Here is a 111236-nt window from a genome sequence, read left to right on the forward strand (position 1 = left end):
ACGTGGGGGGGGGGGGGGGGGGGGGGGGGGGGGGGGGGGGGGGGGGGGGGGGGGGGGGGGGGGGGGGGGGGGGGGGGGGGGGGGGGGGGGGGGGGGGGGGGGGGGGGGGGGGGCCGGGGGGGGGCCGCCGGCCGCGCCCCCCCCCCCCCCCGCCGCGGGATTCAGCATCCGCTGATCCCGCAGGCCGCTCCCGCCCGCGGCCGGGGCAGCGCGTCCTCGACGGCCCTGCGGAGCTCTCCGGCGTCGGGCACGCCCTCGACGCGGTGACGTCCGCCGACGAGGATGGTCGGGACCACCGTGATCTCGCGCGCCTGGGCCTGGCCGAGGGCTGCCTGGTGGGCCTGGCGATAGGTGCCGCCGTCGAGGGCGGCGCGGTAGTCCTGCGCGGGCAGGCCGAGCTCGGCGGCCAGCCCGGTCAGCACGTCCGGGTCGCCGATGTCCAGCCCGTCCTGGAAGAACGCGCGCAGTATCCGATCGTTGTAGGCGGTGCCGAGGCCGTGCTCCTTGGCGTACTGATAGCCCTCGAAGGCGAGCCTGCTGTACGGCTGGGGCGACACCGCGGGCAGGTGGATGTCAACGCCCATCCGCCGCGCCATCGGGTAGACCACGCGCTGCCAGACGCCTTGCAGGTAGTCGCCCTCGGGCCGCAGTGCCGGGACCGGCTCGGCGCGCAGCTCGAACGGCATCCACTCCACCTCGACGTCCAGGCCGTCGACGGCCTCGTCGATGGGCTTCTTGGCCAGCAGGCAGAACGGGCAGACATAGTCGGACCAGATCTGCACGTGGACGCTCATCGCGTGTTCCTCCAGGCGGCGAACGGGGCTTGAGAGCCCGGGATCGGCAGGTGCTCGACAGGGATGTCCCACCTCTCGGGCGGGACGGCGAACAGGGAGTAAGAGGAGGCGTAGTCGAAGCCGGCGGCCGCGGCGGCGTGCCGGTCGGCGGCGAAGACGATGCGGCCGACGCCCGACCACAGGGCGGCCACGTAGCACAGGGGGCAGGGCTCGCCCGAGGCGATCAGGGTGGAGCCGATGAGGGCGCCCGTGCCGTGCCGGCGGGCGGCGTCGCGGATGGCGACGACCTCCGCGTGGGCAGTCGGGTCCCGATCGGCGCGGACCCGGTTGACGCCGGATCCCAGGACGGTGCCCGCGTCGTCGACGACGAGCCCGGAGAAGGGGATCCCGCCCGCCTCGACTTCGGCGGTGGCCAGGTCGACGGCCTGGGTGAGGCGGTCGGTGAGCCAGCTGGGGGTGGTGGAGCCCGGCATGGCGGTCAGATCCCGGCGGCGAGCTTGAGCAGGATGACGCCGCCGATGATCGAGGCGAAGGAGGCGAGCTTGGCCGGGGTGATCTTCTCCTTGTAGATCAGCGCACCGAGGACGACGGTGCCGATGGAGCCGATGCCGGTCCAGATGGTGTAGCCGACACCGACGTCCAGGGACCTCAGGGCCAGGCTGAGGGTGAAGATGCCGCCCGCGGCGGACAGCAGGGTGAAGACGGAGGGCCACAGCCGGGTGAAGCCCTGGGTGGCGTTGGTGCCGAGCGCGAAACCGATCTCGAAGACGATCGCGATGGAGAGGTAGATCCAGGCCATGATGCTTCTTTTCTTGGGTGAGATGTGTGGGGTTGTCAGGCGGCGGTGGGCTCGCTCTTGGAAAGGCGGTCGGCGAGCTTGAGCCCCAGCACGCCGCCGATGATCAGCACGAAGGCCAGGATCTTCCACGGATTGATCGACTCACCGAAGATGACCGTGCCGAAGATGACCGTGCCGACCGAACCGATGCCGGTCCAGACGGTGTAGCCGACACCCACGTCCAGCGTCTTGAGCGCCAGGCTGAGGAAGAAGATCCCGCCCGCGGCCGCGGCCACGGTCAGCAGGGACGGGCCGAGCTGGGTGAATCCTTCGGTGGCGTTGGTGCCGAGCGCGAAGACGACCTCGAAGACAGCCGCGATGAGCAGGTAGATCCATGCCATGTCGGAACTCGTTTCCTCAGATATTTGCTTGTACATGCATAGTCTGTACATACATGTAGAGTGGCTGTCAACACGAAGGAGAATCGATGGCGACGATCGACGACGACATGTGGGTCGGGGTGGTCCGGCTGCACGCCCGGGTGGAGCGTGAACTGGCCGACGCACTCCAGCGACACGGCCTGGGCCTGTCGGAATATCGGGCGTTGTGCCATCTGTCCACGGCCGCGGACGGCGAACTGCGCATGCAGGAGCTGGCCGATCTGCTCGGCCTCAATCAGAGCTCGGTGACCCGCCTGGTGGCGCGGCTGGAGGCGGCCGGGCTCACCCGCCGCGACCTGTGCGCCAACGACCGCCGCGGCGTCTACACGGTCATCACCGAGGAGGGCCGGGCCAGGAAGAACGGAGCCGGCGGCACCTACGAGGAGACGCTGACCGCCGCCCTGGACCGGGCCGCCGTAGAGGGGCTCGGCCCCGCGGTGACGGCGCTCCGGGCCTCGGCCCAGCCCGCGTGATCGGGTGGTTCGACGACCGGATCGACTCGTCCCGCTTCGCCGGCCGGAATCATGACGCCACGCTCACCGACGGTGTCGGCGAGGTCTCGCCGACGACCCCTAAGGGGTCGGGTTGCCGTAGGAGCGGCTGACGGCCTCTCCCGAAGGACCGGGGGCCCCGATGTCCTTTCCGTTCAGCTGCAGCGAGACGGCTCCCCCATCGCTGAAGGAGACCCGCATCCCCCTCTTCGCCTGCCACACGGAGGTCTTGCCCTCCTCCAGCGTGCCCGAGAAGATCTTGTGACCGACCGCGTCCTTCACGTCGAGCCAGGACGAACGCGTCGCCTTGGCCTGCAGGACGATCAGATCGCCCTGCTTGGCGGCGGACAGCGAAGCCGCCTTGCGCGCCGCGTCGGCCGCACCCTTCGAGGACGCCGACGGCGCCCCCGGACGGACGTCGGCCGTGGGCGTTTCGTCGGTCCCGCCCATCATCTTCACCACGCCGAAGATCACAATGATGCCCAGCGCGACCGCCATGGCGGTCGTCCAGTTGGGCGAGCGGCTCTCCCGGATCTTGATGGGCTTCTCGGCCTGGAACACGCTGGCCGCCCGCACCGGCAGCGGCACACCCCCGTGCAACTCGTCGTACGAGTGCACCATGGCCTCGGGATCCAGCCCGATGACCTTGGAGATGTTGCGGACGTGCCCTCGCGCGTAGAAGTCTCCCCCGCACAGGGAGAAGTCGTCGCGCTCGATCGCGTGGATCAGCGCCTCACGAATGCGCGTGCGCGCGCTCAACTGCCCGACGGTCAGTCCCGCCGCCCGACGTGCCTCCGCCAAACTGCTACCGATGCTCATGTCGCACGCCCTTCAGCCCCCGACGCTGCGTAGTGAGTCCTATTCAATCAGTAATGGGAGGGAAGTCGTACGGCGGGGGGTCATTCTCCACGCAAGTCAGCCAGAAGCCCGGGAAGTTCGTCAGGCTTGACCATCACCTCTCGCGCCTTTGAACCTTCGCTCGGGCCGACCACGTTTCGGCTCTCCAGCAGGTCCATCAGGCGGCCCGCCTTGGCGAAGCCCACCCGCAGTTTGCGCTGGAGCATCGAGGTCGAGCCGAACTGGGTGGTCACGATCAGCTCGGCCGCCTGGATCAGCAGGTCGAGGTCGTCGCCGATGTCCTCGTCGATCTCCTTCTTCGAGGAGGCCACGGCCGCCACGTCGTCGCGGTATTCGACCGTCATCTGGGCCTTGCAGTGCGCCACGACCTCGGCGATCTCCTTCTCGGAGACGAAGGCGTTCTGCAGTCGCATGGGTTTGCTCGCGCCCATCGGAAGGAACAGCGAGTCACCCTGGCCGACCAGCTTCTCGGCACCCGGCTGGTCCAGGATGACCCGGCTGTCGGCGAGGCTGGAGGTGGCGAACGCGAGCCGGGACGGCACGTTGGCCTTGATCAGGCCGGTGACGACGTCCACCGACGGGCGCTGGGTGGCGATCACCAGGTGGATGCCGGCGGCGCGGGCGAGCTGGGTGATGCGGACGATGGAGTCTTCGACGTCGCGCGGGGCGACCATCATCAGGTCGGCGAGCTCGTCCACGATCACCAGCAGATACGGATAGGGCTGGTAGACCCGCTCGCTGCCCGGCGGCGGCACGAGCTTGCCCGCGCGCACCGCCTTGTTGAAGTCGTCGACGTGCCGGAAGCCGCTGGCCGCCAGGTCGTCGTAGCGGCGGTCCATCTCGCCCACCACCCACTCCAGGGCCTCGGCCGCCTTCTTGGGATTGGTGATGATCGGCGTGATGAGGTGGGGGATGCCCTCGTAGACGCTGAGCTCGACCCGCTTGGGGTCGACCAGCACCATCCGGACCTCGTCGGGGGTGGCGCGCATCAGGATCGAGGAGATGAGGCCGTTGACGCAGACCGACTTACCGGCGCCGGTGGCACCCGCGATGAGCAGGTGCGGCATCTTGGCCAGGTTGGCCACGATCGTGCGGCCTTCGACGTCTTTGCCCAGGCCGACGATCATCGGATGGTGGTCGGCCTGGGCCACCTGGGAGCGCAGGATGTCGCCCAGCGACACGAGATCCTTGTCGGTGTTCGGGATCTCGACGCCGATCGCCGACTTTCCGGGAATCGGGCTCAGGATCCGGACATCTGCCGACTTGACCGCGTAGGCGATGTTCTTGGTGAGCGCGGTGACCTTCTCGACCTTGACCGCCGGGCCGAGCTCGATCTCGTAACGCGTCACCGTCGGCCCACGGGTGAACCCGATGACCTGGGCGTCGATGGCGAACTGCTCCATCACGCTGGTCAGCGCGTTGACCACGACGGTGTTGGCCTTGGTCTGGGGCTTGGGCGCGGTGCCCGAGCGCAGGACCTGGACGTCCGGCAGGATGTACGGCCCGCTCTGCGACGAGAGCACGAGCTGCTCCACCTTGCGCGGCGCCGGGGTCGGCTCGGGCGGCGCGGGCCGCGGGGCCGGAGCCGGCGGCTCCTCCTCCGCCATCCCGGGCACGATCTCCAGTGACTGGTCGGCGGGTTTGCTCTGCGCGTCGGTGACGAGCGGGGTGTCGTACGGCCTGACGTTGTCGCCGACCTCCGACTGCTCGCCCGGCTTCTTGCGCGCCGGGCGCTTCCTTGGCTCGCGAGACCTGGCCGGGAGGTCTTTGTTGAAGAGCATGTGCCTGATCTCGGCCAGCCGCTCCGGAATCCGGTGCACCGGGGTGGCGGTGATCACCAGGACGCCGAAACCCGACAGGATCAGCAGCAGCGGGATGGTGATGAACGCGGGCAGGATGCTCGCCGGAGGCGCCGAGACGATGAAGCCGATCATGCCGCCGGCGGCCGACACCTTGTCCATGCCGTCGGAGCCGCCTCCCGACGGGTACGGCGTGCCGTGCACGACGTGCACGATGCCGAGCACGCCGACGGTGAGCGCGGACCACCCGATGCTCATCCGGCCGGTGTCGGCGTTCTGGTCCGGGTGCCGCAGCAGCCGCCAGGCCAGCAGCGCCAGCAGGATCGGGATCAGCCAGGCCAGCGACCCGAACACGCCGTGCATGACGCTGTTGACCACCGTGGAGACCGTGCCCGTGGTCTCCCGCCAGGTCATCGCGGCCAGCACGATCGCCCCGGAGAACACCGCCAGGCCGAGCCCGTCGCGGCGATGCACCGGGTCCAGCTCGCGCGCGTTCTTCCCCAGCGCGCGCGCCGCGCTCCCGATGCCACCCGCGAGCAGCATCCAGATCCCCATGAACAACTTGCCGATCATGGTGAAAACCCAGCCGATCGGGTCCTGGTTCGGCGCCGCGGGCCTGCGGGCCGAGGTCGTGCTCCTCGCCCGCGCGGCGGACGCCCGCTTCGCGGGAGCCGTACGGGGTGCGGTGGATCCGGACCGGCCAGAGGACCCCTTGGCAGAGGTCTTACCTGAGGCGCCTTTAGACGTACGGGTGGCCATGCTAGTGAGGCTAACGAGACGGATGGTGGATCGCGCGGAGGCTCGCCGGAGATGCCCGCGGCGGCTTCCGGCGCCGCGGCGGCGAACTCCCGGCGCCGTCAAGGACACCCCCGAGCTCGGCTCGGCAGTGATCCCGGGCATACCGGCCTTCGTTCCACGTTGTGGCACAACTTAAGATCGCATCCGTTGCATGGAGCAAAGGAGCCGTCGTGGACGTGGTCGTACTGGGCGAGCCGCTCGTGGAGTTCTCCGCGGACCAATCCCTGCCCGAGGCAGAGACCTTTCACCTGTCCTTCTCCGGTGACGCGCTCAACGCCTCGGTGGCCGCGGCCGCGCAGGGCGCGCGGGTGGCGCTGGTGACCCGCGTGGGAAGCGACGAGTTCGGCGAACGCCTGATCCGCTTCGCCTCCGGGCACGGCGTGGATCCGCGGTGGATGATCCGGGGAGAGGGCGCGACGGGCGCCTACGCGGTCGGAGCCGACCCGTCGGGCGAGCGGTCCTTCGCCTACCTCCGGTACGGCAGCGCGGCCTCACGCATGGACCGGACGGACGTGGACCGCTCCCCGATCGCGGAGAGCCGTGTGGTCCTGCTCAGCGGCATCACCGCGGCGATCTCCGGCTCGTGCGGTCAGGCCGTACGACACGCGGCCGAGACGGCCTCGGGGCGGGTCGTCTACGACCCGAACTTCCGCCCGCGCCTCACCACCCCGGAGGCCGCCGCCGCGGTCCTGCGGGACGTCGCCCCGCACGCCGCCCTGATCAAGATCTCCTGCCCGGGCGACGGTGGCGCGCTCGTCGGCCTCACCGACCCCTCCGAGGTCGCCCGCGCCTGTCTCGCCATGGGGGCCGCGGCCGTGGCCGTCACCCTCGGTGAGAACGGCGTGCTGCTGGCCGAGTCAGGAAGGGAGCCGGTGCGGATCCCGGTGTTCCCCGCGGAGCGGGTCGTCGACCAGACAGGGGCGGGAGATGTCCTCGCGGGCACGGTCTGCGCGTTCATGTCGCGGGGCGCCTCCCTGGACGTCGCCGTCCGCGCCGGCATGGCGGCCTCCACGATCAGCCTCTCCGGCCGGGGAGGGACCGGAAGACCGGCGACGCGGGAGGAGGTGGAGAACCTGTTGCGTTGACGGAGCCGGATGCGGTGGCGTGCCGTACCTCCATCCCGTTGTGGGACGCCGAAAGGCGGCGGGCGTGTCGGGCGGATCACCGCATCGCCGGGATCGGGCCGGGAAGTACGATCAGCGGGTGACTGAAAAGACCGAAACCGTGCCTGGATGGCTTTCCCCGGAAGAGCTGGAGTCGGCGCGGGGGCGGATGCCGATCCTCTACATCGACGCCGTGCCTGTGCGAGTCGACGACACCGGTGTGGTGACCAGCGTCGGTCTGCTGCTGCGCATCACACCAGAAGGAACAGTCAGCCGGGCCCTGGTCTCCGGGCGGGTTCTCCACCACGAACGCGTCCGCGACGCGCTGCTGCGCCATCTGGAGAAGGACCTCGGCCCCGTGGCACTGCCCCACGTTCCGGCCTCCCCGCAGCCGTTCACGATCGCCGAGTATTTCCCGACGCCGGGCGTCACCCCGTATCACGACCCGCGCCAGCACGCCGTGTCCCTCGCCTACATCGTCCCGGTGGCCGGCGACTGCCGTCCCCGCCAGGACGCTCTCGACCTCGACTGGTTCACGCCGGAAGAGGCGGCCTCCCCGCTGGTGCAGCAGGAGATGGCCGGCGGGCAGGGTGTTCTGCTGAAGCAGGCCCTCGCGCACGTCGGCCGTCTTCCCTGAACGGCCGGCTCCCAGGCGGGTCGCAAGGATGCCTGAGCACCTGGGTGCGGACCCGGTGAGGTCCCCACCCAGGCGGGAGCCGTCTTCCCGTCAGACCTCGATCACCACGGGGACGATCATCGGCCGGCGACGGTAGGTGTCGCTCACCCAGCGCCCCACGGTCCTGCGGATCACCCGGCGGATCTGCTGGATCTCGACCACCCCGTCGGCCGCGTTCTCCTCCAGGGCCTTCTCGATCTGCGGGAGGACCTCCATCAGCCGGTCGGGGTCGATTCCCGATCCCCGGGCGTGGATCTCCGGACCGCCGGCCAGCTTGCCGTTGGCGGTGTCGACCACCACGACGATGGAGATGAATCCCTCCTCGCCCAGGATCCGCCGGTCCTTCAGCGCGAAGTCGGTGACGTCGCCCACGGAGGTGCCGTCCACGTAGACGTAACCGGCGGGAACCGCGCCCACGATCTTCGCCCGGCCGTCGACGAGGTCCACCACGACCCCGTCCTCGGCGATCACGATGTGGTCCTCGGGCACCCCGCTCTCGGCGGCGATCTTGGCGTGCGCCCGCATGTGGCGCCACTCGCCGTGCACCGGCATGAAGTTGGACGGCCGGGTGACGTTGAGCAGGTAGAGCAGCTCGCCCGCGGCGGCGTGGCCGGAGACGTGCACCTTCGCGTTGCCCTTGTGCACCACGCGGGCGCCCCAGCGGACCAGCCCGTTGATCACCTTGTTGACGGCGCTCTCGTTGCCGGGCACCAGCGAGGAGGCCAGCAGCACGGTGTCGCCCTCGGTCACCCGGATCGGGTGGTCGCGGTTGGCCATGCGTGAAAGCGCGGCCATCGGCTCTCCCTGGGAACCGGTGCAGATGAGCACCAGGTCCTCCGGCGGGTAGGTCTCGATGTCCTTGGAGTCGATGATCAGATCCGGCGGCACGTCGAGGTAGCCGAGGTCGCGGGCGATGCCCATGTTGCGCACCATGGAGCGGCCGATCAGCGCGACCTTGCGGCCGTGGTGCGCCGCGGCGTTCATGACCTGCTGGACGCGGTGGACGTGGGAGGCGAAGCTCGCCACGATCACCCGCTTGTCCGCGGTGCGGATCACCTCGTCGATGACCGGCGCGATCTCCTGCTCGCTGGTGACGAAGCCCGGCACCTCGGCGTTGGTCGAGTCCGACATCAGCAGGTCGACGCCCTCGGCCCCGAGCCTGGCGAACCCGCCCAGGTCGGTCAGCCGCCCGTCCATCGGCAGCTGGTCCATCCGGAAGTCCCCGGTGTGCAGCACGATGCCCGCCGGCGTCCTGATCGCGACGGCCAGCGCGTCCGGGATCGAGTGGTTGACCGCGAAGAACTCCGTCTCGAACGGCCCGAACCAGCGCCGCTCCCCCTCGACGACCTCGACCTTGACCGGCTGGATACGGTGCTCGGTGAGCTTCGCCTCGACCAGTGCCAGCGTCAGCTTCGACCCCACGATCGGTATGTCACGACGCTCGCGCAGCAGGTACGGCACGGCACCGATGTGGTCCTCGTGACCGTGGGTCAGCACCAGGGCCTCGACGTCGTCCAGGCGGTCCCGGATGTAGTCGAAGTCGGGCAGGATCAGGTCGATGCCCGGCTGGTCGGGCTCGGGGAACAGCACTCCGCAGTCGACGATCAGCAGACGACCGTCGTACTCGAACACCGCCATGTTCCGGCCGATCTCACCGAGACCGCCCAGCGCGACGATGCGCAGCGCGCCTTCGGGAATCGCCGGAGGCGGCCCGAGTTCGGGGTGGGGGTGACTCATTCGGCCGCACCTCTCTTGCAGGCGTCGGCGGTTCCCCCGGACGGCAGGACTGCTCCCTCGCCAAGCACTCCGATCTCCAGCGGACCGCTATGTCCTCTGTTGTTCAAACTCCCTTTCCTCCCCACTGCGGCCGATGCCGGCCGCCACGTTCCTTCTCATGACACAACCCCGTCGGACAGCTTCACGCCGCCCGCGATCAAGTCTTCTCTCAGCCGCGCGATCTGCCCCTCGGTGGCCTCCACCAACGGCAGTCGCGCCGGTCCCGCGGATCGCCCCACCAGGGTCAGCGCCGCCTTGGCCATGATCGCACCACCGGCCTGCGTCATGATCCCGGAGACCACGGGCAGCAGCCTGCGATGGACGGCCAGCGCGCCGGACACGTCGCCCGAGCGGTACAGCTCCATCATCCTGGCGATCTCCGCGCCCACGACGTGCCCGATGACGCTGACGCATCCGGCGGCCCCGACCGACAGCCATGGCAGGTTCAGCGTGTCGTCGCCCGAGTAGAAGGCCAGGTCGGTGGCCGCCATCACCTGCGATCCGGCGAACAGGTCGGCCTTGGCGTCCTTCACGGCGACGATCCGCTCGTGACGGGCCAGCCGCAGCAGGGTGTCGACCTGGATCGGCACGCCGCTTCGGCCCGGGATGTCGTAGAGCATGACCGGCAGGCCGGTGGCGTCGGCCACGGCGGTGAAGTGGCGGTAGAGCCCCTCCTGCGGCGGCTTGCTGTAGTACGGCGTCACCAGCAGCAGGCCGTGGGCTCCGGCGCGCTCGGCGGTCCGGGCCAGCTCGACGCTGTGGTGGGTGTCGTTGCTGCCCGCTCCGGCCACGACGGCGGCACGATCGCCGACCGCCTCCACGACGGCGCGCAGGATGCGCTCTTTCTCATCGTCGGAGGTGGTCGGGGACTCACCCGTCGTGCCACTCACGATGAGGCCGTCGTTGCGCTGCTCGTCCACCAGATAGGTGGCCAGACGCTGCACTCCTTCGTAGTCGACCGCGCCCTGGCCGGTGAACGGCGTGACCATGGCGGTCAGCATGCGGCCGAAGGGTGCGTCGGAGGTTCCAGTTGGCGCTGCCATAGACCGAACGGTACCTGGATCCCTGGAGACGGTGGACCTCGCCACCCCGCCTAGCCTCCGTACACCGATGGACCCATGAGCGAATATTCCCCCGTGATGCCCTGATGCACACCCTGCGAGGGGGTATGTCGTGGCGGGCGGTCCGGCTCCGGGGCCGCAATCCCGGGGGCCGCGAGAACGACGGCTGAACTATGTCCCATATGTCAATCAACAAGAGGTAACAGGTCTCATGTCGGCTTAGCGGGGCCGGCGATTCCGCACGCATGAAAGAGGCCGCCGATATGTGCTCGGGGGTACACACATCGGCGGCCTCTCCCGTTGAATCGGGGCTCCTTACGCGGGCGTTACACACCCCCTGAGATATTTTTAACCACTTTCCCGGAGGCCCTCTCAAAGTTGGAGCTCCAAATTGCCTCCATTACCCTGAGTTGTCTTCCGAATACGACAGGATGGGATGACGCCTGCCGAACTCAGGGATGGACACGTGGCAACCTCCGATCCTGTCTACCTGCGCGTCGTCGCCGACATCCGCCGCCAGATCGTCGACGGCTCTCTTCCTCCCGGCGCGCCGATCCCCTCCCGCGCCCAGCTCACCCGCAAGTACGGCGTGGGCGAGACCGCCGCCCGCCACGCACTGCGCGTGCTCGCCGCCGAAGGCCTGATCGTCGGCCGTGTCGGCTCCGGCCACTACGTCCGCGCCCAGCCCGTGTTGCTACCGCTGCACCGCTGGCGCCTCCCCGACCACCACGCCCCCCTCGGCGCCGACATCCAGCCGCAGGGCACCCGCGCCTCCTGGGAGCGCCGGGCCGAACCGGCCGAGGCCACCCCCGACATCGCCCAGCGCCTGCGCCTGGGCGACTCCGCCCCGGTGACCCGCACCCACTACGTCTTCCGCGGCGACGGCAAGCCGGTCCAGCTCGCGACCTCCTACGAGCCCGCCGAGTTCAGCGAGCCCGCCGCCGAAGACGACCCCCGGGGCCTCATCGCCCGCCTGTCCGCTCTCGGGGTCAAGATCACCGAAATAGTGGAGCAGGTCTACACCCGCGTCCCCCAGCCCGCCGAGAGTGACGCGCTCGCCCTGCCTGCGGGCGTCCACGTCCTGCATGTCGAGCGCACCCACTGGGCCGGCGACCGGCCGGTGGAGACCAGCGACATCGTCATCCCCGGCGACCGCTTCCGCCTGGTCTACGCCCACCCCCTGCAACCTCAGAACTGACCCGGAAATCGACGCTCATGACGCCGTGTCGCCTCTCATGGCGTTCCACCAGGTCATCTACCGTCGAAAGAACGCGCCGGGAGAGCCGGCGACGATCTCGGCCAAGGGGAGCGTCATGCGACTGAGCGCGCGCAACAAGATTCCGGCCCGGGTTACCGCCATCACTCATGGCGAGGCGACGGCCAACGTCGAGCTGGATGCGAGCGGAGTGCGCCTGGTGGCCTCGATCACCGTGGAGGCCGCACGGGAGCTGGGCCTGTCGGAGGGCAGCAAGGTGGTCGCGGTGGTCAAGGCATCCGACCTGATCGTGGCCGTCGAAGACTGATGGGACCGCGGTGGCGGCCCGAACGGGCGCCGGCGCCCGCCACCGCGTCCGGGGTCAGCCGCGCCGGTTCACGAGGGCGTCGGCGTTGCCGACGTCGACGCGAGCGACACCGCTGACATACCGGCCGCCCTTGACGTCACCGGGGACGACCAGGCGCGGGCCTTGCCCGTCCAGCGACTTGCCGTCCTCGCTGACGGCCAGCAGAACCTTCTTTCCGGAGAAGGCCGGATCGAGTTCGGCCCAGGAGACGGCCGCGCGGTAGCCGTCGGAGCCGGTGGCCACTGCAAAGAAACGCAGCTGGTCGTTTTTGACGTCGGCGTCGAAGCGCGGCTCGGTCAGGCTGAGCACGTCCAGCAGCAGGGGCCCGGTGAAGGTGTGCTTCTCGGGGCCGTGGGAGGTCCGGTAGCGGACGCGGACGGTGTGCTGGGGCAGGGCGCGCAGCCGTGCCGCGGTGAAGGAGCGAGGATGATCGACGTCTCCGCGGACCTTGACGGGTGCCGCGTGCGGGGCCTGGTGAGCCACGGTGGCGACGGCGGTGCCGGTGCCGGTGCCGGTGAGCGACACAATCATGGCCAGCAGCAGGGCTGTGACAGCGTGCCTGCGCCGCCGGTGCGAACGGGGGGACATCAGCACTCTCCGATCTCTCATGTGCGATGCGAACACGGTAGATCACGTCGCTGTTGCCATGGGATGCGGGTGAGACAGCCTGAATGTGCGAAGGTATGGTGATTGTTCGTGACGACGTTTCGGATCAGCGAGGCCGCCGCGCTGCTGGGGGTCAGCCCCGACACCGTCCGCCGGTGGATCGACGCCGGTCGACTTCCGGCCCGCCGGGACGAGCACGGCCACCGGATGGTGGCCGGTGTGGATCTGGCCGCGTTCGCGCGCTCCCAGATCGAGGCCGAGAACGGTTCGGGACACTCCTCGGCGCGTAACCGCCTGCGCGGGATCGTGACCGAGGTGATCAAGGACGCGGTGATGGCCCAGGTGGAGATCGCCGCCGGGCCGTACCGGGTCGTCTCGCTGATGAGCCGCCAGTCGGCCGACGAGCTGGGCCTGGAGGCGGGGGTGGTGGCGGTCGCCGTGATCAAGTCCACCAACGTCGTCGTGGAAATCGCCGACCACACTCGCACTGTGAGTCAGTAAGGAGCCCCTGTTGTTCACGCGTCTGTCCCGATGGGCCACCACGGTCCCCATCGCCCTCGCGCTGGCCGCCGGTCTGTCCGGCTGCGGCTCCAGCGGGCAAGCCGTCCCCGCGGGCACCTCTCCGGCCGCCTCCGCTTCCTCCGGCAACGGGGCCACGACGTTGACGGTGTTCGCCGCCGCCTCGCTGACCGGCACGTTCACCGAGCTGGGCAAGTCCTTCGAGGCGGCCCATCCAGGGACGACGGTGAAGTTCAACTTCGGCTCCAGCGCCACGCTGGCCCAGCAGATCACCCAGGGCGCGCCCGCCGACGTGTTCGCCGCGGCCAGCCCGGCCACCATGAAGACCGTCACCGACGCCTCCCTGGCCTCCAGCCCGACCACATTCGTGCGCAACAAGCTGGAGATCGCCGTGCCGGCCGACAACCCGGCCAAGGTCGACGACCTGAAGGACCTGGCCGATCCGAAGGTCAAGGTCGCCCTGTGCGCCCAGCAGGTGCCCTGCGGGGCGGCGGCGGTCAAGGCGCTGGAGGCGGCCGGGCTCAAGGTCACCCCGGTCACCCTGGAGCAGGACGTCAAGGCCACGTTGACCAAGGTCGAGCTCGGCGAGGTCGATGCCGCCCTGGTCTACAAGACCGACGTGCTGGCCTCCGGGGGCAAGGTCAAGGGCATCGACTTCCCCGAGGCCGACAAGGCGATCAACGACTACCCGATCGCCGCCCTGTCCAAGGCGCCCGCGTCCGACACGGCCAAGCAGTTCGTCGACCTGGTCCTGTCCGCTCAGGGCAAGGACGTGCTGACCAAGGCCGGCTTCGAGGCCCCCTGAGCGAGATGAAGCCCCTGCCGGCTTCCCGCGTTCCCGGCGACGCCAGGCGTCGCCGGGAACGCGGGAACCATGGACGAGACGGAGCCGTGGACATCCCTCACCGCACGGCTATCCGGTCCGCTGCCGCATGCTCGAAGGTGTGGCGATGACGCGGATGACAGCCGTACGGCCAAGCCGCGCCGGCGAACCCGGCGCCGCAGGCCGCGTCCCGTGGATCCTCCTGGTCCCGGCGGTGCTCGGCATGGCCTTCCTGGTGCTGCCGCTGGCCGGGCTGGTGGTGCGCGCCCCCTGGTCCACGCTGGCCCAGCGGCTGGCCGAGCCGCAGGTGCTGGAGGCGCTGCGCCTGTCGCTGGTGACCGCGACCCTGGCCACGCTGACGTGCCTGCTGCTCGGCGTGCCGCTGGCCTGGTTGCTGGCACGCGTCGCCTTCCCCGGCCGCCGCCTGGTGCGGGCCCTGATCACCGTCCCCCTGGTGCTGCCCCCGGTGGTGGGCGGCGTCGCCCTGCTGCTCGTGCTGGGACGGCGCGGCATGATCGGCCAGTGGCTGGACACCGCCTTCGGCGTCACCCTGCCGTTCACCACCGCCGGGGTCGTGGTCGCCGAGGCGTTCGTCGCCATGCCGTTCCTGGTCATCAGCGTGGAAGGCGCGCTGCGCGCCGCCGACCTGCGATTCGAGGAGGCCGCCGCCACCCTGGGGGCCTCCCGCTGGATCATCTTCCGCCGCGTCACCCTGCCCCTGGTCGCACCGGGCATCCTGGCCGGAGCCGTCCTGTGCTGGGCTCGCGCCCTGGGCGAGTTCGGCGCCACCATCACCTTCGCCGGCAACTTCCCCGGGCAGACCCAGACCATGCCGCTGGCCGTCTATCTCGCCCTGGAGACCGAACCCGAGGCGGCCATCGTGCTCAGCCTCGTCCTGCTGGCCGTCTCCGCCCTCATCCTGGCCAGCCTGCGCGACAGGTGGGTGGGCAGCTCATGATCCTGCGCGCGCACCTCATCGTCGAACGTCCCCGTTTCCGCCTGGACATCGACCTCACCGTCGCCTCCGGCCAGGTCGTCGCCCTGCTCGGCCCCAACGGCGCGGGGAAGACCACCGCGCTACGCGCCCTGGCCGGGCTCACCGCCCTGTCGGACGGCCACATCACCCTGGACGGCGACCCCCTTCACACGGTCGCCGCCGAGCGCCGCCCGATCGGCATGGTCTTCCAGGACTACCTGCTCTTCCCGCACCTGTCCGCACTGGACAACGTCGCCTTCGGACCCCGCTGCCGCGGCGCTTCCAAAGCCGACGCGCGCCGCGGCGCGGCCGCCTGGCTGGAGCGCGTCGGCCTGGCCGAGCACGCGACCGCCAAGCCCCGGCACCTGTCGGGCGGCCAGGCCCAGCGCGTCGCCCTGGCCCGCGCTCTGGCCGCGGAGCCCCGCATGCTGCTGCTGGACGAGCCGCTGGCCGCGCTGGACGCCCACACCCGGCTGGAGATCCGCTCCCAGCTGCGCCGGCATCTGGCCGACTTCGACGGCGCCACCGTCCTGGTCACCCACGACCCGCTGGACGCCATGGTGCTCGCCGACCTGCTGGTCGTCGTCGAGAACGGCGCCATCGTCCAGCAGGGCACCCCGGCCGAGGTGGCCCGCCGTCCCCGCACCGACTACGTCGCCCGCCTGGTCGGCCTCAACCTCTATCGGGGCATCGGCGACGGTCAGCACGTCAAGGTCGACGGCGTGCTCTTCAGCGTCGCCGAACACCTCGACGGTCCCGTGTTCGTCGCCTTCTCACCCAGCGCCGTCGCCCTCTACCGCACCCGTCCGGACGGCACCCCCCGCAACCTGTGGCAGGCCAGGATCGAGGGAATCGAACGGCACGGCGACAACGTCCGCATCCACCTCGACGGGCCGATCATCGCCTCTGCCGACGTCACCCCCGCCGCCGTCGCCGACCTCGACCTGAGTCCCGGCCAGGAGGTCTGGGCCGCGGTCAAGGCGACCGAGACCCACGCCTATCCCGCATGAACGGCCACCTATCCCACAACGCCATCTGCCTGGGCGGTCCCTGCCACGGCATGCTCACCCACATCGACCAGGACATCGGCACCCTCACCGTGCCGGTTCCGCGCCGCTCGTCCGAGGAACCCGAAACCAGCGCCCGCTATCGCGTCACCCGCGAACGCGTGCACCACCCCTGCCGGGCGGAGCCGTTCATCGCCCTGTACTGGGCCGACCAGCCCGCCTCTATGTGCCCTTGCGAGCAGGAGTAGCCGGAAGGCGTTCCGTTCCGTGGTCCGCTGTTCCCGATCGGGCGAGCGTGGTTCGGGTGACGATCTGGGTCCGGGTCCGACACCACCGGGCCGGCACGACGGCCACACCGCCGAAGCCTCGGCCGCGACCGAGGTGATTCACTCAGGCCCTCGGTTCACCGTTATCGCGACCTCCATCCCCACGACCTCTCCCTGCTCCATCAGCCCGATCTGGCGCAACCGGGACAGGTCCACGCCCACGCCGCGCTCTTCCGCCGTGGTGAGCAACGCGAGCACGGCCGGATGCGTGACGCCGTCGACGACCGTCACCGGGTCGTCGAATCGCCAGCGCACCACCAGTTCGGGCGAGTCCTCGACGGTGCCGGTCTCGACCGTCCATCCCGGCATCGACCATCCGGCGGGCAGCGGATGGGCGACCGGCCAGCAGCACAGGAGCTCGATCTCGGTGTCACTGTCGGACGCGGCCCGGAAGGCCGACCAGAACGGCCCGGTCGGGGCGTTGCCGGTCGCCGCCAGCGCCTGCCACAGCGCACCGAACCCCTCATCGGCCCGCTCGTTCGCACCGTCGATGTCTTCGGCGGAGTCGCCGTCGTGCGGCACCGGCAACACGACGCCCGCCCAGTGCTGCCGCGCCGCCCGGCGCTCCTCCACCTGCCAGTCGTGACGGCCCTCGCCGCTCAGCAGCCGGTCGAGGGCGTCGAGTGCGGCGTCCTGGCGTTCCCGCTCCGCGAGCACCCGGGCGCGGTGCTCGGCGAGCGCCCCGGCGGCCTCGGAAACCTCGCCCAGGAGCCGGGGGGCGTCGGCCAGCGGAACGCCGGCCGCGCGCAGTGTCTTCAGCCGGATCGCCGGCTCGAACTGGGACGCGCTGTAGCGCCGGTGCCGCGACCACGGGTCGACCGAGGTCGGCTTCAGCAGGCCCTGTTCGTCGTAAAGGCGCAGCGCCTTCAGACTCAGTCCGGTCAACTCCGCGAATTCGCCGATGCTCATCATGGAGCCAGTGTGGGACCTCCCCCAGGGGCAGGATCCACTTCTCCACCGTGCCGGTCCCCCGAGATCGCGATTACCGGGCAAGGGTCTCGTCGCGCAGCCGCCGGTCTCTCGTCGGCCTCTGTCCGTTGGCTCCTCCTCGGATCCGGAGGTACGGCAGGCGCCCCGGGGGATGGCCCGGCGGCCTGCCGTACCTCCGGATGGAAGGTCGGTTGCCCTGGGGCGGGCCGGGCAGGGCTGAGGCTCCACCCGGCCCGCTCGCAGTCGACCCGGTCTACCGGATCACCTCATCGGTGTCCCGCGCCCGCCACGGCGGGTGCGCCGAGCCAGGCCGACAGGGCGGTCTTCAGCGAGCCGGGCTCCACCTGGCCGGTGTCGGCGGCCCAGGCGACGACGCCGTCGGGCCGCACGAGAAGCCCGGCCAGCCCGGGCCGCTCGGGCGAAGCCGTCGTGACCGCCTTCAGCCGGTCGGTGTAGCCGTCGGCCAGGGCCCGCAGCTCTCCGGCCGGGTCCAGCAACAGCGCCCTGCCCTCGTGGAGGTGGTCGGCGAGCCTGGACCCGTCGGCCAGTTCGAGGTCCGGTGCGCTGCCGCCGATCAGCGGGTGATCGCCGGGAAGGTCGTGGCGCTGCCACACCCCGGAGATCATCTTTGCGAAGTACGTGGTGCCGGCGACGGTCTCCGTCAGCCGGCTCACCACCGCGCGAAGCGCCCTGGCGTGGGGGTCGGGGCGCATCAGCGCGATCTGGGCCCGCGTCCAGTCCAGCACCCAGGCGCCGATCGGGTGGCGTTCGGCGGTGTAGGTGTCCAGCAGCCCCTCGGGGGCCCAGCCGCGCACGGTGGCGGCGAGCTTCCAGCCCAGGTTCACGGCGTCGCCGAGACCGAGGTTCAGGCCCTGGCCGCCGAAGGGCGAGTGGACGTGGGCGGCGTCGCCGGCCAGCAGCACCCGGCCGCGCCGGTAGGTGGTGGCCTGGCGGGCGTTGTCGGTGAACCGGGTGGCGGTCTTGACCTTGGTGACGGTGACGTCGGCTCCGCTGACGTTCCTGATCGACGCCTGTATCTCCTCGGCGGTGATCGGGACGTCCTTGTCGACCGGTGTGCCGCCGAACTCCACGGTGAGGACGCGGCCGGGCATCGGGCCGTGCGCGTAAATGCCGGTGGGGGTGGCCTGCCAGCCCGCTCCCAGTGCCTCGGAACCCTCCATCTCCACCATGGCCTGGTGTGCGGTGATCTCCGGCTCGGTGCCGGGGAAGTCGAAACCGGCGAGTTTGCGGACCGTGCTCCTGCCCCCGTCGCAGCCGACCAGCCAGCGGGCGCGGACCGGCTCCGCACTCGTCGTGACGGTCACCCCGTCGGCGTCGGCCTCGAAACCGGTCAGCTCGACGCCCCGGCGCACCTCGATCCCGAGCTCGGCGGCGCGCTCGGCGAGGAGGCCCTCAAGCTGCTGCTGGTTGATCAGGCCGACGCCGTCGGCGGGGCCGTGCCCGTTCAGGTCGGGGTCGGATGAGTCGAACCGGTCGGCGCTGAGCTGGATCCCCGCGAAGTGACCGGCGAACCTAGGCGGCGCCGGGACGGACTTCCCCTCGGGGAGCCGGGACCGCATGAACGCGGCGAACTGCTCCATGTTCCGCTCCTGGGCCTTCCGCAGGGCGGGCAACAGGCCACGCCGGTAGAGCGCCTCCACGCTCGGGGTGTTCAGCGCCCCGGCCTTGATCGTGGGGTCCATCTGGGTCAGCCGTTCCAGCACCAGGACCGAGGCGCCACCGATCCGCAGCTCGCAGGCGAGCATCAGGCCCACGGGGCCGCCCCCGGCCACCACAACGTCGACGTCGTATGACATACCGTCTCCCAAAATCAGTACCGTCAATAAAAACTTACTTCGACTATAAGTTTTTATCAACTATAGTGACCTTCGTGAGCAACGAGCCCGGCCTCCGCGAGCGGAAGAAGCAGCAGACCCGCAAGGCGATCTCGGACGTGGCCTCCGGCCTCTTCCTCCAGCGAGGGTTCGACAACGTCACGGTCGCGGAGGTGGCCGAGGCGGCCGACGTCTCGACGAAGACGGTCTTCAACTACTTCCCGCGGAAGGAAGACCTCTTCCTGGACCGCTTCCCCGAAGCCGTCGAGCTGATCACCCGGACGATCCGTGAGCGCCCCGCGGGCGAGGAGCCGCTGGCCGCGCTGCGGCGCCTGCCGCCGGAGCTCCTGCGGCAGCGTCACCCGCTGGGCGGCATCGGTGACGGCTACCAGTTCTTCTGGCAGGTCATCCTGGACTCCCCGGCCCTGCAGGCTCGGGTCCGGGAGTGGGTGGAAGAAGTGGAGAACCTGCTCGGCTCGCTGTTCGCCGAGGCCACCGGAGCCGACCCCGAGGACCCATGGCCCAAGGTGACCGCGGCGCTGGTCGTCTCGGCCTATCGCGCGGCCTACGTCTTCGCCGCCCGGAGACTCCTCTCCGGCGAGCGCACCGACGTCGTCATCAACGACCACATCGCCCTGCTGAACCGCTCCTTCGACTCCCTGGAACGGGCGCTGATCCCCTTCGAAGGCTCCCCGGGCAGGCCCTGACGCCCGCACGCGGCCGGAGCGCCGGCGGATCAGCCCGCGGGCGCCCGGTATCCCATCTGGCGCAACAGGGTCCGCAACCGGTGCGCGATCTGCTCGGCGGTCACTTCATCCTCACCCCGGAGAAGCACGAATCCGATCGCGCTGGAGAGGACGTCCTGTATCGCGACCGGGTCGGTGCCCGGCGGGAACAGGCCCGCGTCGACGGCCTGCCGTACGGTGTCCGCGAGTGCGGTCAACCGCGGCTGAAGGTATCGCTCGGTATAGGCCTTCACCAGTTTCGGGTAGTCCACCGAGGCACCGATGACCCGTGCCATCAGTGCCCGGAACCGGGGCCGGCTCAGCAACTCGGCGATGAACTCGACCAGCTCGTCGATGGACCGCCCGGTCGCGTCGGTGTCGGTGCCGGCGTCCACGTCGACGTCGGCGCTCCGGGCGTATTCGAGCGCGGCCATCAGGAGGTCTTCCTTCGACTGCCAGCGCCGGTAGACGGTCAGCTTCGCCACACCGGCGCGCTTGGCGATCGCCTCGATGCTGGCGCCGCCCGCACCGCGTTCGATCAGCAGGTCCAGCGCGGCGTCCAGGATCGAGGCGTCGTTACCGGGGTCGCGCGGGCGGCCGCGGTCTACGCCGGCCACAGCACCTGATTTAGCCATGCGGACAGTCTGTCTGGTGCCGGATGACCGCGCCAACCGATGTGCCCGTCGGGGCGGATCAGCAGGACGTCGCGTGACCTGGTCTCCACCGGCACCAGCGTGATGACCAGGTCGGCGCCCAGCTGCGCGGCGGCGGCCTCGGCGTGCCGGGCGGCCTCGTCCCGGTCACCGGCGAGCACCGCCCAGCACCCGGATATCGCCGCGTGCAGCGTGACCTCGGTGCCATCGGGGCGCAGGCACGCGAGGTCGGGCATCCGGTCGCCAGGACGCAGGCCTGGCATCCACCGGCGTGAGGTGGGGGCCAGCGCCCTGCCCCGGTAGCTGATGCCGAGCTGGGACGCGGCCAGCCACAGCCGGCGCTGTACGGCGGGCAGGCGGAAGACCGGCAGAACCACCTTGTCGCGTACCAGCCGTTTCCACGGGTTGTCGGGCAGCATGATGTCCACCGCGGTGCTGGTGGCCCTCAGCACGTTGCGGGCCAGCGGGCGCCGTTCCGCCTCGTAGGTGTCGAGGAGTCGCTGGTCGGCGCTGCCGCGGGCGACCAGCACCAGCTTCCAGGCGAGGTTCTCCGCGTCGCCCAGGCCGGTGTTCTGGCCCTGCCCTCCGCTGGGGCTCTGGATGTGGGCCGCGTCTCCGGCCAGCAGGATCCGGCCGCGACGGTAGGTTTCGGCGAGCCGACGGTGGATCCGGAACTCCGAGGCCCAGCAGACATCGGTGACCGTGTCCAGGCTCGTCCCGCTGCGGCGGGCGAACTCGCCCAGCACCCGTTCGGTGATCTCGCTGTCGGAAAGGTGGTCAGGCAGGTCCGCCGGTGGTTCGGCGAACACGCGCCACGTGTCGTCCGGCAGCGCGGTGATCGACAACATGTGGCTGGCGTCCATCCAGGTCGTGCTGCCGTTCCTGTCGTACGGCCAGCGGGCTTCGACGTCGACCATCAGCAGGCGTTCGATGAGCTTGCGGCCGGGAAAGGCGATCCCGGCGAGCTTGCGCACCATGCTGTGGGCGCCGTCGCAGCCGATCAGCCAGCCGGCCTCGATCTGCCGCTCGGTGCCGTCACCCGTGGTGACGGTGGCGGTGACGCCCTTGTCGTCCTGCTCCGCGCCGACCAGCCGGTTGCCCCATTCGATGTCGCCGCCCAGCTCGCGAAACCGTCGCCGGAGCGTGCCCTCGATCTCGGCCTGCGAGATGAGCAGCGTCTGCTTCGGCTGGTCGGCCACGGCCTGGCCGACTTGGAAGCGCAGAACGGTGCGCGACCCCTCGTTGTAGGACATGTTGAGCGAGGTCTGTGACCGTTCCGGCAGGTCCCCGAGCGCGCCGATGCGTTCCAGCACCTCCATGCCACGCGGTTGCAGGCCGAGAGCTCGCGAGGTGGTGGCGGGGCCGCCGGCGGCGTCGACGACCCGGACGGCGATGTCGTGCAACGCCAGATGGATGGCCAGTGCCAGCCCCGTGGGACCGGCACCGGCGATGAGTACCGTGTCTGTCATTTAATAAACGGTACCGTACCGATTACTAAATCGCCATCCATCACCCGAACCTCGTGAGCCGGCGTCAGCCTGGACCCGCAAGGGGACTATGACCGCACGATGTGTGGTGATTCATGTGAGTAATGCGATGCCGCGTCAGGCCCGAAGCCCCCACGGCGGACATCTTTGGCGCAGGCCGTGATGGCGGCGCCGCCGAGAACGAGGCCCGCGCAGCCCCACAGCACAGGCCGTACCCCGGCCGGCCCGGCCAGGGGATCGATGACGGCATAGGCGACCGGCATCAGAAGGGTGCCGATCATCGCGTTCGTCGCGAGAATCCAGCTGACCGGTCAGGCGGGATGACGGCCTGGAGACAGGAGGTCCAGCCGACCGGCTGGAGCGTGCCCGCGGCCCCGGTCGCCGCGGCGGCTACGGCGATCACGGCAAGGGCGCCCCAGCGGCCATGCTCGCCATCCACATACACCGAGCCATGTCCCCGGCGGTGCTCACCCGCCAGGGACAGCCCTACCAGCGAGGGCCCCGGCCCATCGCTGCACAACACCGCCTCGGCCAGCTCGAACACGGCGTCCGCCCGCGCGGTCAGGCAGTCGTGGAACTCGGTCCGGAAGCGCGCCAGCTCCCGTTAGAACTCAGCCAATGCGTCAGCGATTGTCTGGATTCCGATGGCACGCTCACGGAGGTACAGCAAAACCTGCTCAAGGTCCGCACAAGCGAGCTTGAGCAACATCTGCGATCACGGGATCTCCTGCAGGTCGTTCGGCATACCGAGGTGGCATCCGGCCTGCGGCAGATCCAAATAATGAGGGCCGAGCCGCCCTACTGACCGAGTGCCTCGATCACGAGCCGCGCCGCGGCCACGCCGGAATACTGCTGCTGGCCGGTGACGAGCAGGCCGTCTCGCACCGCATGGGGCCGGAATCGGCCGTGCACGATGAAGTTGGTGTCCGGCAGCTTGCGGGCCTCCGTCTCGATGCGGAACGGCTGAATCTGCTGCCCGACGTACGCGTCGGCGTAGTCCTCCTCGGAGTCGGCGAAACCGGTCCACGTCTTACCGGCGACGAGTAGTTCGCCGTTCGACAGCCGTGTCTTGAGGAGAATGCAGGTGGCGTGGCAGATCACGCCAGTGATCTTGCCTGCCTCGTAGAACTCCGCCGCCAGGTCATGGACGCGCTTGTCGGAGTAGAACGTGTACATCGGTCCCTGGCCGCCGACGAAGAGCACCGCGTCGTAGTCGTCGACCGAGACCTCCGCCAGGGGGAGGGTCTCCTCGACAAGCCGCATGTGGTCAGGCGAGTTGACGAAGCCCAGCGTGATCAGGTCGGTCGCCGAATATTTGGATTCGTCGCGGGGGTCGCTCCAGCTGTCCGCCACAAGCGCTCCTCCATCGGGGCTGGCCAGCACGACCTGGTAGCCCCGCTCGGTGAACTCCCAGTACGGGTGGGTCAGCTCCGACCACCAGAATCCGATCGGCCACCCGGTCTGCCCAGATGTGGCAGGGTTGGACGCGATCATAAGGATCTTCCGATTGGTCATCGTGTCAACATTCGCGCTCATGCTAGTGACTCCTTCGCATTTAGATTGGGCTATGTAATCATGTAATCATGGCGATGGACTAGCTGTTCGATCAAGGAAAAGGATCATCACGACCTCCACCGGCGACCCGCGCGTCGACGCCTACATCGACGCCACGCCCACCCAGGTCCGGGAGGTGTTGGCCGACCTGCGGAACCGGCCGGCCTGTTCTTCAGCGCCGACAAGCTCCGCACCGGCCACGACCGCTATCTGGCCGCCCTCAAGACCGAGCTGACCAAACGACCCGCGGCGCAACGCTGACGCGTCGGCACGTCCCCTCCTCCCAAGCCGGAATGTCGGAGCCCCTTGGTACAACCGACCTGGTTTCCCGAGTCGGAGGTGCCGATTGCGTGTCAAGGACATGCCCCCCAACGACCAGCCTCGCGAGCGGCTTCTGGCGAGCGGTGCGGCCGCGCTGGCCGACCGGGAGCTGCTCGCCCTGCTGATCGGCTCGGGGAGCCGGGGTGCCAACGCGGTAGAGCTCGCCTCCCACCTGATCGCCCACTGCGGCGACCTGCGCGGCCTGGCCCGCTCCGACGCCCACCGCCTCATGACCGTTCCCGGGATCGGCCCCGCGAAGGCCGCCAGGGTCGTCGCCGCCTTCCATCTCGTACGGCAGGCGCAGTCGGAGCCGGAGCGGCGCCGGATCACCTGCTCGGGAGACCTGGCCGCCGTCGCCTCCCCGCTCCTGCGCGGCCTCAGCCACGAGCGCGTGGTCGTCGTGGTCTGCGACCCGAGCGGCGCGGTGACCCGCAGGGCGATCGCCGGCGAGGGCGGCAGCGACCACGCACCGGCTCCCGTCCGGGAGATCATCACCACCGTCCTCACCTCCGGCGGCTCCTCCTTCGGCCTGGCCCACAACCATCCCAGCGGCTCCCTCGATCCCAGCCCGGCCGACCTGGAGGTCACCGCCCGGCTGCGCGAGGCGGCCGAGACGGTCGGTCTCCGCTTCCTCGACCACGTGATCGTCACCGACACCGCCTGGCGCCGCATCCCCTTTGACCGCTCCCACCCGGCGTCGCCGCCGCCCGGCTGCGATCCCCCTTGACCGCTCCCACCCCGGCGTCGCCGCCGCCTGACGGCGATCCCGCTCGTCCGATCCCATCCGGCATCGCCCTGCCTGACGCTTGACGGCGGCCCCACGCCACCCGGATTGGCGCAGGGCCGCCGTCGCCCCGGCGGGCAGTCGTATCTGGGAAGTGGCCCGCCGGGGTGTCGAGGCCCGGCAGGTGGTGTGGGGGGCACCTGCCGGGGGTCTGGAGGTGGTGGTCCCGTATCGGCCCTCCACCCGATACGGGACCACTGCCCCGGCTCCCCGATCGTCATGGTCATCGAGGAGGCGGGGAGCTGTGAGGTGCTCGGCGGCCGGAGCCACCCGCGTCTTGCCGCCGAGCACGCCTATTCGGCCGTCAACGGGCGCTACCGATCAGCAGGCGGAGCCACAACGCCTCCACCTGGCGCGAGACCGCCCAGGGCGACTCGTGCACGGTCACCACTCCCCTCAGCCGATGTGTCCGCCGTATGAACATCAACCCGCCCGCCTGGCACAGCTCGTAGAAGGTCGCCCGGCAGTCGCAGGTGTGCTCCTTCACTCGCACCCGATCGGCCCTCGGCCGCTCGGGCCGCCAGTCGATCCGTTCGTGCTTCGCCTGCAACGGCGCGAGATGGTGGCTGTGATGCCCCTCCACCGGCACCCCCACCACTCCCCCGACCTCCAACTCGCGCTTGATCACAGCAAGACCATACGTCTAGTTGTCTCTTCTCGTCAAAATTGAGAATGCTCTTCATCTAATTAGAGGTTCCGTTATGACAGGGCTCGTTCCTGTTCGTCTATCTTTCGGATGTGCTCGATCATGATGGAGACACTCATCTCTACCTGCAGATCGCAGAGATCATCCGGCAACGGATCACCGAGGCGAACCTCCCGTCAGGACATGTCGTTCCCAGCGAGACTGACATCAGGAGCGAGTTCGGCGTCGCGAGAACAACTGCCAGACGAGCAGTTCAGATGTTGCGCGACGAGGGACTCGTCTACACCGTCCAAGGCGAGGGCACCTTTGTCGGACCGCCCGACAAGGGCGTTCGGCAGTCACGGAAGACGCCGATGTATCGCCAAATCGCAGATGACATGGTCGAGCGCATTCGCAGTGGCGCCATAGGGCCACGCCGCCCCATCCCCAGCGAGACAACGCTGATGCAGCAGTACGACGTGGCCCGAGAGACCGCGCGCCGGGCGGTCGGCCTCCTACGCGAGCAGGGATGGGTTTACACCGTTCCGCAGCGCGGAAGTTACGCGTCCCCGGAGGAGGAGCGGCCTCAAAACTAACCAGGGCTACTTCTTGGTTTATCTCAACCCCTCGTATTGAGACGTCTAGTCTTCAGCTGTGCTCGATAGAGACGGACCAGTACCGGTGTACAAGCAGGTAGCCGACATCCTGCACCGCCACATCGATGACGGCGACCTTCTCCTTGGCGAGGCGGTCCCCAGCGAGGCGGAACTCAAGATCGACTATGCCATCGCGCAGACCACGGCCCGCCGTGTCATCCGAGAACTTCGCGAGCGAGGCCTCGTACATACGCTTCAGGGCAAGGGCACCTTTGTCGGCCCCATCGGCACTCCCACCATCAGGCGGAAAACCCCTCTATATGAGGAGATCGCCAACGAAGTCGCCCGCCGGATTCAGCACGGCGAGATCAAGGTCAACCGCCGGATCCCCAGCGAGAAGATGCTCATGCAGCAGTACGGCGTCGCCAAGGTCACCGTACGGAACTCCGTCGCGTTCCTACGCGACCAAGGATGGGTCTTCACCGTGTCCCATCGCGGGACCTACGTTTCACCACCGGAAGAGTGGCCCGACTCGGCAAAATAAGTAAGCGGTCGCGCCGAGCCACAAGGTCGAGCCAGACCTCAGGGACACGAGAGCGGGTGCTCGCCAGCGCTGAAGGCATCGAGACGAGTTCTGGGCCGAGGAACGCTTAGCGGGATGCTGACCTATATCGGCTCTTCCGGGTGCTCGGCCAGTACGCGCTGGGCGACGGCGAAGGCGGCGTTGGCGGCCGGCACACCGCAGTAGATCGCGCTCTGCAGCAGCACCTCGCCGATCTCGTCGGGGGTGAGCCCGTTGCGCAGCGCGGCGCGCACGTGCAGGGCCAGTTCTTCGAGATGGCCGCGGGCGACCAGCGCGGTCAGCGTGATACAGCTGCGCGTCCTGCGGTCCAGGCCGGGGCGGGTCCAGATCTCACCCCACGCGTAGCGGGTGATCAGGTCCTGGAAGTCCCGGGTGAAGTCCGTGGTGCCGGCGATCGCCCGGTCCACGTGGGCGTCCCCGAGCACCTCGCGCCGCACCCGCGTGCCCGGTACGGCGGGCAGATGCGCAAGCAGCGCCGCCGTGACGGCCGTGGGTTGGTCGACGCCCGCCAGATGGGCGGCGCCCGCCACCTCCACGAGCGTGGCCGCCGGGATGCCGTCGGCCAGTTCCCTGGCGTGGTGGGGAGGCGTCACCGGGTCCTCCCGCCCGGCCAGGACCAGGGTGGGGACGGTGATCCCGGCCAGGCGGCCGCGCAGGTCATAACCGGCCAGCGCATCGCAGCAGGCGGCGTATCCGGCGGGATCGGTGCCGGCCAGGTCGTCCAGCAATGCCTGGTCGGCCGGTCCGGCGAACCATCGCCGCGCCGTGGCCTCCAGCAGCGGGCCGGTGCCCTTGGCTCGCACCAGCTCGGCCCGCTCCCGCCAGACCCGCGGCTCGCCGAACCGGGCCGAGGAGCAGATCATCGCCAGTGACCGCACCCGCTCAGGGTGCCGCACCGCGAGCGTCGCGCCGATCGCGCCACCGATGGAGACGCCCGCGTAGTGGAAGCTCTCGAAGCCCTGCGCGTCGGCCAGCTCCAGCACCAGGTCGGCCAGGTCTTCCATGGTGGCGGCGCCGGACGAGCCGGAGCTGGAGCCGGACAGGCCGGACCCACCCGCGCTGGGCAGGCCGAGCTCGCCATGACCAAACAGGCCGGACGTGCCGTGGCCGGGCAGTCCAGACCCTCCGTAACCAGGCAGACCGGACCCGCCGCCGGACAGACCGGACTCGCCGTGGCCGGGCAGGTCGAACCTGAGCACCCGGAAGGTCCGCGCGAGCGCGGTGAGCTGCGGCTCCCACACTCTGGGGGAGGTGCCGAGCGACGGTCCGAGGACGAGCGGCTGTCCTTTCTCGGGTCCGTCCAGCCGATACTGCAGCAACGTCGACTCACTTCCTTCGGTGCCGGTGCCCTCAGCCGAAGTCAAGGAAGACCGTCTCCTTCTCGCCCTGCAGGTGGACATCGAACCGGTAGACGTCTTCGCGTTCGGCGGTCGCCACCAGGGTCCGCCTCCGCTCCGGGGGCAGTGAGTCGAGGAAGGAGTCCTCCCCGAGGTAGATGCGGGTGTAGAGGTGGTGCAGCAGGCCGCGGGCGAACACGCAGACGCTGATGTAGCCGTTGCCGGGGGCGAGCGTGCGCAGCGTCCAGTGGCCGTCGGCGTCGGTGGCCACCCGCCCGAAGCCGGTGAAGTCGACGCCGTGCCTGCCGACGATCGCGCCGGTCACCGGGTCGCGCCGCAGCGTGCCCGGTGCGCCCTTGAGGCTGCCGGACGGGTCGGCCTGCCAGAACTCCAGCAGCGCGTCGGGCACCGGGTCGCCGGCGCCGTCGTAGACGTGGCCGTGGACGGTGATCCCACCCTTGGCACCGGGAGGGGCGATGTCACCGCCGCCGGGGAAGGGCAGCGCGTAGCCGTAGAACGGGCCGACGGTCTGCGACGGGGTGGGGTTCAACGGCCTTCCTCCATCCAGGTCGCGGCCGGTCCGTCCAGCACGATGTCCCAGCGGTAGCCCAGGGATCGTTCGGGCACGGACAGGTCGTGCTCGTAGGCGGCGACCAGCCGCCGTCTGGCCCGCTCGTCGGTCACCGAGTTGAGTATCGGGTCGTGGTCGAACAGCGGGTCGTTCGGGAAGTACATCTGGGTGACCAGGCGCTGGGCGAAGGCCGTGCCGAACACCGAGAAGTGGATGTGCGCGGGCCGCCAGGCGTTGACGTGGTTGCGCCAGGGGTAGGCGCCCGGCTTGATCGTGGTGAACATGTAGGAGCCGTCGTCGCCGGTCAGACAGCGGCCGGCCCCGGTGAAGTTCGGGTCCAGCGGCGCGGGGTGGTCGTCGTTCCGATGCCGGTAGCGGCCGGAGGCGTTGGCCTGCCAGATCTCCACCAACTGGCCGCGCACCGGGCGGCCGTCGCGGTCCGTCACCCGGCCCCGCACGGTGATCCGCTCGCCCAGCGGCTCGCCTTGGTGCCGGCGGGTCAGGTCGGCGTCCAGGGCGGTCACGTCGGTCACGCCGAAGACCGGGCCGGTCAGCTCGGCGGCCTCAGGGTCCTTCAACGGGACCAGCGGCTGCTTGGGATGGCGCAGCGCGCTGCTGCGGTAGGGGGCGAAGTCGCGCGGGGGATGGTTCGCCTCCCGGCCGCCGGGGGCGGCGTGCAGCTCGGCGATCTCGCGGTCGATATCGGCCTGTGTGAGGGGGTGGGACACGACGCTCACCTTTCGAGGACAGAGGCTCACCTTTCGAGGACAACGGCCAGGCCCTGGCCGACGCCGATGCAGAGGGCCGCTAGGCCGGTGCCCGCACCGGCCTCGGCCAGCCGGTGGGCGACCGTTCCGGTGATGCGGGCCCCGGAGGCGCCCAGGGGGTGGCCCAGGGCGATCGCTCCGCCGTACGGGTTGACGATCCCGGGGTCGAGGTCGGGCAGCTCGGCCAGGCAGCCCAGCACCTGGGCGGCGAACGCCTCGTTCAGTTCGGCGGTCGTCAGGTCGCCGAACCCCTTGCCCGCCTTGGCCAGGGCTTTCTTGACGGCCTCGACCGGGCCGAGGCCGAAGAGGCGGGGTTCGAGCGCGCTGACGCCGCTCGCGATGATCCTGGCCAGCGGCTCGCGTCCGCGCAGCCCGGCCTCGTCGGTGAGCAGCAGCGCCGCCGCGCCGTCGTTGAGCGGGGAGGAGTTGCCCGCGGTGACCGTGCCGCCGGGCCGGAAGGCCGGCTTCAGCCGGGCCAGCGCCTCCATGGAGGTGTCCTCGCGGATGCCCTCGTCGCGGGTGACGCCGCCGATGGGGGCGATCTCGTGCTCGAACGACGCCTTGGCCGCCTTCTGGTGGCTGGCCAGCGCGAACGCGTCCTGCTCGGCGCGGCCGATGCCGTGCTTGTCGGCGATCAGCTCGGCGCCTTCGCCGAGGGCGACGGTGTGCTCGGCGGGCATCCTCGGGTTGACCAGCCGCCAGCCGAGCGTGGTGGACACCAGTTCCTGGCCGCCGGCGGGGAACGCCCTGTCCGGTTTGGGCAGCACCCAGGGGGCGCGGGTCATGGACTCGACACCGCCCGCGATCACGGTGGAGGCGTCGTCGAGGGCGATCGCCCGGTAGGCCTGGACGACGGCCTCCATGCCGGAGCCGCACAGCCGGTTGACGGTCGCGCCCGGCGTGGACACCGGCAGCCCGGCCAGCAGCGCGGCCATGCGGGCCACGTTGCGGTTCTCCTCACCGGCGCCGTTGGCGTTGCCGAGGATCACCTCGTCGGCGGTCTCCTGGCCGTTCCGCTCCGCCAGCGCCCTGACGACGTGCGCGGCCAGGTCGTCGGGGCGGATGTCCGCCAGCGCCCCGCCGTACCGCCCGAAGGGGGTGCGCACGGCGTCGAGGATGTAGACGTCTTTCAAGCGATGACCTCCGCATCTGTACGGCTGCGCAGCTCCGCGACGCTCACACCGGGCGCGGTCTCCACCAGGGCCAGGCCCTGGCCGGTGACGTCGAGCACGCCGAGGTCGGTGATGATCCGGTGAACGCAGGCCCGGCCGGTGAGCGGCAGCGAGCACTCCCGGACGATCTTCGGGGAGCCGTCCTTGGCCGTGTGATCCATGATCACGATCACTCTGCGGGCTCCGTGCACCAGGTCCATCGCCCCGCCCATACCCTTGACCAGCCTGCCGGGAACCGCCCAGTTGGCGAGATCGCCCCGAGCCGACACCTGCATCGCGCCCAGCACCGCCACGTCGATGTGGCCCCCGCGGATCATGGCGAACGACAGCGCCGAGTCGAAGAACGAGGCCCCCGGCAGCACGGTCACCGTCTCCTTGCCCGCGTTGATCAGGTCAGGATCGACCTGGTCCTCGGCGGGGTAGGGGCCGACGCCGAGCACGCCGTTCTCCGAATGCAGGATCACGTCCACACCGGGGCGCAGGAAGGACGGGATGCGGGTGGGCAGCCCGATGCCGAGGTTGACGTATTCGCCGTCGCGCAGCTCGGCCGCCGCCCGCGCGACCATCTCGTCACGGGTCCAGCTCATGGGGTGACGGTCCTCTTCTCGATGCCCTTGCCGGCGGCCTGCTCCGGGGTGAGCGCCACGACGCGCTGGACGAACACGCCCGGCAGGTGGACCTCGTCGGGATCGAGCACGCCGGGCTCCACCAGCTCCTCCACCTCGGCGATCGCGATCCGCCCGGCCATAGCGGCCAGCGGGTTGAAGTTCCGGGCGGACTTGCCGAAGACCAGGTTGCCGTGCCGGTCTCCCCGCGCCGCCCGGACCAGCGCGAAGTCGGTGGTGATGCCGTACTCCAGCACGTACGGCCTGCCGCCGAACTCGCGGACCTCCTTGGGCGGAGAGGAGACCGCCACCGAGCCGTCAGGGGCGTAGCGCCACGGCAGCCCGCCCTCGGCCACCGGCGTGCCCACCCCGGCCGGGGTGTAGAAGGCGGGAATGCCGCTTCCGCCCGCGCGCAGCCGCTCGGCCAGGCTGCCCTGCGGGGTCAGCTCCACCTCCAGTTCACCGGCCAGGTACTGCCGGGCGAACTCCTTGTTGTCGCCGATGTAGGAGGCGGTCACACGGGCGATGCGCCGGTCGGCCAGCAGGACGCCGAGCCCTCCGCCGTCCACTCCGCAGTTGTTCGACACCACGCCGATGCCGGTCGCACCGGTGCGGTGCAGGGCCTGGATCAGCACGCTGGGGATGCCGCTGAGACCGAAACCGCCGACGGCGAACGACGCGCCGTCCCAGACGTCCGCCAGCGCCTGCTCGGCGGTGGTGTGCACCTTGTCCGTCCGCACGGCGCTCCGTTCATGGATGTTCGCCTGGTGAACCACGGTTAATCAATGTTAAGTCGAGTATGTCGCGATGCCCGTGCGAACCGAACCGACCCTAATCTCATCGAGTTTCCGCAGGTCAGCGAAATTCGGCCAAAATTTCCCTGACCATCGGGAGGCTCCTCCCCCGGCGGGCAGGCTCCGGGTGGAAAGGGCCGCCAGAGCGACCCGGCCTGGTGTGCCGAGGTTCGCGATCTGCCCGCCCACCTGCTCAGAGTCGCCGGACCGGCCCACCGGCGCCGGCTTTCCCGTGCCGGCAGGGCGGCCAGGTGAGCGACGCCCCCGCCGGGCCGCTCCGGCCACCCCGCCGTTTCCCCTTCGCCCCGCGCTCTCGCCCGGGGGTGGCAGGGCACAGCGGAAGAGGAGATCCACATGAAGTTCATCGAGTCGGCCAGGCCGTACGTCCTGTCCCTGTTCCGCATCGTCGTCGGGTTGCTCTTCGCCTGCCACGGCGCGTCCAAGATCTTTGGCGTGCTCGGCGGCGAGGTGGCCCGCGTCGGTGCCTGGCCGCAGTGGTACGCGGGCATCATCGAGCTCGTCGGAGGGACCTTGGTCCTCCTCGGCCTCGCCACGCGGATCGCGGCGCTGATCTGCTCGGGCGAGATGGCCTTCGCGTACTTCACCGTCCACCAGCCGAGGGCCTTGTGGCCGCTGGAGAACGAGGGCGAGCTGGCCGCCCTCTACTCCTGGTCGTTCCTGCTGATCGCGGTGGCCGGCCCCGGGGTGTGGGCACTCGACACGTGGCTGGGCCGCGCCCGCGGGCGAGCGCCCACGGCCAGTACCGTCTGAGCGGACGCGGCGGAGCTCATCGGCCCGGTCGAGGTGTCTGGGAGCGGAAGCTGTGGCCGAGCTCGGGGCCGAGCCCGAAATAGTGGCGAAAGTTGTAGATCAGCGGGCTCCACAGGGCCGGGTCGATGTGCTGGGTCCCGGGTATGACGATGCGCGGGTCGGCGTGGACCTTGAGCACGTCGGCCTCCACGATGAGGAAGTCACCTGAGACGTCCGGCTGGACCCGGATGGCGTGTGCCTCCATCTGGATCGGGCATTCGGCGACCCGGGGCGGGCGGACCGTGTCGGAGGGCTCAGGCCGCAGGCCGGCGGCCTCGAACTTGGCCGGCTCGAAGCGGAACACGCTCTGCTTGTGAGTCGGCACCGGGTCACACCCGGTCAGCGGGGCGAGGCGTTCCACCTCCTGCCATTGCCCCGGCCCCGGCAGGTTGATCACCAGGTCGGGCCGGACTGCCAGGTTCTGCCCGGTACGGCCGTCGGCCCCCAGGCCCAGCACGACCACTTGCCCGAGCGCCCAGGCCGACGACATCGGGGCGAGATTGAACGAGCCGTCCTCGTTCTCGGTCGACAGCAGCACGACCGGTGTCCCGAAGTACAGGATGCTCGGCGTGATGGTCACATGATCGGCCGCCGCCTCGGTGGACGTGCCGCGATCTGTCTCGATGTTCATGGGCCCGACCGTACGAGCGGATCGCTTCGGCGGGCGCCGAAGGATCCCGGAGCGAGAGTGGACGGCGACGTGTGGCCGCGGCGGCTTCTTCAGACGTGTGGTCGCGGGCGGCCTCTTCGGGCGTGTGGTCGTGGTGGCTCCTTCGGCCGCGTGGTCACGGCTCCTTCGGGCGTGTGGTCGTGGTGGTCCCTTCGGGGAAGGCATCGCCGCTCCCGGGAGAGATCTCCCCCGGAGGAGGGAAGCGGGTGGCCCGCCGGAGGGATGTGACCGTCGCGGGCATCTGGTGATCTTTGGGTCAGCAGTGTTGACACCTGGAGGCCATGATGACTGTTCCCGCACACTCGCGGACGCTGGGCGATCCCCGGTCGCCGTCCAGGGATTCGGGGTGGACGGCGCACTGGCGCCGCTGGCCGTCGTGGGTGCCCCACGCCGCGGCGGTGTGGGGGGTGCTGTACGCCGCCGTCCAGGTCACCTGGGTGATGACCGGTACGGCCCTGCCGGTCACCATGCATCACTCATTCCCGCCCGCGGCCCAGCTCGCCCTGGCGGGCCTGGCGGTGCTGGCCGCCGGGGCCTGCCTGGCCGGCAGCCGTGTCCGCAGTGGAGCCGGCCGGACGGCGGTGGAGGTGGCGCTGATCGTGGTGACCCCGGTGTTCGTCCTGGGAACGTTCGGTGCGCCGATCGAGTTCGTCTCCCTGATCTCGGGGGCGGGAACGAATTCGGGCGTCGGCCTGGCCCACATGCTGCTGAACATCGCCGGTGCCGGGCTGCTGGTGGCCACCGGCCTGTCCTTCCGGCGGCGGCTGCGCGGCCGATGCCCCCGGTGCGGCCAGGCGCACTCCGGTCGCACCGACGGCCCGCTGGCCCATCCGGCCGCCTCCACGGCGTCGGCGAGGACCCGCGTGGCCGTCTACGCCGGCATGAGCGGAATCCTGCCGTGGGCGGCCACCAAGACCATCTGGACGCTGGGCGGCGACGCCCTCGGCATCACCGCCCAGGAATGGCATGAGCTGAATGCCGTCGGCTCCGGGGTGATGAAGGCGCTGGCGTCGGTGGGCATCGACTTCACCGTGCTGATGGCGCTGCTCGCGTGGTTCCTGATGCTGGGCCTGGTGTACCCCTGGGGGCAGGTGTTCCCCCGGTGGACCCTATTCCTGTCCGGGCGGCGGGTGCCGCGCCTGCTGCCGTTGATCCCGGCCTGGCTGACCGGCGTCACGCTGGCCCTGTACGGGACGGGGCTCATCGTCATCGCTTCCGTGCTCCTCGTCGGCGCGGGGAGCGAGCCCAGCCCGCCGTCCACCCTCAGCCCCTGGATGACCGAGTTCGGCGGGCTCGCCTTCGCCGGTCTGGGCATCGGCCTCCTCGTGGGTGCACGCTCCTATGCCGCCCGTACCCGGCCGGTCTGCGCCGTCGGCGCGCCGACCGCTGCCGCGTGAGGATTCGAGCGGCTTCGCGCAGCGGGGAAAGCGTCTCACCGGGTGAGATCACGCTGGTTCCGGCGTTGAGCGCGAAACGAGGGGAAAGGACCGGCGGACGACCGCCGGTCCTTTCCCTCCCGACCTACTTGATCTTGACGACCATGGTGCCGGCCACCTTGTCGTGCAGGCACTGCCGCAGCGGCTTGTCCCAGAACTGCCAGAGCACGTTCACCAGGTAACCGACGTAGGCGATGAGACCCACGACGGGGACGAAGTTCAGCGCCAGCGGGCCCCAGAGCACGCCCGCGCGGCTGAAGGCGGCATCGGAGGGCAGGCCGCCGGAACGGGCCCCGCTCACGGGAACCACGCGGAGGCCCATCGCCATCTTTCCGACCGTCTGCCCGCCCTTGCGGAGCATGGAGGACTCGTAGCCGAAGTAGATGACGGCGCCCAGCACCGCGAGCAGGAGCGCCTGGAAGAAACCGGCGCCGAGGATGATCGTCAGGATCGTGCTGAGGACGCCGTAGACGACGCCCAGGATCACGCCGTCGATTATGCGGGCGACCAGGCGCTGCCACCACTCGGCGAGCGGGTAGCCCGCGCCCGCGCTCTGGTCGTGCCCGGGAGTAGGGCCGTAACCAGAAGTAGGGCCGTAACCAGGAGTGGGGCCGTAGCCGGGAGTGGGGTTGTGATCGGGTGTGTGCTGCGGACCGGACCCGTATGGTCCGGAGGACATCGAATGGCGACCGGGTGCGCCGGGGTGATACGAGGAGTTCTCTCTGTTCATCATGCCATCTCGCTTCGAATGTTTACATGCCGCATGCGGGCCACATATTTGCTGGCACGTAACGCAAAATGCAGCCGTCAGCGGTAGTCCTTGAATCCCCCCACCTTGGCCGGCGCCGAAATTCGGTGGTATCGCGCGCATACCTTCGCTGGCCACGGGTTCACAGGACGGGGTCGGCCGGTATCACCGGGAGGCAGAGGTCCCCTTTTCGGCTTTCCATCCTAAATATGGATAGAAAGCCAACCATTGCAATCCTTGAGGCACGGCCGCTGCCACACAAAGTGGATCTGCCGCTCCCCAGGCTCCCGAACACAGACAAGCTCCCGCCATGCGGTGAGTGATCACTTTCTCGGACACGAACCCGGGAGACATCAGTAAAACTACGTAATTCACATACGTATATTTCGACCAGACGCGAGGCGGTTCGTCATCCCTCCGCCAGGAAGCTCCGCGATTGTCAGGCACCCTGTCCCGGCAGCTTGGCCGCGAGAATGTCGATCTTGTTGATGGTCGGGGGCTTGGCGAACAGCTGGGGAGCCTGCTCCATCAGGGCCCTGGCGGCCTCACCCGACAGATGAGCCTCGCGGCCCTGCTCGTCGGGGAAGACGTCGACGATGGCGAAGAGGTCCTGGGCTATGCGGATCGCGAACCAGGCGACGGTCGCGGGCTCCGCCTCGGCGAGCGGGAGCGCTTCCCTCAGGAGACTCTCCACCTCGGCTTCCTTGCCCGGCTTGGCTTCGAGCACAACGAAGAATCCCAGGGTGACCATTTACCCTCCAGCCGGCTTCGGCGAAGGTTTTCGCCGTCTTCCCTCAGCGTCTCCACGCCACGGCCATGGCTACACCGCCTGTTCCCCTGGGACCTTTACGCATAAGCCCGTGATCGTCCCCGCCCGGTCAAGCCTCGGTCCTCGCCTGCAAGACTTCCAAGGCCCGATCGGCGTGAGCCTGCATGCTCGTCTCGCTGTGGATCGCTTCGAGAAGGCGCCCGTCCACATCGATGACGAAGGTCATCCGGCGGGTGAGAAACGGTCCCACCGCGATGCTGCGGCGGGCTCCGAACCGCCGGGCGACGGTGCCGTCCGGATCCGACAGCAGGGGGAATCCCAGCTGGTAGGTCTCGGCGAACCGCCGCTGCCGGTCGACCCCGTCACGGCTGATCCCGATCCGGCTCGCTCCCACGGCGGCGAACTCTGCGGCCAGATCCCGGAAGTGGCAGCTCTCCATCGTGCATCCCGACGTCATGGCGGCCGGGTAGAAGAACAGCACCACCGGCCCCTTGGCCAGGAACTCGCTGAGCCGCCGCGCCGTACCGGTCTCGTCGAGGAGCTCGAAATCCTCGACCACGTCTCCGACCGCGAGACCTGCGCTCACGACATATCCTCCCTGCGTCGCTGAAGAGCCTCCCCGCCCGGGTGCTTCGCGACCGGAGGGCAAAGGTTGGTGTCCCAGCTCCATTGTGGGTCGAATCATCAGCCGGGGAACAGTTCCCGACGATGTTTCATTTCCGACGGGTATCGCCCGTCCCGGGCTCGCCCCGATCTGGCCGGTTCGGAATTGCCCGCCGGAATGCCCGGAACAAACCGCCACCGCGCCGTCCCGCGGCATATGGCCGGCATCGAAAACCGAAGAAGTCTCAACCGGCCGCCATTCCCAATGGCCGCAGCCCGAGCTGCCGCGCATGCGCGGGCGAACTCCTCGGGCGGCGCTCCTGGAAGCCCCGCAACGCGGGCATGACATCCGTCAGCCGCTCCTGCCCGTCCGCGGGCGACGTCACCTCCCCGCACGCACGCGCGTCGCGACGGTGATGAGCGCGAGAAGCGTGAACGCCGGTGCCACGGCACCCGCCCAGGGTTGCGCGAAACGCAGAAGCAGCGACGCGCAGAGCGCGCCGAGGACGAGAGCCGCGACGACGGCGGCGCGATGTCCGGTGTCGGTGAACCTGCCCGACGCCAGCGTCTCGAACAGCGAGGTGAGGGTGCCGGTGACGAACGTGGTCGTGATGCCGGCGAGATCGACGCGCCGGGCCGCCGCCGACTGCAGGCCCATGGCGCAGGACGCCACCCCGATCAGCATGAGCATCGAGGCGGGCCCCGGTTCGGCGTCGCAGAGCACCCAGCCGGCGAGAAAGGCGATCTGGAGGGCCAGATCGGCGCAGAGCAGCCGGGTGGCGGCCGACGGCCACCGCTCGTCCCCCCGCCCGTGGCCGGGAACCTTGAACCCGATGAGGAGCCCGGCGCAGAAACCCACGCAGGAAAGCCCGGAGCTCAGCGCGTGGGTTTCCCAGTCCTCGCGGCCGACCAGGGCGGAGAGGACCAGGTTACCTGTCATGTTCGCGGTGAAAACGCCGCCGAGCCCCAGAAAGGCGACCGCGTCCATCGCGCCCGCCGCCAGTGTCAGCAGGGTCAGGACGACATGGCCCCACCGTCGCGCCCGCCCGGCGTCGCCGCCTTCCGCCGGAGGCGGCGACGCGGACCCGGAGGTCGATCCGCCGGCGGGCGTCCGGGACCGCTCCGCGTCAGGGACGGACGGCTCAGACCTCTCCGCGTCAGGGTGAGTCATGGATCTGGTCGGCCATCTGCCGTCCTCTGTCGTCGGCGGTTACGCGCACGATGAGTTTTCCCTGCGTAACCGCTTTCCATCCGGAGCCGCCCGGACCGGCCGCGCGGCGCCCGCCTGGCCGGGACGAGGACGCCCAGGCCTTGCGGCGCCGTCAGGACGCCGAGCTTGGTACCCGAGATCGATGTTCCGGCGTTCACTCGGACCGCTCGGCGACGGGGCCTTCGCCGTACGGTGGATGAAGATCCATGGCCCTGCATGGACGTGGCGCACAACAAGAACCCACGATGACTCCTTCGCCGGAGCCATCCGAGCGATCAACTCGACAGCCGGGCTTCCGGCTTCGCCCCCGAGACAGAAGACGAGCGTTCTATCGCCGAACAACGAATATCCACCAAAAAAGAGGAACTTCTCCCGAGAGTTTCACCGCGAAATGCGATCGTTTCCCGTTGAGATGTTCTTCGGAGCACGAACGTGAGGATGGAAACAACCATGTCCCGCCGACCCCCCGGGCCGGTGCCCGCGGCCGACCCGTTGGCCGAGCTCCTCGACTGCGCGCCCGCGCTGCTCGACACCACCCTGGACCAGCTGCGCACCCTGGTCGTCGTGCACGAGACCGGATCAGCCTTGCACGCCTCCCGGATGCTCGACAGGGAGCAGTCCAGCGTGCAGAAACAGGTCGACACCCTCAACCGGAATTTTCAGAAACTCTGCGGCGAGACGCTCGTGACCAAGCAGGGAAGGGGAAAGGATTTCCTGTTCACCGCGACCGGGGAAATGGTCGTGGAAAACGCGCGCCGTACGCTCGGCCGGTGGCTGGACGAGATCCACTCGTCCCGCCGCCGCACCGGCAGAACGATCACCGTGGGCACCACGGAGTGCACGCTCCGGCTTCTGGCACGGGCGTGGGACAGGCTCTCCGACGAGTTCACGCGCCGCGACATCGATTTCCGGCTCGCTCACGTCCGCACCGGGGACTTCTGGTCTCGGCTGGAGGCCGGGCAGGTCGATCTGCTCTGCGGCAGCGTCGTCACGCAGGTCGGCGACATCACCCGTCATGACAAGTACGACGTCATGGAGTGGCGTCGCGGCAGCCCCGTGATCCTGACGAACCTCCCGGTGCCCGAGCTGCCCGTGTCCTCGGTCGGGACGAGCAGGCTGGGTGAGCTCCCTCTGATCGTCCCCGCCGGGCCGGCCGCGGACTTCCTCAGCCTGTGGCACGGGCCCGGCTTCCGCGGCCGGCTGAACATCGTGGCCGAGATCGACGACCTCCAGTACGGGATCGCGCTGATGCGCTCCCGGCTCGCGCGTGGCTGCATGATCGCCACCCGTGCGCTCGGACGGCAGGCCGTGGACGGGGCGGCGGCCGAGGGAGCCGAGATGCGACTCCTCGAACTGACACACGACACGGAACCCAAGCTGGAGATGGTGTCCGCGGTGTTCGCCCGCAAGGGAGAACGCGATCGCTATGAACCGGACCATCCGCTCAACCTGCTCTGGGAGGCCCTCCGTACGGAGACCGCCGACACCGGCCGCCCGTCCGCACCCCGAACCTCCGACGCGGGGGGCTAGCCGCCCTGCCAGGCGCCGCTCCTGTGGTCGTTTCGGTCGTTCAGCGGCTGAGGAGGTCTCGAAGCGCCTTGGCGATGTCGGCCGGGGCTTCTTCGGCCATGAAGTGACCGCAGGTGACGGTGGTGTGCCGCAAGTCCGGCGCCCAGGCACCCCACAGGGCCGTCGCGTCGAAGCCGAGGGCGGCGCCCCAGTCCTGCTGGAGCACGGTGACCGGCATCCGCAGCCGGTTGCCGGCGTCCCGGTCGGCCTGGTCGTGGTCGACGTCGATGCCGGCCGAAGCGCGGTAGTCGGCCACGATCGAGGGCACCGCGTCACGGCAGGCGTCCAGGTAGGCAGCCCGAACGTCGGCGGGGATCGCCCGCGGGTCGTTGGTCCAGATGTCGAGGAAGTGACCGAAGAAGGCGTCCGGGCTGGCGGCGATCATATGTTCGGGCAGGCCCGGGGGCTGGGCCATCAGGTAGAGATGGAAGCCGACGGCGGCGGTGACACCGCGCAGTACCTCCCACATGTCCGCTGTGGGGAGCACGTCGAGGCAGGCCAGGTGAGTGATCGTCTCTGGGTGGTCGAGACCGGCGCGGAAGGCGACCAGGGCGCCGCGGTCGTGCCCGGCCAGCGCGAAGCGCTCGTGCCCCAGCGCGCGGGCCAGGGCGACGATGTCGGCGGCCATGGTGCGCTTGGCGTACATGGTGCCGTCGGTCTCGGCGGGTTTGTCGCTGGCGCCGTAGCCGCGCAGGTCGGGGCAGATCACGGTGTGGTCGGCCGCGAGGTCGGCGGCGACATGCCGCCACATCAGGTGGGTCTGCGGGAAGCCGTGCAGCAGCACGATCGGACTGCCCGAGCCGCAGACGGCCGCGTTCAGGGACACGCCGTCGGCGACGGGGACGCGCTGGTAGGTGAAGCCGTCGATGGCAGGCGTCATGGTCTCGCCCTTCTCCGTAGGTGATCAGGTGCCTTAAGCCTGCCGAGCGCGGATGAGCATCGGATGAGCGCGCTACCGTGACCTGGGGCGATGTTCCCGGAAAGGGGGGTCAAGGGTGCAGGTCGCGTTCGGGGTGCTGGGGCCCGTGGTGGCCTGGGACGGTGCCGAGGGTGCGATCGCGCTGAAGGGGCCGCGGCACCGCGCGGTGCTGGCCCGGCTGATCGTCGCCCGCCGCCGTGTCGTCCCGGTCACCCTCCTGGTCGAGGACCTGTGGGCGGACCCGCCTTCGGACGCGGTGGGCGCGGTGCGCACTTTCGTGGCCGCGCTGCGCCGCGCGCTGGAGCCCGAGCGTCCGCCCCGCACTCCGGCCCGGCTGCTGGTCACCGAGGGCCCGGGGTACGCGCTGCGCGCCGAACCGGGCGCGGTGGACGCCTGGCGTTTCGAGCAGGCAGTGGCCACCGCTGCGACGCTGCCGCCTCGGCCTGCGCTCGCCCGGCTGGAGGACGCGCTGGGATGGTGGCGCGGGCCCGCCTACGCCGAGTTCGCCGACGAGGCCTGGGCCCGCGCGGAGCGCTCCCGCCTGGGCGAGCTGCGGTTGCACGCCGTCGAGCGCCAGGCCGAGGCCCGGCTGGCGCTGGGACTCGCCGCCGAAGCGGTGCCGGATCTGGACGCGCATGTGGCCGAGCATCCTTGGCGCGAGGACGCTTGGCGACTGCTGGCCCTCGCGCTCTACCGCGCCGGCCGCCAGGGCGACGCGCTCGCGGTGCTGCGCCGGGCACGAACGCTTCTCATCGAGCAACTGGGGGTGGATCCTGGCCCGGGACTGCGCCGTTTGGAGGCGGACATCCTCAACCATGCCCACCACCTCGACCACACCGCCCCGACCGAGGCGGTGGGGCGGGTGTGGGCGCAGGCGACCGCCGCCTATGACCGCACCGTGGCATCCGGCGCCCGGGCCCGGCTGGAGTCGGCGGTGGGCCTGCTACGCGATCTCGCGGCGACCGGAGGCGGCGGCCTCCAGGCCGCCCGCCAGCACCGCGTGGCGGCCATCACGGCGGCGGAGGAGCTGGGCGACACGGAGCTGACCGCCCGCGTGATCGGCGCCTACGACGTCCCGGCGATCTGGACCCGTGTCGACGACCCACAGCAGGCCACGTGTGTCGTGGCGGCGGCCGAGCGCACCCTGGCCGACCTCCCGCCGGGCGCGCCCCCGGCGGCGCGGGCCCGCCTGCTGGCCACGATCGCCCTGGAGTCACGCGGCACCCGCTCAGCGCGTGGGCTCCAGGCCGCCCGGCAGGCAGAGCAGATCGCCCGCCTACTGGACGACCCCGCGCCGCTGGCGTTCGCTCTCAACGGCGTATTCATGCAGACCTTCCATCGCGCGGGACTGGCCCCGCGCCGGGACGCGATCGGCGCCGAGTTGGTCGCCCTGGCCACCCAGAACGGCCTGACCACCTACGAGGTGCTCGGGCACCTCATCCGGCTTCAGGCCCGCAGCGCGCTCGCGGATTTCCCCGGAGCCGACGAGCACGCGGCCGCCGCGGATCGATTGGCCGAGCACCACGAGCTGCCGCTGGTGGGCGTGTTCACCCGGTGGTACCGGGCGTTGCGGCTCGCGGCCACCGGGCGGACACCGGCAGCCGAGGTGGAGGCGGCCTACCAAGACGCCGCCGCGCGACTGAACGACGCCGGCATGCCCGGACTGGAACGCGGCCTGCTGCCGCTCGCCCTGCTGTGCCTGCGCCTACAGCACGCACAGCCCGCCCAAACCGACGAGCACACCGACTGGGGGCCCTACGAGCCCTGGGCCCGCCCCCTGGTGCTGCTGGCCCAAGACCGCCCCGGTGAGGCCGCGGCGGCGCTGCGCCGGCTCCCGGACCCGCCCCGCGACCTGCTGTTCGAAGCCCTGTGGTGCCTCGCCGCGCGAGCGGCGATCGCCGTCGGCGACCGGGAGACGATGGAACGCGCCCACACCGAGCTCACCCCCGCGGCAGCGGAGCTGGCTGGGGCGGGCAGCGGCCTGCTCACCCTGGGCCCTGTCTCGAAGCACCTCGACGACCTCGCCGCCGCCCTCGCCCATTCATGATCGCGCGTTATTGACGCGTCACCGAGGTACGTTTTCCCAGCGGTCCATGGGTCTTGATGAAGCGTCGTTCTGTTGCTTGACCTGCGGCGCAACACGATGATCAGCAAGGCTAGAAGACCGGGATGATGTCCTCGGGATCGAGGAAGTCGACCTCGACACCGTCGATGTCGAGCTCGGGGATGGCGGGGAACTCGATGCCCCATCGTTCGACGATGGCGCGGATCCGGGCCATCGCCACGCGCCAGTTGTCGGCCTGCTCCTCGTAGGAGAGCACCCCGAGACCCGCGTCGCGGGCGTGGTCCATCAGGACGCGGTGGTTGTCCAGGAAGTACGGCGGAAGCTCCCAGAAACCGCCGGGGGGCTCCCAGAGGATCATGGAGAGGAAGACGAACCCCGCGCGCAGCTGGCGGGTGATCTGCGAACGGGTGTCGTCGGTGAGGCCGGGCCACTCGTTCTCCAGGATGGTCATGCAGATCTGGAGGTGGCGCGACTCGTCGCGGCCGATGCGGTGGAACATGTCGCTGAAGACCGGGTGCGCGGTGCCGCTGGCCATGCCTCGGAACAGGGTGGAGGCGGCCATCTCGCCCATCATGAAGCTGGTGAACAGCACCGGCAGCGTGTATTTGCCGACGGCGTTGTTGTAGCCCGTCCAGTAACGGCCGCCGTTGTGATAGAGCCAGCCGATGTTGTTGTGGGCGGCCCTCTCCAGGTCGGTGGCCGGGGTCCAGTTCAGCGGCCCGCCCGGCCAGAGCTTGGCGATGGTGCGCTGGCAGCACTCCTCGTGGTTCATCTCGTCACGCGTGATGGAGAAGAAGCACTTGCGGACCGGGTCTTCCTCATGCTTCTCGAACGCCTGGATGGTGGCGCGGGCGAAGACGGCCGGGCCGGAGGCGTCGAAGTTGGCCAGCACGGAGAACCAGTACATGATCCCCAGGCGCTGTTCGACGGTGAAGTCGTCCGGGTCGAGGCCGTCCCACGGCAGGTCGGCGGGGTTCCACACCATGCGCTTGGACTTCTCGTAGATGGCCGCCAGCTTGTCGGTCTCCACCCTCCACTCCATCGGGTAGATGTTCGGCTGAGGGATCTCGGGAGCGGGCCAGAAGCCACCCTCGGGAATCGTCAGGTCCGCCATGATTCCACCCCTTTTATGACAGCTACAGCTCACATCGTGCGCCCCGATGTCACATCTTTCAAGAGCGTGCCCGCTGAGTCATGGCGACACACGCCAGTACGGCGAGCGCGGCCATGACCGTCACCGGGCCGAACCGCTCGCCGAGAAGGAGCCAGGCCCACAGCAGCGTCAGCAGCGGCTGCGCGAGCTGGGTCTGCCCGGCACGGGCGATGCCGCCCATGGCCAGGCCCGCGTACCAGGGGATGAAGCCGAGGAACATCGAGATCAGCCCCACGTAGGCGAACCCTGCCAGCGACGCCGCGCTGGGCCGTACGTCGGTCGCCAGGGCCAGCGCGACCGCCGCCGGGACGGTGAGCGGGGTGGCGATGACGAGGGTGTAGGAGATGACCCGCCAGCCCGGGGTCTCACGAGCCAGGCGCCCGCCTTCGGTGTAGCCCACGGCGGCCGACACCAGCGCCCCGACGAGCAGCAGGTCGGCCCCGGTGACATGGCCGCCGCCCCGGCTGAGGGTGAAGGCGGTGATCGACGCGGCCCCGAGGCCGCAGGCCGCCCAGAACATCGGCCGGGGCCGCTCTCCCCCTCTCAGGATGGCGCAGGCCGCCGTGGCGGCGGGAAGGAGCCCGATGACCACCGCGGCATGGGAGGCGCTGGCTCCGGCGTCGAGCGCCAGCCCGCTGAAGACGGGAAACCCGAAGACCACACCGGCCACGATGACGAGATACGACCGCAGGTGGGCCCTGGGCGGCAGCACCGGCCCCCGGGCCGCCACCAGGAAGATCAGCGCCGCGACGGCGGCCACCACGGCCCGCCCGATCGCCACGAGGTAGGGGTCGAACCCCTCCATCGCGAAGACCGTCGCCGGGAACGACCCCGAGAACGACAGCACTCCGAGACCGGCGAGCAGGGTCCCGCGCCATGCCGTGCTCGCGGGCGCCGGCATCAGCCGGGCCGGCTCGGCCGGGCGAGGGGCGGGAACGGCGGAAGAGAGGTCGGGATCGACCGCTACTCGATTTGTCACGATAGCGCTATTCTTATCTCTCATGAATGACGATAGCAGTATCGTCCGTTTAGCGGCCACCCTCAGGGAGGAGGCGGGGCGGCTGCGCCCCGGAGACAGACTGCCATCGAGCCGCGAGCTGATGCGGCTTTACAACGTGAGCCCGGTGACCGTGTCGCGGGCGCTCGGCCAGCTCGCCGCCGAGGGGCGGGTGGTCATCAGGCCGGGCAGCGGGACCTACGTGGCCCCCGCGGTCACGCGCACCGGCGACACCGCCGACCTGTCCTGGCAGACGGTGGCGCTCGGCGACAGGGTGGTCGACGACACCGAGGTGACCGGCCTGCTGACTCCCCCGCCGGACGGCGTCATCCCGCTCACCGGCGGCTATCTCAACCCGGCGCTACGCCCCTCCAAGGCCCTGTCCGCCGCCGCCTCCCGCGCCCTGCGCCGCCCCGACGTCTGGGAGCTGCCGCCCCTGGCCGGCATCCCGGAGCTGCGCAGATGGTTCGCCCAGGAGGTGGGCGGCGACGTCACCCCGTCGGACGCCCTCATCGTCAGCGGCGGGCAGTCCGCCCTCACCCACGCCTTCCGCGCGCTCGCCGCCCCGGGCACACCCGTCCTCGTGGAGACCCCGGCCTACCCGGGCGCCCTCGCCTCCGCGCGGGCCGCCGGGCTCCGCGCGACAGCCGTACCCATGGATCGCGACGGGGTGAGACCCGAGCTCCTCGCGGAGGCGTTCGCCGTCACGGGCGCGCGGGTCTTCCTCTGTCAGCCGACCCTGCACAACCCCACCGGCGCGACCCTCCCTCTCGAACGGCGCGAGCAGGTGCTCGCGATCGCCCGGGCCGCGGGAGCGTTCGTGATCGAAGACGACTACGCCCGGTATTTCACCGTGGCCCCGGCTCCGCCGCCGATGATCGCACTGGACGCCCATGGCGTGGTCGTGCACATCAACTCCCTCACCAAGGTCCTGTCGCCCAACATGCGGGTCGCCGGGGTCATCGCGCGGGGGCCCGCGGCGCGACGGCTCCGGGCGAGCCAGGTCGTGGAGTCGTTCTTCGTCTCCAGGCCGCTTCAGGAGACGGCGCTGGAGTTCGTCGGCTCACCCGCCTGGCGACGCCACCTGACCGCGCTGAGCGCCGAGCTGACGGTCCGCAGAGACGCCCTCGCCGCCGCGCTGACCGCCCAGATGCCCGCCGCCGAGATCCATCTCGTGCCCCGGGGCGGCCTGCACCTGTGGGTACGGCTCCCGCCCGACCGGGACGAGGAGACCGTGGTGGAGGCGGCCCGGCGAGCGGGGGTCCTGGTGAGCTCCGGCCGCATCTACTATCCGGCCGAGCCCCCGGGTCCCCGGATCCGGGTGACCCACTCGGCGGCCGTTCACCTGCCGGAGCTGGCCGAGGGGGTGCGGCGGCTCGCCGCCGCGCTGGATGACCTCTGAGCGGGGACGAGCGGGCGTCCCCCTCTCTCGTCCGGCCGCTCCGCGTTCTCGTCACTGTGGTTTCCCACCTGGTGCGGCTCGTGTCTGCGACTCTCCCGAATGGCGAGATATGCCCAGTACCACATGACAACCCCCAATGCAACACCACTAAAAACACTATGCCGGTGTTGTACTGAACACAACCCCCTAATGGCGTACAGTGGTTGCGAAGAGGTGAGTGACAACATGAACAGCCCCTCCGACCTGGTGTGCGACTTCGTGAACAGCTACGACGTCGAAAGTGACACCGACGCGATCCCGTCCCCCGCCGCGCTGGCCGCGTGGCTCGGCAAGCGGGGACTGACCGGGCCGGGCGACACTGCCGACGACGCCGACCTGGCCCTGGCCGTCGATCTCCGCGAGTCCCTGCGTGCCGCGTTGCGCCACAACCACGACCGTGACCACGAGCCCAGGCCGCCCCACATGTTCGACGGGCTTGCCCTGCGGGTCGCCCTGACGGCCGACGGACCCGTTCTGGAGCCGGTTGCGGCCGGGGTGCCCGGCGGGCTCGCCAGGATCGCGGCCGCGGTGATGAGCGCGCACGCGGACGGCATGTGGCCCAGACTGAAGGTGTGCACCGAGAGCACCTGCCAGTGGGCCTTCATTGACTCGTCCAAAAACCGTTCTCGATCTTGGTGCTCCATGAGGGTCTGCGGTAACCGCACCAAGACCCGGGCATATCGGGCGCGTCGCCAGACGGAGACCGGTTCGCGTCATCTCTGAGTCGGATTCCCCGATACGGTGTAGGAGCCTGTCTCACGGATCCACCCGCCTGATGCCCGCTCGCGTGGTAAGAGACCCACGAGACAGCGCGTCCTGAGGCGACGGCAGACGGCAGAGAAAAGGAGCGGGCCGAAATGGCAGACGTAGGCGTGCGGGTGGCCCGGCACGATGATGTCGCCGCGGTGACAAGCACCCAGATCCGCGCCTGGAGATACGGCTATCGGGAGTTCCTCCCCGAGGGGCCGCTGGAGCAGATGACCGGGGCGGCCGCCGAGGAGATGTGGCGCCGCCAGTGGGACGAGGCCATCATCAGCCCGCCGTCCCCCCGGCATCGGGTGCTGGTCGCGGTGGAGCAGGTCGTGCTGGACACCGACGCGTTCCCCGCGCTCGGTCCGGGCGGCGTCGAGGCCGCCGCGGCGATGCGGGGCAGCGAACGGGTGGTGGGCCTGGCCTCCCACGCCCCGGCGGAAGACCCCGATCTCGACCCGACCACGACCGCCGAGATGCTCACCTTCCTGGTGGACCCCGACCACGTCCGGCGCGGGCACGGCAGCCGCCTGCTCAACGCGACGGTCGACTACCTCCGTGACGACGGCTACCACACCATCGTGACCTGGGTGTTCGCCGACAACTACGGAACGCTTGGGTTCCTTGAGTCGGCCGGTTGGGGCGAAGACGGTGCCGAGCGGGTCCTCAACATGGGCCGGCCGGTACGGATGATCCGCCTGGCGACCGACATCAGCTAAGGTACGGCCGGAACCGGCATTATCGGTCGGTTCCGGCCACCCAGGTCACAAGCGTCCGAGAGGAACCTCCCAACCATGGCCACCCCGAGCCAGTGGATTGCCGGAGCACGTCCGCGCACCCTTCCCAACTCCATCGTCCCCGTCGTCGTCGGCACCGGCGTCGCGATCGGATACGGCGGAGCCGTCTGGTGGCGGGCCCTGCTCGCCCTCTTCGTGGCGCTCGCGCTGCAGGTGGGCGTGAACTACGCCAACGACTACAGCGACGGCGTGCGCGGCACCGACGACAGGCGAGTCGGCCCGATGCGCCTGGTCGGGTCGAAGGCGGCGGCGCCCCGCGAGGTCCTCGCCGCGGCCCTCGGCTGCTTCCTGGCCGCCGCGGTGGCGGGGCTGGTGCTGGTCGTGGTGACGGGAGCCTGGTGGCTGCTGCTGATCGGCGCGGTGTCGATCGCGGCGGCCTGGTTCTACACCGGCGGCTCCAGGCCCTACGGCTACCGGGCGCTCGGCGAGATCTCGGTGTTCGTGTTCTTCGGCCTGGTGGCGGTGGCGGGCACCACGTTCGTGCAGCTCGAATGGCTTCCCTGGACGGCCCTGGTGGCCTCGGTGCCGGTGGGCCTGCTGTCCTGCTCGATGCTGGTGGTCAACAACCTGCGCGACATCGTGACCGACGGCCCGGCCGGCAAGCGCACCATGGCCGTCGTGCTCGGCGACAGCCGTACCCGCGTGCTCTACACCCTCTGCCTGACCCTTCCACTGGTCATCGCCCTGGCCATGGCTCCGTGGCAGCCGTTCGCGGCGCTGGCCGTACTCGCCACGCCGTTCGCGATCCCCCCGATGAAGATCGTCCGGCAGGGTGCCACCGGACCCGCCCTGATCGCCGCGCTCCAGCAGACCGGCCGCTTCCAGCTCGTCTACGGCCTGCTCTTCACCGTCGGCCTGGCCCTCCAGGCCCTTTAAGGCGGCCCTCCAGGCCCTTTAGGGCAGTCCTTCACCACCCGCACCCAGGACGGCTTCACGACCCGGACCGGCGCCAGGGGCCGTACCGCCTGGCATCGGGCCGCTTCGCGGCCACGTCCAGAAGGACCTCTTCACCATCGCCGACGCACCCAAGCTCTCCCGGGGAGAACCCCCGTCCAGCCGGAGTGGAAGCGCGGGCGACATGCCCCCCGGGACCCTGGCGGCGGACATCGGCAAGATACGCTTTGGTCCTGTCGGCGCAAGGAGGCTGCGGTGGTTCCCTATTGATCGCGGCCTTTGTCCCGATCTGGGCGCTGACGCTGCTCGGCTTCATGGCCGGGCGTTTCCGGCTGCTCGGCGCGGAAGCCGACCGGGTGCTCGGCGGCTTCGTCTTCCATCTGGCGATGCCGGCCGCGTTGTTCTCCGTTCTCACCCGGACCCGGCTCTCGTTCAGCGGGCTCGCGCTCGGCGCCTTCGCCGCCAGCACCGTCGTGACCATGGCCCTGGGCTTCGCCCTGAGCCGCCTGGTCTTCGGCCGCAAGCCCGGCGAGGCCACGATCGGCGCGATGTCCGCCGGCTACGTGAACTCCGCGAACCTCGGCATCCCGGTCACGCTGCAGGTGCTCGGTGACGCCACCTTCCTGACCGGGGTGCTGCTGTTCCAGGTCCTGATCATCACTCCCCTGGTGCTCGTCGTCCTGGACCGGGGCACGGGCCACAAGGTCCGGCCGGCCCGGCTGGCGAGCCTGCCGCTGCGCAACCCGGTGATCCTCGGGCTGGCCGCCGGCGCGCTCTGCTCGGCGCTCGGCTGGCACCCGCCGCCGGTGATCGTCGGGCCGCTCTCCCTGCTCGGCAACGCCGCCGTGCCCGCCGCTCTGGTCGCCCTCGGCCTCTCCCTGACCGTGCGCGGCCCGGGTCCGGCGGGCGAGCGGACCGAGGTCGTGGCGCTGTCGGCGCTGAAGCTGCTGGCCCAGCCGCTGCTGGCATACGTGTTCGGGCTGATGATGCGGCTCCACCCGGCCGAACTGCTCGCGCTGGTGGTCTGCGCGGCCCTGCCCACCGCGCAGAACGCCTACATCTTCGCCCGCGAATACGGCCAGGCCGACTCGGTGGCACGCGGAACCGTGATCGCCGGCACCGCGCTGTCGATGCTCACCCTCGCGTCGATTGGCTGGCTCCTGGGCTGATCACGGCGCCCTGACCTTGGCCGACGGCTCCCATGCCAGAAGGTTCAGCGCGTCATGACCTAAAGGATCCGGCGCATCACGACCTCAAGGGGTTCAGCGTGTCATGACCTCAAAAGATCCTGCGCATCACGACCTCAAGGGGTTCGGTGCGTCACAATCTCAGAGGATCCTGCGCATCACGACGCGGGGCGCGAGCTCGATGCCCAGCTCCCGCTCATGAACCACCAGCGCGGCCAGCTCCGGCCCCCATTCGGCCTCGTCGAGTACGGCGAAGCCACGCCGGGCGTACCACGGCCCGTTCCACGGCACATCCCGGAACGTCGTCAGCGTCACGGCCCCGGAACCGGCCGACGCCGCGTGGTCGCAGACCGCCTCCAGCAGCTGCCCGCCGATCCCCTGCCGCCCGTGGTCCGGGTGGACGGCCAGCTGGTCGAGGTGGACGCTGCCGTCCACCCAGCCGATCATGGCGAAGCCGACGGGCGGGGTTCCGGCGACCAGGACACGCGACGGGTCGTCGGTCTCCTCGATCATCGTGGTTCCCGGCGGGAAAGTGATTCCGACCTGGGCGAAGACCCCGTCCGCGGCGACCTCCACCGCCGCGAGTCCCGCCAGTTCTCCCGGCTGGGCCCAGCGGACATTGGCCGAAGCCGGAAATAGCTCGCTTGTCACGAAATCGGACGATACAGCGTGAGCGAATGCGGACCATAATGTTTTTCCGGTTGCGATGATCACCGCAAACCGGCGTCTCACCGTCCCGCCGGGAGTAGGCTCCGGCTCATGCCTTCCCGCGCCCCGCATGCTCGGCCACCGCGGCTGAAAGAACCCGTCGCCCCCCGGCTGCCGGGGTCACTCACCCCCGCCCGTCTCCCCGAACACGACCTGGAGGCCGACGGCATATACCGGTCGCTGGAGTTCAGGGCCGTTGACCTGTCATTCCATGATGCGGACGCGGCCGAATTCGAGGGCTGCCGCCTCGTCGAGACGCGACTCTCAGGCACGACGATGCGGCGGGCCGGTTTCTCGGATGTCGAACTGGAGCGCTGCGACCTGTCGAACATGGTGGCCAGGACGTCGACGATGCACCGCGCCCGGGTGTCCACGAGCCGGCTGACCGGAATGGCCTGGTCCGAGTGCGGATTCCGCGACGTGACCTTCGACGCCTGCCGTGCCGATCTGACAAGCTTCAGATTCTCGGCCTTCAAGAGCGCCGTCTTCCTCGACTGCACCATGGTGGAGGCCAACTTCCAGAACGCGGACCTGCGAGGGGTCCTGTTCGAGCGCTGCGACCTGACGGGCGCCCAGTTCTCCGGGGCGCAGATGGAAGGTGCGCGGTTCGCCGACTGCGTGCTGCTGAAGATCGGCGGCGTGACCAGCCTCAGAGGAGTGACCATCACGAGCCGGGATGCCCAGGGGCTGGTCTACGGCCTGGCCGGCGCGCTGGGAATCACCATCGAAGACTAGGGAGGGTCCCGTGGATCTCGTCCGTCACGAGCGGTGATCCCGATGGACGCCTCGCTAGGCGGAGAATCCTCCGGGAGCCGGTGGAAGTCGATAGGAGGGGTCAACGGCGGGCCAGCACCGCGACCTCGTGGCCGAAGCCCACCACCAGCCGGCCGTCCGGAACCATGGCCACCGCGTGGACCGGCAGCGGGAACACCGCCTCCGGACCGATCTGCTCACCCGTGGCCAGGTCCCACACCCGCACCCTCTTGTCGTCACTGGTGACAATGCGAACGCGGCCGTCCACCACCGCCGCCACCCTCATCCAGTCGGCGTGGGAGATCAGGGAGTCTCCGACCTGCTCACCCGTGGCCAGATCCCACACCCGCACCGGGTCAGCGTCGCTGCTCGTGATCGCGCAGGCGCGGCCGTCCACCACCCCCGTCGTCACCCCGCAGACCCGGCCGGTATGGCTGGTCAGTGGGCCACCGATCCGCTGACCGGTGGTCAGCTCCCACACCCGCACCGTCTCGTCATCGCCATACCCGCTGTGGATGACCGCGCAGGGGCGGCCGTCGACCACCGCCGTCGCCATCAGACGCACCCAGCCGGTGTCGTCGATCAGGGGGTCACCGACCTCCTCACCCGTGGCCAGATCCCACATCCGCACCGTCTTATCCAGGCCGTGGGTGATCGCGCAGACGCGGCCGTCGACCACCGCCGTCGCCTGCAGCCAGCCGGTGTGGGGAATCAGGGGGTCACCGATCTGCTGCCTGCTGGTCAGATCCCACACCCGCACCGTTTCGTCGGCACCGCCGGTCACCGCGCGGACGCGGCCGTCCACCACCGCCGTCGCCACCGCGCACACCGGGTAGACATGGCCGATCAAAGGCCGGCCGACCGGCTCACCCGTGGCCAGATCCCACACCCGCACCGTGTCATCGGCTGCGCCGGTGAGCACGCAGACGCGGCCGTCGACCACCGTCGTCGCCAGCGCAGACACCTTGCGGAAGTCGCTGGCCAGGGTATGCCGGAAGCGGGAGTCGAGCAGGGAGCCGGTGGCCCACTCCACGCCCCACCCTGCGGCGGGTTCGTCCTGCACCGCCACCGCGCTGATCCGCGCCGACAGCTCCCGGTCCCCGTACCGCGCCGCGTCCAGCGCCAGCAACTGACGGCGCACCCCCGCGGTGGTGTCACGGTGCAGGTGCGCCGAGGTCCGGTACACCGCCGCCGCCAGCCGCGCCGCGGGACCCGACGCCGCGTCCAACAGCGCCGTCACCTGCCCGGGATCGGCGTGAACCAGGAAGCCTGGATCGGTCAGCCGATCATCCACCCTGGTGCGCTTGGCACGCGGGCCGCCACTGCGCAGATCGTCAGACATGCCTGGCACAGTAACGGTCCCCGCCGACGCAGCGCGCCCACCGGCCACCTCAGCGGCCGAACCTACGGAGGTGATTACGTGAATACACGTAACCCACAAGCCGGGAAACACCTTCTCTTCCCGTCGGCGTGGCGCTTCGGCCTTGGCGAGCGTCCCGCCTACAGGTCGAGCAGGCGCTCCAGGCCCACGGTCAGACCGGGCATCTCCCCGACCCGGCGCACGCCCAGCAGCACGCCCGGGGTGAACGACGAGCGGTTCATGGTGTCGTGGCGGATGGTGAGGGTCTCCCCGTCACCGCCCAGCAGCACCTCCTGGTGAGCGATCAGCCCGGCCAGCCGTACCGAGTGCACGTGGACCCCGTCCACGTCCGCGCCCCGGGCACCGTCCAGCTCGGCGGTGGTGGCGTCGGGCATGGGAGCGGCCCCGGCCTTGCGCCGCGCCTCGGCGATCAGCTCGGCCGTACGGCGAGCGGTGCCGGAGGGCGCGTCGGCCTTGTTCGGGTGGTGCAGCTCGACGATCTCGACGGAGTCGAAGTAGCGGGCGGCCTGCTGGGCGAAGTGCATCATCAGCACGGCCGCGATGCCGAAGTTGGGCGCGATCAGCGCGTTCGTGCCGGGATTGGCGTCCAGCCAGCCCCTCACGGTCGCCAGGCGCTCGTTGTCGAAGCCGGTGGTGCCGACCACCGGGTGGATGCCGTGGGAAATGCACCATTCGAGGTTGCCCATGACCACGTCGGGGTGGGTGAAGTCCACCACCACCTCGGAGCCCTCAAGGCCCTCGATCGGGTCGTCCTTGTCGACGGCCGCGACCAGCTCCAGGTCGTCCGCCGCCTCGACGGCCTTGCACACTTCGACACCGACACGCCCGCGGGCGCCGAGAACTCCAACCCTGATCACGGCCTAAGGGTATACCTTTCGCTTCCCGCGGCTCACCGAGGATCGCCTGGTAGGCGCCGATGCGTGCCGCCGGTGGAAGAGCCTGTGGAAGCGAAAGCGGCCCCGGCGCCTTCCGACGCCGGGGCCGCTCATGCCGGAGCGCCAGTGCTGCGACCGGGAACGCTCACCGGTCCGGCGCGCTCGCAGGCACCGGCCGAGATCGCGTCACCGCTCGCCGGATCGATGCCGTGAGGCCGCGCCGACCCGGCGAAAGCATGCGGTCACCGCACTAGTCGTTCAGGGCCCAGCTGAAATCCTTGTCCTCATAGGGGCCGATGACCGCGAGGGTCAGCGGGCGGTTGAAGACGTCCCAGGCGACCGCGGTGATCTCGTCCGGGGTCACCGCGTCGATCCTGCCGAGGATCTCGTCGACCGACAGGTGCTCGTCGAAGACGAGCTCCCCCTTGCCGATCCTGGACATCCGGGAGCCGGTGTCCTCCAGGCCCAGCACGAGGCCGCCGCGCATCTGACCCTTACCGCGGACGATCTCTTCCTCGGTGATGCCGTCGGCCACCACCCGGAGGAGCTCCTCCCGGCAGATCTTCAGCACGTCGTCGATCTTCGACGGCAGGCAGCCGACGTAGATGCCGAACTGGCCGGTGTCGGCGTAGGCGGAGGTGTAGGAGTATGCCGAGTAGGCCAGACCCCTTTTCTCCCTGATCTCCTGGAACAGCCGCGAGGACATGCCACCGCCGAGCGCCGCGTTGAGCACGCCGAGCGCGAAGCGGCGGTCGTCGGTGCGGGTGAGGCCGGTCGTGCCGAGGACCAGGTTGGCCTGCTCGGTCGGCCGGTGCATCACCCGGACGCCGGAACGGGCCTCGGCTCCGGGTCCGGAAATGCGCGGGGAAATCGGCGAGGCGTCTCCGCCGAGAGCTCCGGCCCGCTCGTAGGCCGCGGCGACCAGGGCCACGACCTGCTCGTGGGTGACGTTGCCCGCCACCGACACCACGGTGTGCGTCGGCAGGTAGTAGCGCCGGTAGTATTCCGCGATCCGGTCACGGCTGACGGCGTTGATCGAGTCGACCGTGCCGAGGATCGGCCTGCCGATGGGCGTGTCGCCGTACAGCTCGGCGGAGAACTGCTCGTGCACCACGTCCGAGGGGTCGTCGTCGTGCATGGCGATCTCCTCCAGGATCACGCCACGCTCGGCCTCGACATCCTCCGGGGTGATGAGCGAGGAGGTCACCACGTCGGCGAGCACGTCGATCGCCACCTGCAGGTCCTCGTCGAGGACCCGCGCGTAGTAGCAGGTGTATTCCTTCGCGGTGAAGGCGTTGATCTCGCCGCCGATGCCCTCGATGGCCGCGGAGATCTCCAGTGCGTCCCGCGTGGGGGTGCCCTTGAACAGCAGGTGCTCAAGGAAGTGGGAGGCCCCCATGTGCTCGGGGGCCTCGTCTCTCGATCCGATGCCGACCCACATGCCGACCGCGACGGAACGCACGGTCGGCATGGACTCGGTCACCACCCGGAGCCCACCGGGGAGGACGGTGCGCTGCACAACCCCGGCGCCGTCCTTGCCGGAATGCAAAGTGGTGGTCATCACGAGTTACGGTCTTCTCCACCGCGGTTGCCACCGCTGCTGCGGGTGCGGGTGCGACGGGGCCGCTCCGCACGGGGCTGCTCCTCGTGGGGGCGGTCCTCGGCGGGCGCCGCGGGCTGCTCCTCGGAGGCGTCTCCCTCGGCCTTGGCCGCGGCCTCCTTCTCGACGACCTCGACGGGAACCAGGGAGAGCTTGCCGCGCGCGTCGATCTCGGCGATCTCCACCTGGATCTTCTCGCCGACGTTCATGACGTCCTCGACGTTCTCGATGCGCTTGCCGCCGTGCAGCTTGCGGATCTGGGAGACGTGCAGCAGGCCGTCCTTGCCCGGCATGAGCGAGATGAAGGCACCGAAGGCGGCGATCTTGACGACCGTGCCCAGATAGCGCTCGCCGACCTCCGGCATGTGCGGGTTGGCGATGGCGTTGATCGCCGACCGGGCCGCCTCGGCGGACGGGCCGTCGGTGGCGCCGATGTAGATGGTTCCGTCGTCCTCGATCGTGATCTCGGCGCCGGTGTCGTCCTGGATCTGGTTGATCATCTTGCCCTTCGGGCCGATGACCTCGCCGATCTTGTCCACCGGGACCTTGATCGTGATGATGCGCGGAGCCGTCGCGTTCATCTCCGCCGGGGAGTCGATGGCCTCCTGCATCACGTCGATGATGGCCAGGCGGGCGCCCTTGGCCTGCTTCAGCGCGGCGGCCAGGACCGAGGCGGGGATGCCGTCGAGCTTGGTGTCGAGCTGGAGCGCGGTGATGACGTCCTTGGTTCCGGCGACCTTGAAGTCCATGTCGCCCATGGCGTCTTCGGCGCCGAGGATGTCGGTCAGCGTGACGTACTGGTCGCCCTCGTTGATCAGGCCCATCGCGATGCCCGCGACGATGCCCTTGAGGGGGACACCCGCGTCGAGCAGCGCCATGGTCGAGGCGCAGACCGAGCCCATGGAGGTCGAGCCGTTGGAGCCCAGTGCCTCGGAGACCTGGCGGATCGCGTAGGGGAACTCCTCGCGGGACGGCAGGACCGGCACGAGCGCCCGCTCGGCGAGCGCGCCGTGACCGATCTCGCGGCGCTTGGGCGAGCCCACGCGGCCGGTCTCACCGGTGGAGTAGGGCGGGAAGTTGTAGTTGTGCATGTAGCGCTTGGTGCGCTCGGGGTTGAGCGTGTCGATCATCTGCTCCATGCGGAGCATGTTCAGCGTGGTGATGCCCAGGATCTGGGTCTCGCCGCGCTCGAACAGGGCCGAACCGTGCACCCGGGGCACGACGTGGACCTCCGCGTTGAGCTGGCGGATGTCCTTGACACCACGACCGTCGATGCGGACGCCCTCGGAGATGACCCGCTCACGCATGAGCTTCTTGGTCAGCGAGCGGAACGCGGCGCCGATCTCCTTCTCGCGGCCCTCGAAGTCGGGGCCGACCTTCTCCAGCGCCAGGTTCTTCACGCGGTCGAGCTCGACCTCGCGCTCCTGCTTGCCCGCGATGGTCAGCGCCGTGGCGAGCTCGCTCTTCACGGCGTTGGTCACGGCCTCCAGGACGTCGTCCTGGTAGTCGAGGAACAGCGGGTATTCGGCGGTCTCCTTGGCGGCGACCTTGGCGAGCTTGGACTGCGCCTCGCACAGGACCTTGATGAACGGCTTGGACGCCTCCAGGCCCTGGCCCACGGTCTCCTCGGTCGGCGCCACGGCGCCGTCGGCGATGAGCTTGAGCGTGTCACGGGTGGACTCGGCCTCGACCATCATGATCGCGACATCGCCGTCGTCCAGGACGCGACCGGCGACCACCATGTCGAAGGTGGCGTTCTCGAGCTCCGCGTGCGTCGGGAAGGCGACCCACTGACCCTCGATCAGCGCCACGCGGACGCCGCCGATCGGGCCGGAGAAGGGCAGCCCGGCGAGCTGGGTGGACAGGGACGCGGCGTTGATCGCGACCACGTCGTACAGGTGGTCGGGGTTGAGCGCCATGACGGTCGCGACGACCTGGATCTCGTTGCGCAGGCCCTTGACGAACGACGGGCGCAGCGGCCTGTCGATCAGACGGCAGGTGAGGATGGCGTCCTCGGAAGGACGGCCCTCACGGCGGAAGAAAGAGCCGGGGATGCGGCCGGCGGCGTACATCCGCTCTTCGACGTCCACCGTGAGCGGGAAGAAGTCGAGGCTCTCCTTGGGACTCTTGGAGGCGGTGGTCGCGGACATGACCATCGTCTCGTCGTCCAGGTAGACGACGGCGGAACCCGCCGCCTGGCGCGCGAGCCGCCCGGTTTCGAACCGGATGGTCCGTGTGCCGAAAGAGCCGTTGTCGATAACGGCTTCACTGCTGTGGACACCCTCCACGGGGGACCTCCTTGTGGGTCGGTCGCCCGCGCCCGCTCAGGCGCGCCTTCAGGCGCCTGAGTCGTCTTCGTCGCCGGCTCCCCGTGGGTGCAGCGCCGGTCTTCGATTGAAGCGCCCGGTTCCGTATGGCTCAAACCATGATGACCGGGGGCCACTACCGAGGACCGGCCCTCTGACGCCGTGGGGCGCTCTTGCTGATGGACGCGGGGCACTATCTCGGCTATTCAGTTTGCTCACTGGAGCGGTGTCTTCATCGCGCGACGCGCCGACATCCGTCCATATGAGATGAGGGAGCGGCGCGAGCGCCGCTCCCTCATGATTCTATCGGCGCAGGCCGAGCCGCTCGATGAGCGAACGGTAACGCTCGATGTCCTTGCTCTGCAGGTACTTGAGCAGACGACGGCGACGACCGACGAGCAGCAGCAGGCCGCGGCGGCTGTGGTGGTCGTGCTTGTGCGTCTTCAGGTGCTCGGTGAGCTCGCTGATGCGCTTGCTGAGCAGCGCGATCTGCACCTCGGGGGAACCGGTGTCGGTCTCACCCTTGGCGTACTCACTGATGATCTGCTTCTTGGCGGCGGTGTCGAGCGACACTTCTCTCCTTGAACCTCTACGGGCACGCGCGGCTTCAGACGTCCGAACGACCGTGCGTGCCTACAGTCGCCGTGACGAGATCAGCGCCGGGGCTGTGACACCACCGGTTACAGAGCTGACATGCCAGGTTACCATCAGGCCTCACGCTCGCGCACATCCCGGAAAAACGCAGGTCAGATCGCCCCGCGCGCCCATGTCCCGCCGCCTGAGGCGGCGGGTGCCGTCACGCGCCCTGGGCGTCGCCCTCGAGGTCCTGGACGCCGCCTTCGGAGGTGAGGCGGCGGGCTTCGTCCACGTCCGCGCGTATCTGCTCGATGAGCGCCTCGATCGAGTCGAACCTGACGTTGCCCCGGAGCCGGGGCCCGAAGTCCACAGCCACGTGGGCGCCGTAGAGCTCCAGGTCGTCGCGGTCGAGCGCGTAGGCCTCGACGGTGCGGGGCACGCCTTCGAAGGTGGGGTTGGTCCCCACCGAGATCGCGGCGGGCCAGCGCTCGCCGTCGTAGACGGCAGGCAGGTTGCCCGTCGAGATGCCTTGCAGCCAGCCGGCGTAGACGCCGTCGGCGGGGATCGCGGTGAAGTCCGGCGACTCCACGTTGGCCGTCGGGAAGCCGAGCTGGCGACCACGCTGGTAACCGCGCACGACCACGCCCTCGACCCGGTGCGGGCGGCCGAGCGCCTCGGCGACGGCCTCCATGTCCCCGGCGGCGAGCCGCTCGCGGATGAGGGTGGAGGAGATCGTCTCCCCGTTGCTCACCAACGGGACCGCTTCCGCCACGAAGTCGTATTTCTCGCCGAGGGTCTGCAACGTCTCGACGTCGCCGGAGGCCTTGTGGCCGAAGCGGAAGTTCTCCCCCACCACGACCCCGGCCGCGTGCAGCCGGTCCACCAGCACGGTCTGCACGAACTCGTCCGGGGTCATCCGGGAGAACTCCAGGGTGAACGGCAGCACGCACACCGCGTCCACACCCAGGGCGACGAGCAGCTCGGTGCGATGCCTGGCCGTCGTCAGCCGCGGGGGGTGCGTGCCCGGCCGCACCACCTCCTCCGGATGCGGATCGAAGGTCACCACGACCGAGGGCACTCCGAGGTCACCGGCCATCTCAACGGCACGGGCCACCATCTTCTGGTGGCCGCGGTGAACGCCGTCGAAGACGCCGATCGTGATAACGGACCTGCCCCAGTCTTCGGGCACGTCGTCCAATCCGTGCCAGCCTCGCACCGCAGCCTCTTCCCCTTGTAGCGGATCGACCCCTAAAGCCTGCCATGCTCCCGGGCCCTGTCCCCAATCGGGGAGCCTATACGGAAAGCGGTGGGCTGCCCGACATCGGCCGCGAGAGCCGGGCCGCGCATTCCCGCCCCGCACCGCTCCCGGACGATCAGGTCGCCGCCGGATGCGCTCGGATCGCGGTGCTCAGAAAGAGGCTCAGAAAGAGGCGCAGAGAGGGTCGGCGACACCCCGACGAGGTCAGGGGACGAAGACCGCCAGCGACTTCATGATCTTCCCGTGTTCCTCGGCCAGGGCCACCAGCGTGCCGTCCGGGCCGAAGACACCGATCGGGCCCTTGCCCAGCCCCAGCGAGGGCAGCCGCCCGCCGTGTGCGACGGTGCTCGCCTCCTCGGCGGTCACGTCGCGCCGGGGGAAGGCCGCCGCCACCGCGTCGGCCATCGGCAGGATCACGCACTCGGCGGAGAGCTGCTCGATGGTGTGCGCCGTCGACAGGTCGTAGGGCCCCACGCGGGTGCGGCGCAGGAAGGTCAGGTGACCGCCCACGCCCAGGTCGGCGCCCATGTCACGGGCGAGCGCGCGGATGTAGGTGCCGCTGGAGCAGGTCACCGAGGCGTCGACGTCGATCAGGTCGCCCTGGCGGCGGATGTCGGTGATCTCAAAGCCCGACACGGTCACCGGACGCGCCTGAAGCTCCATCTCCTCCCCCGCCCTGGCCCGCTTGTAGGCGCGCTCGCCGTTCACCTTGATGGCGCTGACCTGCGGCGGAACCTGCATGATCCGGCCGGTCAGGGCGGCGACCGCCTTCCGGATCTCCTCCTCGGTCACCTCGGCCGCCGAGGCCGTTCCGGTGATCTCGCCTTCGGCGTCGTCGGTGTTGGTGGACTGGCCGAGCCGGATCGTCGCGTCGTAGCCCTTCTCGGTGAGCGCGAGGTGGCCCAGAAGCCGGGTCGCCTTCTCCACGCCGACCACCAGCACTCCGGTGGCCATCGGATCCAGGGTGCCCGCGTGGCCGACCTTGCGGGTGCCCGCGATGCCGCGGAGCTTGCCGACCACGTCGTGCGAGGTCCACTCGGCGGGCTTGTCCACAATGATCAGCCCGCTCGGCGGCGGGGTGCGCTTGGCGCGAGCCGTACCCATTTGAAATTCCTTCTACAAGAGTGCGCGAAGACCGGCCATCGTCTGCTCGACAGGCAGGTGAGAGGTGAAACCCGCCGCCTTGGTGTGCCCGCCGCCGCCCAGCGCGCTGCAGACGCGGGAGACGTCCACCCCTCCCTTAGAGCGGGTGGAGACCTGCCAGGCGCCGTCGTCGTCCTCTTTGAGTATGACCGCCACGTCGGCCTCGTCGGTGCGCCGGACCACGTCGATGATCCCCTCCACCTCGTCGTACGGCAGGCCGTACGCGGCCCGGTCGGCCCGGGTCACGAACGTCCAGACCAGCCCGCCGCCCACCTCCGGCTCCAGCTTCACCCGGTCCAGGACCGCGCCGAGCACCTTGAGGTAACCGAACGGGGAACGGTCCCACAGCTCCCGCGCGATCTCCTCGGGGTTCAGCCCGGTGGCCAGCAGCCGGGCCGCCATGGCGTGCACGCCGGGAGTGGTGGAGGAGTGCCGGAAGGAACCGGTGTCGGTGACCAGCCCGGCGTAGAGGCCGGTCGCGACGGCCCTGTCGACCGGCAGGCCGAGCCGGTGGATCAGATCCTCGGCGAGCACGGCGGTGGCCGCCGCGGCGGGGTCGACCAGGTTGACCGTGCCGAACCCGGTGTTGGACCGGTGGTGGTCCACCACGACCAGCTCGCGGGCCTTACCGGCGTTGCCGCTCAGCATGCCGAGCCGGTCGACGATGGGGACGTCGAACGTCACCATCAGCTCGGGCGCGGCCGGGTAGTCCCCGGGCTCGACCAGAAGGTCCTGGCCCGGCAGGAACCGCAGCAGCCGCGGCACCGTGAAGCGACGTTCCCCGAAGGAGGCCGTGACCTGCTTGCCCGCCGCGCGCAGCGCCAGCCCGACGGCCAGCATCGAGCCCAGGGCGTCGCCGTCCGGCGAGATGTGGCAGGCCAGGGCGATCTCATCCGAGGATGAGATCAGCTCAACGGCCCGGTCCCAGTAACGACCGGGGACCGGACCGCCGTAACGCGGGTCAGGCGTCACGTCGCGGGGTATCCCGCGTGCTCTGACGGCTCATCGTCGCTCTCCTCCGATTCCCCGCCGTTCTCCTCAGGCTTGCGGTAGGGGTCGGCCTCCCCGGCGTGCTGCGCGCCTTCGGCCTGCTTGGCGATCTCGGCGTCCCTCGCCTTCGCCTCGGCGAACAGGCCGTCGAGGTGGCGGGCGCTGTCAGGGAGCGGGTCGTGGGTGAACGTCAGCGTCGGCGTGTGGCGCAAACCCGTCTGACGGCCCACCTCCGAGCGGATGAGCCCCTTGGCGCTTTCCAGCGCCGCGGCGGAGTCGGCCCGCTCGGCCTCCGAGCCGAACACGGTGTAGAACACCGTCGCCTCGCTCAGGTCGTTGGTGATCCGGGCGTCCGTCACGGTCACGAAACCCAACCGAGGATCCTTAATTCGGCGCTCCAGCATCTCGGCTACCACCTGCTGGATCCGGTCGGCGATCTTACGTGCGCGTGCGGCGTCCATATCGCTCCCCCCTTCTCACAGTAACGACCGGGCACGAAGGGCGGCTCCGCGACCGGTCGTCTCTTTGTTAGTCCTCGTCGTTGTAGAGCCGCTGTTTGGCGGACAGCAGCTCGATCTCCGGGTGGAAGGCGACCAGGCGCTCGCAGTCGTCCATCACCGCGCCGCAGTTGGCGGCGGTGGCGGAGACGACCGCGATCCCGATCTCGGTACGGCGATGCAGATCCAGATGGCCGGTCTCGGCGACGGCCACACCCGGGAACCGTCGTTGCACCTCGGCAATGATGGGACGCACCACAGAGCGCTTCTGCTTCAGCGAGCGGACGTCGCCAAGCAGGATGTCCAGTGTCAGGGCACCTACATACATATCGAGTCTCGCCACGGATCTCGCCGTGCCACCGGCGGCGCCGGAGCCGCCCGGCGGCCGGAGGCCTCACTCATCGTGAGCGGTGCCTCCGACCGGCGAGCGGTCCCTTTGCCGAACCGGAGCATCAGACGCGCGGCTTCTCCCGCATCTCGAACGTCTCGATGACGTCGTCGATCTTGATGTCGTTGTAACCGACGCCGATACCGCACTCGTAGCCCTCGCGGACCTCGGTCGCGTCGTCCTTGAAGCGGCGCAGCGAGCTGACGGTGAGGTTGTCGGAGATGACGACCCCGCCGCGGATGACCCGCGCCTTGCTGTTGCGGACGATCGTGCCCGAGCGGACCAGCGCACCGGCGATGTTGCCGATCTTCGGCACCTTGAAGACCTCGCGGACTTCGGCGGTGCCCATCTGGACCTCTTCGAACTCCGGCTTGAGCATGCCCTTGAGGGCCGCCTCGATCTCCTCGATCGCCTGGTAGATGACCGAGTAGTAGCGGATGTCGACGCCCTCGCGCTCGGCCAGGTCGCGCGCCCGGACCTCGGGACGCACGTTGAAACCGATGATGACGGCGTTGTCGTCGGCGACGGCCAGGTTGACGTCGTACTCGGTGATCGCACCGACGGCGCGGTGGAGCACCCGCAGGCGCACCTCGTCGCCGACGTCGATCTTGAGCAGCGCGTCCTCGAGAGCCTCGACCGAACCGGAGACGTCACCCTTGATGATGAGCTTGAGCTCGTCGACCTGGCCCTTCTCCATCTCGCTGAAGAGCTCTTCGAGGGTGCGGCGACGGCCGGACTTGGCCATGTCCGCGATGCGCTTGCGAGCCGCCCGCTGCTGGGCGATCTGGCGCGCCATCCGGTCGTCGGTGACGACGATGAAGTTGTCACCGGCGCCCGGCACCGCGGTCAGACCGAGGACCAGAACCGGCCGCGACGGGTCGGCTTCCTCGATCGACTTGCCGTTGTCGTCCAGCATCGCCCGGACGCGGCCGAAGGCCTCGCCACAGACGATCGAGTCGCCGACGCGGAGCGTGCCGCGCTGGACCAGCACGGTCGCGACCGGGCCGCGGCCCCTGTCGAGGTGCGCCTCGATGGCGACGCCCTGGGCGTCCATCGTGGCGTTGGCCCGCAGGTCGAGCTCGGCGTCCGCGGTGAGCAGGATGGCCTCGAGCAGGTTCTCGATGCCGGTCCCGTTCTTGGCGGAGATGTCGACGAACAGCGTGCTGCCGCCGTACTCCTCGGCGACCAGGCCGTACTCGGTGAGCTGGGCCCGCACCTTGTTCGGGTCGGCGCCCTCCTTGTCGACCTTGTTGACCGCGACCACGATCGGCACGTCGGCCGCCTGGGCGTGGTTCAGCGCCTCGATGGTCTGCGGCTTCACACCGTCGTCGGCCGCGACCACCAGGATGGCGATGTCGGTGACCTTGGCACCACGGGCACGCATGGCGGTGAACGCCTCGTGACCCGGGGTGTCGATGAAGGTGATCCTCCGGTCCTCGCCCTCGTGCTCGGTGGAGATCTGGTAGGCACCGATGTGCTGGGTGATGCCACCGGCCTCGCGAGCCACCTCGTTGGTGTGCCGGATGGCGTCGAGCAGCTTGGTCTTACCGTGGTCGACGTGACCCATGACGGTCACCACCGGCGGACGCGCGACCAGGTCGCCCTCGTCGCCCTCGTCCTCACCGAACTCGATGTCGAAGGACTCGAGAAGCTCGCGGTCCTCCTCCTCCGGGCTGACCACAAGCAGGTTGTAGTCCAGCTCGGAGGCGAGAAGCTGCAGTATCTCCTCGTTGACCGACTGCGTGGCGGTCACCATCTCGCCCAGCTGCAGCATGACCTGCACCAGGGACGCGGGGTTCGCACCGATCTTGTCGGCGAAGTCCGCCAGGGAGGCGCCACGCGACAGGCGGATCGCCTGACCGTTGCCGCGGGGAAGCCGCACGTCGCCGAACGCCGGCGCCTGCATGTTGTCGAACTCTTGACGCCGCTGGCGCTTGGACTTGCGACCGCGGGTCGGGCGTCCGCCCGGGCGGCCGAAGGCACCGGCCGTACCGCCACCGCGGCTACGGCTACCGCCACCGGGACGGCCGGCGAAGCCGCCGCCACCGCCACCACCGGGAGCACCGGCTCCGGCACCGCCGGGACGGCCACCGCCGCCACCGGGACGACCGGCGAAGCCGGTGCCGCCACCAGGACGACCGCCGCCACCGCCGGGACGGCCACCGCCGCCGCCACCGGGACGGCCACCGCCGCCACCGGGGCCGCCGGGACGGCCACCGCCGCCACCGCCACCGCCGGGACCGCCGGGACGACCCTGGGGCATCATCATCGGGCTGGGACGGGGACCGCCGGGACGCGGACCACCGGCACCCGCACCGCCGCCGGGACGCGGACCACCCGCGCCGGGACCCGGACGCGGACCGGCCGGAGCGGGCCCGCCGGGGCGAGCCGACGGCGGACGAGGAGCGCCGCCCTCACGCTGTCCGTGCTCGCGGGGACCGCGGTCCTCGCGAGGACCGGGGCGCGGACCCCTGTCGCCGGGGCCTCCGTCACGGCCGCCCGGACGCGGCGGACGGGCCTGACCCATGCCGCTGGCGTTCGACGAGAACGGGTTGTTGCCGGGACGCGGGCCACGCGGGCCCGGACGCGGACCGGGCTTGGGCCCGCCGGCGCCGGGAGCGCCCGCACCGGGGCGGGGACCCGAGGGGGCCCCGCCGGGACGGCCTTCCGGACGCGCCGCCTCGGGGCGGGGCGCCGGGCCGGGCCGCGGAGCCGGACGCGGGCCCGGCTTGGGACCGGGGGCCGCGGGACGGGGCGCCTCGAAACGCGGCGGCTGAACCGGCGAGGGCTGCTGCTGCGGCTGCTGAGGCTGTGCCTGCGGGGCCTGCGGAACCGCGGGCGGAGCCTGGGGCGCGGGGGGCACGGGACGCGCCGCCGCGGGACCAGGCCTCGGACCCGGCTTGGGCGCCGGACCCGGCTTGGGAATCGAGGACGGCGTCGCGGGGGCGCCGCTTCCGGCCTGGCTGCCAGCCGGCCGAGGGGCCGCCTGCGGCGGCCTGGGCGGCCTGTTGCCGCCCCTGTCGGAGGCCCCCTTGGGGGGACCACCCAAAGCTTCCGTGAGCCTGCGGACTACCGGTGCTTCGATAGTCGAGGACGCCGAACGCACGAACTCGCCCATCTCCTGGAGCTTGGCCATGACGACCTTGCTCTCCACACCGAACTCCTTGGCGAGCTCGTATACCCGGACCTTCGCCACTGCACTCCCTTACTCGGCCCGGGAGGCACAGCCGCCGGACCGTCGTTACGTAGACGTACTCATCGCCGCATGCTCATCAGGCGCTCATAGCTATCTGACCAGCCCATCAACTCGGCGTCCTACATGACAGTTGGCAACCATTTCACCCGATCCTTTCAGCGTGTACCCCTTCCAGGTGACTTCGCACCAGCGACAGGTCAAGCGGGCCCGCGACGCGAAACGCGCGCGGAAACGCTCGGCGACGCTCGGCGAGTTCCAGACAGCTCAGGGAGGGATGCAGTGAAGCACCACGCCCTGGGAGCCGTCGTCGCAGGTCAGGGACGATGACGCCCTCGACCATCACCAGGCGGAGCAGCTCGGAGGAAACCGTGCGAACCCGGCAGCCCACGCATGTTCTCAGCGGGGCAGCCTGGTCACCATATTCCAGCTTACCGTGTGGGCGCATCTGCGGAACCGGCCGCATCCCCCGCTTGTGTATCGGGACGGATGTCGATGCGCCAGCCGGTGAGCCTGTTGGCCAGCCGGGCGTTCTGGCCCTCCTTGCCGATCGCGAGGGAGAGCTGATAGTCCGGCACGGTCACTCGGGCGGCACGCCCTTCGGCGTCGATCACCTCTACGTGCGAAACGCGGGAGGGCGAGAGGGCATTCCCCACGAACTCCGCGGGGTCCTCCGACCAGTCGATGATGTCGATCTTCTCGCCGTGCAGCTCGGCCATCACGTTGCGCACCCGCGAGCCCATCGGGCCGATGCAGGCGCCCTTGGCGTTCACGCCGGGTTTCCGAGACCGAACTGCAATCTTGGTACGGTGCCCCGCCTCACGGGCGACGGCGGCGATCTCGACCGTGCCGTCGGCGATCTCCGGCACCTCCAGGGCGAACAGCTTCTTCACCAGGCCGGGGTGCGTGCGCGAGAGGGTCACCGAGGGGCCCTTGTGGCCCTTCTTGACCTGGACCACGTAGCAGCGGATGCGCTCGCCGTGGACGTATTCCTCGCCCGGGACCTGCTCGTTGTGCGGCAGCACCGCCTCGATCTTGCCGAGGTCGACCAGGACGACCCGCGGGTCCTTGCCCTGCTGGATGACCCCGGCGACGAGCTCGCCCTCGCGGCTCGCGAACTCACCGAAGTTGATCTCGTCCTCGGCGTCCCTGAGCTGCTGCAGGATGACCTGCTTGGCGGTGGTCGCGGCGATGCGGCTGAAGTTGCTCGGGGTGTCGTCGAACTCCCTGAGCACCTCGCCACTCTCGGCGTCGATCTCGGCGGCGTAGATGGTCACGTGCCCGGATTTCCGGTCGAGCTCGGCACGCGCCTTGGAGGCGGCACCCTCGCTCCGGAAGTAAGCGATCAGCAACGCGTCCTCGATGGCCTTGACGACCAGGTCGAAGGAGATGTCCTTCTCCCGCTCCAGGCTGCGCAGGACGCTCATGTCGATGTCCACGAGGCTCCCCCTTAGCCCTCGTCGCCGTCTTCGCCGTCGTCTTCGGCGTCGTCTAGCCGGCGGAATTCCACCTGCACCCGGCCTCGGGTCAGGTCCTTGTACTCGATGCGGCGTGGCGCACCCGCCACGTCCAGCTCCACACCTGTCTCGTCGGTGGCGACGATCCGGCCCTCCACCGAGGTGCCGTCCCGCAGGTCGGCCTTGACCAGTCGTTTCACCGCCCGCCGCCAGTGGCGCGGCTCGGTGAGCGGACGGTCGACTCCCGGAGAGGAGACCTCCAGCACGTAGGGGGAGTTCCCCATCACGTCGTCGGCGTCCAGCGTGGCGGAGACGGCGAGGCTGACCTCGGCGACGTCGTCCAGGCTCACGCCGCCGTCACGGTCGACGACGACGCGCAGCAACCGCCGCTTGCCCGCCGGTGTGACCGTGACATCCTCCAGGTCGAGACCGGAGGCGAGGGCGACAGGTTCCAGAAGCTTCATCAGGCGGTCGCGGGATGTGGCGCTGCCCATGCCGACCTCCTATTGTCACGATCTCAATCGGGCGGACCTCGCCCTTGCGGTTCACCAGCCTATCCACATCAGGGCGTGAAAAGAGCGCCACTCGGCGCGGCGAGCCCGTCCGAGAAGCGAGGTGAATACGATTCCCAGCCCTTACGATGCTAGATGCGTCACCAGCTCTACACATAACCGGAGGTCGTCCGTGCGTTCCCTCTCCCGGCGCGCCCTGTTGCGGGGCGGCGCTCTCGGGGTGGCCGCCGTGACGGTCGCGGGATGCGCAACCGAGGAGCCGGAGCCCCTCAAGGCCGAGCCGCCCGACCCGGAGACCGTTCTGATCAAGCAGCTGATCGCGAGCAAGGAGCGGACCATAGCGCTCTACTCGTCGATCGCCTCCAGCAAGCTCACACCCTTCAGAGAGCGGCACGAGGCCCATCTCGCCGAGCTCCGCAGGCGGCTGCCTCCCGGCACCGCCGCCACCCCGTCATCGCCCCCGGCCTCGCCTTCAGCCTCGCCTTCGGCCTCGGGCAGCCCCGCGCCGGGCCCGAAGATCTCCCTGCGAAGCCTGCGCGATCTGGAGCGGAAGGCCGCGGCGCTCCGTCCCCGCCAGCTTGAGGGAGTCTCCCCGGCCCTGGCCCAGCTGATCGCCTCCATAGGCGCCTGTGAGGCCGCGCACGCCCTGGCCCTGCCGAGGTCCCCGTGACGGCCGATCAGGGGCTCAGCGCGGCTCTGGCGGCCGAGCACGCGGCCGTCTACGCCTACGCGGTCATCGGCGCCAGAACCACGGGAGACCTGCGCGCCACCGCGACGTCCGCGTTCAACGCCCACCGTGCCCGGCGCGACCAGCTCCGCACCCTGATCATCGCCCGTGGCGGCACCCCGGCCGAGCCGGACGCGACCTACCGGCTGCCGCTCACCCCGTCCACCGCGGCTCAGGCCGTGGAGCTCGCCGTGCTCGTCGAGCGAGGGGTGACGGCCGCCTACCTGGAGCTGGCGGCGTCCGGCGACGCGACCGTCCGGCGGATGGCCGCGCTGGCCATGCAGGAATGCGTCACCCGCTCGTACGGCCTGCGCCCGGCCATCGAGGCCTTCCCCGGCATGCCCGCCAGGCCCGCCCCCACCCCCACGGCGACCGCGTCCTCGTGATCCCGCGGGCCTCCTGGGAGGCCCGGCGGCCTGGGAGAACGCCGCTTCGGAACCATCTGCGGACGTCCATCGTTTTCAGGACACGTCAATGTGTTTCGGGGAGAGGCCATGGGCTGGGGATACCGCAAGTCAATCAAATTCGGTCCCTTCCGGATCGACCTGTCTCCGCGAGGGGTCGGCCAGAGCTTCGGCACCCGGAGGTTCCACCTCGCGAGAACCCCGGACGGCCGCAAATACGTGACCGTGAGCCTCCCCGGCGGATTCCACGTGAGCAAGACGATCGGTGGGCGCTCGCGGTATCACCGCCACTGAGACACATGCCGGCACCGACGGCACGCCGTACATGTGAAAGGGCGGCCCACCGATGACGGTGGGCCGCCCTTTCACACGCGGAAGGCCGATCCTCACTCAGAGGGCCGGGAACGGGGGGAGGTCACGCGCGGCAGGCGGCCACGACGCGGTCGACGGCCTCGGCGATGGAGATCTCCTCCTTGGTTCCGGCTGCGCGGTCACGCAGCTCGGCGACACCCTGGGCGAGGCCGCGGCCGACGATCAGGATCGTCGGGATGCCGAGCAGCTCGGCGTCCTTGAACTTCACCCCCGGGGAGACCCCGGGGCGGTCGTCCACCAGGACGCGCAGGCCACGGGCCTCAAGGTCTTCGGCGATCTGGGTCGCGACCTCGATCTGGTTCTCCTTGCCGGTGCCGACGATGTGGACGTCCGCCGGGGCGACCTCCCGAGGCCAGGACAGGCCCAGCTCGTCGTGTCGCTGCTCGGCCAGCACGGCCACCGCACGGGAGATGCCCACACCGTAGGAGCCCATGGTGATGCGGATCGGCTTGCCGTCGGGGCCGAGGGCGTCGAGCTTGGCGGCGTCGGCGTATTTGCGGCCGAGCTGGAAGATGTGGCCGATCTCGATGCCCCGGTCGATGGACAGGCCGGACCCGCAGACCGGGCAGGCGTCACCGGCACGGATCTCGGCGGCCTCGATCGTGCCGTCGGCGACGAAGTCACGCCCGGCGACCACGTTGGCGGCGTGCTTGCCGGGCTCGTTGGCGCCGGTCACCCAGGCGGTGCCCGCCACCACGCGGGGGTCGACGAGATAGCGGATGCCGAGGTCCTTGAGCACCTGCGGGCCGATGTAGCCCCGGACCAGGCCGGGGTGCTTGGCGAAGTCCTCGGCCTCGAAGATGGCGGGCTCACCGGGGGCCAGGGAGGCCTCCAGCCGCTTGAAGTCGACCTCGCGGTCGCCCGGCACGCCGATGATCAGGGTCTCGGTCTTGTCGGAGCCGGGAGTCGTGATCTTCACCACGATGTTCTTGAGCGTCTCGGCCGCGGTGATGTTCAGCCCGTGGTGCTCGTTGACGTGGTTGACCAGCGACTCGATGGTCGGGGTGTTGGGAGTGTCGAGCACCTGCATGGCGGGCCGCTCTCCGGTGATCGCGACGGGGGCGGGAGTGATGACCGCTTCGGCGTTGGCCGCGTAGCCGCACTGGTGGCAGGCGACGAAGGTGTCCTCGCCGGTCTCGGCCGGGGCGAGGAACTCCTCCGAGGCCGAGCCGCCCATGGCGCCGGAGGTGGCGAAGCAGATCTTGTATTTGATGCCGAGACGGTCGAAGGTCCTGATGTAGGTCTCGCGGTGCTTCTCGTAGGAGCGCTTGAGACCGTCGTCGTCCAGGTCGAAGGAGTAGGAGTCCTTCATGACGAACTCGCGACCGCGCAGGATGCCGGCCCGGGGGCGGGCCTCGTCGCGGTATTTCGTCTGGATCTGGTAGAGCGTCACCGGATAGTCCTTGTAGGAGGAGTACTCCCCCTTGACCATGTCGGTGAACATCTCCTCGTGGGTGGGGCCGAGCAGGTAGTCGGCGCCCTTGCGGTCCTTGAGGCGGAAGAGCGTGTCGCCGTACTCCGTCCAGCGACCGGTGGCCTCGTAGTACTCCCGGGGCAGGAGGGCGGGGAAGAGCACCTCCTGACCGCCCATGCGGTCCATCTCCTCACGCACGATGCGCGCGACGTTCTCCAGGACCATCTTGCCGAGCGGCAGCCAGGAGTAGACGCCGGGTGCGACACGACGAACATAACCGGCGCGGACGAGCAGCTTGTGGCTCGGGACTTCCGCGTCTGCCGGGTCGTCCCTCAGCGTTCGAAGAAACAACGACGACATGCGCAGCAGCACGGCTACTCCTAGCTAGCAGGGATCGATCGCCTACAGGCTATCGACTCGCGCAACCCGGTTGTCTGCCTTTCACAGGCCCACGAAGAACAGGAAGCAGGTCGACACCGTGATCAGCGCCACCAGCGCGGAGCGGGCCCGGGCGCCGCCCTGACGCAGCGAGAGCAGCAGGCCCAGCGCGAACACGGTCACGATGAGGGCGTTCCACGGCCAGAATCCGGGGACGTACTCCACGCCGCCGGGCAGCGACTTGTCGATGCCGGTGGCCGCGACGAGCCCGGCCAGCGAACCGGCCGCGATGTCTCCCCGCAGGTCCTCACGCTTGGTGAAGTAGGAGAGCAGGCCGAACGACACAAGGGTGACGAGCACGAGGTTCAGCACGGCGCCGTCGCTGCCGAGGCTCAGGGTCTGGGCGCCCGATCCGAAGATCGAGGCGGCCAGCAGCGAGACGATCGGGCCGAGCGTGGCCAGCGCACTGGCCAGCGTGGCCCAGCCGAGGCCGGAGGCGGTGCGGCCCACGACGACGACGAGCAGGATGAAGGCGTAAGGCTCGTAGAGCGAATAGATCAGGTGCGGCCCGTAGGAGAGGAGCGCGCCTACGATCCCCAGGGCCATTCCCACGACGAGTGAGAGCACCATGTGGAGCACAATCGCCCGCTCCCGACGATCACCCGTCAGGTAGTCAGGCGTGTAGTTCTGTTCAACCAAAGCCACTGATCCCCCGATCCAGGTTGCTCTGGGTCACGCTTTAGCATATCTGACCTGCAAGAATGCACAAAATGTGCCAAGCGTTATCCAACAAGCTAGCGCTTGGTTATGCTGCGTATGTGAGCCTTACCGAAGAGCAGCTCGACCTCCGCGAGGCCGTCCGCTCATTCCTCGCCGAGTGCCCCGACGCCCCCTGGAGCCGGTTCGCCGCCGAGCTGGGCGTGGCGGGCCTGGCCGTCCCCGAGGAGTACGGCGGTGCGGGATGCGGCATGGCGGAGGTCTCCGTCGTGTGTGAGGAACTGGGCCGTTCCCTGACCTCCTACCCCTATCTGCCGACCGTGGTGCTGGCCGCGTCAGCGATCATGGCCGCGGGAGATCCTTCCACCATGGCCCGGCTGCTGCCGGGCATCGCCGACGGCTCCCTCACCGCGACCGTGCTCTTCCCCGACGACGCCGACCTGACCCTGAACGGCGACCGGCTCACCGGGACCGCCCGCTACGCGCTGGACGCCGAAGTGGTGCTGGCCTTCGTCGACGGCGAGCTGGTCGAGGCCGTCCCCACGTCCCGCACGCCGTACTCGACCCTGGACCAGACCCGCCCGCTCACCGCGTTCACCTTCGACGACGCCCCGGTCCTGCGCGTGGGCGACGGAAGGGCCTGCGGCCTGGTGCGAGACCTGGGCATCGCCGGCCTCGCCGCCGAGCAGGTGGGCGGCGCCGCCCAGTGCCTGGAGACGGCCGTGGCCTACGCGAAGGAACGCCATCAGTTCGGCCGCCCGATCGGTTCCTTCCAGGCCGTCAAGCACAAGCTCGCCGACATGCTCCTGCTGGTGGAATCCGCCCGATCCGCCGCCCTGGCGGCCGCGCGGGCCACCCCGGAAGAGCTCCCCGTCCAGGCCGCCATCGCCGGCTCCTACTGCACCGAGGCCTACCTGACCGTCGCGGGCGAGAACATCCAGATCCACGGCGGCACCGGCGTCACCTGGGAACACTCCGCCCACCGCTACTTCAAACGCGCCACCGCCGACACCCAGCTGTTCGGCCCCCCGCAATCCCACCGCGCCCGCCTGACCGCCGCCGCCGGCCTCTGACCCCCTTTCGGGCCCTCGCGTTCCGAGGAACCCGCTGATCCGCCCTTTCGCGTTATTCCGACCGGCTGGCGAGTGCGGGGGCGGCCGTGTGCTCGAACTCACCGATCCACAGACCGGGGTGCCGGTCCCGGACGGCCCGCGCCAGGAGGTCGTGGGCACCGGGGACGACCAGGTGGAAGCGGTAGCAGCGGTCCGGCAGGTCCTCGGGAGGGCGGACGTCGTACCACTTCGAGGCGAGCCTCGGGTGGCGTCCGGCGTGCTCGGTGGAGATGAGGTAGATCTCCAGGTAGCGGCTCATCTTGGGAGGGCTGGTACGGCGCGGACCACGCCAGACGCCGATGGCCACCGCCCGCACCTCGTCCCAGGGGATCGCGTCCGCGTAGGCCTCGTCGCCGTCGCTCCACCACAGGCCCGTGCCGTCAACCGCGATCCGCGCGCCCCGGCGCATCGCGGGGATGCGGATGACGAACCAGATGAGCGTCGCCGTGAACGGGAGCGCGATCACCCCGGCGACGATCTTCCCGGAGAGCGCGGGGTCGGTGGCGACCGTCCACGCGAACGTGCCGACGATGGCGGTCAGCGAGGCCAGGCAGATGATCAAGCAGCCCGGCGAGTTGGCGGTCACGGCCACGACGCGGGCGTCGGGCGCGGGGGACGCTGTCACGGCACGTGATCCTAGTGCGGGCCGTACAGGGATCAAGGGTGCGGAAAAACGGTGGCATCGGCATAGGTCCTCCCGACCTCAGCTCAGTCGCCGCGCACTGGCACGGATCTCATCTGCGGAGCGCGCGATGTCGAGTTCAGCCAGTTGCTCGGCGATCCGATGCGCAGCCTCGGCCGCCTTCTTCGCGGAGGCCTGATCGATAGCTTCTCGCTGGGCGGGGTGACCGACGAACCAAAAGAGCGTCGAACTGTCTTCGCTGCTCCACACGGTGAGCCGGTCGGTCATGCGCAGCCGCGGTTCGGTCCTGTCGTAGCTGGCGGATGCTCGTACGGTTCCGCTGCCCGATGCAGGCTCAGTGCGTCATCAAGCAGCCCAGAGGCGACAACTCCCAGTGCGGTGTACGGCCGCGCGGACTCATGCCAGGCGAACCACGCCAGGGTCAGGCGGCGCCGTATTTTGTCAATCTCAACGGGCAGGTCATGCACCGGCAGGGGCGAGAACGTCGGGGTGGACAGCACCCGCCGGATGGCGATAGAGGCTATCGAACGGCGGGATATGGCACAGCGCAAGCTGGTTCTGTATGTGATCGCGTGTGGGGGATGTCCGGCTGCCGAGCTTCCAGCCCTGGTAGAGCACGCGCAGGGGGAAGGGTGGACGGTCTGCGTCGTGACGACTCCTTCGGGCACGAAGTTCGCCGACGCCGAGCGGTTGAGCGAGCTCACCGGATATCCGGCGCGAAACGACTACAAGCGACCGGAGGACCCCGATGTCCTTCCCTTGCCCGACGTCTTCGCGGTCGTTCCGGCGACGTTCAACACGACCAGCAAATGGGCCCAAAAGATCAGCGACACGCTGGCGCTCGGCCTGCCGAACGAGGCACTCGGCCTCGGACTGCCGGTCGTGGCCGTACCGTGGCCCAACGTCGCGCTCGCACGTCATCCTTCCTTCATCTCCAGCGTGACTTTGCTCAGAGAGTTGGGAGTGACGGTCATTCTCGACCCTGAACGGCTCCCCGCACCTAACTCCGGGGCTCCTGGGGCGGCGTCGTTCCCCTGGGACGAGCTTCGCAAGGAGCTCCACGACATGCGGTTGAGCCTGGACAACTGACGTCCAGCCAGTTCGAGATCGTCCATCGGCGTCCACAGCCGTCAGAAAGACCTGTTCAGAGCACCTCTCCCCATGATCATCTTCCAGGGGTGTCACCGGCGCCCAGGGGTGTCGTCAGCAATGGTGTCAGCAAGATCTTCTGCCGGATCAGTAGCGTTGGGCCATGCAGTCGCCCCCGGCCGAAGTACGGCGTTTCTTCCTCCACGCCGGCCACTTCCAGTTCTACCTTCAGGACACCGAAACGTACGGGAAAGCCGTCAAGAACGGCGACAACGACGAAGATTCCTGGACCGAGGAAGCCTCACAACTGCTGAGGATCGGGGTCGAGCCCGCCTCGATCGCCGTGGGCACGGCCCGCCGGGACTGGGTCCTGATGATCCTTCACGTGTATGCGTCGCCTCCACCGGCCGACCTCTCCGAGGAGGCCGATCACGTGGTGGAGGCCGACCTCGACCTGCGGACAGGACGGCTCAGCATCTACGGCTGCGGCCAAAAGCCGGGAACCGAAGACGTGCTTGTCCTCCCACCGGGCACGTACCGGACTCGGGTCTCATACATGCCGACGCAGTCTGTCCCCCCGGACACGAACGAGGCCGAGCAGGGCGACCACTTCGACTACCGCGTCGAGATGTGGGCAACCACAGAGGGAACTGACATCCATGTCCTGAAGCAGGGCCCTGTTCCTTGGGCCGGGTAGCCCTCTGATCCGCAGGCAAGGGCAGACGCCTCGTCAGCGGGATCTCGCCCTGCCCAGATGGTTGTTGCGGGTTGATGGAGGGCGATCCTGTAAGGCGGTGTTGCCGTATCGGCTGCCGTACACCACCTCTGTGACACAACCGTGGTGTTGCCGTATCGGCTGCCGTACACCACCTCTGTGACACAACCGTGGTGTTGCCGTATGGCGCTCGGGGACGCGCTCATCCGGCTGGATAGCTGGATAGGGAGCAGGACAAGGGACTTGAGCGACGACTGAACGGCCAGTGGCGTCAGCGGGCCGGCGTGGGCGCAGGTACCGCCGTCCACCGTTCCGATGTGGCCCGTGTCCGCGAGGGCCGACACTGTCACCGTTCAGTGACACCGGGCTAGCGATCATCTGTGTCATGCTGCCGACAAGATCATCTGCGTCGTGGCCGTCCCTGCATCCGGGGTTGAGGAACCAGCGGACAGCCGTTGGCGCTGAGATTGATCTTCTTTTCGGTCTCCCGCAAATGACCAGCCGAGAACGGCCATTGTGCGGCGTGGAACGCCTCACCTCTGCCCAAGGTGTTCGCGGGAGTTCTCTCAGAACCACTGAGTTGTGACACCGCTCTACGAGCAGGGCCCCGACCTGGAACGAATCGTAAAGATCGATCTCACCGCCAACGGCTGTACCGGCGTTCCTCAACCCTTACTACCGGGGCTTGAACGTGAAGAAGACCGACACCTGCTCGCGGGTGGAGCAGCAGGGCCTACATCACCTGCAAGTAGGCCCGCATCCATGGCCGTCCAGACCGGGTCCTGAGCGTTTCGCTAGGGTTTGGTACTTCCCGATCATCGGGCCAGTAAGGACGTCAAAGGTGCAGGCAGGGAGTCCCGATCATCATGATGGGTTCGATAGAGGCCACGTCGGTGCTGGCGGGGCGCTATCGGGTGGATGCGCTGATCGGCAGGGGTGCGGTGGCCGAGGTGTGGAGCGGTCATGACTTGACGCGCGATTGGCCGGTGGCGGTCAAGCTGTTCGCTCCCCAGATGGCGGACCCGGCGATGCGGGCGCGTTTCGTGAGCGAGGCCCGCATCGCGGCCCGGGTGGTGCACCCGAACGTGGTGAGTGTGTTCGACGTGGGCGAGCATGACGGGCGGCCGTTCCTGGTGATGGAGTTGCTGTCCGGGCGGAGCCTTGCCGCCGAGATCGCCGAGCGGGGACCGTTGCCGCCGGAGGAGGTGTGCCGTCTCATGAGCCAGGTCGCCGCCGGGCTGGATGCCGCGCACCGGGCCGACGTGGTGCACCGCGACATCAAGCCCGCCAACCTGCACCTGACTGCGGACGGGCTGCTCAAGGTGGTGGACTTCGGCATCGCCCGCCTAGCCGGAGAGGAGATGAGCAGGCTGACCGCGGCCGGCACCGTGGTCGGCACCGCCGCCTATCTGTCGCCCGAGCAGATCCTGGGGCGCGGCGGTGATGCCGGTGCGGACCTGTACGCGCTCGGTTGCGTGTGCTACGAGCTGTTGTGCGGGCGGCCCCCGTTCGTGGGCATCCCGATCGAACTGATCCACCAGCATCTCAACCAGCCACCGGTGCCGCCACGATCGCTTCGTCCGGACATTCCCGCCGACCTGGAGACGCTGGTGCTGTCGATGCTGGCCAAGGAGCCCGCCGCCCGCCCTGCGAGCGCGGCACAAGTACGGCACGCCCTCCTGTCCATAGGCCCACAACGCGCACCGGGCGGCACCGCCGTGCTCGAGGTGCCGGGTCCGGACACCTGGTCTGGGCAAGACTCGCCCCATCGGTGGTCCGTTCCGCGCCTCTACCTGGCCTTCGCCGCCGCCTTCGCCGCGCTGGTCGGCGTCCTGGTACTGACGATCCTGACCGGCTCGGCCCGGCAAGGCGCCGCCCCGGCACCCTCCGCGCTCACGACATCCCCGGTCACCGCGGTCTCGTCCGCGCCCACCAGCCCGCGGCCGTCGTCTACGGCGCGACCTGCCGCATCAAAGGCGCTGGCCTGGCTCGCGGCCTTGGAACGGGCGCTCGCCGCCCACCAGCGACAGGGCGGCATCGCTCCCGAGGTGGCCCGCGAGCTCCGCACCCGCATCGCCGAGGCGCGCGAGAAGCTCAACGACGGCAAGATCGGCGAGGCGCGCAGTCGAGTTATGGATCTCGGGACGAGGCTCACGGAGGCGCGCAGAGAAGGCAGACTCGCCGATGGTCCTCTGGTCACGTTCCTGGCCCGCTCCGGCATGCCTCTCCCGCCAATCGACGAACAGCCTGATCAAGGCCATCCCGGCAAAGGCAAACACAAGGGGCACAAATAGCACCCGCACCAGGGGTTCCCGGAGGGCTTGACACAAAGACATTCAGCAAGCAACGCGGCCTGGGAAAACGCCACGAAGAGCGTTATCAAGGCCACGACCGCCGGACTCATTCCCGATCGTCCTGACCGAAACCTGCGCCCGAGCTCCGCCCCCGTTCACTCGATGTGATCTGGGGCAACGCTCCTACTTTGGGGCCCATCGCACGAACCCGAGCGGAGGGCCAGGCCGGCCAGCAGGACGGCTCCATGGAGCACGCGCGCCTCCACTGCTGTCCGTTACGGGCCAGGGATCAACGGCGGTACATCACATGGAGCTTGTCGTTATGGGAGGCCGCGGCGGGTGCACCGAGTGCGGTGACTGCGGCGGTCCCGACGTTGTGGGTCGTGCTCCAGGCGCCGCCGGATGTCTGTTGGGCTGCGACCAGGGCGCCATCGGTGGCACGGATGGCGATCCACAGGGTGTTGTCGTGATGGGCCAGGGCCATGGCGTGCGTGGTCAGCCACCCTGACGGGACCGAGGTGCCGTTTCACAGCGGGTGCTGCTTGGCGGACTGATCCAGCCGGCCCCGGCCAATGCTGACGGAGTTGTCCGTGCCGTGGATGGCACGCCACATCCACTCGCCGGAGGGAGCCATGGTCACCGGGCTGCGCGTGAGCGCGTCGTCGGGGTGGCGCCGGCCGCCGCTCCAGCTGGATCCGTTGTAGGTGTGATCATAGATATACGGAACCAAAGCGATCAAGCTGATCGACGAGCCGGCGGCCGCCTCCCACGACGGCAAGCTGTATGCGATGTATCGCCGCTGACCACACCGCAGCTGTCGAGCAGAACACTCCCGCCTCCGCACGACGGAGGCGGGAGCCTCGCGGCGCAAGCACACCGCTGACGTCGGCCCCGGGTTCCGCCGAGGTACGGCCGGAAGCGGCCAGTGATCACATCGCTTCGTGATCTCGGAAGTGGAATCGAGGCTGCTCAAGCGCCTGAACAGCGCAATCTCGGAAGTGGGGGTCAGCGAGATTTGGGACCGAGTCCGGGACGCCTGATGCCGTTTCCCGGAGGAGGCTAGGCGCGCAAATGGCGGCTGACATCGCCGACCAGGTGGATCCGGACGTGGCGTTCCACGAATCGCCAGCGCCCGTCGCGGCGCTCGAAGCGGTCGGTGTAGCGTCCTGCGGCAACGGACTGCAGCGGAAAGTCGGGCAGGGCCTGAAACACGGTGACGTATGAACGCGCAGCGGCGGTTCCTGTCTCCTCGTCAATGTCGACGGCGAGGTTGGTCGTGGCGTGGTGAGTGCGCGGCGTGCCGTCCTCGTAGAGGATCACGGTGTCGCGGAGCATCTTCTCGACGGCTTCCCGGCCATGGACCGGTGCGCCACTGCCGATGAACACCCCGTCGGCGAACAGTTCGCCGACGCCGACGAAGTCTCCGGTGTCGACCAGTTCGGCGTACTCGGCGATCAGATTTGTGATGGCGGCCGTGTCCACAGTTGTGCTCATGGCCCGAGGGTATGGGGTCGCGGCCCGCGAAGCTCGGCTACCTCGATGTTGTCGCGGGTCAGAGGGATCAAGATCCGCCCATGGCCGGAATTCCCGTTATCTCGGCTGGCCCCGGACCCCGCCGCTCGCCGCAGACTTCCCTGACCCTCTAACCAGAGGCCACCTGCATCGGAACGGTGGGTGGCGGGACCTCCGCTCACGTCGGCCCGCTGACGCCACTGGTCGTTCGACTGTTGCTCAAACCCCGACAACGATCCCACCCCAATCCACTGGTGCCTCAGCATCGGCAACGACCAACTCGTCGACGGCGCTTTCCCCGCGATGGTGATGCTGCGCATGATCTCTGACGACACAGCCATCGGGCGGATCCTCGATTTCCCTGGCGAGCAATGCTCAGAACCTGTGGATCGGCTCAGGGGCATACCCTCCCGAGTGATCGATTCAAAGGTCACTGAGTAGGCCGATGCTGGCGTGTCTGCTGGGAGGGCACACCCATGCTTGCCGTAGTCAACGCCGACGGCGCGACGTCGAGTGGTTCCTTGATCGACGAGATTGTCCGGAAGGGAGCGCGAGCGCTGCCCTGCGAACTCGTTTGGGCGACAACCTGGGAATGGGAGGCGAATGCCGAGATAGCACCCCGAATCGGGCTGCCCCGGCTGCCCGTAGCGAGCCGGCCGGAGTCAACCGACCAGCATGAACGTGAGGACCAATGGTTCGGGCTCCACTGGAAGACCCGAACCCTGGTGAACTGGGCGGGTGGACGCCCGTTCGCCTGGGTCGACGACGAGAACACCGACGCCGACAGGGAGTGGGTCTCCGCGCACCATAGCGGCCAGGCTTTCCTCCACCACGTGGAGTCATACCGGGGACTCGCCGACGAAGACTTCGCAGTCCTCGTTCAATGGCTTCGAGCCCCGTAAATCACCCGCAATCCACAGGATTTGACAATTGCTCGTTCTCTACGATTTCCTGATCCAGGAAATCCGATCATCGCAGGCCGGATACGCCTTTCTCTATTAACGACCTCCAGAACGAAATTCCGGCTGAATTACCGAGGTTGATGGACATCGCCACCAACGATCTGGCTCCTACGGGAGTACTGATATTCGCCCCGGGGACCTGGGTCAGCGCGGGGAAAGGCGTCCGGGAGACTGCTGACGATCTGGCCGAGGGCGTGGACAGGTTCTGCCGGGCCATGGATGAGCGACCTTTCGGCCAGGACGATCTGGGCCGGGTGCTGTTCGAGGGCGATCCCGAGAGGAACATGCCAGGGTTCGCCCGACTACGCGACGACCTGCTGAAAGACCTGGCCGCGGCGGTGAACCTGCTACGCATGATGGCGGCCGGAATGGTCGTCGCCGGGTGCAGGCATGCCGCAGCCGAGAACGCGAGCGCCAGGATGGCGGCCGGGATATTCGACACCGGGGGCAGGCATGCCGCAGCCGAGGAGGCGAACACCGGGATCCCCTACGCGCGGTCGTGCCCGAGATGGCTGACGGATCCGGAGGAATACAAGCCCCCGCTGGGCCTGGGCGGCCTGCCGACGACCACGCCACCGCCTGGCTTCGTGAGCCAGGCGATCTGGTTCCTCGAATCTGTAGGTTGCGGGTCCGCGTGGCCGGACGGTGATCTCGACGGTGTGGCGCGGCTGCGGGATGCCGCGGCGGCGCTAGGACGCATGGTCGGCGATGTTCAGGAGCAGATCGCCGGTCAGGCCGGTCGTGTGACCGAGGTCGGATCCGGGCTGGCCACGGCCGCGTTCGGACAGGCCGCGCGGGAGGTGTACGGCGAGCAGGGACAGCTGGCGGACCTGCGACGGCGGTGCGAGCATCTCGCCGAGTGCGGCCAGATCGCGTATGACGCGATCGTGAAGGCCAGAGAGAAATTCCTGGCATGCGCGGCGTTCGTGGTGGCGCTGATGCTCCTTGCAAGGCTGCTGGCCCCCCGGCTCGGCCCGTTGCTCGACGCCGTGGTGAAAAAGCTGCTCCGAGTGGAGGGCCTGGCGCTGCGGATCATCCTGCTGATAATCCGTCAGGCCGCGCTGGGCGCGATGTTCTCCGGCGGACTGAGCGCGATCGATCAGTTGTTCGCCACCGGCGCCATCGATGTGGGGAAGCTGGTTCGGGATATGTTGCACGGAGCTCTCGCCGGCGGGTTGATGGCTGGTGCGCATGGCGCGCTTCCCGCGCTCCTGCGCCGAGGCGGACCCGCGCTCACCGGCCTGGCCGAGGCCATGGAGTCGGCCACATGGGAGCGGGCATTCTCCCGGACCCTGGCCGGCGGGGCGGTGAGCACAACCGTGCTGGCGGCCGCGGGATGGGCCGGCGGCGCCGGCTGGGATTGGAAACACGCCGCCGAGATGGGATTCGGCATGGCTGTGCTCAGCACCGGCGCGGGCATCGCCGCCCGAACCTGGCCTGCCCCACGCTATGCGAGCCTGAGGGGCCGAGACTGGAAGCAGAGTCCGGCCAAGCGGTGGCATGACGTCAAGTGGGCTTTGGGGATTCTCATGATCACCGCTCCTGCGACCTCCCTCTTCGCGCTCGCAAAGTTCGCCGAGGACGGGAAGAATCCCTTCTTCTTGCAGAAACGGATTGGCCAGTTCGGCCACGAGTTCGACGTTCTCAAGGGCCGTACGATGACGATGGTCGACGGTAAGGACGGCAGCCTTGGCGCATCGGATCCGCAGCGTACGAGGGTCGGCAAAGCTTGGGCGAAATCCACCCTCGACGAGATCGGTCAAATGGCCTACAACGTCCTCGTCAAGGCAGACATGTCGGTCGTGGACAACCGACCACTATTGCTGAGCGATAGACAGAGAACAATAGCGGCCCTCGGCCCCTTTCTGGGCCCACGTTGGAACGAAGCGGATCTGGCCGGAAAGCCCGGGTGGATCGGCCCATTCGCCAACAAGATCGTAGAGCTCGACCTCAAGCCGATGACACATGCGTTCGACGTTCAACGAGGCTTCACAGGTCTCTGGTACGACAAAAACGCGAGCCTGAATCTGGACCGAAATCTGCTTTGGGGTTTCATCTCCACTTACTGGAAGCGCATTTCCTAGCCTCGATCTTCCGTGCGCCCGGCAGAACAGGGGCGAAGCCGTGACGTAGCGGTGGATCTTGTTTTCGGTGAGCTACGTACCTCGACCTCGATGACTCACGTTGCGACCGTGTCAGGTCAAGCACAAGCTCGCCGACATGCTCCTGCTGGTGGAATCCGCCCGATCCGCCGCCCTGGCGGCCGCGCGGGCCACCCCGGAAGAGCTCCCCGTCCAGGCCGCCATCGCCGGCTCCTACTGCACCGAGGCCTACCTGACCGTCGCGGGCGAGAACATCCAGATCCACGGCGGCACCGGCGTCACCTGGGAACACTCCGCCCACCGCTACTTCAAACGCGCCACCGCCGACGCCCAGCTCTTCGGCCCCCGCAATCCCACCGCGCCCGCCTGACCGCCGCCGCCGGCCTCTGACCCCCCTTTCGAGCCCTCGCGTTCTTGCGCGCTTCGCATGGGCCTTCGCGGTCCTTACGCGCTTCGCGCGTGCGCTCGGCTCCGGTCTATGTTCCCCCGGAGGCCACGCCCCCGGACCCCCGGTGTGCGGTGGGTGCGGCTTTCGGGGTGGTTACGGCGCTGCGACTGCCGGTGGCCGTATGCGCTACGGCGGGTGGACGCCCCGGCCGACCGTCTCAGTCGCGGCTTGCCGTCGGCTCCGAGCACAGCGACCGGCTAACCAGCCCGAAGGGCGGCGACCGACTCAACGAGGCCTGCTTTCTCCAAAGCGTCGAGCACATCGTCTACGGCCTCCGGCGGGTTGACCCGTGAGTCCGCGATCTGCTGAACGCAGGCCCAGACCACTCGTCCGTCGAGGTCGATCTGGTCCAGCACGAAGTCATCGGGAGACTTCGCCTCAATGTCCCATGGTGCCAAGTGCTCTGGAGGAAAGTCCCTGAGGTTCGACGTGACGATAACCTGGGCCCCCACCTTGATCGCCGCAGCAAGTACGTGCCGATCATCCGCGTCGGGTAGTTTCAACTCCTCAACAAGAGGCTCGTACCCCTCAACCAGGCAATCTCGGACAGCGGAGTTCATGAGCACGCGAAGCTTGCCCAGTTTCTCTTACAGAATGTCCGGGCGATTGGCCGCAAGATTACGCTGCATCTCGTCGAGAATCCTGCTGGTCCATTTAGCCTGGAGCCGTCCCGTCACAGCCAGGCGGATGAGCAGATCGCGGAGCGTGTTGCCGTAGAGCACGTTCGCGTCATAGAGCACCACAAAGGCCATGCTCAGATGCCCAGCTCTTGGCCTAGTGCGGCGAGTTGATCGGCAGCCGTACGGCGCTTGGCGTCATCGCGGCGCTTGTACTCCTGAAGATCCTCATAAGTAACACGCCTATGCTTGCCAACCAAGCGGAAGGGAATCTCCCCTTCCTCCAGAAGCTTGATCAGGTAGGGACGCGAGACGTTCAGCATGTCCGCTGCCTGCTGGGTCGTCAGCTCAGCGTGAGAGGGGATGACCGTCACTCCCCGCCCTTCAGCCGCCTGGGCAAGAATGAAGGCGAGCAGGCTTACGGCCTCCCGAGGCAAGATCAGTGGATCCTCGGCGCCATGCTCACCGACGACACGGATGGTCGGCTGCTCGCGAGACCGCATGAGGTAGTCCTTGATGCGGCGCACGGCGCGACCAGCTATCTCGGCATCAATGCTCCCGGGCCGAACCCGCTTGGCCTGCACGTCTGTCATCGCGATACCTCCTTCCCGCAGTATCCGCAACAAACGAAATAAACGCAAGCAATGGGCGGTCAGATCCCTCCTACGGCACACGATTGACAGGCAACCTCTCTGAGTCCGCATCAGTCGACCGTTCGGCATAGGTCTCGGCCCCGCCACTGTCCGGAAGATCATCGGCTCGCCGAAGGTACTCGCCCTTACCCGCTAACGATCCCGAGAGCCGAGCTCTCTTGCATGTGGCCGAGCTTCCACCACGCCGCTCCGGCTGGTAGCGCCTGCGCGAAGTCGCCGAAGACCCGCAAGCCGCCGAAAACGGTTCGGCCCTCGATCGGCGCTGGGCCATGCCGGGCGACCAAGGGCCAGGATCGGTCAGTTACCGCAGGTTTACGCGTCGCCGGAGGCCAAACCGACCGGGCAGGAAACTCCTGTGCCTCCGATGCCGCAGTAGTCGTATGGCACTTGAACAGTGCTGGTGGTAGACCTCTGTCTCCGAGGGCAAGACCCCATGCCCGCATGGTTACGGTCGATGCCACCGTTTTTCCGCACCCTTGATCCCTGTACGGCCCGCACTAGGATCACGTGCCGTGACAGCGTCCCCCGCGCCCGACGCCCGCGTCGTGGCCGTGACCGCCAACTCGCCGGGCTGCTTGATCATCTGCCTGGCCTCGCTGACCGCCATCGTCGGCACGTTCGCGTGGACGGTCGCCGCCGTACGCCACCCGAAACTCGCCTCGAAGTGGTACGACGTCCGCCCTCCCGAGGACCTGCCGGACCGCTGCTACCGCTTCCACCTGGTCGTCCCCGGTGCCCACGACCTCCTGGCACGGGCCGTCCGGGACCGGCACCCCGGTCTGTGGATCGGTGAGTTCGAGCACACGGCCGCCCCCGCACTCGCCAGCCGGTCGGAACAACGCGAAAGGACGGATCGGAGTCGAGCGCACGCGCGAAGCGCGCAAGAACCCAAAGGTCCAATTCAAAGCCGGATGACGTAAGCGCCCGCTTCGAGAGAGAAGGCGGATTGTGATTATTCAAGCCGATCCTGCCCTCCGAGCCCGACCGGGAAGGCGTCGAAGTGGACGATGACCCGCGCGGTGTCCGGTGTCTCCTCGTCACGTCCCTTGACCCTCTCGTAGTGCGCGTCCAAGACCTGGGCGACCTCTCGCACCAGGTCGGCAAGCTCCTCCTGGGTGAGACGTAGTGCGGTGTGCGACTGAACCCCGGCCTCAATCCACGGCCGGGGTGTGGTCCGTGACTCCTCCAGCCAGCGGGTGAGTTCGGCGCCTCGCTGGCGAACAATCTCGGCGAGCAGGAACTCGGCGGCCTCGGCAGTCTCGGGGGTGCGGCGGAACCGGTCGCCGTCGAGGGAGAAACCGCCGGAACGCGCCCGCCACCAGCGTTCCTTGCCTTTTCCACGCTCCGGCACGTCTTCGATGAACCCGTGCCGGGCGAGTTGGCGTAGGTGATAACTCGTCACCCCGGTGTTCTCTCCGGTTTGGGCGGAGAGCTGAGTGGCGGTGGCCGGGCCGTGATGCTCCAGCAGCTCCAAAAGACGGAGCCGGGAGGGGTGGGCGAGCCCTTTGAGCGCCGAGGCGTCGAGATTCCGGGTCTTGTCATCCATCGCATGCAGCCATATCTTTGCAAAGCATTATTTGCACACTTTCCTCTGTATGATACCGGAGGCGCTGCATGATTAGTCGATCTTTCCGCTGGCTGTGGATGTCCTCCGGCTTGTCGAACATCGGCGACGGCGTCACGCTCGTCGGCGTCTCGCTGATCGCAGTGACGCTGACCCGCTCTCCGCTCCTGGTCTCTCTGGTCAGCACAGCGGCGACACTGCCCTGGCTGCTGCTCACGCTGCACGCGGGCGCCCTCGCCGACCGACACGACCGGCGCCGGATCATGGCCGTGTCCAACGGCGCGCGAGCGGGCGTGCTGGCCGCAATGATCCTGGCCGCGTGGTCAGGGGTGTTAAATCTGCCCGTGCTGCTGGCCGGGGCGCTCCTGCTCGGCGTCGCCGAAGTCTTCGCCGACACCTCGGCACAGTCCATCCTGCCGATGGTCGTCCCGCGAAACCAGCTCGCCGACGCCAACGGCAAGCTCATCGCGGTACAGACGGTCGGCAACAACTTCCTTGGGGCCCCGCTCGCCGGGATCCTGACCGGGATCGGCGCGGCGGCCACACTCGGGGCGCCCGCTCTGCTCTACGCGGCCGCGGGACTAGCGCTGCTCGGAATGCGTGGCCGCTTCCACGTCGAGGCCCCCTCCACCCGTACGCTGCGCGCCGACATCGCCGACGGCCTGCGCTACCTGTGGGACCACCGTGTCCTGCGCGCACTCTCCATCTTCGCGGGTGTGCTCAACCTCGCGAACGCGGCCTACTTCGCGGTGTTCGTCCTGTGGGTCGTCGGCGAGGAGTCGCGGGTGGGGCTGCCGCCCAGCGGCTACGGCCTCATCGCCGCGGCACTGGCCCTCGGGGCGGTGGCGGGCTCCCTGCTGGCCGAGAAGCTGTCCCACCGCGCCGGCCAGGTCAGAACGCTGATTACCGCCGACCTGGTCAACAGCATTCTTCTGCTCGTCCCCGTCTTCCTGCCGACCGCCGTCGCCATTGGAGTCACCGCCGCCCTCCTCGGAGCGACCAACGCGATTTCCAATGTCGTCTTGGTCTCGCTGAGACAGCGGATCGTCCCCGAGGAGTTGCTCGGCCGGGTCCACGCGACCATCCGCCTGATCGGTATGGGCGCCACGCCTCTGGGGGCCGCGGTCGGCGGGTTCCTCGGTGTCCGGGTGGGGCTGCCCGCCGTGTTCTGCACCGCCGCCGCGTTGTGCGTCATCGCCGTCGCCCTCGTCTCCCGACCCGTCACGGGCCGCTCGGTTGCTGAGGCCGAGCGGGCGGCACAGCCGGCCGAGGCCCTCAAGGAGACGGCATAGAGCCCTTGGCGCAATGAACTGTCTGCGCCTCCCTACTCCCTGGAGTGTTCATGCTCCTCAAGCGGCGTCAACTCCGGTTGCGCACTGTGGTTGGGATCAACGGTGCGCGTAGCGAGCCGTGGTCGAGAGGCATACGGCCGGTCGTGGCGCCCACCCGCCGCAGCGCACGCGACCACTGGTCATCGCAGCGCCGTAACTACCCCGAAAGCCGCACTTACCGCACACCGGGGTCCGGGGGCGTGGCCCCCGGGGGAGCACGGACCGGAGCCGGATACACCCGCGGAGCGCGTAAGGACTGGCGGAGGCCCGCGCGAAGCGCGCGGGAAACACCAAGGCCCCAGGGCTGATGGGCGCTGGACGTGCGGGGTCGGCTTGTTGCCGTCCCACCAGGCTGGTAATCTCGCCAAGCGAGCGCTTGGTTAACTAGAGGGCTCGGGACCGGGGATCAGATGTGACACAGACGGAGGCGCGGATGACGTCCCTACGGATCAGCCTGGGATATGAACTGGAGGTCCGCGGGCGTTCCCGCGAGGTCGAGCAGCAGGCGTTTCGGAACGTGATCGAGCAGGTAGTCCTCGGCGACCAGCTGGGCTTCGACACCGCGTGGTTCGTCGAGCACCACTTCACCAGGGGCTTCTCCCACTCCTCGGCCCCCGACCTGGTGCTGGCCGCGATCTCCCAGCGCACCGAGCGGATCCACCTGGGCCTCGGCGTGGTGCTGCTGCCCTTCCAGTCCCCCATCCGTACGGCGGAGCGGGTCGCGACCCTCGACGTCATCTCCGGTGGCCGGGTGGAGTTCGGCACGGGCCGAGGCGCCTCCCCGCTGGAGTACCAGGCATTCCAGAGGCCGTTCGAGAAGTCGCGGCAGATCTGGGAGGACTCCCTTGAGGCGACCCTCGCCATCTGGAACGCCGACGGCGAGCCGATCAGCAGGTCCAACGAGTTCTTCGAGATCCCCGAGGTCGCGGTCTACCCGCGCCCGGCACAGGTGCCGCACCCTCCCGTGTGGGTGGCGTCCACCTCGCTGGAGGGATACCTGGCCGCCGCCAAGCACGGCTACAACCTGCTCGGCATGACGATGCTCAAGGGCATCGACGACGTCGCCGAGGACATCGCCCAGTACAAGCAGTGCCTGGCCGACAACGGCTTCGACCCCGACAGCCGCCGGATCGCGCTGATGATCCCCTGGTTCGTCGCGAACACCCGTGAGCGCGCCTTCGAGATCGCCGCCGACCCGGTGCTGTGGTACATCCGGCGCCAGGTCAACCTGGTCACCCCGCCCGACTACTACGACGCCCGGCACGCCACCCACAGGGTCCTCGGCCAGCTCGCGGCCGGAATGCCGCCGGAGGAGGCCATGGCCACGCTCCGCGAGCACCACATGGTCGTGGTGGACGACGTGGAGGGCTCCCGCAAGGCGGCAGCCCGCATCGCCGAGGCGGGTGCCACCGACCTGATCCTCCAGGCGCAGGTGGGCGGCCTGGCTCACGAGCACGTGTGCGAGTCGATGAAGCTGTTCATGACCGAGGTGGCGAAGTGATGACGCCCGGGAAGACGACCACGTGGAGAACCCGTGACGACCTCGGCGCCGCGGGCCGTACCGCCACCGGCCTGCTGCTGGTCTCCGCCGACGCCGACAGCGTGGTCGCCGCGGGCGACCGGGCCGGGTCGGCGAGGCTCTACGCCGCCGCGCTGGAGGCGGCGGGCGTGGGCGCGCGGGACCGGGTCGTGGTGGCGCTGTCCGGTGACGGGGAGCTCGCGGGCGCGCAGTGGGCGCAGGCCGCGGCCGGGACGGCGCAGGCGGCGGCCTCCGTCGGCCCTCGCGGGCGGCTCCGGCTGCACCACGCGCTGGAGTCCCTGAGGGCGACCACCCTGGTGATCACGCCCACCGGCGCCATGGACCTGCTGGCCCGGCTGCACCTGGAGTTCCTGCTCGACCCGCTGGACCTGGGCCTGCGGCACATCATCCTGACCGGGGAGATCGCCTCCCGGAGGACGATGCCGCACCTGGCGACGGAGTTCGAGGCGAAGGTGACGGAGGTCTACTGCTCGCCGTTCACCGCGGTGCCGCTTGGCTGGCGCTCCGAGGAGTCGGCGCCCCTCACCCTGCTCGACCCCGAGGCTGTGGGCCTGGCCTCGCTGGAGAAGGACGAGCTGCTGGTTCCCCCGTACGCCCCCGGGCTGGCCGAGGTGGTCGTCGCCGGGACGCAGGACGAGGCGGTGATCCGTACCGGGCAGGTCGTCCGGATGGCCGCGGGAGACGCCGGGGGCGGGGAGAACACGATTCCCGCGCCCGAGCACACCGTCGGCGACCACGTGCTGGTGCGCGGAGTGTGGTTGTCGCTGAACCGGATCCAGAAGGCACTCGGCAAGATCGACGGGATCTCCGGATGGGAGCTGGGCGTGTCGCGGCAGGGCACGCTCGACTCCGCGACCCTGACGGTGACGTTCAACCGGGAAAGCCTGGTCAAGAACCCCATGTGGAAGTCGCGCATCCAGCAGTCGCTCAAGGCGCTCACCCCGGTCACGATCACCGTCGAGGTCTCCCCGCAGGCCTCGGAGGCCGCTCCCCTGGGCGTGGTGAACGACCTGCGCGGCCACCACCTGGGCAGGGACCGTACGGCCGTCACCCGCTGACCCCCGGAGGCGATCGGCATGGAAGTACCTGACTGGGGCACGATCCCCCGGATGCTCCGCGACCAGGCCGGAACCCACCCCTCCGACATCGTCGTGGACGACGGTGAGGTACGGCTGTCGCTCGCCGATCTGCGCACCCGGGCCGGCATCATCGCCCGGGGCCTGATCGCCCTGGGCGTGCGGCCCGGCGACCGGGTCGCGGTCTGGGGCCTGAACGACCTGCGCTGGGTCGGGAGCGCGTTCGGTGTCTGGGATGCCGGGGCGGTGCTCGTGCCGCTCTCGTCGCGCTACAAGGGCATCGAGGCCGCCGAGGTGCTCCGTAAGACGGGGACGAGCGTGCTGATCACCGGAGAAGGCCCGGACGGCGTGGTCTTCGCCGATCTGCTGACCGGTGCGGCGGGCGGGCCCGCCGCCGGCCGGCCCTTCGCCGACCTGCCCGACCTGCGGCACTCGATCGTGCCGGAAGGACTGCGACGGCCCGGGGCGGTGCAGCCCTCGCAGGTGCTCCTGGACGGGTCCCAGGTCAGCCGGGCCGAGGCCGAGGACCGGGCGCTGGCCGTACGGCCAGGCGACCTGTGCGAGATCATGTCCACCTCCGGCACCACAGGGACGCCCAAGGGCGTCATGCTGGAACACGGTCACACGCTGCGCGGCTACTGGGACTGGTCGGAGATCGTCACCCTCCGCCCCGGCGACCGCTATCCGGTCATCGCGCCGTTCGCCCACGGCTTCGGGCTCAACGCGGGGCTGCTGGCCTCGGTGATGCGCCGGGCCACGATGATGCCGATCCGCGCGTTCGGCCCGGACCTGCTCATGGACCTGATCCACAACAGGAGGATCACGATCATGGCCGGGCCGCCGACGCTGTTCCACCGGTTGCTGGAGGAGCCCCACATCGGGGAGCACTCGCTCCGCGTGGCGATCTGCGGCGCGGCCTCGGTTCCCGCCCCGCTCATCCACCGGCTGGTGGAGCGGGTCGGGCTGGAGCGCATGATCAACGCTTACGGCCTGATGGAGGGCACGGTCGTCTCCATGACCAGGGCGGGAGACCCCGTCGAGGTCGTCGCCTCCAGCACGGGCCGTCCGGTGCCCGGCGTCGAGGTCAGGATCGTGGACGACGACGGCGAGGAGGTCCCGCTCGGCGAGCGCGGCGAGATCCTCGTCCGGGGATACGGGGTCATGCGCGGCTACTGGGACGAACCGGAAAAGACCGCCGAGGTGATCAGGGACGGCTGGCTCCACACCGGCGACGTCGGCACCCTCGACGCCGACGGCAACCTCGCGATCGTGGACCGCAAGAAGGAGCTGTTCATCGTCGGCGGATTCAACGTCTCCCCCGCCGAGGTGGAGGGGCTGCTGCTGCGGGAGGGCTCGCTCTCCCAGGCGGCGGTGATCGGGATGCCGGACGAGAGGTCGGGCGAGGCGGGCTGGGCGTTCGTGGTCCCCAGGCCCGGCGTCACCGTCGACCCGGAGGAGATTCTCGCGTGGGCGCGGGAGAACATGTCCAACTACAAGGTGCCGAAACGGGTGATCGTGGTGGACGCCCTGCCCGCCAACGCCACCGGGAAGACGGACAAGCTCGCCCTGCGCGCCCAGGCGGCCGCCCGGCCGCGGGTGTGACCGTACGGCGCGGGTTCCGGCACCCCGGCGGGCGGAGACGGTGAAAGCGGCCGTGAGAGTGGTAGGACGGATGTATCCGGCGCGGCGCCGAAACCCCCGGCGGGATGGGCGCGCACCGGCCGCGCGATCATCTGGTCACTTCGGCCTGTCGAGGCTGGCAGGCCGCGCTCCGGTGATGAAGAATCGCGTTCACGACAGCCAGCGCCCGAGGAGGCGACGTGTCACTGCGAGTCGCGATTGTCGGATCGGGACCTGCCGGGATCTACACGGCTGAGGCACTGATGAAGCAGGCCACCGGGCCCGTCGAGGTGGACGTGCTGGAACGGCTGCCCACACCCTACGGCCTGGTGCGGTATGGCGTGGCCCCCGACCACACCTCGATCAAGTCCATCGCGGACTACCTGCGCCGGGTGCTGGAGCTGCCGAACGTCCGCTTCCTCGGCGGCGTCGAGCTCGGCAGGGATGTCACCGTCGCGGACCTGACGGCCTGCTACGACGCCGTGGTCTACTGCACCGGCGCGATGGTGGACCGGCACCTGGGCATCCCCGGCGAGAACCTGCCCGGCAGCGTGGCGGCCACCGACTTCGTGAACTGGTACTGCGGCCACCCCGACATGCCCGCCGACCGCTTCGTCCTCGACAGCCCGGAGGTCGCGGTCATCGGCGTGGGCAACGTGGCGGTCGACGTGGTGCGCGTCCTCGCCAAGACCGCCGAGGAGCTGCGCGCCACGGACGTGCCGGAGGAGGTGCTGACCCGGCTGGCCGACAGCCAGGTGAAGGTCGTCCACATGATCGGCCGCCGGGGGCCCGAGCATGCCAAGTTCACCCTGAAGGAGCTGCGGGAGCTGGGTGAGCTGGTCAACGCCGACGTGTGCGTGCGGCCCGAGGAGGCGGTGGCGGACGTCACCGAGGTGTCGCGGCAGGTCCGGGGCAACGTCGAGGTGCTGCAGCACTGGGCCGCCCGTGAGCCGGTGGGCCGGCCCCGGCGGCTGGACGTGCGGTTCTGGCTGCGTCCGGTGGAGATCCTCGGTGAAGGCCGGGTGGAGGCTCTCAAGCTCGAACGCACCCGCCTGGTGGAGGGCAGGGTCACGGGCACCGGCGAGTTCGAGGTCCTCCCGGTCGGCATGGTCCTGCGCTCGGTCGGTTACCAGAGCGTCCCGCTGCCCGGCGTCCCCTTCTCCGAGTCCACGATGACCGTGCCCAACGAGGCCGGACGGGTCCGCGACCGCGAATATGTGGCGGGCTGGCTCAAGCGCGGCCCCACCGGCGTGATCGGCACCAACAAGTCCGACGCCGCCGAGACGGTCCGCACCCTCCTCGCCGACCTCGCCGGTCGTGAGCCGGTACGGCACGCGAACCTGGACGACGTCCTCGCGGCCCGGGGCGTCTCCCCCGTCACCTACCGGCAGTGGCTGTCCATCGAGGCGGCCGAGGCCGCCCTGGCCCGGAGCCTTGGCCGCGGCGAACGCGTCAAGCTCCTGGGTCTCGCCGCCATGCGCACCGCCGCCGGCCGGTGACGCCGCCCGCACCACGGCACTGTCAGCCATACCGAGGCACCGGATTGTGGCATCGCCGACGCGGTGGCCGGGCACGGCCAGCCGTTAAGGTGCGACGTGTCGCGGCCCGTTCACGAGGAGCACCACCATGCGCGTCACGCTCGCCGATCCGCTGGCCCTCATCCCCGGCTTCGAGCAGGCCCATCTGGAGCAGACGGCGAGATACCCCGCCGCGGCCGTACGGTGGCAGCCGGTGCACACCGTCTACGTACCGGCCGACCGGTTCGACGCCCGGACGGTGACGACGTGGGGAGAGGCGGCCCTGGACCTGTTCAGGCGGCACCTGCCGAGAAAGGACATGGCCAGGCTTTTCGAGATGCACGAGCAGACGGCGAAGATCGTGCACGAGAAGGTCACCGCGAAACTCACCGAGGAGCCGATCGAGGACCTGCGCGTGGACTTCGAGGACGGGTACGGCCTGCGCCCCGGTGAGGAGGACGGCCACGTCGCCCAGGCCGCCGAGGCGGTCGCGGCCCTCCACGCGAACGGGACGCTCCCCCGCCGGTGGGGGCTGCGGGTGAAGTCGTTCGCCGACGGCGACCCGGCGCGGAGCATCAGGACGCTGGACGGATTCCTGACCGGGGTGATCGAGCGGGCCGGGCATCTTCCCGGAGGGTTCGTCGTCACCTTTCCCAAGGTTTTGATGAAGGCCTATCTCGGCCAGTTCGCCGACTGCCTGGAGGCGCTCGAAAAGGCGCTCGGTCTCGGCGAGGGAACGCTCCGGTTCGAGCTCCAGGTGGAGGCCCCCCAGACGGTGCGGTTCCTCGACGCCGACCTGGTCGCCTCGCTCCGAGGCCGGCTGGCCGCGGCGCACTTCGGCGTCTTCGACTACACGGCGAGCTGCTCCCTGCCACCGCACGAGCAGCGGCTGGACCACCCCGTCTGCGACCATGCCCGGCACGTCATGCAGACGGTGTTCGCCGGGACCGGGGTGGAGCTGTCGGACGGCTCGCTGGCCGCCTCTCCCGCCTCCGACGACAAGTACGCCGTGCGAAACCTGTGGTGGCGCCATCTGGAGATGGTCCGGCACTCCCTGAGGCACGGGTTCTACCAGGGGTGGGACATGCACCCTTCACACCTGGTCAGCCGTTACATCGCGGTCTATCACTTCCACCTGTCCCGCTATCAGGAGTACTCCCAGCGGGTGCGCGCCTGGGAGGAGCAGCGCGAGGCGGGCGGCGGTGTGATGGACGAGCCCGCCACGATCAAGACGATGGCCGCGGCCCTCCGCCGCGCCGACCTGGCCCTCGGAAACACCTGAGCCGATCCAAGATGTTCGGGCCTTCACATTCTGTGGGCCTTCGCGGTTCTCACGTGCTTCGCGCGTGTCCTCCGCTCCGGTCTGTGTTCCACCGGGGGCCGCGCCCCCGGACCCCCGGTGTGCGGTAAGTGCGGCTTTCCGGGTGGTCACGGCGCTGTGAATGGTCAGCCTCAAGGCGGCTCGCATCTGGGGCATCATCCGCCGACTGCACGCCTGCGGACTGCTCACACCTGCCGATAAAGGGGTACGCCGGTGCAGGCCGGCGTGTACTGGTGCCCGGCAAGGGCCGCAACAGGCCGCAGTCCCAGAAGAGCGCCAACGCCGCGCACGCCACGCTCCGCGGCCCAGGAGAACGAGCGAATGCCGTGGTGAAAACGTGGCGCGTCCTGCGGAAACTACGCTGCCGCCCACTCCGTGCAGGTCAACTCGTCAAAGCGATCCTCGTTCTTCAGGCCCGCGAAGTCGGATGAAAAACGCTCAAGCTCGACACGACGAAGATCGCGAGCTAGCAAACGCCACCCCACCGGTTGCCCACTACTCGAGACCAGATCAAAAAGGCTGCAGACCCACCACCTCGGCTCCTATCTCGCGAGTCTCGACGCCGCCAGAAGGCTCAAGGAAATTAGACATGCTTCGTGTTCTCAAGAATCGCGACGTCGTTATCTACTTCGCGGGAAGTTTCCTGTCACGTCTCGGCGACGGCATACTGTGGCCAGCCCTGGCCATATGGATTGCGAGCACCGCAAACAACACGCAGGCAGGGTTCTCCAGCTTTGCCTATGTGGTGGGCTGTATGATCGCGCCGGTGTCCGGCGTGCTGGTCGATCGATTCGGACCGCGGAAGATTGCCGTGTCAACCGGTGAACCTTTTTCATCCCGCTTCATGGGCCTGAAGAGCAAGGATCGCACTGACGGGCCGCCGTGGCCGAGGAGGGTGGCGGGCGCGACACGACGGAGCGTCGCCGAAGCCGCCGAATGCAGGGGTTGATCTTAGTCAACACCCTTCTGTTGGGAGCTTTCCTGCTTGCAGATCGTGTCCGATGACCTGGCACCAGCCGGTGATCTGCGTGTCAAGGTTGGTCCGCTGTTCGGCACTGTTCCGCTGTTCGGCACTGTTCGGCACTGTTCGGACCCTTTAAATGTCACGTCTCAGCCCCTTAAATGGGGACGCGGTGAAAGCCCTTGGGATGAAAAAGGCTCACTCACGCGACTCCTCCCAGGCATCGCCTGGTTGATCGAACAAGCACAAGCCACGGATGACCTGGCCCCTTGAACCGCGCTGAGTTGAGTGGAGCCTCCATCATCCCCACCGCCGTTCGCCCTCGCCGACCCGGCGAGAACACCAGAACCACACGCAGCCTAGAAGAATACAGCAATATTCAGGAAGGTGACAACAAAATCGGACTGTTTACTTGCCGGCAACCTCCATCCCTTCATGATGCTCTAGAGTGATCTTCTAGAGTAAATCGTTAATTACTCGTCAATCCGGGGGCGCTTCTGAAGGCTGAATTTGCTGGCGCAAGCAGGAGGACTTCAGTCTGGATTGGATCATCATGGCAAAGATTCTCACGCTGCGGCTCCTCGGACCGATGGAGGCAGTGGGACCTCGGGGGCCTGTTGGACTCCAGGGGAGCGTTCCTCGTACCCTCCTCGCGAGGCTGGCCTCCAGACCGGACGAATGTGTGTCCAGAGAGGCACTGATCAGCGCCCTCTGGGACGACACGCCTCCGCGGACGGCTCTGAGCACGTTGCGCAGCCACCTGACTCGGCTCCGGAGGCAGCTAGATGCGTCGGGCCTCTCCGGGCTCATCGTGGCCGACGGGGTCGCATACACCATCTCGGCCGACATCGACGTGGACGCACGGATGCTGGAGGACGCCGCGCGGGCCGGGCGGGAGTCGCTCTCCATGGGAGACGCCCGCAGTGCGGTCGCCGCTGCGAGAGCCGGGCTGCAACTTTGGAGAGGCGACGCTCTTATGGACTGCCGGCCGAGCAGTTGGTCGCAGTCCGAGGTGGCCCGGCTGACAGAACTCCATCTGAACGCCCTCGAGAGCAAGTTCCAGGCACTTCAACTCCTGGGAGAGCACGAAGCCGTCATCAGCGAGCTGGAACAGTTGATCACCCAGTACCCCTTCCGGGAAAAGCTGTGGGAGATCATGATGATCTGCTACAGCCAAGCCGGTCGGAGAGCCGATGCGCTGGCCGCCTACCAGCGGGCCCGCTCGATCCTCAGGATCGAGCTCGGCATCGAACCGGGGCATGAACTCCAGCGGCTACAGTCCGCGATCCTGGTGGGAGAACCCACCCTGAGGAACCTCCCTGCCGTCCAGGGGCCTGCAATCACGGCAAGTACCAGAGAGCCGCATGCCGGCAGCGTCCTGCCGGCTGCACCGACCAGCTTCGTGGGACGGGAAAAGGAGCTCACCGAACTGGCCGAACTGCTGGACAAGGCACGGCTCCTCACGCTCACCGGCGTGGGCGGTGTGGGCAAGAGCCGGCTCGCCATGCAGCTCGGGGAGAACCTGCGCGGACGGTTCCCGGACGGGATCTGGTATGTGGACTTCGGTGTCCTCGAGCAGCCGGAACTGATCCTTCACCACCTGAGCGAAGTGCTCGAGATCCAGGACCGTACCCCTCGCACTTTGCTGGGAAGGCTCATCGGGAGGCTGCGCGGCGCCAAGGCCCTGCTCCTCTTCGACAACTGCGAAGGGCTACTGGACGCCTGCGCGGAAGCCGTCGACGCCCTCCTGCGCAGCCTGCCTCAGCTTCGCGTTCTCGTGACCAGCCGACAGGCTCTGACCCTGCACGGCGAGTGCATCTTCACCGTGCCGCCCCTGCCCACACCGGACGCGACCGGCGGCGAGGACCTGGCCGTCACCCTCTTCCGGGATCGCGCCGAAGCGATGGTCTCCGGATTCGAGCTGGTCCATGAGGCAGACATCGACCTCGCATCCCGGATCTGCCGGCGAGTCGAAGGCATCCCGCTGGCCATTGAGCTCGCCGCCGTGCAGCTCAGGGTGCTGTCGCTCCAGGAGCTGCTCCAACGGCTGGACGACCGTTTCCAGGTACTCGCCTCCGGCCACAGGATCACACCGAAACGGCACCTAACGTTGCGGGCCACCATCGACTGGAGCTTCGAGCTGTGCTCGAGCTCAGAGCAGGAGCTCTGGGCGAGGCTCTCCGTCTTCCGCGGCTCGTTCGACCTGTCCGCTGCCGAACGCGTGTGCGCCGACGACGAGTTTGGTCATGGCAGGTTCATGGCGGCCCTGGCCGGCCTGGTGGAGAAATCCGTGCTCACCAGGGAGGAGCATCCCCGCGGGGTGCGTTTCCGCATGCTCGACAGCCTCAGCGAATACGGACGCTCGCGGCTCAGAGAGTCCGGCGAGGCCGATCTGTACCTGGCCAGGCATCGTGACTACTACCTGGCCTTGGCCGAGGACAGCGATGCGGCTTGGTTCGGCCCGGATCAGCTGGAATGGCTCGACCGGTTGCGGCTCGAGCGGGCCAATCTCAGGACCGCCTTCGATTTCTGCCTGACGAGCCCGGGCGAGAGCAACACCGGCCTGCGCCTCACCGCCGCGCTCCACCACTTCTGGGTTGGTTGCGACTTCCTCTCCGAGGGACAGTACTGGCTCGGACTCGCGCTCGCCTCCGGGACGGCCCCGACCAAGAGCAGGACCAAGGCGCTCTGGGTGGCCGCCAGAGTCGACTACCTCCAGGGCGATGACAGCCGCGCGCAGACGAGACTCGACGAGGCCATGGCGCTAGCCATCGAACTCGGCGACGAAGACTCTCTGACCTACGCGATCCACATCTGCGGCACGGGCGCTCTGATCACCGGAGATCTGGACAGCTCGACGGAACTGCTTCAGGAGGTCGTCGAGAGGTACCGTTCCCTCGGCGGAGCCAAGAGCATGGCGGTCATCGCCAACATCCATCTGGCGATGTCGTGCATGCTCAAAGGGGATCCGTGGGTTGCGGTCGAGCTGTGCCAGGCCTCTCTGCGGGAGTGTGCGGCCTCCCGTGAACAATCGGTCCTCTCCTACGGCCTGTACGTCCTGTCCTGCGCGGAGTTCGAAGAGGGACGGATGGAGCAGGCGCTGGAGCACGCGCAGGAGGCGCTGTACATCAAGTTTGATTTCCTCGACATGGTCGGGCTCGCCATGGTCTTCGACCACCTGGCGAGGATCCTCGTCGACATGGGTCACCCGCAGTGCGCGGCGCTGGCGCTCGGCGGCGCGCAGCAGTGCTGGAACGCTCTTGGCGAACCATGGTTCGGTTCACCGGTCTGGCGGGAGATTCGCGAGCAGGCGGAGACGGCCTGCAGACGCGACCTCGGGGACGCCAGCTACGAGTCGGCATTTCTCCTCGGGTTTGAACGCCCCCTGTCCCAGGTCGTCTCCTCTGTCAGCAGCGAGTTCTCACACCGTGCCCGCCAACGGTGAGCCAGCCAGCTCGTCGAAGGTCAGGATCCGATCACGCCTGGCCAGTTTGAGCAAGGTGTCCCCTGGCCCGGCGTCGAGCAGGCCGGGGACGCCCGTTTCCGCAGCCTTCCGTACTGAGTCCCGCCAGCGCACAGGCATTAGGAGAGCCCTGACGAGCATTTCCCGGATCTCGTCGGGGTCCGTATGGACTCGGGCATCGATCGACGAGATGAACGGCGTCCTCGCCTGCCTGAACTCGGCCGACTCCACAGCCCTGCGCCATTCCGGGATGGCGTTGAGCATGAGAGGGCTGTGGAAGGCGCCGGAAATGGGGAGCATTTCCGTCCGAAGGCAATCGTCATCGGCCAGCTTGACCGCTTTCGCCACCAGCACCGCATCACCCGACAGCACGGCCTGGCGCCGGCTGTTGATGCCCGCGATCTCGAGGATCCCTGTCTCCTCCGCGAGCGCGCGGCGGCGCAGCCACTCCACGTCGTCGAGCTCCGTCCCGACGACGGCCACCATGGCTCCGGGGCGCTGGGAGTTCTGGTCCCTACACAGTCTTCCCCGTTTGAGCGCGAGCTGGAATCCGCTCTCGACGTCGAGCGCGCCGGAACAGACCGCTGCGGTGAGCTCGCCGAGGCTGTGTCCGAGGACGAGAGGAACGTCAGGGACGGATCCGATGAAGGTTTCCACCGCCGCGATGCCCAGCGCGAAGGTGGTCGGTTGGGTGACGGCCGTGTCATCAAGGTCCAGGTCGTCTGTCTCGAGGGCTCCGAACGTCGCGAAGAGCCGCGAGACCAGGGGGTGGGCGCGGTGGGCGTTCAGCCCGGCCACCAGGGCCTCGCGCTTCACTCCCTGTCCTGGAAAGGCGATTCCGAACGTGTGGTCGGTCATCTCACGGGCTCCTTCTCGCTGTGTTCCGCCAATCCCCGGCCGCGGTCCAGTCCTGCCAGAGCTGAGAAGAAGCGCTCGGTCTGCACCGGATCGGCGGCGATCGCGGACAGCGCGCCGAGCCGGCGGTCGGCTCGGAGGCGCGCGATGTTCATCGTGGTCCTGAAACGGGGCATGAGCAGCTCGCTCTGTGCGTGCCCGTATCTCTCGAGCGCGACGTCCAGTGCGGGCTCGTCCTGGAGGTCTTCGCCGACGCAGTCCGCGAGCAACTGGGCCTGCCGGAACGCGTCGGCGATGCCGTCCGCGCTGATCGAGTCCTTGTGGTGGGCCGCGTCGCCCACGAGGACCCAGCCCTTGCCTGTCGGCTGGCGGAAGAAGTTCAGCTGGGCTCCGGTTCCATAGATCCGGTCGACCTGCCGACCGTCCCTGAGCCGCTCGTGCAGCTCGGGCGCGGTGGAGGCGATGCTTTCCAGGTAGGCGTATATGGCGCGGGCCTTGACCTGAGCGAACTCCGCCTGGGGGAAGTACGATCCGACGAGGGTGAGCCGGTCGTTGGTCGGCGCGCAGCCGACCCAGCGGTTCGCGGCACCGTACGCCTCGAATCCAGCCGGCACGCCTTCCCAGAAGCTGTAATAGACGCACGTCATCGTCGGATGCTCGAGAACGGTCGGGGCATCGACCAGACCGGCTACCGTGGATCGCATACCGTCCGCACCGACGACCAACCTTGCTCGTTCCATGGTCCGGGACGTCCCGCACCGGACACCGACCACGCGGCCGTCCTCGACGACGATGTCCGTAACTCCGCATCCCTCCCGGAACTCGGCTCCGGCCGCTACCGCCGCGTCCGTGAGCAGTGCGTCGAGCAGGAACCGACGCGGCGCGTACGCGGCGCTGATGCCGTCCACGGGCGCGGCGCAGCCCTCGATCCGCACCTCACCCACCTGGTGCACCGCCGAAGTGATCGGAGGACATCCGGTCGCGACCACCTTGGGCAGGATCCCCCAGCGGTCGAGCAGGGCGATCCCCGGCTGGTGAATGTAGAGCGTGGACAGCGTGTCGAGCGGGAACCGGGCGCGCTCGAGCAGCAGGACCCGGTATCCGGCCCGGGCGAAGAGCATCGCGGTCGGAGCGCCGGCACATCGGGCACCCACCACTATGACGTCGTACACGATCAGCTCCTCATGGTTCCGAGGCCCGACTTGTCGAACGCGGCCGCGACGGAGCGGAGTGTCTCGATGCCGGCCTCGGTGTCACGGGTGAAGAGGATGACCGACAGCGTCGTCACCCCGGCTTCGTGATAGGCATGCATCCGGTCCGCGATGCGCTCGATGGGGCCGATCAGTGACGTGCGGTCGACCAGCCGGTCAGGTACGGCCGCGACCGCCGACCGGAGCCGCCCGTCCAGGTAGTGCTGCTGGACCTCTTCAGCCGCCGCTTCATAGCCCATGCGACGGGCCAGCCGGTTGTAGAAGTTCTGCTCCCGGCTGCCCATGCCGCCCAGGTAGTGGGCTGTATACGCGCGGGCGGGTTCGAGGCACTCGGCGAAATCGGCGCCGACCACCGCGGGAAGACTCACCGCCACGTCGAATCCGTCGAGGTCTCCACCGCGGCCCGCCCTGATCCGGTCCAGGGACTCGGCGGAAGACTCCGGCTCGAAGAAGACGGAGAGCCATCCGTCGGCGATCTCACCGGCCAGCTCCAGATTGCGCGGGCCGACAGAGGCGAGATACACGGGTATCCGCTCGCGGAGCGGACGCATCCCCAGCTTCAGCGACTTCCCCGGGCCGTCCGGAAGGGGCAACCGGTAGTGGCTACCCTCGTACGCGAGCGGTTCCCGGCTCGAGCGGAGAGCGGCCCGCACGATCTCCACATACTCGCGGGTGCGGATCAGCGGGCCGTCGAACGGCGAGCCGTGCCAGCCTTCGGCGACCTGTGGCCCTGAGACGCCCAAGCCCAGCCGGAATCGGCCGCCGGAGACCGCGTCGACGGTGCAGGCGGTCATCGCGGTCATGGCCGGCGTCCGGCCCGGAATCTGCATCGCGGCCGTCCCCAACTCGATCGTCGAGGTTTGAGCAGCGAGCCAGGAGAGCAGGGACGGTGCGTCCGACCCCGTCTGTTCAGCCGCCCAGATCACCGAATAGCCCAGCCGCTCCGCCTCTAGGGCCAGCCGCGGAAGCCGCTCGTGACCGGGGCGGCCGCGGATGCCCAGGTAGCGCAGGTTGAGTCCCAGTCGCATTAGGACTCCGATCCGGGTTCGCCGAGCGCCTTGGCCAGGAACTCCAGGACCCTGCCCTGGTAGGCCGCCCGGTCCGTGCTCATCGCGCGCAGGTGTCCTGCCCCAGCCACCAGGACCAGTTCCGATCGCGGGAACGGCTCGGCCAGCGCCCGTACGTCATCCGGGTCGACCACGGTGTCGGCGTCCCCGACGATGAACAACATGGGAACGTCGTATTCGGGCCGGTCCGCCACCGGAGGCCAGGGCTTGGGGGTGCTCATGCTGAGCGCGGTGAGCGGCCTGAAGACCGTTTCGAGAACCGCCCGTGCGGGGCCCTTCCGCATCGCCTCGGGAACCGGCAGCAGCCCGATGCGCATGAGGTTGTCGACCGCCGCTCCGGGATCCGCCGTGGGTCCGCTGTCGCAGACCACCGCCTCAATGCAGTCCAGTCTTGAGAGGACGTGGACGGCGGCGAACGAGGACATGGACAGCCCGTAGAGGGCCCACCGTGAATCCGCGTAGCCGGGCATCGCGCGCACATGCTTGACGACCGCGGTCAGGTCGTCCGCGAAACGCCTGCTGTAACCCGAAAAGGCGCCGTCGTCGAAGCTCTGGCCGTGGTTGCGGAAGTCGAAGAGCAGCACGGTGTAGCCGGCCTCGGCGAGGAACTTCGCATACGGCAGACTCCGGGACTTCTCCGCACCGATGGAGTGCCCGACGGCGACCACACGCCCGGAGTCCCCGGGGAACAGCCAGCCGTGGATGCGGCCGCTACTCCCGGGGACCGGAATCTTCAGTTCGACGGGGGTGAGCCCGGAGTTCTCCGGGTTCCGGGGTGCCCCCGGCCTCGGCGGATGGTTGACGAGATACGACAGCTTGGCCGCGGCCAGCGGAGCCATGATCAGCGCCCCGACGCGCTGCAGGATCGACATCATCAGATCACCAGCCCGCCGTCGACGCCCAGCACCTGGCCGGTGATGTACCGGGCGCGGTCGGAGACGAGGAATGACACCAGGTCGGCGACCTCCTCAGGGGTGCCGGGGCGGCGCAGCGGGATCTTCTTGACGAGCTCCTTGCGCGCCGCCTCGGCCACGTCCGCGGTCATGTCCGTGGTGATGAGGCCTGGCGACACCACGTTGGCGCGGGCTCCGAATCGTCCGATCTCGCGGGCGAGCGACTTGGTGAAGCCGATGACCCCTGCCTTGGACGCCGCGTAGTTCGTCTGTGTCGCATGGCCGTACACCCCTGCGACCGAGGACATGGTGACGACACTTCCGCTGCCGTGCCGCATCAACGACATCGCGGCCGCCCGGCACAGGTGAAAGGTGCCGTCCAGATTGGTCCGTATGACCTCGTCCCATTCGAGCTCGGTCATGCGGACCAGCGGACGATCCCGAACGATGCCCGCGCAGGCGACCACGGCGGCCAGGGGGCCGAGCTCGGACTCGGCCTCCTCGACCAGCGCGCGGGCCTCACCCGGCGCGGAGACATCCGCCTTCTGCATGAACACCCGGGCGCCGGCATTCTCGGCCTCGGCAGCGGCCTCCTCGGCGGCATCAGGCCTGGACCGGTAGCAAAAGGCCACATCGAATCCGTCGGCGGCCAGGCGCGCCACGACGGCGCGCCCGATCCCCCGCGAACCGCCGGTGACCACGGCGACCGGCCGATCGGTGCCCGCCATCCTCAGGCCGCCTGGAGCTTGTTCGAGATCAGGTTGTAGATGCTGTTGAGGTCGGTGATCTCCGGAAGCTCCTTCTCGCTCATCTTCACGCGGTACTTCTTCTCGAGCTGGACGATGATCTCCATGGCGGCCAGCGAGTCGACGCCGAGCTCCGAGGCGAACTGGGCGTCGTCCGTGATCGATTCCGTGGGAAGCTCGAGCTCGTCGGCGATGAAGGCGCGCAGTTCCTCGCGATCGAGGGCGACAGTCTGGTTGTTCGACATTCGGGATAGATCCTTTCGATGGTGGTGGGTCGGTCAGGCGACGAGCGCTTCGCCCCCGTCGACACCGATGACGTTTCCGGTGATCCACGAGGAGTCGGACATGGAGAGCTGGACGATCGCCTCGGCCACGTCCTCGACACGAGTCAGCCGCCCGTGCGGGTTGAGCTCCTGGCACCGCTCGATGACGCCGTCGCTTCCCGGAATCTTCTGCAGCGCTGGAGTGATCGTGGTACCCGCACGGATTGCGTTGACCGCGATGCCCTTGGGGGCCAGCTCGACGGCCAGCTGGCGGCAGTGGGCCTCCAACGCGGCCTTGGCCGCGGAGACCGCTCCATAGTTGGGCAGCACCCGGGTGCCACCAGAGCTCGTCATTCCGAAGATCTTCGCTCCCGGTCCGAGCAGCCCGGCGGCGATCAGGTCCTGGGTCCAGTAGACGAGGCTGTGAGCCATGACGTCGACGGTCATGGTCAGCTGCTTGAGCGTGACGTACTTGCCTCCGCCGTCGGTGTCCGGGAAGAAGGGCAGCAGCGTGCCGAAGGCGACTGAATGCAGCAGTACCCGGATTCCGGAGTCGCCGGTCACTTCCCGGATCAGCTCGAGGACCTCCGAACGTGCCTCGGCGGAGACCAGGTTCCGGTTGAGGAAACGCGCCTCGACCCCCCGCGAGCGCAGCTCCGCAGCGAGTGCGCTGGCCTGGGCCTGGCCGGCGGAAAGGTCGAAATGGACGCCGATCACGTTGCAGCCTTCATCGGCGAGGGCGAGGGCCACGGCTTTGCCCATGCCGCTGGAGACACCGAAGATCAGGGCCCAGGCTCCCTTGAGGGGGACGAGCATCGGTCAGCTCCGATCCGTGGGGTTCGTGGGGTTCGTGGGGTTCGTGGGGTCGGGGATTGGGTGAAGTACGGCCAGCGCGAGGTTCCCGTGAGCCGAAGCGGCGAGGACGGCCTGGCCGGTGATGCGCTCCGGACCGCCCGCAAGCCGTCCGACCACACGCCGGACAGGAGCAAGGCAGCCCGCGTCGGTCGAGGTCGGGACCATGGTGAACGCCGGATCCGGAAAGCGAGCGGACAACCAGGCGCGGACGGCCGTCCCGACCGGTGAGTCATCAATCACCGCATCGACGTGCCAGGAGGGGGTATCGCCCCAGAGGCGGTCCAGCACGTCCCCGGTGTCAGGCCCCGACGGGTCGAGAAAGGCCGTGCGTACCTCGCACAGACCGTAGATTCGCGCTCCACGAGCGACTGCGGTCTCGGTCCCCTCGCACACCAGCACGGCGGCACCGACATCCGCCGCACCGTCGAACTGCTCGGCGGGGGGTGCCTCCTCGACCGCCCCCACCAGCAGGACCGATGCCCGGCCCGCGGCCAAGGCGCGCGCCGCGATCTGAAGGGACTCGATACCCGCGCTGCCGGGGGAATTCGCGGTCAGGTTGAAGCCGTTGAGCCCGTGCTCCGGCGACATCCGGCTGGAGAACAGGCTCATCGCCATGAACGGCGCGGTCGTCGGCGAGAGGGCGGCCGCGCCCTCGTCGATGATCGTCCGATCCATCTCGTCCAGGAGGGCCGCATTCGCGTTGTTGGTGCCTACGACGGCGCCCCGGAGCTCGGGCTCCACGCTTTCGACGTAGCCCCTGGCGTCCGCGAGCGCGGCGCGAGCGGCCGCCAGCAGGTACTTGCTTCCGGAGGGGAGCCGTTTGTAGCCCCGTCCCGGGAGTGCGGTCGTGAGCTGGAACCAGTCCTCTTCCGGTGGTGAGGCTGGCCGGAGCGCGTCTCCGGGTCCCGTCACGCCGGGCGCGATGACACCCAGGCCGGTGACCGCCAGTCTGTGGTTCAAAATTCCACTCCCCCAGCTGAGAGGACGAACGAGGTGTTGTTGCCACCGAAGGCATACGTGTTGACGAGCACCGCGGTGCCGTCCATCGGTACGGGCTGCTCCTGCGGCAGCCAGACCCGGCACTCGGGGTCCTGGTTTATCGGCCTGTTCGCCGGCACCTTGCCGTGCCTGAGCACCAGGGCGGCGGTGAGGCAGCCGAACGCCCCGGCCGCGCCCGCCGTATGCCCGATCATCCCTTTCAGGGAGAGCAGCGGAAGGCGGTCCGTGCGGTCGCCGAACACCTGACGCAGGGCGCGGCTCTCCACGACGTCGTTGAGCGGGGTGCCGGTTCCGTGCGGGAGCACACATCCGATCCCGTCCGGCGAGATCCCGGCTTCCTCGAGCGCCTCGGTCATGGCCCGCACGACCTGGCGGCCTTCCGGGTCGGGAGCGGTCGGGTGATGGGCATCGCAGCTCCAGGCGGCGCCGGCGAGTTCGGCGTACGCCCGGGCCCCGCGGCGATTCGCATGGCCGGCCGATTCGACCACGACCATCGCGGCACCGTCTCCGAACATGGTGCCCGCACGGTCACGGTCGAACGGCCTGCAGCGGACGGGATCCGCGGCGCCCAGCCGGTCGAATCCGCCCATGCCCACCCGGGTGACGCCCTCGCCGCCGCCAACGAGCACCTGCTCGGCCTCGCCCGACCTGATCATGTCCATGGCGATCGTCAAAGCGTAGCCACCCGCGGAACAGGCGTTGCCCACACTGGTGTTGGCGGCCCTGGAGCCGATCGCCGCGCCGACCGCGGAAGCCGTGATGGTCAGCGGTGTCCATTCCCCCGGCTCTGCGCCTTCGTTGCCGCGCCGCCCCTCATGCATGTCCGCGTTGCCCATTTCGACCCCCATCACCACCGGGAGGTCGCGACATTGTTCACGGTTGAGGCCGGCGTCCGCGAGGGCCTCATGAGCGGCGGCGATCGCCATCCTCGGCCCGGCGCCGAGTCGGATCGCACCGAAGGTGCTTGGTCCGGCCGGAATATCGTTTTCGGCTGTCAGGTACATCTTGGTCGCCCTCATGTTGAGGTGCGGCAGCGGTACCTCCCGGGGCTCCATGCCGCCCGCGAGCAGCCCGTTCCAGTACTCGGTCGCGTTTCCACCGAGGCAGGAGACGGCGCCGAGCCCGGTCACCACGACCCTGCGATCTTCTGCCGTCATCATCTCGAGATTCCCTTCGTCTCATGGGCACGCGCCAGAAGGACGGCCGCGACCATGTCCGGGTCGTCCCCTTCGGAGTCCGCGCCGCCCGCGACAGCCAGGACGGCACCGCCGCCCGTCCGGACGACTCGCTCGGCTCCGACGGCGCACTGGAGCACGCCGAGCGCACCGGAACAGCGGCCGAGCCGGCCGGTCAGATCGAGGGACGGGCAGTCGAGGCCCGTCTCGCCAAGGCCGAGCACGATTTCCGGCCGCTCACCTCCCAGAGCCAGCCGCACCGCTTCCCCGGTCTCGGCCGCGCGGCCATAACCGCTGATCTCGGCCAGAGGAGTCGCACCGCGGTCGCCGGCATGCCCGGACGCCTCCACGACTAGCGCGACCGCGCCGTCCAGCCACGCCCAAGCGCCCTGCTCACGGTGGAACCTCGCGACCGGCGGAGTGTCGGGTTCGACCCCGATGACCACGACGATGTCCGACCGTCCCGCCATGATCATGTTCCGGGCCCAGGAGGCCGCGTCAAGGCCGCTGGTCGCCCCGTTGCACAGCGTGATGTTCGGTCCCCTGATCCCGTGTTCGAGCGCCACCCAGCACGCGGTGACGTTGCTCGACATGTGCGGGACGCGCATCGGGCTGATCCCGGTGACGGTCTCCTCGGCGATGATGTCGAGGAAGTCGCACACGGTGTCGAGGTTCCCCAGGTTGCTGCTGACGATCACGGCCGCGTCCGCCAGATCGGCTCCCAGCAGGCCGGCGTCCTTCAGACCGAGCTGAGCCGCTTTGAGCGCCAGCTTCGATGCCCGGTCCTTGTGCCGAAGCCCGCGACCCACCAGTGCGGTGTCCGGAGCGAACCCCGGAGCGCTTCGCGTATCCGGTTCGAGCAGATCGGCACCGCCGCTCAGCCCCGCGACGGCCCAGCCGACCCCGGTGATCACAGCAGTCCGCGCGTTCATGCCGCCCCTACGATGGCCACGGCGTTGATGCCTCCAAGCCCGATCGCGTTGATCTGCGCCACGGAGAACGAGCCGACCGCCGGCTCCGGGCCGACCAGGGACAGGCCTTGAGACTCAGGGATGGGGGTGTTGAGGTCGCGGATCGGGGGCACCGCACCGTTCCGGAGCGCGAGCACGGCCATGACCAGGCTCAGGAGCCCGGATCCGCCGCAGGTGTGCCCCGCTCCGGACTTGATCGAGGTAACGAGCGGCCCGGGCGGGGCGTCATCGAACACCTCGTGCAGGGCTTGTGCCTCCGCCACGTCGTTGTGCCCGGTCCCGCTGCCGTGCACGATGACGAAATCCACATCGCGCGCCTTCACCTCGGCCCGCTCCTGCGCGTCGCGGATGGCGCGGGCGACCGAAGCCGGGTCGGGAACCGTCGGGTGCGAGGCGTCGCAGTTCATGCTGACGCCGCGCACGGTGGCGTGGACGGGCCCGGGGTGCATCCCGCTCTTGCGCAGGACGACCGCGACGGCCCCTTCTCCCATGATCATTCCCTTTCGATCGCGGTCGAAGGGCCGGATCGAGGCTGGTGCCGGATTCTGGACTCGGTCGAGCGCCCCGAACGAGCTCTCGGTGATCGAATCGGTACCCGCGACCACGACCGCGTCGGCTGTCCCCAGCCCGATCAGGTCGGTACCCATGCCCAGGGCGTAGAGGGAGGCCGCGCAGGCGCTGGCGATCGTCTGCGTATCCCGGGTGCCGATCGTGTCCCGCAGGGCCCTGGCGAAGTGAAGGTCGGCCGGGGCCAGCGTCAGGCCGTCGCGCCACCAGAGCTCGCCGGATCTCAGCTCACGCAGCGTCGTGCCCACCAGAACCGGAAGGTTCTCGGCCTCGTCCCGCAGGCCGGCATCACGCAGGGCCTCGTCGACGACCCGGCACAGCCAGCGAGTGGCACGGAAAGGCTCGTCCTGACCGGGGATCGGCCGATCGTCGATCTCATATGCGTTCCGCACCCGGTACTTCGACGCGTCGAAGGTCCGCAGCGGCGCCACCCCGGTCTGTCCCGCACACAGCGCCCGATAGACGTCGACGGGCGTCTCGCCGAGGCACGCGATCGCGCTCATCCCCACGATGTCCCAGCTCACGACGGTGCTCCCGGCTCACGCAGCCGGAACCGGGCCAGCTTGCCGGTCGACGTCGTCGGAAGCACTTCGTGGATCTCGATCCGGGAAGGCCGCTTGTACGGGGTGAGGCGTTCCTTGAAGGCCGCGCGGATCGCGCGGCGCACGGCGTCGTGCTCCGCACCATGCTCGGCGACGACGTGCGCCACGGCCTGCTCAAGGCCCGCCTGGTCCCGGTCCGCCACGACCGCGCAGTCCGCCACGCCGGGGACGTCGCGCAGCACTGACTCGATCTCCAGCGGGGCGACCTTGAAGCCGCCGAGGTTGAGCACGTCGTCGGCGCGACAGACATGACGGATCTCCCCGTCGCCGTCGCTGTAGACGAGGTCGCCCGTGTAGACGCCGCCGTCGGCGAATGTCCGTGTGGCGGCGTCGGGACGGTCGATGTAGCCGAGCGCCGCCGAGGCCGTGGAGACGTGCAGGCGGCCCTTGAATCCGTCGGGAAGCAGCTTGCCCCGCTCATCCCGGACACTCACCTGAACGCCGGGAACCGGCAGCCCTGTCGAGCCCTTGGGCGCGTCATCGGGCGCAGTCGCCATCACGATGTGCAGCACCTCGGTCGCGCCCAGGCCGTTGACGAGCGGGAAGCCGAAGGTCTGAGCCAGACGCTTGGCGAGGTCGACGGGCAAGTGCTCGCCGGCGGAGACCGCCAGCCGGACCGACGCCACATCGACCTTGCTGTCCCTGCTCTTGAGGTCGAGCAGGCTCGCGTAGACCCGGGGCACCGAGCAGAGGACCGTGGGGCGGTGACGGTGCAACGCAGCCGCGACCGCGAAGGGGTCCACGGGTCCGGGAAGGAGCACCGAACGGGCGCCGGCCGCGAGCGGGAACAGGAGTGAGTTGCCGAAGCCGTAACCGAAGGAGAGCTTCGCCGTGGACAGCACGATGTCGTCCGGGGTGAGCTTGAGCACCTGGCCGAAGCCGTTGAGCACGGCCTTCACGCCGGACAAGCCGTGCCGGACACCGCGCGGGCGGCCGGTGCTCCCCGACGTGTACTGCACCAGGACCTCGTCATCGTCCTGGAAGACGAAGGGTTCGTCGGGCGTCCGAGCGGGAGCGTCGTCCTCGAAGCAGGGGATGGCTCCCAGTTCGGCCCGGAGCGCCTTCTTCCGCTCCGGGGAAACGTTGAGATGGACAAACTCCGCGGCACTGTCCTTGGCGACGAAAGCGATCTCGGCGTCGCGGAGCATCGGGTTCACCGGAACCGGGACGCACCCGTGCCACCAGAGTCCGAGGACGGCTATGACGGCGGCGATCGAGTCGTCGGAAACGACCAGTGCCCTGCTTCCCGGCCGCACGCGCGCCTCGGCGAGCATGCCCGCGTAGCGCGCCGCGGCCTCACGGAGTCCGGCATAGCCGATCTCCTGATCGCGCTCGACCAGAGCGATGGTGTCGCCCGAACCGGAATCGATGTGCTCCGACAGCAGGAGCTCGGTGGGGTTCACGGCGTCCCCCGGAGGAATGCGATGACGTCGGCAAGAGCATTCATTTCCGCTGCCTCCTCGGGCTCGAACGTGACACCAAACGATTTCTCAACTCGTGTGATGACCTCGATTTTCTGCAGCGAGTCCATCTCCAGATCCTCATGGAAGGACGCGTCGATTTCGATCTGGACGCCGTCGAGCTCCATGACAATGACCAGGATCTCGCGAAGCTCATCGAGCACCGCGGCTTCTCCGTCGACCATGATCCGATCGCCTCCCTCTCCACCGGACACCGGTAGATTCCAGCCGCAGGTGGATCGACGGGTCAACGGTTTGCGGCCACGATCGAGAGACCGGGCAAGATCTGCCATACGAGAGCAAGAAATGAATTCCAAAAACGCAACAAACCGCGTTCCACGGTCACGCGAGCACCTGAATTAATGGCTTGATGCCCCGTAAGGTTCAGCGAGGAGTCACCTTGTCACCGCTTCCCTGCGGTATCGCCGTGCATCGCGTCTCGGAAAGAATTCCGGACGCCGCGGCCGTGCAAAGAGAACTGGAGTCGGCTCTCGACGGCCGACGAGGAATGCTCGCTTTCAAGGGTTCCGGAACGGCGGTCGGCTACGTCGATCCTCCCCTGGAGCTGACGGCCAGATTCGATGTCGTCACGGTTCGCGCGCTCAACGCCCGTGGCCGGGTTCTGCTGGAGGCCCTGCACCCGGCCCTGACGAAGACCCTCACTCGGGTCCAGTCGACCCGCGACCTTGTGACCGGTGTGGCCAAGCGTAACCGCGAGGTGCGGTCTGAGGAGGACCGCACGCGGCAAGCAGGGGTCTTCGCGGTGGTCCGCGCGCTAGTGGCCGCGATGCACACACTCGATGACGCGCTGCTCGGTCTCTACGGCGCCTTCGGTTACGACCTTTTCCTTCAGGTGGAACCGCTGGAACTGCACCAGGAGCGGGACCCCTCGGACCGGACCCTGGTTCTGCATCTGCCGGACACGTTGACCGAGTTCGACCTGCGCCGCGGTGAGGCGATCCGGCACCACTACGAGTTCTCGTTCGCCGATGCGCGCACGGACGGGCTCCCACGCGAAACTCCCGAGCAGCCTTACCGCCCTTCCACCGCGCATCCCGGGCGTGATCACCAGCCGGGCGAGTACGCCGAGCTGGTCGAGCGAGCCCTGCGGTTGTTCCGGTCCGGCGATCTCTTCGAGGCCGTGCCCGGCCAGGCCTTCCACCGAGGGTGCACGTCAAGGCCCTCGGAGCTGTTCCGCCGCCTGCGCGCGAGCAACCCCTCGCCGTACAGCCTGCTCATGAACCTTGGCGACGGCGAATACCTGGTCGGCGCCTCGCCGGAGATGTTCGTGGGCGTCCGCAGGGACCAGGCTAAGGAGGACCGGCAGCTGATCGTGGAGTCCGCCCCCATCTCGGGCACGATCGCCCGTGGCCGGGACGCGCTGGAGGACGCGATCCGGGTGCGGGAACTGCTCGCCTCGGGGAAGGACGAGTGCGAGCTCACCATGTGCACCGACGTCGACCGCAACGACAAGGCCAAGGTGTGCCTGCCCGGGACCGTCGAGATCAAAGCCCGGCGCCGCATCGAGATGTATTCGACCCTCATCCACACCGTGGACCACGTCGTCGGCCGGCTCCGCACCGATCGTGACGCGCTGGACGCGTTCCTCGCCCACCTCTGGGCGGTCACCGTC

Annotated in this window: 113 protein-coding genes and 1 pseudogene (1 of these 114 cut by a window edge); 45 read left to right on the top strand and 69 right to left on the bottom strand. The window is 69.1% G+C overall.

Annotated elements, in window-relative coordinates:
• Window positions 1-161 precede the first annotated feature (161 nt).
• From ACFY2X_RS09425 to ACFY2X_RS09440, 4 genes are read right to left on the bottom strand one after another with little or no spacing between them, the layout of a single operon-like run.
• Window positions 162-794 carry a DsbA family protein gene (locus ACFY2X_RS09425; RefSeq protein ID WP_389934860.1) on the bottom strand — a complete coding sequence of 211 codons (633 nt, stop codon included), beginning with the start codon at window positions 792-794 and terminating at the stop codon, window positions 162-164.
• Window positions 791-1267, bottom strand: a complete 477-nt coding sequence (locus ACFY2X_RS09430) for a nucleoside deaminase (protein WP_389934863.1) — start codon at window positions 1265-1267, stop codon at window positions 791-793. The genes ACFY2X_RS09425 and ACFY2X_RS09430 overlap by 4 nt, the downstream gene beginning before the upstream one ends.
• A gap of 5 nt (window positions 1268-1272) precedes the next feature.
• Window positions 1273-1593 carry a DMT family transporter gene (locus ACFY2X_RS09435; protein ID WP_389934866.1) on the bottom strand — a complete coding sequence of 107 codons (321 nt, stop codon included), beginning with the start codon at window positions 1591-1593 and terminating at the stop codon, window positions 1273-1275.
• A 35-nt stretch (window positions 1594-1628) separates the two neighbouring features.
• The gene (locus ACFY2X_RS09440) at window positions 1629-1973 is read right to left on the bottom strand and encodes a DMT family transporter (RefSeq protein WP_389934869.1); all 345 of its coding nucleotides are present in this window, start codon (window positions 1971-1973) and stop codon (window positions 1629-1631) included.
• Window positions 1974-2059: 86 nt separating this feature from the next.
• Here ACFY2X_RS09440 and ACFY2X_RS09445 point away from each other — a divergent pair, with 86 nt between their 5' ends.
• On the top strand, window positions 2060-2485 hold the full coding sequence (locus ACFY2X_RS09445; RefSeq protein WP_389934871.1) for a MarR family winged helix-turn-helix transcriptional regulator: 426 nt from the start codon (window positions 2060-2062) through the stop codon (window positions 2483-2485).
• Between the two features lie 99 nt (window positions 2486-2584).
• Here ACFY2X_RS09445 and ACFY2X_RS09450 read toward each other — a convergent pair whose 3' ends face one another.
• Window positions 2585-3322, bottom strand: coding sequence for a helix-turn-helix domain-containing protein (locus tag ACFY2X_RS09450; protein WP_389934874.1), 738 nt, complete (start codon window positions 3320-3322; stop codon window positions 2585-2587).
• A gap of 80 nt (window positions 3323-3402) precedes the next feature.
• The gene (locus tag ACFY2X_RS09455; protein WP_389934876.1) at window positions 3403-5919 is read right to left on the bottom strand and encodes a DNA translocase FtsK; all 2517 of its coding nucleotides are present in this window, start codon (window positions 5917-5919) and stop codon (window positions 3403-3405) included.
• Window positions 5920-6128: 209 nt separating this feature from the next.
• Between ACFY2X_RS09455 and ACFY2X_RS09460 the strand changes: the two genes are divergently transcribed.
• Window positions 6129-7043, top strand: coding sequence for a sugar kinase (locus ACFY2X_RS09460; RefSeq protein WP_389934878.1), 915 nt, complete (start codon window positions 6129-6131; stop codon window positions 7041-7043).
• 118 nt (window positions 7044-7161) lie between these two features.
• Window positions 7162-7698, top strand: coding sequence for an NUDIX hydrolase family protein (locus ACFY2X_RS09465; protein WP_389934880.1), 537 nt, complete (start codon window positions 7162-7164; stop codon window positions 7696-7698).
• A gap of 90 nt (window positions 7699-7788) precedes the next feature.
• Here ACFY2X_RS09465 and ACFY2X_RS09470 read toward each other — a convergent pair whose 3' ends face one another.
• Window positions 7789-9474, bottom strand: a complete 1686-nt coding sequence (locus ACFY2X_RS09470; protein ID WP_389934883.1) for a ribonuclease J — start codon at window positions 9472-9474, stop codon at window positions 7789-7791.
• A gap of 155 nt (window positions 9475-9629) precedes the next feature.
• Complete coding sequence (dapA, locus tag ACFY2X_RS09475; protein WP_389934885.1) at window positions 9630-10556, bottom strand: 4-hydroxy-tetrahydrodipicolinate synthase; 927 nt, start codon at window positions 10554-10556, stop codon at window positions 9630-9632.
• Window positions 10557-11040: 484 nt separating this feature from the next.
• Here dapA and ACFY2X_RS09480 point away from each other — a divergent pair, with 484 nt between their 5' ends.
• Together ACFY2X_RS09480 and ACFY2X_RS09485 are read left to right on the top strand one after the other, a co-directional pair.
• Window positions 11041-11772 carry a GntR family transcriptional regulator gene (locus ACFY2X_RS09480; RefSeq protein ID WP_389934888.1) on the top strand — a complete coding sequence of 244 codons (732 nt, stop codon included), beginning with the start codon at window positions 11041-11043 and terminating at the stop codon, window positions 11770-11772.
• A gap of 25 nt (window positions 11773-11797) precedes the next feature.
• A complete protein-coding gene (locus tag ACFY2X_RS09485) occupies window positions 11798-12097 on the top strand; it encodes a molybdopterin-binding protein (RefSeq protein WP_389934891.1) in 300 nt (99 codons plus the stop codon).
• Between the two features lie 54 nt (window positions 12098-12151).
• Here the strand turns inward: ACFY2X_RS09485 and ACFY2X_RS09490 are convergent, their stop codons facing one another.
• Complete coding sequence (locus tag ACFY2X_RS09490; protein WP_389934893.1) at window positions 12152-12724, bottom strand: molybdopterin-dependent oxidoreductase; 573 nt, start codon at window positions 12722-12724, stop codon at window positions 12152-12154.
• Window positions 12725-12832: 108 nt separating this feature from the next.
• Between ACFY2X_RS09490 and ACFY2X_RS09495 the strand changes: the two genes are divergently transcribed.
• The 5 genes from ACFY2X_RS09495 (at window position 12833) to ACFY2X_RS09515 (ending at window position 16315) form a co-directional block, all read left to right on the top strand.
• Window positions 12833-13243 carry a molybdopterin-binding protein gene (locus ACFY2X_RS09495; RefSeq protein WP_389934896.1) on the top strand — a complete coding sequence of 137 codons (411 nt, stop codon included), beginning with the start codon at window positions 12833-12835 and terminating at the stop codon, window positions 13241-13243.
• A gap of 10 nt (window positions 13244-13253) precedes the next feature.
• Complete coding sequence (gene modA, locus ACFY2X_RS09500) at window positions 13254-14066, top strand: molybdate ABC transporter substrate-binding protein (RefSeq protein ID WP_389934899.1); 813 nt, start codon at window positions 13254-13256, stop codon at window positions 14064-14066.
• Window positions 14067-14211: 145 nt separating this feature from the next.
• Entirely contained in the window at window positions 14212-15042 is an 831-nt protein-coding gene (locus ACFY2X_RS09505; protein ID WP_389934902.1) for an ABC transporter permease, read from the top strand.
• Window positions 15039-16070, top strand: coding sequence for an ABC transporter ATP-binding protein (locus ACFY2X_RS09510; protein ID WP_389934905.1), 1032 nt, complete (start codon window positions 15039-15041; stop codon window positions 16068-16070). The genes ACFY2X_RS09505 and ACFY2X_RS09510 overlap by 4 nt, the downstream gene beginning before the upstream one ends.
• The gene (locus tag ACFY2X_RS09515; protein ID WP_389934907.1) at window positions 16067-16315 is read left to right on the top strand and encodes a hypothetical protein; all 249 of its coding nucleotides are present in this window, start codon (window positions 16067-16069) and stop codon (window positions 16313-16315) included. Before ACFY2X_RS09510 ends, ACFY2X_RS09515 begins: the two co-directional genes overlap by 4 nt.
• A gap of 138 nt (window positions 16316-16453) precedes the next feature.
• Here ACFY2X_RS09515 and ACFY2X_RS09520 read toward each other — a convergent pair whose 3' ends face one another.
• A complete protein-coding gene (locus tag ACFY2X_RS09520; protein WP_389934909.1) occupies window positions 16454-17305 on the bottom strand; it encodes a MerR family DNA-binding transcriptional regulator in 852 nt (283 codons plus the stop codon).
• Window positions 17306-17589: 284 nt separating this feature from the next.
• Window positions 17590-19140 carry an FAD-dependent monooxygenase gene (locus ACFY2X_RS09525; protein ID WP_389934912.1) on the bottom strand — a complete coding sequence of 517 codons (1551 nt, stop codon included), beginning with the start codon at window positions 19138-19140 and terminating at the stop codon, window positions 17590-17592.
• A gap of 74 nt (window positions 19141-19214) precedes the next feature.
• On the opposite strand from ACFY2X_RS09525, the gene ACFY2X_RS09530 reads away from it, so the two are divergent.
• Window positions 19215-19865 (top strand): TetR/AcrR family transcriptional regulator, encoded by a 651-nt coding sequence (locus ACFY2X_RS09530; RefSeq protein ID WP_389934915.1) that lies wholly within the window; start codon window positions 19215-19217, stop codon window positions 19863-19865.
• Between the two features lie 29 nt (window positions 19866-19894).
• Here ACFY2X_RS09530 and ACFY2X_RS09535 read toward each other — a convergent pair whose 3' ends face one another.
• The 4 genes from ACFY2X_RS09535 to ACFY2X_RS09550 form a co-directional block, all read right to left on the bottom strand.
• Window positions 19895-20500 carry a TetR/AcrR family transcriptional regulator gene (locus ACFY2X_RS09535; RefSeq protein ID WP_389934917.1) on the bottom strand — a complete coding sequence of 202 codons (606 nt, stop codon included), beginning with the start codon at window positions 20498-20500 and terminating at the stop codon, window positions 19895-19897.
• Window positions 20488-22005 (bottom strand): FAD-dependent monooxygenase, encoded by a 1518-nt coding sequence (locus ACFY2X_RS09540; protein WP_389934918.1) that lies wholly within the window; start codon window positions 22003-22005, stop codon window positions 20488-20490. Before ACFY2X_RS09540 ends, ACFY2X_RS09535 begins: the two co-directional genes overlap by 13 nt.
• Before the next feature lie 295 nt (window positions 22006-22300).
• On the bottom strand, window positions 22301-22567 hold the full coding sequence (locus ACFY2X_RS09545) for a hypothetical protein (RefSeq protein WP_389934921.1): 267 nt from the start codon (window positions 22565-22567) through the stop codon (window positions 22301-22303).
• Window positions 22568-22821: 254 nt separating this feature from the next.
• Window positions 22822-23559, bottom strand: a complete 738-nt coding sequence (locus ACFY2X_RS09550) for a type 1 glutamine amidotransferase domain-containing protein (protein ID WP_389934924.1) — start codon at window positions 23557-23559, stop codon at window positions 22822-22824.
• Between the two features lie 379 nt (window positions 23560-23938).
• Here ACFY2X_RS09550 and ACFY2X_RS09555 point away from each other — a divergent pair, with 379 nt between their 5' ends.
• Window positions 23939-24625, top strand: coding sequence for a RadC family protein (locus ACFY2X_RS09555; RefSeq protein WP_389934927.1), 687 nt, complete (start codon window positions 23939-23941; stop codon window positions 24623-24625).
• Between the two features lie 361 nt (window positions 24626-24986).
• On the opposite strand, the gene ACFY2X_RS09560 is transcribed toward ACFY2X_RS09555, so the two are convergent.
• On the bottom strand, window positions 24987-25310 hold the full coding sequence (locus ACFY2X_RS09560; RefSeq protein WP_389934929.1) for a hypothetical protein: 324 nt from the start codon (window positions 25308-25310) through the stop codon (window positions 24987-24989).
• Window positions 25311-25420: 110 nt separating this feature from the next.
• Here ACFY2X_RS09560 and ACFY2X_RS09565 point away from each other — a divergent pair, with 110 nt between their 5' ends.
• Together ACFY2X_RS09565 and ACFY2X_RS09570 are read left to right on the top strand one after the other, a co-directional pair.
• Entirely contained in the window at window positions 25421-25903 is a 483-nt protein-coding gene (locus tag ACFY2X_RS09565; protein WP_389934932.1) for a GntR family transcriptional regulator, read from the top strand.
• Window positions 25904-25988: 85 nt separating this feature from the next.
• On the top strand, window positions 25989-26447 hold the full coding sequence (locus ACFY2X_RS09570; RefSeq protein ID WP_389934934.1) for a GntR family transcriptional regulator: 459 nt from the start codon (window positions 25989-25991) through the stop codon (window positions 26445-26447).
• Window positions 26448-26569: 122 nt separating this feature from the next.
• On the opposite strand, the gene pcaC is transcribed toward ACFY2X_RS09570, so the two are convergent.
• From pcaC to ACFY2X_RS09600, 6 genes are read right to left on the bottom strand one after another with little or no spacing between them, the layout of a single operon-like run.
• On the bottom strand, window positions 26570-27850 hold the full coding sequence (gene pcaC, locus ACFY2X_RS09575; RefSeq protein ID WP_389934937.1) for a 4-carboxymuconolactone decarboxylase: 1281 nt from the start codon (window positions 27848-27850) through the stop codon (window positions 26570-26572).
• Window positions 27837-28373, bottom strand: a complete 537-nt coding sequence (gene pcaG, locus ACFY2X_RS09580) for a protocatechuate 3,4-dioxygenase subunit alpha (RefSeq protein WP_389934940.1) — start codon at window positions 28371-28373, stop codon at window positions 27837-27839. Before pcaG ends, pcaC begins: the two co-directional genes overlap by 14 nt.
• Entirely contained in the window at window positions 28370-29122 is a 753-nt protein-coding gene (gene pcaH, locus ACFY2X_RS09585) for a protocatechuate 3,4-dioxygenase subunit beta (RefSeq protein WP_389934943.1), read from the bottom strand. Before pcaH ends, pcaG begins: the two co-directional genes overlap by 4 nt.
• Window positions 29123-29148: 26 nt before the next feature.
• Entirely contained in the window at window positions 29149-30294 is a 1146-nt protein-coding gene (locus ACFY2X_RS09590) for a thiolase family protein (RefSeq protein ID WP_389934946.1), read from the bottom strand.
• The gene (locus tag ACFY2X_RS09595) at window positions 30291-30920 is read right to left on the bottom strand and encodes a CoA transferase subunit B (protein ID WP_389934949.1); all 630 of its coding nucleotides are present in this window, start codon (window positions 30918-30920) and stop codon (window positions 30291-30293) included. The genes ACFY2X_RS09590 and ACFY2X_RS09595 overlap by 4 nt, the downstream gene beginning before the upstream one ends.
• Window positions 30917-31678 carry a CoA transferase subunit A gene (locus tag ACFY2X_RS09600; protein WP_389934951.1) on the bottom strand — a complete coding sequence of 254 codons (762 nt, stop codon included), beginning with the start codon at window positions 31676-31678 and terminating at the stop codon, window positions 30917-30919. Before ACFY2X_RS09600 ends, ACFY2X_RS09595 begins: the two co-directional genes overlap by 4 nt.
• Before the next feature lie 408 nt (window positions 31679-32086).
• Between ACFY2X_RS09600 and ACFY2X_RS09605 the strand changes: the two genes are divergently transcribed.
• A complete protein-coding gene (locus ACFY2X_RS09605; protein ID WP_389934953.1) occupies window positions 32087-32503 on the top strand; it encodes a DoxX family protein in 417 nt (138 codons plus the stop codon).
• Between the two features lie 16 nt (window positions 32504-32519).
• Here the strand turns inward: ACFY2X_RS09605 and ACFY2X_RS09610 are convergent, their stop codons facing one another.
• Window positions 32520-33173, bottom strand: coding sequence for a flavin reductase family protein (locus tag ACFY2X_RS09610; RefSeq protein WP_389934956.1), 654 nt, complete (start codon window positions 33171-33173; stop codon window positions 32520-32522).
• 323 nt (window positions 33174-33496) lie between these two features.
• Here ACFY2X_RS09610 and ACFY2X_RS09615 point away from each other — a divergent pair, with 323 nt between their 5' ends.
• Window positions 33497-34609, top strand: coding sequence for a hypothetical protein (locus tag ACFY2X_RS09615; protein WP_389934959.1), 1113 nt, complete (start codon window positions 33497-33499; stop codon window positions 34607-34609).
• Between the two features lie 124 nt (window positions 34610-34733).
• Here the strand turns inward: ACFY2X_RS09615 and ACFY2X_RS09620 are convergent, their stop codons facing one another.
• The 4 genes from ACFY2X_RS09620 to ACFY2X_RS09635 form a co-directional block, all read right to left on the bottom strand.
• Window positions 34734-35327 carry an RDD family protein gene (locus tag ACFY2X_RS09620; RefSeq protein ID WP_389934961.1) on the bottom strand — a complete coding sequence of 198 codons (594 nt, stop codon included), beginning with the start codon at window positions 35325-35327 and terminating at the stop codon, window positions 34734-34736.
• Window positions 35328-35835: 508 nt separating this feature from the next.
• A complete protein-coding gene (locus ACFY2X_RS09625; protein WP_389934964.1) occupies window positions 35836-36147 on the bottom strand; it encodes a putative quinol monooxygenase in 312 nt (103 codons plus the stop codon).
• A 127-nt stretch (window positions 36148-36274) separates the two neighbouring features.
• Window positions 36275-36751 (bottom strand): peroxiredoxin, encoded by a 477-nt coding sequence (locus tag ACFY2X_RS09630; RefSeq protein WP_389934967.1) that lies wholly within the window; start codon window positions 36749-36751, stop codon window positions 36275-36277.
• A 399-nt stretch (window positions 36752-37150) separates the two neighbouring features.
• Window positions 37151-37939, bottom strand: coding sequence for a YoaK family protein (locus ACFY2X_RS09635; RefSeq protein ID WP_389934970.1), 789 nt, complete (start codon window positions 37937-37939; stop codon window positions 37151-37153).
• A 489-nt stretch (window positions 37940-38428) separates the two neighbouring features.
• Here ACFY2X_RS09635 and ACFY2X_RS09640 point away from each other — a divergent pair, with 489 nt between their 5' ends.
• Window positions 38429-39508, top strand: a complete 1080-nt coding sequence (locus tag ACFY2X_RS09640) for a LysR family transcriptional regulator (RefSeq protein WP_389934973.1) — start codon at window positions 38429-38431, stop codon at window positions 39506-39508.
• Between the two features lie 40 nt (window positions 39509-39548).
• Here the strand turns inward: ACFY2X_RS09640 and ACFY2X_RS09645 are convergent, their stop codons facing one another.
• Entirely contained in the window at window positions 39549-40427 is an 879-nt protein-coding gene (locus ACFY2X_RS09645; protein ID WP_389934976.1) for an alpha/beta fold hydrolase, read from the bottom strand.
• Between the two features lie 115 nt (window positions 40428-40542).
• Between ACFY2X_RS09645 and ACFY2X_RS09650 the strand changes: the two genes are divergently transcribed.
• Window positions 40543-42513 carry a BTAD domain-containing putative transcriptional regulator gene (locus ACFY2X_RS09650; RefSeq protein WP_389934979.1) on the top strand — a complete coding sequence of 657 codons (1971 nt, stop codon included), beginning with the start codon at window positions 40543-40545 and terminating at the stop codon, window positions 42511-42513.
• Window positions 42514-42622: 109 nt separating this feature from the next.
• Here ACFY2X_RS09650 and ACFY2X_RS09655 read toward each other — a convergent pair whose 3' ends face one another.
• Both ACFY2X_RS09655 and ACFY2X_RS09660 read right to left on the bottom strand, forming a co-directional pair.
• Window positions 42623-43645, bottom strand: a complete 1023-nt coding sequence (locus ACFY2X_RS09655; RefSeq protein ID WP_389934981.1) for a hypothetical protein — start codon at window positions 43643-43645, stop codon at window positions 42623-42625.
• 58 nt (window positions 43646-43703) lie between these two features.
• Window positions 43704-44663, bottom strand: coding sequence for a DMT family transporter (locus tag ACFY2X_RS09660; protein ID WP_389934984.1), 960 nt, complete (start codon window positions 44661-44663; stop codon window positions 43704-43706).
• 22 nt (window positions 44664-44685) lie between these two features.
• On the opposite strand from ACFY2X_RS09660, the gene ACFY2X_RS09665 reads away from it, so the two are divergent.
• From ACFY2X_RS09665 to ACFY2X_RS09685, 5 genes are all read left to right on the top strand, one after another.
• Complete coding sequence (locus tag ACFY2X_RS09665) at window positions 44686-46083, top strand: PLP-dependent aminotransferase family protein (protein ID WP_389934987.1); 1398 nt, start codon at window positions 44686-44688, stop codon at window positions 46081-46083.
• Window positions 46084-46296: 213 nt separating this feature from the next.
• Window positions 46297-46845 (top strand): CGNR zinc finger domain-containing protein, encoded by a 549-nt coding sequence (locus ACFY2X_RS09670; protein ID WP_389934990.1) that lies wholly within the window; start codon window positions 46297-46299, stop codon window positions 46843-46845.
• Between the two features lie 134 nt (window positions 46846-46979).
• Window positions 46980-47591: a GNAT family N-acetyltransferase gene (locus ACFY2X_RS09675; protein ID WP_389934993.1), complete on the top strand. Its 612-nt coding sequence runs from the start codon at window positions 46980-46982 to the stop codon at window positions 47589-47591.
• A gap of 75 nt (window positions 47592-47666) precedes the next feature.
• Entirely contained in the window at window positions 47667-48545 is an 879-nt protein-coding gene (locus tag ACFY2X_RS09680) for a 1,4-dihydroxy-2-naphthoate polyprenyltransferase (RefSeq protein WP_389934996.1), read from the top strand.
• 284 nt (window positions 48546-48829) lie between these two features.
• On the top strand, window positions 48830-49732 hold the full coding sequence (locus ACFY2X_RS09685) for an AEC family transporter (protein WP_389934999.1): 903 nt from the start codon (window positions 48830-48832) through the stop codon (window positions 49730-49732).
• Between the two features lie 159 nt (window positions 49733-49891).
• Here the strand turns inward: ACFY2X_RS09685 and ACFY2X_RS09690 are convergent, their stop codons facing one another.
• Entirely contained in the window at window positions 49892-50401 is a 510-nt protein-coding gene (locus ACFY2X_RS09690) for a GNAT family N-acetyltransferase (RefSeq protein ID WP_389935002.1), read from the bottom strand.
• A gap of 108 nt (window positions 50402-50509) precedes the next feature.
• On the opposite strand from ACFY2X_RS09690, the gene ACFY2X_RS09695 reads away from it, so the two are divergent.
• The gene (locus ACFY2X_RS09695) at window positions 50510-51193 is read left to right on the top strand and encodes a pentapeptide repeat-containing protein (RefSeq protein WP_389935005.1); all 684 of its coding nucleotides are present in this window, start codon (window positions 50510-50512) and stop codon (window positions 51191-51193) included.
• Window positions 51194-51293: 100 nt separating this feature from the next.
• Here the strand turns inward: ACFY2X_RS09695 and ACFY2X_RS09700 are convergent, their stop codons facing one another.
• From ACFY2X_RS09700 to rimP, 14 genes are all read right to left on the bottom strand, one after another.
• Window positions 51294-52553: a WD40 repeat domain-containing protein gene (locus tag ACFY2X_RS09700; protein ID WP_389935008.1), complete on the bottom strand. Its 1260-nt coding sequence runs from the start codon at window positions 52551-52553 to the stop codon at window positions 51294-51296.
• Between the two features lie 158 nt (window positions 52554-52711).
• Complete coding sequence (dapB, locus tag ACFY2X_RS09705; RefSeq protein WP_389935011.1) at window positions 52712-53449, bottom strand: 4-hydroxy-tetrahydrodipicolinate reductase; 738 nt, start codon at window positions 53447-53449, stop codon at window positions 52712-52714.
• A gap of 268 nt (window positions 53450-53717) precedes the next feature.
• Window positions 53718-55028 carry a M16 family metallopeptidase gene (locus tag ACFY2X_RS09710; RefSeq protein WP_389935013.1) on the bottom strand — a complete coding sequence of 437 codons (1311 nt, stop codon included), beginning with the start codon at window positions 55026-55028 and terminating at the stop codon, window positions 53718-53720.
• Window positions 55028-57355: a polyribonucleotide nucleotidyltransferase gene (locus ACFY2X_RS09715; protein WP_389935015.1), complete on the bottom strand. Its 2328-nt coding sequence runs from the start codon at window positions 57353-57355 to the stop codon at window positions 55028-55030. The genes ACFY2X_RS09710 and ACFY2X_RS09715 overlap by 1 nt, the downstream gene beginning before the upstream one ends.
• A gap of 321 nt (window positions 57356-57676) precedes the next feature.
• Window positions 57677-57946, bottom strand: a complete 270-nt coding sequence (gene rpsO / locus ACFY2X_RS09720) for a 30S ribosomal protein S15 (protein WP_389935018.1) — start codon at window positions 57944-57946, stop codon at window positions 57677-57679.
• Between the two features lie 223 nt (window positions 57947-58169).
• Window positions 58170-59165, bottom strand: coding sequence for a bifunctional riboflavin kinase/FAD synthetase (locus ACFY2X_RS09725; protein WP_389935021.1), 996 nt, complete (start codon window positions 59163-59165; stop codon window positions 58170-58172).
• Between the two features lie 246 nt (window positions 59166-59411).
• Window positions 59412-60311, bottom strand: coding sequence for a tRNA pseudouridine(55) synthase TruB (gene truB, locus ACFY2X_RS09730; protein ID WP_389935025.1), 900 nt, complete (start codon window positions 60309-60311; stop codon window positions 59412-59414).
• Window positions 60312-60323: 12 nt separating this feature from the next.
• Window positions 60324-61322 (bottom strand): bifunctional oligoribonuclease/PAP phosphatase NrnA, encoded by a 999-nt coding sequence (locus ACFY2X_RS09735; protein ID WP_389935027.1) that lies wholly within the window; start codon window positions 61320-61322, stop codon window positions 60324-60326.
• Complete coding sequence (gene rbfA, locus ACFY2X_RS09740) at window positions 61319-61801, bottom strand: 30S ribosome-binding factor RbfA (protein ID WP_389935030.1); 483 nt, start codon at window positions 61799-61801, stop codon at window positions 61319-61321. Before rbfA ends, ACFY2X_RS09735 begins: the two co-directional genes overlap by 4 nt.
• A 67-nt stretch (window positions 61802-61868) precedes the next feature.
• Window positions 61869-62165 (bottom strand): DUF503 domain-containing protein, encoded by a 297-nt coding sequence (locus ACFY2X_RS09745; RefSeq protein ID WP_389935781.1) that lies wholly within the window; start codon window positions 62163-62165, stop codon window positions 61869-61871.
• Between the two features lie 124 nt (window positions 62166-62289).
• Window positions 62290-65421: a translation initiation factor IF-2 gene (gene infB / locus ACFY2X_RS09750; protein ID WP_389935032.1), complete on the bottom strand. Its 3132-nt coding sequence runs from the start codon at window positions 65419-65421 to the stop codon at window positions 62290-62292.
• 142 nt (window positions 65422-65563) lie between these two features.
• Window positions 65564-65884 carry a YlxR family protein gene (locus ACFY2X_RS09755; protein ID WP_389935035.1) on the bottom strand — a complete coding sequence of 107 codons (321 nt, stop codon included), beginning with the start codon at window positions 65882-65884 and terminating at the stop codon, window positions 65564-65566.
• Window positions 65850-66845 carry a transcription termination factor NusA gene (gene nusA, locus ACFY2X_RS09760; protein ID WP_389935784.1) on the bottom strand — a complete coding sequence of 332 codons (996 nt, stop codon included), beginning with the start codon at window positions 66843-66845 and terminating at the stop codon, window positions 65850-65852. The genes ACFY2X_RS09755 and nusA overlap by 35 nt, the downstream gene beginning before the upstream one ends.
• 23 nt (window positions 66846-66868) lie before the next feature.
• On the bottom strand, window positions 66869-67369 hold the full coding sequence (rimP, locus tag ACFY2X_RS09765; protein WP_389935038.1) for a ribosome maturation factor RimP: 501 nt from the start codon (window positions 67367-67369) through the stop codon (window positions 66869-66871).
• Between the two features lie 190 nt (window positions 67370-67559).
• Here rimP and ACFY2X_RS09770 point away from each other — a divergent pair, with 190 nt between their 5' ends.
• The 3 genes from ACFY2X_RS09770 (at window position 67560) to ACFY2X_RS09780 (ending at window position 68812) form a co-directional block, all read left to right on the top strand.
• Window positions 67560-68057, top strand: a complete 498-nt coding sequence (locus ACFY2X_RS09770; protein WP_389935041.1) for a hypothetical protein — start codon at window positions 67560-67562, stop codon at window positions 68055-68057.
• Window positions 68054-68500, top strand: coding sequence for a ferritin-like domain-containing protein (locus tag ACFY2X_RS09775; protein ID WP_389935044.1), 447 nt, complete (start codon window positions 68054-68056; stop codon window positions 68498-68500). The genes ACFY2X_RS09770 and ACFY2X_RS09775 overlap by 4 nt, the downstream gene beginning before the upstream one ends.
• Before the next feature lie 108 nt (window positions 68501-68608).
• Complete coding sequence (locus tag ACFY2X_RS09780) at window positions 68609-68812, top strand: DUF4236 domain-containing protein (RefSeq protein WP_389935047.1); 204 nt, start codon at window positions 68609-68611, stop codon at window positions 68810-68812.
• A 121-nt stretch (window positions 68813-68933) separates the two neighbouring features.
• On the opposite strand, the gene ACFY2X_RS09785 is transcribed toward ACFY2X_RS09780, so the two are convergent.
• Together ACFY2X_RS09785 and ACFY2X_RS09790 are read right to left on the bottom strand one after the other, a co-directional pair.
• Entirely contained in the window at window positions 68934-70676 is a 1743-nt protein-coding gene (locus ACFY2X_RS09785) for a proline--tRNA ligase (RefSeq protein ID WP_389935050.1), read from the bottom strand.
• A 69-nt stretch (window positions 70677-70745) separates the two neighbouring features.
• Window positions 70746-71387, bottom strand: coding sequence for a hypothetical protein (locus ACFY2X_RS09790; RefSeq protein WP_389935052.1), 642 nt, complete (start codon window positions 71385-71387; stop codon window positions 70746-70748).
• Window positions 71388-71500: 113 nt separating this feature from the next.
• On the opposite strand from ACFY2X_RS09790, the gene ACFY2X_RS09795 reads away from it, so the two are divergent.
• Entirely contained in the window at window positions 71501-72472 is a 972-nt protein-coding gene (locus tag ACFY2X_RS09795) for an acyl-CoA dehydrogenase family protein (protein ID WP_389935055.1), read from the top strand.
• 52 nt (window positions 72473-72524) lie between these two features.
• Here the strand turns inward: ACFY2X_RS09795 and ACFY2X_RS09800 are convergent, their stop codons facing one another.
• Together ACFY2X_RS09800 and ACFY2X_RS09805 are read right to left on the bottom strand one after the other, a co-directional pair.
• Entirely contained in the window at window positions 72525-73136 is a 612-nt protein-coding gene (locus ACFY2X_RS09800) for a hypothetical protein (protein WP_389935058.1), read from the bottom strand.
• A gap of 78 nt (window positions 73137-73214) precedes the next feature.
• Window positions 73215-73421 (bottom strand): hypothetical protein, encoded by a 207-nt coding sequence (locus ACFY2X_RS09805; RefSeq protein WP_389935061.1) that lies wholly within the window; start codon window positions 73419-73421, stop codon window positions 73215-73217.
• Between the two features lie 270 nt (window positions 73422-73691).
• Between ACFY2X_RS09805 and ACFY2X_RS09810 the strand changes: the two genes are divergently transcribed.
• The 3 genes from ACFY2X_RS09810 (at window position 73692) to ACFY2X_RS09820 (ending at window position 77252) form a co-directional block, all read left to right on the top strand.
• Complete coding sequence (locus ACFY2X_RS09810) at window positions 73692-74243, top strand: flavoprotein (protein WP_389935063.1); 552 nt, start codon at window positions 73692-73694, stop codon at window positions 74241-74243.
• A gap of 163 nt (window positions 74244-74406) precedes the next feature.
• A complete protein-coding gene (locus ACFY2X_RS09815) occupies window positions 74407-74940 on the top strand; it encodes a hypothetical protein (RefSeq protein WP_389935065.1) in 534 nt (177 codons plus the stop codon).
• An 884-nt stretch (window positions 74941-75824) separates the two neighbouring features.
• On the top strand, window positions 75825-77252 hold the full coding sequence (locus tag ACFY2X_RS09820) for a serine/threonine-protein kinase (protein ID WP_389935068.1): 1428 nt from the start codon (window positions 75825-75827) through the stop codon (window positions 77250-77252).
• A 289-nt stretch (window positions 77253-77541) separates the two neighbouring features.
• Here ACFY2X_RS09820 and ACFY2X_RS09825 read toward each other — a convergent pair whose 3' ends face one another.
• The 3 genes from ACFY2X_RS09825 to ACFY2X_RS09835 form a co-directional block, all read right to left on the bottom strand.
• Complete coding sequence (locus ACFY2X_RS09825) at window positions 77542-77736, bottom strand: hypothetical protein (protein ID WP_389935071.1); 195 nt, start codon at window positions 77734-77736, stop codon at window positions 77542-77544.
• Window positions 77737-77778: 42 nt separating this feature from the next.
• Window positions 77779-78030 (bottom strand): hypothetical protein, encoded by a 252-nt coding sequence (locus ACFY2X_RS09830; RefSeq protein ID WP_389935073.1) that lies wholly within the window; start codon window positions 78028-78030, stop codon window positions 77779-77781.
• 281 nt (window positions 78031-78311) lie between these two features.
• Window positions 78312-78746: a nuclear transport factor 2 family protein gene (locus tag ACFY2X_RS09835; RefSeq protein ID WP_389935076.1), complete on the bottom strand. Its 435-nt coding sequence runs from the start codon at window positions 78744-78746 to the stop codon at window positions 78312-78314.
• Window positions 78747-79240: 494 nt separating this feature from the next.
• Here ACFY2X_RS09835 and ACFY2X_RS09840 point away from each other — a divergent pair, with 494 nt between their 5' ends.
• The 3 genes from ACFY2X_RS09840 (at window position 79241) to ACFY2X_RS09850 (ending at window position 82198) form a co-directional block, all read left to right on the top strand.
• A complete protein-coding gene (locus tag ACFY2X_RS09840; RefSeq protein ID WP_389935079.1) occupies window positions 79241-79666 on the top strand; it encodes a hypothetical protein in 426 nt (141 codons plus the stop codon).
• A gap of 140 nt (window positions 79667-79806) precedes the next feature.
• Window positions 79807-81810 (top strand): sugar transferase, encoded by a 2004-nt coding sequence (locus tag ACFY2X_RS09845; RefSeq protein WP_389935083.1) that lies wholly within the window; start codon window positions 79807-79809, stop codon window positions 81808-81810.
• Window positions 81811-81910: 100 nt separating this feature from the next.
• Complete coding sequence (locus tag ACFY2X_RS09850; protein ID WP_389935086.1) at window positions 81911-82198, top strand: acyl-CoA dehydrogenase family protein; 288 nt, start codon at window positions 81911-81913, stop codon at window positions 82196-82198.
• A gap of 275 nt (window positions 82199-82473) precedes the next feature.
• On the opposite strand, the gene ACFY2X_RS09855 is transcribed toward ACFY2X_RS09850, so the two are convergent.
• The 3 genes from ACFY2X_RS09855 to ACFY2X_RS09865 are packed head-to-tail and all read right to left on the bottom strand — an operon-like array spanning window position 82474 to window position 83486.
• A complete protein-coding gene (locus ACFY2X_RS09855; RefSeq protein ID WP_389935089.1) occupies window positions 82474-82836 on the bottom strand; it encodes a hypothetical protein in 363 nt (120 codons plus the stop codon).
• Window positions 82837-82863: 27 nt separating this feature from the next.
• Complete coding sequence (locus tag ACFY2X_RS09860; protein WP_389935092.1) at window positions 82864-83028, bottom strand: hypothetical protein; 165 nt, start codon at window positions 83026-83028, stop codon at window positions 82864-82866.
• Window positions 83029-83030: 2 nt separating this feature from the next.
• A complete protein-coding gene (locus ACFY2X_RS09865; RefSeq protein ID WP_389935095.1) occupies window positions 83031-83486 on the bottom strand; it encodes a helix-turn-helix domain-containing protein in 456 nt (151 codons plus the stop codon).
• 572 nt (window positions 83487-84058) lie between these two features.
• On the opposite strand from ACFY2X_RS09865, the gene ACFY2X_RS09870 reads away from it, so the two are divergent.
• The gene (locus ACFY2X_RS09870) at window positions 84059-84466 is read left to right on the top strand and encodes a hypothetical protein (RefSeq protein ID WP_389935098.1); all 408 of its coding nucleotides are present in this window, start codon (window positions 84059-84061) and stop codon (window positions 84464-84466) included.
• Window positions 84467-84498: 32 nt separating this feature from the next.
• On the opposite strand, the gene ACFY2X_RS09875 is transcribed toward ACFY2X_RS09870, so the two are convergent.
• Window positions 84499-85092, bottom strand: a complete 594-nt coding sequence (locus ACFY2X_RS09875; RefSeq protein ID WP_389935100.1) for a helix-turn-helix domain-containing protein — start codon at window positions 85090-85092, stop codon at window positions 84499-84501.
• A 68-nt stretch (window positions 85093-85160) separates the two neighbouring features.
• Between ACFY2X_RS09875 and ACFY2X_RS09880 the strand changes: the two genes are divergently transcribed.
• The 9 genes and pseudogenes from ACFY2X_RS09880 (at window position 85161) to ACFY2X_RS09920 (ending at window position 97921) form a co-directional block, all read left to right on the top strand.
• The gene (locus ACFY2X_RS09880; RefSeq protein WP_389935103.1) at window positions 85161-86402 is read left to right on the top strand and encodes an MFS transporter; all 1242 of its coding nucleotides are present in this window, start codon (window positions 85161-85163) and stop codon (window positions 86400-86402) included.
• Between the two features lie 472 nt (window positions 86403-86874).
• Window positions 86875-87942: an LLM class flavin-dependent oxidoreductase gene (locus ACFY2X_RS09885; RefSeq protein WP_389935106.1), complete on the top strand. Its 1068-nt coding sequence runs from the start codon at window positions 86875-86877 to the stop codon at window positions 87940-87942.
• Window positions 87942-89039: a hypothetical protein gene (locus tag ACFY2X_RS09890; RefSeq protein WP_389935108.1), complete on the top strand. Its 1098-nt coding sequence runs from the start codon at window positions 87942-87944 to the stop codon at window positions 89037-89039. Before ACFY2X_RS09885 ends, ACFY2X_RS09890 begins: the two co-directional genes overlap by 1 nt.
• Before the next feature lie 18 nt (window positions 89040-89057).
• On the top strand, window positions 89058-90659 hold the full coding sequence (locus ACFY2X_RS09895; protein WP_389935110.1) for an AMP-binding protein: 1602 nt from the start codon (window positions 89058-89060) through the stop codon (window positions 90657-90659).
• Window positions 90660-90877: 218 nt separating this feature from the next.
• Complete coding sequence (locus tag ACFY2X_RS09900; RefSeq protein ID WP_389935113.1) at window positions 90878-92176, top strand: FAD-dependent oxidoreductase; 1299 nt, start codon at window positions 90878-90880, stop codon at window positions 92174-92176.
• Between the two features lie 127 nt (window positions 92177-92303).
• Window positions 92304-93476, top strand: a complete 1173-nt coding sequence (locus ACFY2X_RS09905) for a DUF6986 family protein (protein WP_389935116.1) — start codon at window positions 92304-92306, stop codon at window positions 93474-93476.
• 175 nt (window positions 93477-93651) lie between these two features.
• Window positions 93652-93946: pseudogene (locus tag ACFY2X_RS09910) on the top strand (transposase family protein); the annotation flags it as partial.
• Between the two features lie 158 nt (window positions 93947-94104).
• The gene (locus ACFY2X_RS09915; RefSeq protein WP_389935119.1) at window positions 94105-94464 is read left to right on the top strand and encodes a hypothetical protein; all 360 of its coding nucleotides are present in this window, start codon (window positions 94105-94107) and stop codon (window positions 94462-94464) included.
• A gap of 601 nt (window positions 94465-95065) precedes the next feature.
• Window positions 95066-97921, top strand: coding sequence for a BTAD domain-containing putative transcriptional regulator (locus ACFY2X_RS09920; protein ID WP_389935788.1), 2856 nt, complete (start codon window positions 95066-95068; stop codon window positions 97919-97921).
• Here the strand turns inward: ACFY2X_RS09920 and ACFY2X_RS09925 are convergent.
• Genes ACFY2X_RS09925 through ACFY2X_RS09985 form a run of 13 tightly spaced genes read right to left on the bottom strand, consistent with a single transcriptional unit; the run spans window position 97898 to window position 109788 of the window.
• Window positions 97898-98797, bottom strand: coding sequence for an ACP S-malonyltransferase (locus ACFY2X_RS09925; RefSeq protein WP_389935121.1), 900 nt, complete (start codon window positions 98795-98797; stop codon window positions 97898-97900). The genes ACFY2X_RS09920 and ACFY2X_RS09925 overlap by 24 nt on opposite strands.
• Window positions 98794-99966, bottom strand: coding sequence for an NAD(P)/FAD-dependent oxidoreductase (locus tag ACFY2X_RS09930; RefSeq protein WP_389935124.1), 1173 nt, complete (start codon window positions 99964-99966; stop codon window positions 98794-98796). Before ACFY2X_RS09930 ends, ACFY2X_RS09925 begins: the two co-directional genes overlap by 4 nt.
• A 2-nt stretch (window positions 99967-99968) precedes the next feature.
• The gene (locus ACFY2X_RS09935; protein ID WP_389935127.1) at window positions 99969-101033 is read right to left on the bottom strand and encodes an LLM class F420-dependent oxidoreductase; all 1065 of its coding nucleotides are present in this window, start codon (window positions 101031-101033) and stop codon (window positions 99969-99971) included.
• Window positions 101033-101947 (bottom strand): alpha/beta hydrolase, encoded by a 915-nt coding sequence (locus ACFY2X_RS09940; protein WP_389935130.1) that lies wholly within the window; start codon window positions 101945-101947, stop codon window positions 101033-101035. Before ACFY2X_RS09940 ends, ACFY2X_RS09935 begins: the two co-directional genes overlap by 1 nt.
• A complete protein-coding gene (fabG, locus tag ACFY2X_RS09945; RefSeq protein WP_389935133.1) occupies window positions 101947-102693 on the bottom strand; it encodes a 3-oxoacyl-ACP reductase FabG in 747 nt (248 codons plus the stop codon). The genes ACFY2X_RS09940 and fabG overlap by 1 nt, the downstream gene beginning before the upstream one ends.
• Before the next feature lie 2 nt (window positions 102694-102695).
• On the bottom strand, window positions 102696-102956 hold the full coding sequence (locus tag ACFY2X_RS09950) for an acyl carrier protein (protein ID WP_389935136.1): 261 nt from the start codon (window positions 102954-102956) through the stop codon (window positions 102696-102698).
• Between the two features lie 33 nt (window positions 102957-102989).
• Window positions 102990-103790 (bottom strand): enoyl-ACP reductase, encoded by an 801-nt coding sequence (locus ACFY2X_RS09955; RefSeq protein ID WP_389935139.1) that lies wholly within the window; start codon window positions 103788-103790, stop codon window positions 102990-102992.
• Between the two features lie 3 nt (window positions 103791-103793).
• Complete coding sequence (locus ACFY2X_RS09960; protein WP_389935142.1) at window positions 103794-104789, bottom strand: beta-ketoacyl synthase N-terminal-like domain-containing protein; 996 nt, start codon at window positions 104787-104789, stop codon at window positions 103794-103796.
• Window positions 104786-105985, bottom strand: coding sequence for a beta-ketoacyl-[acyl-carrier-protein] synthase family protein (locus ACFY2X_RS09965; protein ID WP_389935145.1), 1200 nt, complete (start codon window positions 105983-105985; stop codon window positions 104786-104788). Before ACFY2X_RS09965 ends, ACFY2X_RS09960 begins: the two co-directional genes overlap by 4 nt.
• The gene (locus tag ACFY2X_RS09970) at window positions 105985-106935 is read right to left on the bottom strand and encodes a beta-ketoacyl synthase N-terminal-like domain-containing protein (protein WP_389935148.1); all 951 of its coding nucleotides are present in this window, start codon (window positions 106933-106935) and stop codon (window positions 105985-105987) included. Before ACFY2X_RS09970 ends, ACFY2X_RS09965 begins: the two co-directional genes overlap by 1 nt.
• Complete coding sequence (locus tag ACFY2X_RS09975) at window positions 106932-108065, bottom strand: beta-ketoacyl-[acyl-carrier-protein] synthase family protein (RefSeq protein WP_389935151.1); 1134 nt, start codon at window positions 108063-108065, stop codon at window positions 106932-106934. The genes ACFY2X_RS09970 and ACFY2X_RS09975 overlap by 4 nt, the downstream gene beginning before the upstream one ends.
• Window positions 108062-109546, bottom strand: coding sequence for a class I adenylate-forming enzyme family protein (locus ACFY2X_RS09980; protein ID WP_389935154.1), 1485 nt, complete (start codon window positions 109544-109546; stop codon window positions 108062-108064). The genes ACFY2X_RS09975 and ACFY2X_RS09980 overlap by 4 nt, the downstream gene beginning before the upstream one ends.
• On the bottom strand, window positions 109543-109788 hold the full coding sequence (locus ACFY2X_RS09985; protein ID WP_389935158.1) for an acyl carrier protein: 246 nt from the start codon (window positions 109786-109788) through the stop codon (window positions 109543-109545). The genes ACFY2X_RS09980 and ACFY2X_RS09985 overlap by 4 nt, the downstream gene beginning before the upstream one ends.
• A 215-nt stretch (window positions 109789-110003) precedes the next feature.
• Between ACFY2X_RS09985 and ACFY2X_RS09990 the strand changes: the two genes are divergently transcribed.
• Window positions 110004-111236, top strand: the 5' portion of a protein-coding gene (locus ACFY2X_RS09990) for an anthranilate synthase component I (protein ID WP_389935160.1). The gene runs 933 nt beyond the window's last position; the window shows 1233 of its 2166 coding nt (coding positions 1-1233); its start codon is at window positions 110004-110006; its stop codon lies beyond the right edge, outside the window.

This window comes from Streptosporangium sp. NPDC000396 (genome assembly GCF_042898655.1).
GTDB lineage: Bacteria > Actinomycetota > Actinomycetes > Streptosporangiales > Streptosporangiaceae > Streptosporangium.

Bases quoted from the DNA above. Each gene is read 5' to 3' on its own strand.
- ACFY2X_RS09925 (WP_389935121.1), bottom strand. From the start codon at position 98,797: ATGACCGACCACACGTTCGGAATCGCCTTTCCAGGACAGGGAGTGAAG.
- ACFY2X_RS09490 (WP_389934893.1), bottom strand. From the start codon at position 12,724: ATGTCCCCCCGTTCGCACCGGCGGCGCAGGCACGCTGTCACAGCCCTG.
- ACFY2X_RS09680 (WP_389934996.1), top strand. From the start codon at position 47,667: ATGGCCACCCCGAGCCAGTGGATTGCCGGAGCACGTCCGCGCACCCTT.
- ACFY2X_RS09920 (WP_389935788.1), top strand. From the start codon at position 95,066: ATGGAGGCAGTGGGACCTCGGGGGCCTGTTGGACTCCAGGGGAGCGTT.
- nusA (WP_389935784.1), bottom strand. From the start codon at position 66,845: ATGAGCGTCCTGCGCAGCCTGGAGCGGGAGAAGGACATCTCCTTCGAC.
- ACFY2X_RS09525 (WP_389934912.1), bottom strand. From the start codon at position 19,140: ATGTCATACGACGTCGACGTTGTGGTGGCCGGGGGCGGCCCCGTGGGC.
- ACFY2X_RS09520 (WP_389934909.1), bottom strand. From the start codon at position 17,305: ATGATGAGCATCGGCGAATTCGCGGAGTTGACCGGACTGAGTCTGAAG.
- ACFY2X_RS09645 (WP_389934976.1), bottom strand. From the start codon at position 40,427: ATGACGCCTGCCATCGACGGCTTCACCTACCAGCGCGTCCCCGTCGCC.
- ACFY2X_RS09890 (WP_389935108.1), top strand. From the start codon at position 87,942: ATGACGCCCGGGAAGACGACCACGTGGAGAACCCGTGACGACCTCGGC.
- ACFY2X_RS09540 (WP_389934918.1), bottom strand. From the start codon at position 22,005: ATGACAGACACGGTACTCATCGCCGGTGCCGGTCCCACGGGGCTGGCA.
- ACFY2X_RS09620 (WP_389934961.1), bottom strand. From the start codon at position 35,327: ATGTCCTCCGGACCATACGGGTCCGGTCCGCAGCACACACCCGATCAC.
- ACFY2X_RS09455 (WP_389934876.1), bottom strand. From the start codon at position 5,919: ATGGCCACCCGTACGTCTAAAGGCGCCTCAGGTAAGACCTCTGCCAAG.
- ACFY2X_RS09840 (WP_389935079.1), top strand. From the start codon at position 79,241: ATGCTTGCCGTAGTCAACGCCGACGGCGCGACGTCGAGTGGTTCCTTG.
- ACFY2X_RS09625 (WP_389934964.1), bottom strand. From the start codon at position 36,147: ATGGTCACCCTGGGATTCTTCGTTGTGCTCGAAGCCAAGCCGGGCAAG.
- ACFY2X_RS09905 (WP_389935116.1), top strand. From the start codon at position 92,304: ATGCGCGTCACGCTCGCCGATCCGCTGGCCCTCATCCCCGGCTTCGAG.
- ACFY2X_RS09550 (WP_389934924.1), bottom strand. From the start codon at position 23,559: ATGAGCGCGAATGTTGACACGATGACCAATCGGAAGATCCTTATGATC.
- ACFY2X_RS09710 (WP_389935013.1), bottom strand. From the start codon at position 55,028: ATGACCACCACTTTGCATTCCGGCAAGGACGGCGCCGGGGTTGTGCAG.
- ACFY2X_RS09655 (WP_389934981.1), bottom strand. From the start codon at position 43,645: ATGGCGGACCTGACGATTCCCGAGGGTGGCTTCTGGCCCGCTCCCGAG.
- ACFY2X_RS09845 (WP_389935083.1), top strand. From the start codon at position 79,807: ATGGACATCGCCACCAACGATCTGGCTCCTACGGGAGTACTGATATTC.
- ACFY2X_RS09445 (WP_389934871.1), top strand. From the start codon at position 2,060: ATGGCGACGATCGACGACGACATGTGGGTCGGGGTGGTCCGGCTGCAC.
- ACFY2X_RS09835 (WP_389935076.1), bottom strand. From the start codon at position 78,746: ATGAGCACAACTGTGGACACGGCCGCCATCACAAATCTGATCGCCGAG.
- ACFY2X_RS09875 (WP_389935100.1), bottom strand. From the start codon at position 85,092: ATGGATGACAAGACCCGGAATCTCGACGCCTCGGCGCTCAAAGGGCTC.
- ACFY2X_RS09965 (WP_389935145.1), bottom strand. From the start codon at position 105,985: ATGACGGCAGAAGATCGCAGGGTCGTGGTGACCGGGCTCGGCGCCGTC.
- ACFY2X_RS09935 (WP_389935127.1), bottom strand. From the start codon at position 101,033: ATGCGACTGGGACTCAACCTGCGCTACCTGGGCATCCGCGGCCGCCCC.
- ACFY2X_RS09435 (WP_389934866.1), bottom strand. From the start codon at position 1,593: ATGGCCTGGATCTACCTCTCCATCGCGATCGTCTTCGAGATCGGTTTC.
- ACFY2X_RS09855 (WP_389935089.1), bottom strand. From the start codon at position 82,836: ATGAACTCCGCTGTCCGAGATTGCCTGGTTGAGGGGTACGAGCCTCTT.
- ACFY2X_RS09950 (WP_389935136.1), bottom strand. From the start codon at position 102,956: ATGTCGAACAACCAGACTGTCGCCCTCGATCGCGAGGAACTGCGCGCC.
- ACFY2X_RS09515 (WP_389934907.1), top strand. From the start codon at position 16,067: ATGAACGGCCACCTATCCCACAACGCCATCTGCCTGGGCGGTCCCTGC.
- dapA (WP_389934885.1), bottom strand. From the start codon at position 10,556: ATGGCAGCGCCAACTGGAACCTCCGACGCACCCTTCGGCCGCATGCTG.
- ACFY2X_RS09510 (WP_389934905.1), top strand. From the start codon at position 15,039: ATGATCCTGCGCGCGCACCTCATCGTCGAACGTCCCCGTTTCCGCCTG.
- ACFY2X_RS09880 (WP_389935103.1), top strand. From the start codon at position 85,161: ATGATTAGTCGATCTTTCCGCTGGCTGTGGATGTCCTCCGGCTTGTCG.
- ACFY2X_RS09440 (WP_389934869.1), bottom strand. From the start codon at position 1,973: ATGGCATGGATCTACCTGCTCATCGCGGCTGTCTTCGAGGTCGTCTTC.
- ACFY2X_RS09895 (WP_389935110.1), top strand. From the start codon at position 89,058: ATGGAAGTACCTGACTGGGGCACGATCCCCCGGATGCTCCGCGACCAG.
- ACFY2X_RS09860 (WP_389935092.1), bottom strand. From the start codon at position 83,028: ATGGCCTTTGTGGTGCTCTATGACGCGAACGTGCTCTACGGCAACACG.
- ACFY2X_RS09940 (WP_389935130.1), bottom strand. From the start codon at position 101,947: ATGATGTCGATCCTGCAGCGCGTCGGGGCGCTGATCATGGCTCCGCTG.
- ACFY2X_RS09700 (WP_389935008.1), bottom strand. From the start codon at position 52,553: ATGTCTGACGATCTGCGCAGTGGCGGCCCGCGTGCCAAGCGCACCAGG.
- ACFY2X_RS09955 (WP_389935139.1), bottom strand. From the start codon at position 103,790: ATGCTCGTCCCCCTCAAGGGAGCCTGGGCCCTGATCTTCGGTGTCTCC.
- ACFY2X_RS09615 (WP_389934959.1), top strand. From the start codon at position 33,497: ATGACTGTTCCCGCACACTCGCGGACGCTGGGCGATCCCCGGTCGCCG.
- ACFY2X_RS09745 (WP_389935781.1), bottom strand. From the start codon at position 62,165: ATGTATGTAGGTGCCCTGACACTGGACATCCTGCTTGGCGACGTCCGC.
- ACFY2X_RS09665 (WP_389934987.1), top strand. From the start codon at position 44,686: ATGAATGACGATAGCAGTATCGTCCGTTTAGCGGCCACCCTCAGGGAG.
- ACFY2X_RS09815 (WP_389935065.1), top strand. From the start codon at position 74,407: ATGCAGTCGCCCCCGGCCGAAGTACGGCGTTTCTTCCTCCACGCCGGC.
- truB (WP_389935025.1), bottom strand. From the start codon at position 60,311: ATGGGTACGGCTCGCGCCAAGCGCACCCCGCCGCCGAGCGGGCTGATC.
- ACFY2X_RS09865 (WP_389935095.1), bottom strand. From the start codon at position 83,486: ATGACAGACGTGCAGGCCAAGCGGGTTCGGCCCGGGAGCATTGATGCC.
- ACFY2X_RS09635 (WP_389934970.1), bottom strand. From the start codon at position 37,939: ATGACTCACCCTGACGCGGAGAGGTCTGAGCCGTCCGTCCCTGACGCG.
- ACFY2X_RS09885 (WP_389935106.1), top strand. From the start codon at position 86,875: ATGACGTCCCTACGGATCAGCCTGGGATATGAACTGGAGGTCCGCGGG.
- ACFY2X_RS09595 (WP_389934949.1), bottom strand. From the start codon at position 30,920: ATGAGCTGGACCCGTGACGAGATGGTCGCGCGGGCGGCGGCCGAGCTG.
- ACFY2X_RS09825 (WP_389935071.1), bottom strand. From the start codon at position 77,736: ATGGCCCTGGCCCATCACGACAACACCCTGTGGATCGCCATCCGTGCC.
- ACFY2X_RS09915 (WP_389935119.1), top strand. From the start codon at position 94,105: ATGCTTCGTGTTCTCAAGAATCGCGACGTCGTTATCTACTTCGCGGGA.
- fabG (WP_389935133.1), bottom strand. From the start codon at position 102,693: ATGGCGGGCACCGATCGGCCGGTCGCCGTGGTCACCGGCGGTTCGCGG.
- ACFY2X_RS09780 (WP_389935047.1), top strand. From the start codon at position 68,609: ATGGGCTGGGGATACCGCAAGTCAATCAAATTCGGTCCCTTCCGGATC.
- ACFY2X_RS09755 (WP_389935035.1), bottom strand. From the start codon at position 65,884: ATGCGGCCGGTTCCGCAGATGCGCCCACACGGTAAGCTGGAATATGGT.
- ACFY2X_RS09970 (WP_389935148.1), bottom strand. From the start codon at position 106,935: ATGAACGCGCGGACTGCTGTGATCACCGGGGTCGGCTGGGCCGTCGCG.
- ACFY2X_RS09675 (WP_389934993.1), top strand. From the start codon at position 46,980: ATGGCAGACGTAGGCGTGCGGGTGGCCCGGCACGATGATGTCGCCGCG.
- ACFY2X_RS09640 (WP_389934973.1), top strand. From the start codon at position 38,429: ATGTCCCGCCGACCCCCCGGGCCGGTGCCCGCGGCCGACCCGTTGGCC.
- ACFY2X_RS09810 (WP_389935063.1), top strand. From the start codon at position 73,692: ATGGCACAGCGCAAGCTGGTTCTGTATGTGATCGCGTGTGGGGGATGT.
- ACFY2X_RS09805 (WP_389935061.1), bottom strand. From the start codon at position 73,421: ATGACCGACCGGCTCACCGTGTGGAGCAGCGAAGACAGTTCGACGCTC.
- ACFY2X_RS09430 (WP_389934863.1), bottom strand. From the start codon at position 1,267: ATGCCGGGCTCCACCACCCCCAGCTGGCTCACCGACCGCCTCACCCAG.
- ACFY2X_RS09820 (WP_389935068.1), top strand. From the start codon at position 75,825: ATGATGGGTTCGATAGAGGCCACGTCGGTGCTGGCGGGGCGCTATCGG.
- rbfA (WP_389935030.1), bottom strand. From the start codon at position 61,801: ATGGACGCCGCACGCGCACGTAAGATCGCCGACCGGATCCAGCAGGTG.
- ACFY2X_RS09470 (WP_389934883.1), bottom strand. From the start codon at position 9,474: ATGAGTCACCCCCACCCCGAACTCGGGCCGCCTCCGGCGATTCCCGAA.
- ACFY2X_RS09450 (WP_389934874.1), bottom strand. From the start codon at position 3,322: ATGAGCATCGGTAGCAGTTTGGCGGAGGCACGTCGGGCGGCGGGACTG.
- ACFY2X_RS09985 (WP_389935158.1), bottom strand. From the start codon at position 109,788: ATGGTCGACGGAGAAGCCGCGGTGCTCGATGAGCTTCGCGAGATCCTG.
- rimP (WP_389935038.1), bottom strand. From the start codon at position 67,369: ATGGGCAGCGCCACATCCCGCGACCGCCTGATGAAGCTTCTGGAACCT.
- ACFY2X_RS09505 (WP_389934902.1), top strand. From the start codon at position 14,212: ATGACGCGGATGACAGCCGTACGGCCAAGCCGCGCCGGCGAACCCGGC.
- ACFY2X_RS09610 (WP_389934956.1), bottom strand. From the start codon at position 33,173: ATGAACATCGAGACAGATCGCGGCACGTCCACCGAGGCGGCGGCCGAT.
- ACFY2X_RS09605 (WP_389934953.1), top strand. From the start codon at position 32,087: ATGAAGTTCATCGAGTCGGCCAGGCCGTACGTCCTGTCCCTGTTCCGC.
- ACFY2X_RS09695 (WP_389935005.1), top strand. From the start codon at position 50,510: ATGCCTTCCCGCGCCCCGCATGCTCGGCCACCGCGGCTGAAAGAACCC.
- ACFY2X_RS09555 (WP_389934927.1), top strand. From the start codon at position 23,939: ATGCCCCCCAACGACCAGCCTCGCGAGCGGCTTCTGGCGAGCGGTGCG.
- ACFY2X_RS09425 (WP_389934860.1), bottom strand. From the start codon at position 794: ATGAGCGTCCACGTGCAGATCTGGTCCGACTATGTCTGCCCGTTCTGC.